115 protein-coding genes, 1 tRNA gene, 1 other RNA gene, 13 pseudogenes and 1 riboswitch (2 of these 131 cut by a window edge) are annotated in these 113,514 nt (G+C 52.4%); of the genes and pseudogenes, 106 read left to right on the top strand and 24 right to left on the bottom strand.

Annotated features, from left to right (window positions below; genetic code table 11):
* The 6 genes from NSS88_RS10305 to NSS88_RS10330 all read left to right on the top strand — a co-directional run.
* A protein-coding gene (locus NSS88_RS10305) for a sensor histidine kinase (protein ID WP_339239611.1) crosses the window boundary here: on the top strand, nt 1-283 show its final stretch. Its footprint begins 899 nt before the window's first position; only the last 283 of its 1,182 coding nucleotides appear in the window; its start codon lies beyond the left edge, outside the window; the stop codon is at nt 281-283.
* Nucleotides 280-954: a response regulator transcription factor gene (locus tag NSS88_RS10310; protein ID WP_339239608.1), complete on the top strand. Its 675-nt coding sequence runs from the start codon at nt 280-282 to the stop codon at nt 952-954. Before NSS88_RS10305 ends, NSS88_RS10310 begins: the two co-directional genes overlap by 4 nt.
* A gap of 243 nt (nt 955-1,197) precedes the next feature.
* Complete coding sequence (locus NSS88_RS10315) at nt 1,198-2,043, top strand: DegV family protein (RefSeq protein WP_049626162.1); 846 nt, start codon at nt 1,198-1,200, stop codon at nt 2,041-2,043.
* A 574-nt stretch (nt 2,044-2,617) separates the two neighbouring features.
* On the top strand, nt 2,618-4,009 hold the full coding sequence (locus tag NSS88_RS10320) for a DEAD/DEAH box helicase (protein WP_341084357.1): 1,392 nt from the start codon (nt 2,618-2,620) through the stop codon (nt 4,007-4,009).
* Nucleotides 4,006-4,698 carry a ComF family protein gene (locus tag NSS88_RS10325; protein ID WP_055358252.1) on the top strand — a complete coding sequence of 231 codons (693 nt, stop codon included), beginning with the start codon at nt 4,006-4,008 and terminating at the stop codon, nt 4,696-4,698. The genes NSS88_RS10320 and NSS88_RS10325 overlap by 4 nt, the downstream gene beginning before the upstream one ends.
* Nucleotides 4,699-4,761: 63 nt before the next feature.
* Nucleotides 4,762-6,459 carry a hypothetical protein gene (locus NSS88_RS10330; protein WP_341084359.1) on the top strand — a complete coding sequence of 566 codons (1,698 nt, stop codon included), beginning with the start codon at nt 4,762-4,764 and terminating at the stop codon, nt 6,457-6,459.
* Nucleotides 6,460-6,719: 260 nt separating this feature from the next.
* On the opposite strand, the gene NSS88_RS10335 is transcribed toward NSS88_RS10330, so the two are convergent.
* On the bottom strand, nt 6,720-8,156 hold the full coding sequence (locus NSS88_RS10335; protein WP_095859072.1) for a DDE-type integrase/transposase/recombinase: 1,437 nt from the start codon (nt 8,154-8,156) through the stop codon (nt 6,720-6,722).
* 168 nt (nt 8,157-8,324) lie between these two features.
* On the opposite strand from NSS88_RS10335, the gene NSS88_RS10340 reads away from it, so the two are divergent.
* The 17 genes and pseudogenes from NSS88_RS10340 to NSS88_RS10420 all read left to right on the top strand — a co-directional run bounded on the left by NSS88_RS10340 (nt 8,325) and on the right by NSS88_RS10420 (nt 21,763).
* On the top strand, nt 8,325-8,588 hold the full coding sequence (locus NSS88_RS10340; protein WP_096226149.1) for a hypothetical protein: 264 nt from the start codon (nt 8,325-8,327) through the stop codon (nt 8,586-8,588).
* On the top strand, nt 8,575-9,015 hold the full coding sequence (locus NSS88_RS10345) for a YaaR family protein (protein ID WP_020756448.1): 441 nt from the start codon (nt 8,575-8,577) through the stop codon (nt 9,013-9,015). Before NSS88_RS10340 ends, NSS88_RS10345 begins: the two co-directional genes overlap by 14 nt.
* A gap of 21 nt (nt 9,016-9,036) precedes the next feature.
* Nucleotides 9,037-9,447: a TIGR03826 family flagellar region protein gene (locus tag NSS88_RS10350; RefSeq protein ID WP_200910056.1), complete on the top strand. Its 411-nt coding sequence runs from the start codon at nt 9,037-9,039 to the stop codon at nt 9,445-9,447.
* Between the two features lie 68 nt (nt 9,448-9,515).
* Nucleotides 9,516-9,785: a flagellar biosynthesis anti-sigma factor FlgM gene (gene flgM / locus NSS88_RS10355; protein WP_341084370.1), complete on the top strand. Its 270-nt coding sequence runs from the start codon at nt 9,516-9,518 to the stop codon at nt 9,783-9,785.
* Nucleotides 9,782-10,315 carry a flagellar protein FlgN gene (locus NSS88_RS10360; protein ID WP_023633641.1) on the top strand — a complete coding sequence of 178 codons (534 nt, stop codon included), beginning with the start codon at nt 9,782-9,784 and terminating at the stop codon, nt 10,313-10,315. Before flgM ends, NSS88_RS10360 begins: the two co-directional genes overlap by 4 nt.
* A 121-nt stretch (nt 10,316-10,436) precedes the next feature.
* Nucleotides 10,437-11,978, top strand: a complete 1,542-nt coding sequence (flgK, locus tag NSS88_RS10365) for a flagellar hook-associated protein FlgK (RefSeq protein ID WP_055358255.1) — start codon at nt 10,437-10,439, stop codon at nt 11,976-11,978.
* A 10-nt stretch (nt 11,979-11,988) separates the two neighbouring features.
* Nucleotides 11,989-12,888, top strand: coding sequence for a flagellar hook-associated protein FlgL (gene flgL, locus NSS88_RS10370; protein WP_033014971.1), 900 nt, complete (start codon nt 11,989-11,991; stop codon nt 12,886-12,888).
* A 21-nt stretch (nt 12,889-12,909) separates the two neighbouring features.
* Nucleotides 12,910-13,464 carry a DUF6470 family protein gene (locus NSS88_RS10375; protein ID WP_033006521.1) on the top strand — a complete coding sequence of 185 codons (555 nt, stop codon included), beginning with the start codon at nt 12,910-12,912 and terminating at the stop codon, nt 13,462-13,464.
* A 22-nt stretch (nt 13,465-13,486) separates the two neighbouring features.
* Nucleotides 13,487-13,921 (top strand): flagellar assembly protein FliW, encoded by a 435-nt coding sequence (gene fliW / locus NSS88_RS10380; protein ID WP_055358256.1) that lies wholly within the window; start codon nt 13,487-13,489, stop codon nt 13,919-13,921.
* Nucleotides 13,922-13,937: 16 nt separating this feature from the next.
* Nucleotides 13,938-14,177 (top strand): carbon storage regulator CsrA, encoded by a 240-nt coding sequence (gene csrA / locus NSS88_RS10385; protein ID WP_055358257.1) that lies wholly within the window; start codon nt 13,938-13,940, stop codon nt 14,175-14,177.
* A gap of 184 nt (nt 14,178-14,361) precedes the next feature.
* Nucleotides 14,362-15,456 (top strand): flagellin N-terminal helical domain-containing protein, encoded by a 1,095-nt coding sequence (locus NSS88_RS10390; RefSeq protein WP_061580569.1) that lies wholly within the window; start codon nt 14,362-14,364, stop codon nt 15,454-15,456.
* 346 nt (nt 15,457-15,802) lie between these two features.
* Nucleotides 15,803-15,919: pseudogene (locus tag NSS88_RS10395) on the top strand (flagellin); the annotation flags it as partial.
* 502 nt (nt 15,920-16,421) lie between these two features.
* Nucleotides 16,422-18,029 carry a hypothetical protein gene (locus tag NSS88_RS10400; RefSeq protein ID WP_341084382.1) on the top strand — a complete coding sequence of 536 codons (1,608 nt, stop codon included), beginning with the start codon at nt 16,422-16,424 and terminating at the stop codon, nt 18,027-18,029.
* A gap of 127 nt (nt 18,030-18,156) precedes the next feature.
* Nucleotides 18,157-19,191, top strand: coding sequence for a type II toxin-antitoxin system antitoxin DNA ADP-ribosyl glycohydrolase DarG (gene darG, locus NSS88_RS10405; RefSeq protein WP_341084383.1), 1,035 nt, complete (start codon nt 18,157-18,159; stop codon nt 19,189-19,191).
* A 643-nt stretch (nt 19,192-19,834) separates the two neighbouring features.
* The gene (locus NSS88_RS10410; protein WP_341084384.1) at nt 19,835-21,283 is read left to right on the top strand and encodes an IS66-like element ISBst12 family transposase; all 1,449 of its coding nucleotides are present in this window, start codon (nt 19,835-19,837) and stop codon (nt 21,281-21,283) included.
* 10 nt (nt 21,284-21,293) lie between these two features.
* Nucleotides 21,294-21,590 carry a hypothetical protein gene (locus NSS88_RS10415; RefSeq protein WP_445297962.1) on the top strand — a complete coding sequence of 99 codons (297 nt, stop codon included), beginning with the start codon at nt 21,294-21,296 and terminating at the stop codon, nt 21,588-21,590.
* Complete coding sequence (locus NSS88_RS10420; RefSeq protein ID WP_341084387.1) at nt 21,587-21,763, top strand: hypothetical protein; 177 nt, start codon at nt 21,587-21,589, stop codon at nt 21,761-21,763. Before NSS88_RS10415 ends, NSS88_RS10420 begins: the two co-directional genes overlap by 4 nt.
* Nucleotides 21,764-21,766: 3 nt before the next feature.
* Here the strand turns inward: NSS88_RS10420 and NSS88_RS10425 are convergent, their stop codons facing one another.
* Both NSS88_RS10425 and NSS88_RS10430 read right to left on the bottom strand, forming a co-directional pair.
* A complete protein-coding gene (locus NSS88_RS10425) occupies nt 21,767-22,645 on the bottom strand; it encodes an IS982 family transposase (protein ID WP_055357903.1) in 879 nt (292 codons plus the stop codon).
* A 113-nt stretch (nt 22,646-22,758) separates the two neighbouring features.
* On the bottom strand, nt 22,759-23,196 hold the full coding sequence (locus tag NSS88_RS10430) for a MarR family winged helix-turn-helix transcriptional regulator (RefSeq protein ID WP_061580962.1): 438 nt from the start codon (nt 23,194-23,196) through the stop codon (nt 22,759-22,761).
* Between the two features lie 168 nt (nt 23,197-23,364).
* Between NSS88_RS10430 and NSS88_RS10435 the strand changes: the two genes are divergently transcribed.
* The 5 genes from NSS88_RS10435 to NSS88_RS10455 all read left to right on the top strand — a co-directional run bounded on the left by NSS88_RS10435 (nt 23,365) and on the right by NSS88_RS10455 (nt 27,461).
* Nucleotides 23,365-25,023 (top strand): IS1634 family transposase, encoded by a 1,659-nt coding sequence (locus tag NSS88_RS10435; RefSeq protein ID WP_341084388.1) that lies wholly within the window; start codon nt 23,365-23,367, stop codon nt 25,021-25,023.
* Between the two features lie 241 nt (nt 25,024-25,264).
* Entirely contained in the window at nt 25,265-25,645 is a 381-nt protein-coding gene (locus NSS88_RS10440) for a CidA/LrgA family protein (RefSeq protein WP_061580772.1), read from the top strand.
* Nucleotides 25,645-26,337 carry an LrgB family protein gene (locus NSS88_RS10445; RefSeq protein WP_061580773.1) on the top strand — a complete coding sequence of 231 codons (693 nt, stop codon included), beginning with the start codon at nt 25,645-25,647 and terminating at the stop codon, nt 26,335-26,337. The genes NSS88_RS10440 and NSS88_RS10445 overlap by 1 nt, the downstream gene beginning before the upstream one ends.
* A 293-nt stretch (nt 26,338-26,630) precedes the next feature.
* On the top strand, nt 26,631-27,197 hold the full coding sequence (locus NSS88_RS10450; protein ID WP_081106617.1) for a helix-turn-helix domain-containing protein: 567 nt from the start codon (nt 26,631-26,633) through the stop codon (nt 27,195-27,197).
* Between the two features lie 3 nt (nt 27,198-27,200).
* Entirely contained in the window at nt 27,201-27,461 is a 261-nt protein-coding gene (locus NSS88_RS10455) for a hypothetical protein (RefSeq protein WP_341084391.1), read from the top strand.
* Between the two features lie 214 nt (nt 27,462-27,675).
* Here the strand turns inward: NSS88_RS10455 and NSS88_RS10460 are convergent, their stop codons facing one another.
* The 5 genes from NSS88_RS10460 to istA form a co-directional block, all read right to left on the bottom strand.
* Complete coding sequence (locus NSS88_RS10460) at nt 27,676-28,476, bottom strand: ExeA family protein (RefSeq protein WP_069303982.1); 801 nt, start codon at nt 28,474-28,476, stop codon at nt 27,676-27,678.
* On the bottom strand, nt 28,469-29,722 hold the full coding sequence (locus NSS88_RS10465) for an IS481 family transposase (protein WP_094239815.1): 1,254 nt from the start codon (nt 29,720-29,722) through the stop codon (nt 28,469-28,471). Before NSS88_RS10465 ends, NSS88_RS10460 begins: the two co-directional genes overlap by 8 nt.
* A 140-nt stretch (nt 29,723-29,862) precedes the next feature.
* The gene (locus NSS88_RS10470; RefSeq protein WP_341082796.1) at nt 29,863-30,420 is read right to left on the bottom strand and encodes a DUF6431 domain-containing protein; all 558 of its coding nucleotides are present in this window, start codon (nt 30,418-30,420) and stop codon (nt 29,863-29,865) included.
* Nucleotides 30,421-30,567: 147 nt separating this feature from the next.
* Nucleotides 30,568-31,281, bottom strand: a complete 714-nt coding sequence (istB, locus tag NSS88_RS10475) for an IS21-like element IS5376 family helper ATPase IstB (RefSeq protein WP_341082798.1) — start codon at nt 31,279-31,281, stop codon at nt 30,568-30,570.
* Complete coding sequence (istA, locus tag NSS88_RS10480) at nt 31,278-32,480, bottom strand: IS21-like element IS5376 family transposase (protein WP_061580737.1); 1,203 nt, start codon at nt 32,478-32,480, stop codon at nt 31,278-31,280. Before istA ends, istB begins: the two co-directional genes overlap by 4 nt.
* Nucleotides 32,481-33,055: 575 nt before the next feature.
* Here istA and flaG point away from each other — a divergent pair.
* The 4 genes from flaG (at nt 33,056) to NSS88_RS10500 (ending at nt 35,860) form a co-directional block, all read left to right on the top strand.
* Nucleotides 33,056-33,415 (top strand): flagellar protein FlaG, encoded by a 360-nt coding sequence (gene flaG / locus NSS88_RS10485; protein ID WP_341084392.1) that lies wholly within the window; start codon nt 33,056-33,058, stop codon nt 33,413-33,415.
* A gap of 15 nt (nt 33,416-33,430) precedes the next feature.
* Complete coding sequence (locus NSS88_RS10490; protein WP_341084393.1) at nt 33,431-34,951, top strand: flagellar hook-associated protein 2; 1,521 nt, start codon at nt 33,431-33,433, stop codon at nt 34,949-34,951.
* A gap of 154 nt (nt 34,952-35,105) precedes the next feature.
* Nucleotides 35,106-35,507, top strand: a complete 402-nt coding sequence (fliS, locus tag NSS88_RS10495) for a flagellar export chaperone FliS (RefSeq protein ID WP_055357909.1) — start codon at nt 35,106-35,108, stop codon at nt 35,505-35,507.
* Complete coding sequence (locus NSS88_RS10500; RefSeq protein ID WP_055357910.1) at nt 35,507-35,860, top strand: flagellar protein FliT; 354 nt, start codon at nt 35,507-35,509, stop codon at nt 35,858-35,860. The genes fliS and NSS88_RS10500 overlap by 1 nt, the downstream gene beginning before the upstream one ends.
* Before the next feature lie 33 nt (nt 35,861-35,893).
* Here the strand turns inward: NSS88_RS10500 and NSS88_RS10505 are convergent, their stop codons facing one another.
* From NSS88_RS10505 to NSS88_RS10520, 4 genes are all read right to left on the bottom strand, one after another.
* Entirely contained in the window at nt 35,894-36,178 is a 285-nt protein-coding gene (locus NSS88_RS10505) for a hypothetical protein (protein WP_235468437.1), read from the bottom strand.
* A gap of 80 nt (nt 36,179-36,258) precedes the next feature.
* Nucleotides 36,259-36,417, bottom strand: coding sequence for a hypothetical protein (locus NSS88_RS10510; RefSeq protein WP_235468441.1), 159 nt, complete (start codon nt 36,415-36,417; stop codon nt 36,259-36,261).
* The gene (locus tag NSS88_RS10515) at nt 36,410-37,657 is read right to left on the bottom strand and encodes an RNA-guided endonuclease InsQ/TnpB family protein (RefSeq protein WP_339239157.1); all 1,248 of its coding nucleotides are present in this window, start codon (nt 37,655-37,657) and stop codon (nt 36,410-36,412) included. Before NSS88_RS10515 ends, NSS88_RS10510 begins: the two co-directional genes overlap by 8 nt.
* A 130-nt stretch (nt 37,658-37,787) precedes the next feature.
* On the bottom strand, nt 37,788-37,961 hold the full coding sequence (locus tag NSS88_RS10520) for a hypothetical protein (RefSeq protein WP_235599033.1): 174 nt from the start codon (nt 37,959-37,961) through the stop codon (nt 37,788-37,790).
* Nucleotides 37,962-38,125: 164 nt separating this feature from the next.
* On the opposite strand from NSS88_RS10520, the gene hpf reads away from it, so the two are divergent.
* From hpf to NSS88_RS10585, 13 genes and pseudogenes are all read left to right on the top strand, one after another.
* A complete protein-coding gene (gene hpf / locus NSS88_RS10525) occupies nt 38,126-38,674 on the top strand; it encodes a ribosome hibernation-promoting factor, HPF/YfiA family (RefSeq protein WP_055359110.1) in 549 nt (182 codons plus the stop codon).
* 85 nt (nt 38,675-38,759) lie between these two features.
* On the top strand, nt 38,760-39,359 hold the full coding sequence (locus NSS88_RS10530; RefSeq protein ID WP_235599032.1) for a hypothetical protein: 600 nt from the start codon (nt 38,760-38,762) through the stop codon (nt 39,357-39,359).
* A 46-nt stretch (nt 39,360-39,405) separates the two neighbouring features.
* Nucleotides 39,406-41,919, top strand: a complete 2,514-nt coding sequence (gene secA, locus NSS88_RS10535; protein ID WP_061580764.1) for a preprotein translocase subunit SecA — start codon at nt 39,406-39,408, stop codon at nt 41,917-41,919.
* Between the two features lie 91 nt (nt 41,920-42,010).
* A protein-coding gene (prfB, locus tag NSS88_RS10540) for a peptide chain release factor 2 (RefSeq protein WP_153016555.1) occupies nt 42,011-43,115 on the top strand; the annotation gives its coding sequence in 2 pieces (ribosomal slippage) (nt 42,011-42,085 and nt 42,087-43,115; 1,104 coding nt in all).
* 110 nt (nt 43,116-43,225) lie between these two features.
* Nucleotides 43,226-43,483 carry a hypothetical protein gene (locus NSS88_RS10545; protein ID WP_080729666.1) on the top strand — a complete coding sequence of 86 codons (258 nt, stop codon included), beginning with the start codon at nt 43,226-43,228 and terminating at the stop codon, nt 43,481-43,483.
* A gap of 414 nt (nt 43,484-43,897) precedes the next feature.
* Nucleotides 43,898-44,113 (top strand): type II toxin-antitoxin system RelE family toxin, encoded by a 216-nt coding sequence (locus NSS88_RS10550; RefSeq protein ID WP_061580763.1) that lies wholly within the window; start codon nt 43,898-43,900, stop codon nt 44,111-44,113.
* A 136-nt stretch (nt 44,114-44,249) separates the two neighbouring features.
* Nucleotides 44,250-45,113, top strand: coding sequence for a YitT family protein (locus tag NSS88_RS10555; protein WP_053532703.1), 864 nt, complete (start codon nt 44,250-44,252; stop codon nt 45,111-45,113).
* A gap of 62 nt (nt 45,114-45,175) precedes the next feature.
* A complete protein-coding gene (gene cccB, locus NSS88_RS10560) occupies nt 45,176-45,508 on the top strand; it encodes a cytochrome c551 (protein ID WP_033015007.1) in 333 nt (110 codons plus the stop codon).
* A 217-nt stretch (nt 45,509-45,725) separates the two neighbouring features.
* On the top strand, nt 45,726-46,412 hold the full coding sequence (ftsE, locus tag NSS88_RS10565; protein ID WP_033015009.1) for a cell division ATP-binding protein FtsE: 687 nt from the start codon (nt 45,726-45,728) through the stop codon (nt 46,410-46,412).
* Complete coding sequence (ftsX, locus tag NSS88_RS10570; RefSeq protein ID WP_033015010.1) at nt 46,402-47,295, top strand: permease-like cell division protein FtsX; 894 nt, start codon at nt 46,402-46,404, stop codon at nt 47,293-47,295. Before ftsE ends, ftsX begins: the two co-directional genes overlap by 11 nt.
* A gap of 24 nt (nt 47,296-47,319) precedes the next feature.
* Nucleotides 47,320-48,618, top strand: a complete 1,299-nt coding sequence (locus tag NSS88_RS10575; RefSeq protein WP_055359106.1) for a murein hydrolase activator EnvC family protein — start codon at nt 47,320-47,322, stop codon at nt 48,616-48,618.
* Between the two features lie 123 nt (nt 48,619-48,741).
* Nucleotides 48,742-48,963 (top strand): annotated as a pseudogene (locus NSS88_RS10580) (pirin family protein); the annotation flags it as partial.
* A 504-nt stretch (nt 48,964-49,467) separates the two neighbouring features.
* Nucleotides 49,468-50,928 (top strand): S41 family peptidase, encoded by a 1,461-nt coding sequence (locus NSS88_RS10585; protein ID WP_061580760.1) that lies wholly within the window; start codon nt 49,468-49,470, stop codon nt 50,926-50,928.
* Between the two features lie 88 nt (nt 50,929-51,016).
* Here the strand turns inward: NSS88_RS10585 and NSS88_RS10590 are convergent, their stop codons facing one another.
* The 3 genes from NSS88_RS10590 to NSS88_RS10600 form a co-directional block, all read right to left on the bottom strand.
* Complete coding sequence (locus tag NSS88_RS10590; RefSeq protein ID WP_055359105.1) at nt 51,017-52,009, bottom strand: glycosyltransferase family 2 protein; 993 nt, start codon at nt 52,007-52,009, stop codon at nt 51,017-51,019.
* A gap of 16 nt (nt 52,010-52,025) precedes the next feature.
* Complete coding sequence (locus NSS88_RS10595) at nt 52,026-53,699, bottom strand: DUF6044 family protein (protein WP_341084410.1); 1,674 nt, start codon at nt 53,697-53,699, stop codon at nt 52,026-52,028.
* Nucleotides 53,700-53,918: 219 nt separating this feature from the next.
* Nucleotides 53,919-54,461: a MerR family transcriptional regulator gene (locus NSS88_RS10600; RefSeq protein ID WP_061580759.1), complete on the bottom strand. Its 543-nt coding sequence runs from the start codon at nt 54,459-54,461 to the stop codon at nt 53,919-53,921.
* Between the two features lie 220 nt (nt 54,462-54,681).
* On the opposite strand from NSS88_RS10600, the gene NSS88_RS10605 reads away from it, so the two are divergent.
* The 10 genes from NSS88_RS10605 to ppaX all read left to right on the top strand — a co-directional run bounded on the left by NSS88_RS10605 (nt 54,682) and on the right by ppaX (nt 65,756).
* Nucleotides 54,682-55,854, top strand: a complete 1,173-nt coding sequence (locus tag NSS88_RS10605) for a PDZ domain-containing protein (RefSeq protein WP_033015020.1) — start codon at nt 54,682-54,684, stop codon at nt 55,852-55,854.
* Between the two features lie 14 nt (nt 55,855-55,868).
* Nucleotides 55,869-56,090 carry a CsbA family protein gene (locus tag NSS88_RS10610; protein WP_033012047.1) on the top strand — a complete coding sequence of 74 codons (222 nt, stop codon included), beginning with the start codon at nt 55,869-55,871 and terminating at the stop codon, nt 56,088-56,090.
* A 175-nt stretch (nt 56,091-56,265) separates the two neighbouring features.
* Nucleotides 56,266-58,242 carry an excinuclease ABC subunit UvrB gene (uvrB, locus tag NSS88_RS10615; protein WP_049625137.1) on the top strand — a complete coding sequence of 659 codons (1,977 nt, stop codon included), beginning with the start codon at nt 56,266-56,268 and terminating at the stop codon, nt 58,240-58,242.
* A gap of 16 nt (nt 58,243-58,258) precedes the next feature.
* The gene (uvrA, locus tag NSS88_RS10620) at nt 58,259-61,117 is read left to right on the top strand and encodes an excinuclease ABC subunit UvrA (RefSeq protein ID WP_341085389.1); all 2,859 of its coding nucleotides are present in this window, start codon (nt 58,259-58,261) and stop codon (nt 61,115-61,117) included.
* A 129-nt stretch (nt 61,118-61,246) separates the two neighbouring features.
* Nucleotides 61,247-61,573 carry a DUF4870 domain-containing protein gene (locus tag NSS88_RS10625; protein WP_049626245.1) on the top strand — a complete coding sequence of 109 codons (327 nt, stop codon included), beginning with the start codon at nt 61,247-61,249 and terminating at the stop codon, nt 61,571-61,573.
* Nucleotides 61,574-61,675: 102 nt separating this feature from the next.
* Nucleotides 61,676-62,038: a phage holin family protein gene (locus tag NSS88_RS10630; protein ID WP_033015030.1), complete on the top strand. Its 363-nt coding sequence runs from the start codon at nt 61,676-61,678 to the stop codon at nt 62,036-62,038.
* A 248-nt stretch (nt 62,039-62,286) separates the two neighbouring features.
* The gene (hprK, locus tag NSS88_RS10635) at nt 62,287-63,222 is read left to right on the top strand and encodes an HPr(Ser) kinase/phosphatase (protein ID WP_055359102.1); all 936 of its coding nucleotides are present in this window, start codon (nt 62,287-62,289) and stop codon (nt 63,220-63,222) included.
* A 66-nt stretch (nt 63,223-63,288) separates the two neighbouring features.
* A complete protein-coding gene (gene lgt, locus NSS88_RS10640; RefSeq protein ID WP_055359101.1) occupies nt 63,289-64,101 on the top strand; it encodes a prolipoprotein diacylglyceryl transferase in 813 nt (270 codons plus the stop codon).
* Between the two features lie 99 nt (nt 64,102-64,200).
* Nucleotides 64,201-65,139 carry a nucleoside recognition domain-containing protein gene (locus tag NSS88_RS10645; RefSeq protein WP_061580758.1) on the top strand — a complete coding sequence of 313 codons (939 nt, stop codon included), beginning with the start codon at nt 64,201-64,203 and terminating at the stop codon, nt 65,137-65,139.
* Entirely contained in the window at nt 65,136-65,756 is a 621-nt protein-coding gene (gene ppaX / locus NSS88_RS10650; protein ID WP_341084419.1) for a pyrophosphatase PpaX, read from the top strand. The genes NSS88_RS10645 and ppaX overlap by 4 nt, the downstream gene beginning before the upstream one ends.
* A gap of 175 nt (nt 65,757-65,931) precedes the next feature.
* On the opposite strand, the gene NSS88_RS10655 is transcribed toward ppaX, so the two are convergent.
* On the bottom strand, nt 65,932-67,305 hold the full coding sequence (locus NSS88_RS10655) for an IS1380-like element ISGsp2 family transposase (protein ID WP_012748994.1): 1,374 nt from the start codon (nt 67,303-67,305) through the stop codon (nt 65,932-65,934).
* Between the two features lie 178 nt (nt 67,306-67,483).
* Here NSS88_RS10655 and NSS88_RS10660 point away from each other — a divergent pair, with 178 nt between their 5' ends.
* From NSS88_RS10660 to NSS88_RS10735, 16 genes are all read left to right on the top strand, one after another.
* Nucleotides 67,484-67,981, top strand: coding sequence for an acyltransferase (locus tag NSS88_RS10660; protein ID WP_049625151.1), 498 nt, complete (start codon nt 67,484-67,486; stop codon nt 67,979-67,981).
* Between the two features lie 304 nt (nt 67,982-68,285).
* Nucleotides 68,286-69,461, top strand: a complete 1,176-nt coding sequence (locus NSS88_RS10665; protein WP_049625139.1) for an ATP phosphoribosyltransferase regulatory subunit — start codon at nt 68,286-68,288, stop codon at nt 69,459-69,461.
* Nucleotides 69,462-69,636: 175 nt separating this feature from the next.
* On the top strand, nt 69,637-70,260 hold the full coding sequence (hisG, locus tag NSS88_RS10670) for an ATP phosphoribosyltransferase (RefSeq protein ID WP_033012052.1): 624 nt from the start codon (nt 69,637-69,639) through the stop codon (nt 70,258-70,260).
* A gap of 136 nt (nt 70,261-70,396) precedes the next feature.
* Complete coding sequence (hisD, locus tag NSS88_RS10675; protein ID WP_033015041.1) at nt 70,397-71,671, top strand: histidinol dehydrogenase; 1,275 nt, start codon at nt 70,397-70,399, stop codon at nt 71,669-71,671.
* Nucleotides 71,672-71,674: 3 nt separating this feature from the next.
* Complete coding sequence (gene hisB / locus NSS88_RS10680; RefSeq protein WP_033015142.1) at nt 71,675-72,262, top strand: imidazoleglycerol-phosphate dehydratase HisB; 588 nt, start codon at nt 71,675-71,677, stop codon at nt 72,260-72,262.
* Between the two features lie 225 nt (nt 72,263-72,487).
* Nucleotides 72,488-73,129: an imidazole glycerol phosphate synthase subunit HisH gene (gene hisH / locus NSS88_RS10685; protein ID WP_049625140.1), complete on the top strand. Its 642-nt coding sequence runs from the start codon at nt 72,488-72,490 to the stop codon at nt 73,127-73,129.
* Complete coding sequence (gene hisA / locus NSS88_RS10690) at nt 73,129-73,863, top strand: 1-(5-phosphoribosyl)-5-[(5-phosphoribosylamino)methylideneamino]imidazole-4-carboxamide isomerase (RefSeq protein WP_049625141.1); 735 nt, start codon at nt 73,129-73,131, stop codon at nt 73,861-73,863. The genes hisH and hisA overlap by 1 nt, the downstream gene beginning before the upstream one ends.
* Nucleotides 73,860-74,618: an imidazole glycerol phosphate synthase subunit HisF gene (hisF, locus tag NSS88_RS10695; RefSeq protein ID WP_049625142.1), complete on the top strand. Its 759-nt coding sequence runs from the start codon at nt 73,860-73,862 to the stop codon at nt 74,616-74,618. Before hisA ends, hisF begins: the two co-directional genes overlap by 4 nt.
* Nucleotides 74,615-75,262, top strand: coding sequence for a bifunctional phosphoribosyl-AMP cyclohydrolase/phosphoribosyl-ATP diphosphatase HisIE (gene hisIE / locus NSS88_RS10700; protein WP_061580755.1), 648 nt, complete (start codon nt 74,615-74,617; stop codon nt 75,260-75,262). Before hisF ends, hisIE begins: the two co-directional genes overlap by 4 nt.
* 278 nt (nt 75,263-75,540) lie before the next feature.
* Nucleotides 75,541-77,010, top strand: coding sequence for a tetratricopeptide repeat protein (locus NSS88_RS10705; RefSeq protein ID WP_055359093.1), 1,470 nt, complete (start codon nt 75,541-75,543; stop codon nt 77,008-77,010).
* Nucleotides 77,011-77,085: 75 nt separating this feature from the next.
* A complete protein-coding gene (trxB, locus tag NSS88_RS10710; RefSeq protein WP_013146376.1) occupies nt 77,086-78,042 on the top strand; it encodes a thioredoxin-disulfide reductase in 957 nt (318 codons plus the stop codon).
* Nucleotides 78,043-78,373: 331 nt separating this feature from the next.
* Nucleotides 78,374-78,850 (top strand): NUDIX hydrolase, encoded by a 477-nt coding sequence (locus tag NSS88_RS10715; protein ID WP_055359092.1) that lies wholly within the window; start codon nt 78,374-78,376, stop codon nt 78,848-78,850.
* Between the two features lie 18 nt (nt 78,851-78,868).
* A complete protein-coding gene (gene rapZ, locus NSS88_RS10720; RefSeq protein ID WP_033015060.1) occupies nt 78,869-79,765 on the top strand; it encodes an RNase adapter RapZ in 897 nt (298 codons plus the stop codon).
* Nucleotides 79,762-80,715, top strand: a complete 954-nt coding sequence (locus NSS88_RS10725) for a gluconeogenesis factor YvcK family protein (protein ID WP_055359091.1) — start codon at nt 79,762-79,764, stop codon at nt 80,713-80,715. Before rapZ ends, NSS88_RS10725 begins: the two co-directional genes overlap by 4 nt.
* Nucleotides 80,716-80,852: 137 nt before the next feature.
* Complete coding sequence (gene whiA / locus NSS88_RS10730; RefSeq protein WP_055359090.1) at nt 80,853-81,815, top strand: DNA-binding protein WhiA; 963 nt, start codon at nt 80,853-80,855, stop codon at nt 81,813-81,815.
* Between the two features lie 14 nt (nt 81,816-81,829).
* Complete coding sequence (locus tag NSS88_RS10735) at nt 81,830-82,087, top strand: HPr family phosphocarrier protein (RefSeq protein WP_033015070.1); 258 nt, start codon at nt 81,830-81,832, stop codon at nt 82,085-82,087.
* A 126-nt stretch (nt 82,088-82,213) separates the two neighbouring features.
* On the opposite strand, the gene clpP is transcribed toward NSS88_RS10735, so the two are convergent.
* Entirely contained in the window at nt 82,214-82,804 is a 591-nt protein-coding gene (gene clpP / locus NSS88_RS10740) for an ATP-dependent Clp endopeptidase proteolytic subunit ClpP (RefSeq protein ID WP_049625145.1), read from the bottom strand.
* A gap of 315 nt (nt 82,805-83,119) precedes the next feature.
* On the opposite strand from clpP, the gene NSS88_RS10745 reads away from it, so the two are divergent.
* The 10 genes and pseudogenes from NSS88_RS10745 to NSS88_RS10790 all read left to right on the top strand — a co-directional run bounded on the left by NSS88_RS10745 (nt 83,120) and on the right by NSS88_RS10790 (nt 92,622).
* Nucleotides 83,120-83,191, top strand: a tRNA-Arg gene (locus NSS88_RS10745).
* Nucleotides 83,192-83,309: 118 nt separating this feature from the next.
* Nucleotides 83,310-83,534 (top strand): annotated as a pseudogene (locus NSS88_RS16765) (RNA polymerase factor sigma-54); the annotation flags it as partial.
* Between the two features lie 138 nt (nt 83,535-83,672).
* A complete protein-coding gene (locus tag NSS88_RS10755; RefSeq protein WP_049626246.1) occupies nt 83,673-83,918 on the top strand; it encodes a glutaredoxin family protein in 246 nt (81 codons plus the stop codon).
* 122 nt (nt 83,919-84,040) lie between these two features.
* On the top strand, nt 84,041-85,060 hold the full coding sequence (locus NSS88_RS10760; RefSeq protein ID WP_049626240.1) for a sugar-binding transcriptional regulator: 1,020 nt from the start codon (nt 84,041-84,043) through the stop codon (nt 85,058-85,060).
* 42 nt (nt 85,061-85,102) lie between these two features.
* On the top strand, nt 85,103-86,110 hold the full coding sequence (gene gap, locus NSS88_RS10765) for a type I glyceraldehyde-3-phosphate dehydrogenase (RefSeq protein WP_049626241.1): 1,008 nt from the start codon (nt 85,103-85,105) through the stop codon (nt 86,108-86,110).
* A 122-nt stretch (nt 86,111-86,232) separates the two neighbouring features.
* Nucleotides 86,233-87,417, top strand: a complete 1,185-nt coding sequence (locus NSS88_RS10770) for a phosphoglycerate kinase (RefSeq protein ID WP_049626242.1) — start codon at nt 86,233-86,235, stop codon at nt 87,415-87,417.
* A 61-nt stretch (nt 87,418-87,478) separates the two neighbouring features.
* On the top strand, nt 87,479-88,240 hold the full coding sequence (gene tpiA, locus NSS88_RS10775) for a triose-phosphate isomerase (protein WP_049625147.1): 762 nt from the start codon (nt 87,479-87,481) through the stop codon (nt 88,238-88,240).
* Nucleotides 88,233-89,768: a 2,3-bisphosphoglycerate-independent phosphoglycerate mutase gene (gene gpmI, locus NSS88_RS10780; RefSeq protein ID WP_049625148.1), complete on the top strand. Its 1,536-nt coding sequence runs from the start codon at nt 88,233-88,235 to the stop codon at nt 89,766-89,768. The genes tpiA and gpmI overlap by 8 nt, the downstream gene beginning before the upstream one ends.
* A 28-nt stretch (nt 89,769-89,796) precedes the next feature.
* The gene (eno, locus tag NSS88_RS10785; protein ID WP_049625149.1) at nt 89,797-91,089 is read left to right on the top strand and encodes a phosphopyruvate hydratase; all 1,293 of its coding nucleotides are present in this window, start codon (nt 89,797-89,799) and stop codon (nt 91,087-91,089) included.
* A 285-nt stretch (nt 91,090-91,374) separates the two neighbouring features.
* Complete coding sequence (locus NSS88_RS10790; RefSeq protein ID WP_341084446.1) at nt 91,375-92,622, top strand: RNA-guided endonuclease InsQ/TnpB family protein; 1,248 nt, start codon at nt 91,375-91,377, stop codon at nt 92,620-92,622.
* A 72-nt stretch (nt 92,623-92,694) separates the two neighbouring features.
* Here the strand turns inward: NSS88_RS10790 and NSS88_RS10795 are convergent.
* A pseudogene (locus tag NSS88_RS10795) lies at nt 92,695-92,853 on the bottom strand (IS4 family transposase); the annotation flags it as partial.
* A 128-nt stretch (nt 92,854-92,981) separates the two neighbouring features.
* Between NSS88_RS10795 and NSS88_RS10800 the strand changes: the two are divergent.
* Nucleotides 92,982-93,765, top strand: a pseudogene (locus tag NSS88_RS10800) (carboxylesterase family protein).
* 100 nt (nt 93,766-93,865) lie between these two features.
* Here NSS88_RS10800 and NSS88_RS10805 read toward each other — a convergent pair.
* Nucleotides 93,866-94,081, bottom strand: a complete 216-nt coding sequence (locus NSS88_RS10805; protein ID WP_061580638.1) for a hypothetical protein — start codon at nt 94,079-94,081, stop codon at nt 93,866-93,868.
* Between the two features lie 499 nt (nt 94,082-94,580).
* Between NSS88_RS10805 and secG the strand changes: the two genes are divergently transcribed.
* The 11 genes and pseudogenes from secG to NSS88_RS10860 all read left to right on the top strand — a co-directional run bounded on the left by secG (nt 94,581) and on the right by NSS88_RS10860 (nt 103,286).
* Nucleotides 94,581-94,817 carry a preprotein translocase subunit SecG gene (secG, locus tag NSS88_RS10810; RefSeq protein WP_055358280.1) on the top strand — a complete coding sequence of 79 codons (237 nt, stop codon included), beginning with the start codon at nt 94,581-94,583 and terminating at the stop codon, nt 94,815-94,817.
* A gap of 74 nt (nt 94,818-94,891) precedes the next feature.
* On the top strand, nt 94,892-95,632 hold the full coding sequence (gene estA, locus NSS88_RS10815; RefSeq protein ID WP_055358281.1) for a carboxylesterase: 741 nt from the start codon (nt 94,892-94,894) through the stop codon (nt 95,630-95,632).
* A 22-nt stretch (nt 95,633-95,654) separates the two neighbouring features.
* Nucleotides 95,655-97,931: a ribonuclease R gene (gene rnr, locus NSS88_RS10820; protein WP_061580637.1), complete on the top strand. Its 2,277-nt coding sequence runs from the start codon at nt 95,655-95,657 to the stop codon at nt 97,929-97,931.
* 81 nt (nt 97,932-98,012) lie between these two features.
* Nucleotides 98,013-98,480, top strand: a complete 468-nt coding sequence (gene smpB, locus NSS88_RS10825; protein ID WP_013144268.1) for an SsrA-binding protein SmpB — start codon at nt 98,013-98,015, stop codon at nt 98,478-98,480.
* A gap of 341 nt (nt 98,481-98,821) precedes the next feature.
* Nucleotides 98,822-99,173: a transfer-messenger RNA gene (ssrA, locus tag NSS88_RS10830) on the top strand.
* A 471-nt stretch (nt 99,174-99,644) separates the two neighbouring features.
* Entirely contained in the window at nt 99,645-99,881 is a 237-nt protein-coding gene (locus tag NSS88_RS10835; protein WP_044743772.1) for a YuzF family protein, read from the top strand.
* A gap of 21 nt (nt 99,882-99,902) precedes the next feature.
* Complete coding sequence (locus tag NSS88_RS10840; protein WP_047818969.1) at nt 99,903-100,802, top strand: manganese catalase family protein; 900 nt, start codon at nt 99,903-99,905, stop codon at nt 100,800-100,802.
* 285 nt (nt 100,803-101,087) lie between these two features.
* Nucleotides 101,088-101,219, top strand: a pseudogene (locus NSS88_RS10845) (dihydrodipicolinate synthase family protein); the annotation flags it as partial.
* Nucleotides 101,220-101,419: 200 nt separating this feature from the next.
* Nucleotides 101,420-101,863, top strand: a pseudogene (locus NSS88_RS10850) (aldehyde dehydrogenase family protein); the annotation flags it as partial.
* Between the two features lie 39 nt (nt 101,864-101,902).
* On the top strand, nt 101,903-102,550 hold the full coding sequence (locus NSS88_RS10855; RefSeq protein WP_061580634.1) for a GntR family transcriptional regulator: 648 nt from the start codon (nt 101,903-101,905) through the stop codon (nt 102,548-102,550).
* Nucleotides 102,551-102,818: 268 nt separating this feature from the next.
* Complete coding sequence (locus tag NSS88_RS10860) at nt 102,819-103,286, top strand: flavin reductase family protein (protein WP_033026215.1); 468 nt, start codon at nt 102,819-102,821, stop codon at nt 103,284-103,286.
* 138 nt (nt 103,287-103,424) lie between these two features.
* Here NSS88_RS10860 and NSS88_RS10865 read toward each other — a convergent pair.
* A pseudogene (locus NSS88_RS10865) lies at nt 103,425-103,704 on the bottom strand (pyridine nucleotide-disulfide oxidoreductase); the annotation flags it as partial.
* A gap of 244 nt (nt 103,705-103,948) precedes the next feature.
* On the opposite strand from NSS88_RS10865, the pseudogene NSS88_RS10870 reads away from it, so the two are divergent.
* Nucleotides 103,949-105,312 (top strand): annotated as a pseudogene (locus NSS88_RS10870) (ISLre2 family transposase).
* A 511-nt stretch (nt 105,313-105,823) separates the two neighbouring features.
* Here the strand turns inward: NSS88_RS10870 and NSS88_RS10875 are convergent.
* Nucleotides 105,824-106,105, bottom strand: a pseudogene (locus tag NSS88_RS10875) (FAD-dependent oxidoreductase); the annotation flags it as partial.
* Nucleotides 106,106-106,562: 457 nt separating this feature from the next.
* Here NSS88_RS10875 and NSS88_RS10880 point away from each other — a divergent pair.
* A complete protein-coding gene (locus NSS88_RS10880) occupies nt 106,563-106,718 on the top strand; it encodes a hypothetical protein (RefSeq protein ID WP_162839636.1) in 156 nt (51 codons plus the stop codon).
* Between the two features lie 99 nt (nt 106,719-106,817).
* Complete coding sequence (locus NSS88_RS10885) at nt 106,818-106,997, top strand: hypothetical protein (protein WP_061580633.1); 180 nt, start codon at nt 106,818-106,820, stop codon at nt 106,995-106,997.
* 215 nt (nt 106,998-107,212) lie between these two features.
* On the opposite strand, the gene NSS88_RS10890 is transcribed toward NSS88_RS10885, so the two are convergent.
* Together NSS88_RS10890 and NSS88_RS10895 are read right to left on the bottom strand one after the other, a co-directional pair.
* Entirely contained in the window at nt 107,213-107,548 is a 336-nt protein-coding gene (locus NSS88_RS10890; protein WP_033010359.1) for a spore coat protein, read from the bottom strand.
* Nucleotides 107,549-107,563: 15 nt separating this feature from the next.
* Nucleotides 107,564-107,821 (bottom strand): hypothetical protein, encoded by a 258-nt coding sequence (locus tag NSS88_RS10895; RefSeq protein WP_033010361.1) that lies wholly within the window; start codon nt 107,819-107,821, stop codon nt 107,564-107,566.
* A gap of 164 nt (nt 107,822-107,985) precedes the next feature.
* Here NSS88_RS10895 and NSS88_RS10900 point away from each other — a divergent pair.
* Nucleotides 107,986-108,902 (top strand): annotated as a pseudogene (locus NSS88_RS10900) (proline dehydrogenase family protein).
* 62 nt (nt 108,903-108,964) lie between these two features.
* On the opposite strand, the gene NSS88_RS10905 reads toward NSS88_RS10900, so the two are convergent.
* On the bottom strand, nt 108,965-109,114 hold the full coding sequence (locus NSS88_RS10905; RefSeq protein ID WP_080986165.1) for a YuzL family protein: 150 nt from the start codon (nt 109,112-109,114) through the stop codon (nt 108,965-108,967).
* Nucleotides 109,115-109,297: 183 nt separating this feature from the next.
* Here NSS88_RS10905 and NSS88_RS10910 point away from each other — a divergent pair.
* The 9 genes and pseudogenes from NSS88_RS10910 to NSS88_RS10950 form a co-directional block, all read left to right on the top strand.
* A pseudogene (locus tag NSS88_RS10910) lies at nt 109,298-109,864 on the top strand (3-hydroxyacyl-CoA dehydrogenase family protein); the annotation flags it as partial.
* Nucleotides 109,858-110,028: pseudogene (locus NSS88_RS10915) on the top strand (hypothetical protein); the annotation flags it as partial. The pseudogenes NSS88_RS10910 and NSS88_RS10915, both read left to right, overlap by 7 nt.
* 79 nt (nt 110,029-110,107) lie before the next feature.
* A complete protein-coding gene (locus NSS88_RS10920) occupies nt 110,108-110,485 on the top strand; it encodes an arsenate reductase family protein (RefSeq protein ID WP_033010367.1) in 378 nt (125 codons plus the stop codon).
* Between the two features lie 93 nt (nt 110,486-110,578).
* Nucleotides 110,579-110,962: a glycine cleavage system protein GcvH gene (gene gcvH, locus NSS88_RS10925; protein WP_033016348.1), complete on the top strand. Its 384-nt coding sequence runs from the start codon at nt 110,579-110,581 to the stop codon at nt 110,960-110,962.
* A gap of 73 nt (nt 110,963-111,035) precedes the next feature.
* Nucleotides 111,036-111,176: a DUF2553 family protein gene (locus tag NSS88_RS10930; RefSeq protein ID WP_233205007.1), complete on the top strand. Its 141-nt coding sequence runs from the start codon at nt 111,036-111,038 to the stop codon at nt 111,174-111,176.
* Nucleotides 111,177-111,347: 171 nt separating this feature from the next.
* A complete protein-coding gene (locus NSS88_RS10935; RefSeq protein WP_033010412.1) occupies nt 111,348-111,707 on the top strand; it encodes a toprim domain-containing protein in 360 nt (119 codons plus the stop codon).
* Nucleotides 111,704-112,018 (top strand): thioredoxin family protein, encoded by a 315-nt coding sequence (locus tag NSS88_RS10940; protein WP_094239171.1) that lies wholly within the window; start codon nt 111,704-111,706, stop codon nt 112,016-112,018. The genes NSS88_RS10935 and NSS88_RS10940 overlap by 4 nt, the downstream gene beginning before the upstream one ends.
* Nucleotides 112,019-112,171: 153 nt before the next feature.
* A complete protein-coding gene (locus tag NSS88_RS10945; RefSeq protein WP_033016346.1) occupies nt 112,172-112,516 on the top strand; it encodes a hypothetical protein in 345 nt (114 codons plus the stop codon).
* Between the two features lie 73 nt (nt 112,517-112,589).
* A riboswitch (SAM riboswitch) is annotated at nt 112,590-112,699 on the top strand.
* An 88-nt stretch (nt 112,700-112,787) separates the two neighbouring features.
* Nucleotides 112,788-113,514, top strand: the 5' portion of a protein-coding gene (locus NSS88_RS10950; protein ID WP_033016344.1) for a methionine ABC transporter ATP-binding protein. Its footprint extends 302 nt past the window's final position; only the first 727 of its 1,029 coding nucleotides appear in the window; the start codon lies at nt 112,788-112,790; the stop codon falls past the right edge of the window.

Genomic DNA, 113,514 nt, shown 5'->3' on the forward strand with positions numbered 1-113,514 from the left:
GGTGCAAAATGCCTTAAAGCATGCCGAAGCGCGCCACATCGACGTCAAAATGGAAGTGACGTGCCACCATCTGCTTGTCAGTGTCAAAGACGATGGCAAAGGATTTGATCCATTGGTCAAAAAAGAAAATGCGTTCGGCTTGATTGGCATGCGGGAGCGGGTGGAGCTGCTCGGCGGCACGCTCGACATCCGCTCAAAGATTGGCAGCGGAACGACCGTGTTCATTCGCGTTCCGCTCGACCGTTCGACTGACGAAACGAACAAGGAGGAGAGGAAACGATGAAAACACGCATCGCGATTATCGACGATCACCAGCTGTTTCGCGAGGGCATCAAGCGCATTTTGGAATTTGAGGGCGATTTTGAAGTCGTGGCGGAAGGAAGCGACGGAAGCGAAGTGCTTTCGATCGTCGAAACATACCGCCCCGATTTGGTGCTGATGGACATCAATATGCCGGACATCAACGGCGTGGAGGCGACGAAACAGCTGATCGAAGCTTACCCTGATACGAAAGTCGTCGTGCTGTCGATCCATGACGATGAACACTATGTGATGCGCGCTTTGCAGACGGGGGCGACGGGGTATTTGCTGAAGGAGATGGATACCGATACGCTCATTGAGGCGGTGAGAATCGTCGCGGAAGGCGGATCGTATTTGCATCCGAAAGTGACGCACAACTTGATTCGCGAATACCGCCGCTTGACGTCGGAAAAAGGCGGCGTGGCGGTCAAACAAGAAGTGCGTCGTCCGCTGCATTTATTGACGCGGCGCGAGTGCGAAGTGCTGCAGCTGTTGGCCGACGGCAAAAGCAACCGCGCCATCGGCGAAGCGCTGTACATTAGCGAAAAAACGGTGAAAAACCACGTCAGCAGCATCTTGCAAAAATTAAACGTCAATGACCGGACGCAAGCCGTTGTGGTTGCGATCAAAAACGGCTGGGTGGAGGTGCGCTGAACGGAACGGGGGCTCTCGTCAGTCTTTGCAGCGGTGCGTTGACGATCGAAGCGGCTTCCTGTGGCATCGATGCGCCGTTTGGTGGCGAAGGAGCGGCTTGGGCAAAGCGTTGCATGAGGATCAACGATGTTCCGCTTCACGGCCTGCCCGCGTTCTTTGCCTCCTCATGCATCGAGCGGTGGTGGACAACGAGTCTTTTTGGTATAATGGCAGAAAATGCTGAATCAGGAAGGAATGGCGTCTGTGAAAATTGCGATTGTCACCGATAGCACGGCTTATTTGCCGAAAGACGTGCGTGAGCGGCTCGGCATCCGGATGATTCCGCTCAGCGTCATTTTTGGGGACGAAACATATCGCGAAGAGATCGATATGACGGCGGATGAATTTTTTGTCAAAATCAAGCAGAATCCTAAGCTGCCGACGACATCGCAGCCCTCAGTCGGCGAATTTGTCGACTTGTTCACTGCCATTCGTGAGGAAGGGTACGACGCTGTCATCAGCATCCACCTTTCAAGCGGCATCAGCGGCACGTATCAAGGCGCGGTGACGGCGGGGACGATGGTCGATGGTCTGCGCGTTTACGCCTATGATTCGGAAATCAGCTGCATGGCGCAAGGGTTTTACGCCATCGAAGCCGCCGAGATGGCGAAGGCGGGGAAAATGCCGGAGGAGATTCTCGCCCGTCTTGATGAGATGAAGCGGACGTTGCGCGCCTATTTTATGGTCGACGACTTGTCCCACCTGCAGCGCGGCGGACGGCTGACTGGCGCGCAGGCGTTCATCGGCGGCCTCTTGCAAATCAAGCCGCTTCTTCGCTTTGAAAACAAAGTGATCGTGCCGTTTGAAAAAATCCGCACGCGCAAAAAAGCGATCCACCGCATCGAAGAGCTGTTCGCCGAAGATGCGGACAAAGGCGTTCCGCTCAAAGCCGCTATCATCCATGCCAACCAGCCCGATGAAGCGCACCGCTGGCGCGATGAGCTGTCCGCCCGCTATCCGCACGTCGAATTTTCGATCAGCTATTTTGGCCCCGTCATCGCCACGCACGTCGGCGAAGGCGCGCTCGGGTTGACGTGGTATCAGCCTTAAGCCGAGGCCGCAAAGCACCGCCTCGAGGCGCTGCAGCCGAGCACAAGGCGGAACGGTGTGCCCCGCCTTGTGCGGCGGCGAATTTGTTTTACATTCGTTTTCTCACCTCCTTATGAAACGGACCGGAGATGCGGTACTGGCCGAACTTGTCGAACGTTTTCCTTTCCTGAAAAATTTGTCGCTATTTCCCCGGGAATGTTGTCGAAACACGTTGTCGATCGACTCCGTGACTGTTCTGTGAATCTTCGCTGGCGTCAAGTTTTGCTGCATCCATTTCTTTTGAAGACCGATATGTCGTGAAAAAGACGGTCAAACCACATCCTTATTCCATTTGGAAAGGCCTTTTCACCTCCACTTTCTTTTTTGATCGAATGTTGCCGTTTTGTGCATGGCGTCTGTTTTTTATTACCAACCTTCTAAAGAATGCCGTGAGATCGCTCTTTCTGTCCCTTTATGCGTTTCAAGCCTCTCAACTTGGGGAGAGGGTGTTTTCCAAGGCGTTTTTGCCGCGTCACCCGCTCTGTTAGGATCTCAGAGACATGCTTTTCCTAAATGACAAAAGGAGTGATGCTCATTGTACATCCCCCCATCAACCGCTGCTTCGCCGCTTGTCGTCTGGCTCAATGGCCAGCGCCTACCCCGAGAGCAGCTGCCGTTTCCCGATGGAGAAGTCGCTGCCGCCATCCAGACCGGTTTGCTTCACGAACAGCCCGGGCTCATCAAAACAGCGCGCGCCTGGCGCTGCGTCCGTTGCGGAAATAACGATCCTCATCTTTTTGCCTCGTTTCCGTGCGCCCGCTGCGGGGCAGATTGTGCGTATTGCCGCAAGTGTCTCGTGATGGGGCGCATCAGCTCCTGCACTCACCTTGTGCACGTGACGATGCCGCTTCCGTCCGAGCTGCACGAAGCGCCGCTTTCCTGGGACGGGGAACTGTCCGCCGCTCAGGCGGAGGCTGCCCAGGCAGTCCGCCAGGCGGTGCTGGACCGAAGCGAACTGCTCGTTTGGGCCGTATGTGGGGCAGGGAAAACCGAGATGTTGTTTCCTGCCATCGCTGCCGCCTTGGAGGAAGGTTGGCGAGTTGGCCTCGCCACGCCTAGAGTGGACGTTGTCCGCGAACTGGCTCCGCGCTTCCGCCAGGCGTTCCCGCGCGTTTCGCTCGCCGTATGGCACGGCGGAAGCGATGAGCGCGGGCGAATCGCCCCGCTCGTTCTTTCCACTACCCACCAACTGTTGCGCGCGTACCGCGCGTTTGATGTCATGATCATCGATGAAGTCGACGCCTTCCCGTATTCGGTTGAACCGATGCTTGAATACGCCGTCAGTCAAGCGCGGAAAGAACGATCAAGCCTCATCTATCTCACCGCCACTCCCTCCCGCGCTTGGCAACGTGACATTGCGCGTGGCAAACGGAACGCCGTCGTCATCCCCGCCCGCTACCACGGCCGTCCGCTTCCCGTCCCCGTGCTTGAATGGTGCGGCAATTGGCGCAAGCAGCTCGAGCGCGGCCGCTTGCCCGAAAACGTCCTTGCGTGGGTTCGCCATCGTTTGGAACAGAGAAAGCAGGCGTTTTTGTTCGTTCCTCATATCGATGAGCTTGAAGCGGTCACCCGCCTCTTGCAACGGGTCGATCCCCGCATCGTCGGCGTCCACGCCGAAGCCCCGGATCGCGCCGATCATGTGCAGGCGTTTCGCGACGGGCGCGTTCCGCTGCTTGTGACGACGACGATCCTTGAACGGGGAGTGACGGTACCGAACATCGATGTCGCCGTCCTTGGCGCCGAAGACCGCATCTTTACGGAAAGCGCTCTCGTGCAAATCGCCGGCCGCGTCGGCCGCCACACCGCGTTTCCGGATGGCGACGTCCGCTTTTTCCATCACGGAAAAACGAACGAGATGGTACGGGCGCGTCGCCACATTGTCCGCATGAATGAGACAGCAAAGAAAAGGGGGTTGCTGCATCGATGAACTGCCTCCTTTGCCATTCTCCGTACAATCCGATCACGAGCTGGCGCCAGCTGTTTCTTCTTGAAGACCCAGACGTCCTTTGCCCGCGCTGCCGCGGTGCGTTTGTGCTTATTGACGGCCGCCTTTGCGAGATGTGCGGCCGCCCGCTTGAGGAGGCGGCGCCATCCGTGTGCCCCGACTGCCTTCGGTGGCAGGAAGATGAACAATGGGGGAGGGCGCTCGTGAAAAACCGATCCGTCTATGTATACAATGACTGGATGAAAGACGTCGTCGCCTTATGGAAGTTCCGCGGCGACTATGTCATCGTCGAGGCATTCCGCCGTCCGTTTGTCCACGCGTTTTTCCGCCATTTCGGCCGCGATTGGTGCATCGTTCCGATCCCGCTGAGCCCCGAACGGCTGTATGAGCGCGGCTTCAACCAAGCGGAAGCGCTCGCCCGCCTGCTTCCATCCCTGTATTTCCCTTGGCTGGCCCGTAAACATTCCGAAAAGCAATCGAAAAAATCGCGCCGCGAGCGGCTCGAGACCGACAACCCATTTTTCCTTGCCGATCATCCCCCGCTTGACGGAAAACGAATCGTGCTGATCGACGACATTTACACAACGGGCATCACCATCCGCCACGCCGCCCTTGTTTTGCTTGAAGCGGGGGCGGCCGAGGTGGGGGCGTTGACGCTCATTCGCGCGTAACAGTGTAAACATGGGAAGCCTACGTACCGATATAAACAGTAGGAGAACAAAGAGCGAGGAAGAATGATGATGCGTATCCATCACGATCAACGATCCAATGAGATCGCCGCACCGGCTGTTTCATTGCAGCCGGGGAGCGTGCAGATGGCGGTAATGAAAGAAAGGTTCAACGATCAAGAGGCCGTGGTCGCCATCGGCCAACAGGATGTACGCGTCCACTTTGTGGATGGCGTCCCAAGCGACCGTTCGTTTATGGTGCGGCTTGTGAAGCAAGAAGGTGGAACTTGGATGGCGCAAGCGGTGCCACTATCGTCTATAGGGCGGTTTCTGCCATCTTCGTTGGACGATGGAATCGATTCATGGCTGTCGGCCCGTGGCATTCGCCTGACCGAAAAGGAAAAAGAAGCCGTTCGTCGTTTTTGGGAGACGGAAGGCGGCTCGATAAAGAAAAAACAGGAAACCTTCGCTGCTTTGGCGGCGAAACAGCTCGAGGTGACCGAGACGCATTTGCGCCTAGCGCATGAAGCGCTCCATGGCCCGCCGCTCGGAGACCTGTTGGCGCCGTTGTTGACGAAAACGGAACCGGAAGAAACCCATGAAGCAAAAGCGGCGCCTGTTCGTGAACAAACGGAGCGATTGGAAGGTTCGCGCGCGTATGCGGCTGCATCGGAGCTGGTTCTTCCGACGGCAGAGGCTCGGACGTTTGTCATGACGGCAGTGACAGAAAAAATAAGGCAATTGGTCCACGATTTTCGCGTTTGGCAGCGTGATATGGCCCGTCAGCTTGAACGATTTGCGCATGCCGCTGCCCAACAGTCGACAGAGCGAGCCGCGCCGCTTGTTGAGTCGCTCATTCATTCACTCGACCGCATGCTGTTGCACGGGGAATGGTTGTTGTTTACTGACATGAAAACGGAAACGAAGTTGCTTGAGGCGGGGGCGAAATTGGCAGAAGCGAAACGCGGCCTTGCGGAAGGAAAGACGGACGAAGCGGCCAAGACGGCGCGTGAAGTGAAAGCGTTGTTGGAGTCGCTCCGCTTTCAGCCATCTGAACAAAAAGTACAGCGGTTTTTCATGGAATCGGAAGCGTGGCAGGGCACGAAGCCGCACGAGCAGCTGTCGCGCCTTCTGAAACATATGGACCAAGCGCCCAACGATGGCGCATTATCGGCGAGAGGAGTCTTTGAATCGCTGCGTCGCCTCGGCTTTTTCCATGAGCAAGAAGCGGCCCGTGCACTCTTGAGTGGAGAGCGATTACAGCCGGTCGAGAATTTGAAGGCGATGCTGCTGTCATGGGTTGAGGAAGGAACGGCTCCTGCGCAGGCGGAACGGCTGCTCATGAATCTTACCGGCCAACAGTTGCTCAACAAATTTACTGTTGACAGCCACACCCAAACTATGTTGTACCAGTGGCCACTCTCGCTTCATGGTGAGATGGCGACCGTACATGTGCACGTCAACGCTCGCAGCGGTGACGGACAGCTTGACTGGCAAAACTGCCGCCTCTACTTTTTGTTGGACACGAATCAAGGCAAAGTCGGCATTTCCTTGCAGTCGGTCGAACGGCAGCTGTCCGTGACGGTGGAAACAGAACACGAGCCGTTGGCGGCGGTGTTGCAGTCATATACGGCGACAGTCAAAGATCATTTGGAACAGATCGGTTATCGAGTGCAACGCCTCACTTTCCAACCGATGGACACCCAAGACGAGGAGCGGGCGGCGACAGACAGAGTGAAGACGGAAAACGAAACGAGCCGGTAGCGTCAAAAGTTCTATGAAAACTCCACACAGATCATCCCATTGAGCATCGTGGGGCATGCGGAGGGCCGGATTCGCCCTTGACCAACACCCGCCAAAGGTGCGGAAGAGTCGTCAAGGGCGACGGGGACAAAAAAGAAGGCAATAAGAAAGCCGCCCTTGCCATGACCGAATTTTACCTTTGGCGGTGTTCGGTTGGTCAAGGGTTCGCTTCGCCGAATCCGGCAGGAGTTCTGTTCAACGGGCTCCGGCGGACAAAAAAGTCAGGCCGCCTCTTGTTGGAGAAACGCTTGTGCCATGGCGATCAGCTTCGTCCACCGGGCCGGCATATGCGGAAGATCCGCCAGTTCCGGGATGACGACCGGCACCCGGCCTTCGAGCGCGCTGTGTGGGCGCAGAAAGTTGAAATACGCCACAAACAGCGTCACAAAGGACACCGAGCCTTCTTCCGCACCAAACCCATGGGTCGGGCGGTAGTTGCCTTTAAAGGTCCGGTTGAATCGCTCGATGATCTGCTTGAGAGGGCGAAACTCTTCCGAGACCGGATCCTCATTGGTCAGCCCGATCACTTGGCGGACGTCAAATGAAATCCCGTGTTGGGCGAAGAAGTGTTGCGCCAGCAGGTAAATCGGGTTGCCATCCACGACGAACGACAAGTCGTCTGGGAGGGACGCTAGCTTCCTGAGGACATCATCGATGGCCTTGATGGCCGAGAGCGTGTCCCGGTTGGGCGAGACGCGATACGACAGCACGATCTTTTTGACGGCGTCAAACATAAAGAACAGGTAATGCCAGCGCCCTTTGACGCGAATATACGTCTCGTCCCCGCAAAACGAACCGGACAGCTCATACGGGAACCGGTCGACAAAGGGCTTGATCCAAAGCGCGACGCTGTTGGCGTAGTTGAGCACCGTCTGATGGGAGATCGAGACGCCATGGATGTCCTTCATGGCGGCGGCGGTCTCCCTCGAGGACATCCCAAAGTTGACGTAGTACGTCAACACGAGCCCCAACACGTGCGGCGACGCAGCCAGCCGGGACAAATCGACCTTCGGCTTGATGAGCGACGAGGAAGCCAACGGGAGAAAGTCAAACAAGAACTCTCGAAACAAATACCGCACCTTGAAGGCTTGAGGATCCTGTTGAAACTGTTGGCGCTCCTTCTTCGTCATCCGGCGAAGGTTGGCCTGGTAAAACGGGCAAGCGTTGTTCTTGCACTTATAGATGTTGTATTCTTTGCGTTCCTTGATTTTTTCCAGCGTCTTTTTGCAGTGCGGGCAGCGAAAGACCGCTTGCTTGGTGAACCGATTTCGGTGGTTGAACCGGCACTGGCACACTTTGCATTGGTATTGCCCGTTTCCGCCGTTATTGGCGTACAGGTAAGAAGAGGGAGCCTGGCAGCGAGGGCAGGTCAACGAATCCGGAACACGGTGTTTCGCATTCGCGCGGCGCTGGATGGGCCGTAAAGGACGTCCGTGCTGGGCTTCATAGTCTGCCAACAGCTTCCGGTAATCAAGGGTTTCCGGCACATCGATGATCGGAAGGTCATCGACCTGAAGTTTCCGGTACGGCTTTTGGATGGGTTCGTCCAAGTCCTCGAGATTCAAGGATTTTCCCACGATCACACCCATCAAATACACAATGATTTGATATTGGGTCTTGATTATTTCGAGCAAATAGGCTAATAATTGAGGTAACAAAGCTTGTCACTCCTTTGTTTTGGCTGTTGGGTGTCGTTACCTCAATGATGGCCGAAAACAACGGGGGTGGCAAGCTTTTTTTCTTCCAACCGTTGAAACTCAAGGGAAAACCGTGAGTGTGGAGGATAAACTTTTGACAATACCAACGAGCCAGTGGGAGTGGACGATATGAACAGACACCGTTACGCCCCTGCTTTCAAATCATATGAGCAACATCTTGGCCGACAGCCGCGGCAGCTCGCTGATGAGGTGGCCGACAAGGCGGAGCGGGCGGGCATTCCGCTGCCCCATGACCGGGAGTTGCTGAGACAGCTGGTCGATCCGGTGCCGCGCGTCCCGCCGCAGCTTTACGCGGTGATCGGGGAAGTTTTAAAATGGATTCAGAAGCTTGATGAACAAGGCGGTAGGAGCGAAGAAGATGGAGATCAATAAAATTGCTAACACCCCATCGGTTCCAATCGGCAAAAAAGCGGCGGCTTCTTTTTCGCCATCCGTGTCATTTGCCGAGCTGACCGCCAAGGAGCAGGAAAAGCTGCGAAACGAGCGGCTGAGACAGCTGGCGGATGAAATCGAACAGCAAGGAAAAAAACTGGCCAAGTTGCGGACGGTTGACGATTTGCGGCGGTATAAACAGCTCGTCAGACAATTGCTCGATGAAGCGGTGAACCATGGCTTGAAACTGACGGAGCAGTATGGGTTCCATTGGAGCGGCCGTTCCCGCGTCTATCATATCGTCAAAACGATCGACCAAAAGCTGCTGGACGTCACAAACGCGGTGCTCGAGCAAGAACGGCCGAGGATTGATTTGCTGCAGACGTTGGGGGAAATTCAAGGGTTGATCGTCAATTTGTATACGTAATGGGCACATTGGGAGGGGAGAATGATGAACTTAGAAAATTGCCCGGTTTGCGGCCGTCTGTTTGTCCGCTCGCCGTTTCGCGATATTTGCCCGTCTTGTCATGAAGAAGAACGGCAATTTCAAACCGTGGTCCAATTTTTGCGGCGCCGGGAAAACCGGTTGGCGACGATGGAGCAAATTGTCGATGCGACAGGGGTGCCTGAGACGCTGCTGGTCAAATTCATCAAAAGCGGCCGCTTAACGTTGGCGCAGCTGCCGAATTTAGGATATCCGTGCGACCGTTGCGGCAAGCTGATCCGCGAAGGCAGAATGTGCGCTGACTGTTCAAAAGATTTGCAAAGGCAGCTGGAAATGGCGAAAAAAGAAGAAGAACAGAAGAAAAAACAAGTGTTTCGCACGTATTACACCGACAAAGAGCGAAATGGCCGTTAAACAAATGAACGGATTGACCGATAATAGTAGTAAGGCAACAACGGGCGGAACGGATAGGAGGAATCGCAGTGAGAATCGATAACCGGTTTTCGATTGGCGTTCATCCCTACCGTCAGTACTCGGGCATCCCACAAGGAAAAACAGGGCAACCCGGGCGGCGGGATCGCGTCGAAATTTCTGAGGAGGCAAAAGAGCTGCAGCAACGCTCCACTTGGGCCGCCGAGCGGGAAGAGAAAGTGCGCCGGTTGAAGGAACAAATCGACAACAGAACGTATGAGATCGATGCCCGCGCCATTGCGGAGAAACTATACAAGTTCTATAAGGGCGATGGCCAATGAACACAAGGGTAGAAAATCGCCGAACCGATGATGAACAGCGTGCGCCAGCGCTGCAGCTGATGGCGCTCCTTGACCGGCACTTGACGCTGCACCGGCATTTGCTTCAATTGGCCTATCAAAAAACGGACGTATTAAAACGAGGCGATATGGACGGATTAATGCAGCTGATCCAAAAAGAACAAACTGCTATCGCCGCCATCCAGCAGCTCGAGCGCGAGCGGGCACAACTCGTCGCCGCATGGTCCGATGGCGGGCATCCGCTGACATTGGCCGATTGCTTGCCGAAAATGGACGAGGAGGAGCGGCAAAAAGCCGAACAGTTGGCTAGCGAGTTGCTCGACGTGATCAACGAGCTCCAGGCAGTCAACGAGCTGAATGGGCAGCTCATCCGCCAGTCGCTGCAATGGGTGACGCTGATGTTGGACCAATTGATGCCGCAGCCGCCCAACGTGAACTATACCGCGCCAAACCAATCAACGAGACAATATGGACATGGACGAAGCCGTTCACTCTTTGATTCCAAAGCATAGCAGCACAAATCACCGACGGAAAATAAGGAGAGATCGATCCATCCAACAGCCGTCAAAACGAAACAGAGCCGCTAGGCAGAAAACAGCGGACAATCATTAGAAGATGAAAAGGAGGGGCACGATGGGATCAACATTTCACGGGCTGGAAGTCGCCAAGCGCGGCATGGCCGTGCAGCAAATGGCGCTGTACACGACCAGCCATAACATTGCCAACGCCAATACGCTCGGCTATTCCCGTCAGCGTGTCAATTTTGTCCAAAGCGAGCCGTACCCGCCGGCGTCCCTCAACCGCCCGCAAATTCCGGGACAGATGGGGACGGGGGTCGAGGCGGGGTCGATTGAGCGGGTGCGCGACCGCTTTTTTGACTGGCAATACCGCGGCGAGAACAACAAGCTCGGCTATTGGCAAGCCCAAGCCGATGCATTAAAAAAAATGGAGGACATTATGAACGAACCGTCCGACAGCGGTTTATCCAAAACCATGGATCAATTTTGGCAGGCGCTCCAGGATTTAAGTGCAAACCCAGAAAATACAGGGGCCCGCTCGGTCGTGCGCCAGCGCGGACTGGCGGTGGTCGAGACGTTTCATTATTTGGCCGATTCGTTAACCTCTATTCAAAACGATCTCGCCAATGAAATTCAAGTGACCGTCAAATCGATCAACTCGATCGCGGAACAGCTGTATAAAATCAACCAACAAATCGCCGAAGTCGAACTGCACGGCTACTTGCCGAACGATTTGTACGATGAGCGCGACCGACTGCTCGATGAACTGTCTGCGCTCGTCAAAATCGAAGTCGAGCCGAAGCCAAGCGGCGGCAATGCGCTGAAAACGGCGGAGGGGTCTTATGATGTATATATTTTTGATGGCAACGGCCAGCGTCAGCTGCTGGTCAATGGCAACCAAGGATACCAGACGCTGTCCGTATCGCCGAGCGCCAGCTCCTCCCCGGAGATGCCGACCGGTCCGCTTACCGGACTTTCGCTTGGAGGCTCTTCCATCCCGTTTGTCGCCTCCGGCAAGTTGAAAGGGTTGATCGAGGCCTACGGATATGATGACGGAAGCGGTGTCAAAGGCATTTATCCCGATATGTTGAAAAAGCTCGATACGCTCGCGTATTCGTTCGCCAAACGGTTTAACGAAGTGCACCAAACAGGGTATACGCTCAGCCCGAGCAACCCGGGAGGGCTGTTTTTCAGCGATTTGACGCAAGTGGACGGGGCAGCGAAAGCGATCCAATTGTCATCCAATATTGATGATTTAAACAATATCGCCGCTTCATTAGCGCCGAACGAACCGGGGAACGGCTTAAACGCCATTCGTCTCGCCAATGTCAAAAACAGCAATTTTGCCAACCTGCAAAATCCGGCGCCGTCGGTCTCGTATCCGATCACAGCGGGCACGCTGCAGGCGTATTACGAAAGCATGATCGGCCAGCTGGCGGTCGACACCCAACAGGCGAACCGCCTCGTCAACAACTCCGAAGTGCTCCGCCAGTCGGTGGAGGAAAGGCAGCAGTCCGTCAGCGGGGTGTCGCTCGATGAAGAAATGACGAACATGATTCGGTTTCAGCACGCCTACAACGCGGCGGCGCGCACGATTACAACGATTGATGAAATGCTCGATAAAATCATTAACGGCATGGGAATTGTCGGAAGGTAGGTGAGCGATGATGCGCGTCACGCAATCGATGTTGACGCAAAATATGCTGCGCAACTTGAGCCAAAGCTATGAACGGCTCGGCAAAATTCAAGACCAGCTGTCCACCGGCAAAAAAATTGCCCGCCCGTCTGACGACCCGGTCGTGGCCATCAAAGGGATGGCGTACCGGACGAACTTAACTGAGGTGGAACAGTTTAAACGCAATTTCTCCGAAGCCCATAACTGGATCGATGCGTCCGACTCGGCGCTTAACGAAGCGACGCAAGTGCTCCAGCGCATTCGCGAGCTCGTCGTCCAGGCAAGCAACGATACGTATGAGCAATCGCAGCGTGAGCATATCGCGAAAGAGATCGATGAGCTAAAAAACCATTTAGTGTCCATTGCCAACACACAAATTGCGGGCAAATACATTTTCAATGGCACGGATACCCTTCGACCGCCGGTCAACTTGGACGCCCCAGTGAACAAAGTGTCGACGAACACAGAACAAGTGAAAATCGAGCTGTTAAAAGGCATCCAGCTCCCGGTCAACGTCAATCCGACGCGCGTCTTTACGTACAGCGCGACTCCAGGACAAGGGCTGTTCAGCGATTTAGAAGCGCTTGTGAATGACTTGGAAGCTGGCAAGAGCGGCCAAGAGCTGAACGGTTATTTATCCTATATTGACAAGCACATCGACAACGTCTTGGCCGAGCGTGCCGAGCTTGGCGCGCGAAGCAACCGCCTTGAGCTGATGGAAGCGCGTGTCGATGAACAGGAAGTGATCGCCCAACAAATTTTGTCGGACAATGAAGACGCCGATATCGAACGGGTCATTACCGATTTGAAAACACAGGAAAGTGTGCACCGCGCCGCCCTTGGCGTCGGCGCCCGCATCATTCAGCCGACGCTGCTCGACTTTTTGCGCTAAGCGGATAAGGGGGAGATGACGATGCAGCTGCCGCAGATCCGCTTGCAGTCAACGATGGCGAAAATCGCCATCGAAACCGTTCCGGCGAAACTAGAAATCCAACAGCCGCCTGCCGAGTTGGAAATCGAGCAATCTCCGGCCCGACTCACGATCCGTACGACGCCGTCCAAGCTAACGATCGATCAGACAAAAGCGTGGGAAGACATGAACTTAGAACATATCTTCCGCCGCATCGAAAAGTTTGCTGAACAAGGATACAACGATTGGCTTGACGGGCTGGCCCGCGTCTCTCGCCAAGGCGACGAGCTCATGCGCATTGAGGACGGCGGCAACCCGATCGCCGAGCAGGCGAAAGAAAACAGCGAAACTCCGATGTACGAATTCAACATCGGCTGGGTGCCGTCCCCGTTCAGCGTTCACATATCCTATACTCCGGCGGATGTGGATATTCGCTTTGAGGCACGCAAACCGGTCATCCGCGCCCGCACGCATCCACCGGTCATTCGCTACATGCCGGGCGAGGTGGCGATCCGCCTCGCCCAGCGTCCGTCGCTTCACATTGACGTCGTCATTTGAGGAACATAAGGAGGAGCAAGCATTGAACATCGACACGAAATACCACGGAACGGTGGCGGTGAAGGACGAAGACATCATCCGCTTCCCCCACGGCCTGCCCGGATTTGCGGACGAGAAGCGGTTCGTCCTTTTGCCGCTTGCCGACACGCCGTTTGTCATCTTGCAGTCGGTCAAGACCCCCGCGCTTGGGTTTGTGCTGATTGAGCCGTTTTCGTACTTTCCGGCGTACGAATTTGAACTGGATGAAGGGACGGTCGAACAACTTAACATCGAAAGCGAACGCGACGTCGCCGTGTACGTCATCTTGACGGTTGCTGACCCGTTCGACAACACGACCGCGAACTTGCAGGCGCCCGTGGTCATCAACGCCCGAAAACGAATCGGCAAGCAAGTGATCTTATCGAACACCCCGTACAAAACGAAACATCGCCTCTTCCCGGAAAAAGCGGCGACGTAAAGGAGGCGGGCGAACCATGCTTGTTTTAACGCGCAAACTCAAAGAAGCGATCCAAATCGGCGATGACATCGAAATCACCGTCCTCGCCATCCAAGGCGATCAAGTAAAGCTTGGCATCAACGCGCCCAAACACATCGACGTTCATCGCAAAGAAGTGTACCTCGCCATCCAAGCGGAAAACAACGCCGCCTCCGAAGCGCCCGAAGCGTCGCTCGCCGCATTGACCGCCAAACTGAAACAATGGAAACAACGATAACCCGAAGCGCCCAAACGGCGCTTTTTTCGCTCCATCGAAAAAAATTAAATTTCCCTATTAAACTTCCAAAAAACGCGCCGATATAAAAAGTGAGCGCGGTTTGCGGCGAAAGGCGGCCGACTTTCGCCCTAGCCCCGCCGTTCCACAAGGACGTGGAAAACATCATTTCAAGGAGGAAGAGAACATGAGAATCAACCACAACATTGCGGCGTTGAATACGTATCGTCAGCTAACTGCTAATGGTTTAAATGCTTCTAAGAGCATGGAAAAGCTTTCTTCTGGTCTTCGTATTAACCGTGCGGGTGACGACGCAGCAGGGCTATCTATCTCTGAAAAAATGCGCTCACAAATTCGCGGTTTAGAACAAGCGCAACGCAATGCACAAGATGGAATCTCGATGCTTCAGACAGCAGAAGGGGCTTTGAATGAAATCCATTCCATTGCTCAAAGAATGCGTGAATTAGCCGTTCAAGGGGCCAATGACACAAACAATGATGCTGACCGTGAGGCCATTCTTGACGAGTTAGAACAATTAGAAACAGAAATCAATCGAATTTCTAAAACGACTGCATTCAACGAAAAGAAATTATTAAATGGCGATTTGGCTGCGAAAGTTGACACTTCAGGTGATATTAAAGTGGGTGTTGCTGCAGGTACTGGCTCAACAATTAGTGCATTAGACGTATCTGGAGCACTTGCAAGCGAAACTTATACAATTTCAATTGATGATACTAATAATAAAATCACTTTAACTAGATCTAGTGATAGAGTTTCTCAAACGTTAGATATTTCTGCATTATCATCTGAGAGTAAAACTTTTAGTTTTAATCAATTAGGTGTTAGCTTCACCATAACAGGTAAAAATACTGTAGCAGAACTAAAAGCAGGACTTAACAGTAAAACTATTAAAACTGCTGCAGGAAGTGCAGCTGCTGAGTTCTTGATTGGTACAAAAGGTGGCGCAGATGAAACGTTATCTGTAGCTTTTTCAAAATATGATGCTTCTACAATTGGAGATATATCAACAGCAAACGGATCCGATACTATTGAGGATGCTATTGATAAACTACAAGCAGCAAATGGTCTTACAAAGGCTAACTTTGAAAATCTAGTAGATACTATGGATAGAGCAATAAAAGATATTTCTAAACAACGTTCAGCATTAGGAGCTGCACAAAATCGCCTAGAACATACGATCAACAACTTAGGTACATCTGCTGAAAACTTAACAGCAGCAGAATCCCGCATCCGCGACGTAGATTATGCCTTAGCCGCTTAAATGGCGACAGGCACAGTCGTCCTAGCTGGAAACGGCTAGGATCATCACCGGGTGAATTGCTGGAAACCCCTTAGAGCCTTTGACGCCACAACGTAGCTGGAAACAGCAGGCGTGATGGCTGGAAAAGTCAAAGGATTGGGCAACCAGCAGCCAAGCTCCTGTTCCGAAAGGGTGGAGAAGGTTCAACGACTAGGGCATACCGCCTAAGGCGAGCAGCTATGGCGATGAAGTCCGTAGGGTGAACAGGATTCCTCCATCGTCCTGTATCATCCGAAGCGCCCGGCCCCTAACAGGTAAAGCTGAGGGTGAAGATATAGTCTGGTCATTTGCGAAAGCAAATGTTCGCACGATGGCGAAAGAAATGATGGAGTTCACAAAGAACAATATCCTAACACAAGCAGCACAAGCGATGTTGGCTCAGTCTAGTCAAATTCCGCAAGCAGTGTTGCAACTGCTTCGGTAATTTGATTAGAAGGGCGTCTTAGCTGGAAACGGCTAAGAGGATCACTGGGTGAATTGCTGGGAACCCCTAAAGCTTTCCTTGCCACAACGTAGCTGGAAACGGCAGGCGTGATGGCTTGAAAAAAGGAAAGATGCAACAATGGGCAACCAGCAGCCAAGCTCCTGTCCCGAAAGGGTGGAGAAGGTTCAACGACTAGGACATACCACCTAAGGCAAAATGCTATGGTGATGAAGTCCGTAGGGGAGGCAAGATCGCCGAACCGAAGTGCCCAGCCCCTAACAGGTCAAGCTGAGGGTGAAGATGTAGTCTACACAACGTTCGAAAGACGTTGAGGCATGGCAAGCCAACCAACAACCACAAGCAGTATTGCAATTGCTTCGTTAATACGCGAAATTATACCGAGGGACATTTGGTTCCCTCGGTGTTTCTTTTGTTAGAAAAAGCTTTAAAATTTAATAGAACATATGTTTGTGTTATGTTATAATCAAAGGGGGTGATCCAAATGACCACTATAAACAAATATCGACAAATCCCTTCTTGTGAATTGGCGCAATTTCCGATTGTCAGTGTGTACAAAGAGCTGTTGGCTGGAAAGAGAAAGACGCTCCCATCTGGGACGTGGGAAAAGGACGAAAATGTCATCATCTTGGTGCGTTATGTGTTGGAAGTGCAACTTGTTTTATCGAAGGAACAAATTCCCAAGATCACAAAAAAGCTGATCGGCGAGCAAAAGCTTTGGGGAGTGTTGAATCGGTTTAAATCTCCCCGTCGGCTCATTGAGTTTGTTTATCCGAACCAATATAATGAATTCGACTTCTATCGTGTTCCGGTTGATTATTGGGGTAATGTGGAGAATATACGTAAACGCCTAGAGTGGTATTTAGAGAAAGAGGGAATCAAGATTGAGGAGATCCCTCAAAAAGTAAATCGCTATGTTCTTGTCGAATGGGGGTTTTCCAATCCTTTAAAGCGGTACGGTTATTCCCCATTTCGCCTTATGAACGCCCTATACCCCGGCCGTTTTAAAGAAACGGATTTTAAAAAAATTCCTCAAGGTTATGCAACAAACCGCGAATTTTTGAAAGAGCAGTTTATGGACATGCTTCGTCAAGAAAAGATTCGGTTCGAAGACGTGCCGAAGAAAGTGACGCAGCAAATGCTCATCAAGCATCGTTTTAGTGCAGCTTTAAAACATCACCGTAATTCGCCTCTAGAGTTTATACAATATCTTTTCCCCAACCAATTTTCACTCGATGATTTTCACACAAAACCAAACGGCTATTGGAAAGATATCAAGAATGTCAGACAGGCCATTATTGATTTGATTGAAAGGGAGGGAGTAGCCGAGCAGGATGTCCCGCGCTTTATGACGAAACAGCGGCTGATGGCGGAAGGGCTGACTGGTCTGTTACATGAATATCACGGTTCGCCGATTGAGATTATAGAGGCGGTGTTTCCGGGGAAGTATGATGTGACAGAGTTTCAGCGTGTGCCGAACCAACATTGGCATTCGCCGCAAAACCGGGTGCAGGCGCTGCGGACGTTTTGTGCCAAGCGGGGGATCGGCCGCGAGGAGTTGCCGAGGTTAAACCGGGCGTATTTTCGCAAGCATTTTCCACGGTTTATCAGCATGGTCGATCGTCATTACGACAGCAAATTTTACCGTTGGATTATGGAATCATTCCCCGAATATACATTTCAGCCTGAGGAATTTAATTTGCTAGTTGGGATTGACGGGCAATTGTGTGATTCAAAAGAAGAACTAGAAATCCATAACTTTTTGATTCGCGAGGTCGTTGATGGGAAAGTGGAAAGAGAAGGATGTCGTTTTGTGAACCAAGAATATGACGAAGTATATATCCCTGACTGGGTGATTGAACAAAACGGCAGAAAGTGGATTGTCGAATATTTCGGACTATATGGTTCGACGCGTTACAAGTGGTATACGGAGAAGGCGGACCGAAAAATGCAGTTTTACCATTCGCTCGCCGATTATACGTTGATTGTGATCATGCCTGATGATTTTCGGGAAAAAGGGTTTCAAAGAATTGTGTCCCTTTTGATTAGTAATGGGATACAGATTAATGTTCATTGTTCTCTGGAACGATGATTTTTAAGGCATTAAGAGGTTAAAAATGATAAAATGAAGCAAAAAGTTGAAGAGATTATGTACCAATGTCATTGCCATAAACCGATAGCTGTCCGGCCGCATTGGTACTACTGAAGGAGGTGACGCAATGATCATCCTAAAACAAGGCAATCTCTTGGAAGATGAAGCAGAAGCTTTGGTGAACACGGTCAATTGTGTCGGCGTGATGGGGAAAGGAATTGCACTGCAATTTAAGCAAGCTTATCCAGAAATGTTTTCGGAGTATGAAAAGGCTTGCCGCCGTAAGGAAGTGCAGCCAGGCAAAATGCATGTCGTTTCCACTAAATCGTTATTGAACCCAAAATATATTATTAATTTTCCTACAAAACGCCATTGGAAAAATAAATCCCGGATGGAAGATATTGAACTAGGGTTGGCAGATTTGATAAAGGTGGTTAAGGAGCTTAATATAAAATCGATTGCGCTTCCGCCGCTTGGCTGTGGAAATGGTGGGCTTAGATGGGATGAAGTACGTCCTAAAATTGAAGCGGCTTTTGAGCATTTAAAAGAGGTGGAAGTGCATTTGTATGAGCCTGCAGGGAGCCCTAACCCTGATCAAATCAAAATACGTACAAAACCTCCAAAGATGACAAGATCTCGAGCGTTATTGCTAATGTTAATGAATGATTATTCCATTCCGGGGTATAAGTTGTCATTGCTGGAAATTCAGAAGTTGGCTTATTTTCTTCAGGTTGTCGGCGAACCGATGAGATTGCGATTTGAGAAAGGGAAATACGGTCCGTATGCGGACAACTTAAATCATGTGCTACTGCGTTTGGACGGTCATTTTATTCGAGGTTTTGGAGACCGCAATCGGGATGCGGAAATTTATTTACTACCGAATGCGGTACAAGAAGCTGAACAGTATTTGCAGGGTGATTCTGAAGCTGATGAACATTTAGATAAAGTGCGGAATGTCATTCAAGGGTTTGAAACTCCATATGGGCTGGAATTGCTTTCCACTGTACATTGGGTTGTGAAAGAAAATCCGGATATAAAAGACGATATTCATTCCATTATTAAAGAAATTCATAATTGGAACGAACGAAAGCGGAAGATATTTAAAGAAACGCATATCACAAAAGCTTGGCAACATTTGAAAGGAATAGGGATGCTTAATTAATAAAAAATGCTTGTTAGATTAAGCCTTGCTCGTTCGGGGAGTAAGGCTTTTATTATCAGTGTAAGCCTTAATTAGATTCTTATCCCAATCAAATAAAGATACGTCCAGACCTTTTAAAGATGACAAAATCGAATGTGATATTATGCAATATTTGTAATTTTTTCATTATATCTTATTTGGCGGCTAACGGGTAGATGAGTCAGAAAATAACGATGAAACAAACGATATACGAAATATTTTCTGTAAATTGTATTCAGATAGTAGCAAGGACATGAAAATTTACTTATTACTGTGGATATTAGTCAAAAATTTTTGCTCGATATCGAATAGGGTCCCGATTGAAAAAGCAGAGGACAAGCAAACTCCCTTAGTATAGTTTGTTTCTATCGATATGATGTTAGACGTTGGCATTAAATTGTACTCATACTGCTTGCCACGCTTAAATTTTAAAAATATTGCTTTATATATGTAAGGTGATTAGTGATAAAATGTAATAAAAAGAGATGGAGGCAAACAAATGAAATGGTCAGAGTTACGTAAGCAATATCCGAAGTATATATTCAGCCACATCCTAAAGTGAGCTGAATATTTTCTTCTTTCCTTGTCTATGATGTGAATATTGATAGACAAGGAGGTGAATCGCATGTTGACGGTACAACAAGCTGTATTTACAGTTGAGGGCTTAATCGGCAAAGTTCAACAACAAAAACAGCTCATTCATCAACTCATTCAAGAAAATGAACATTTGCGTCACGAAAACAAACAGCTACGCAAAGAAAATGAACAACTGAAGTACCGTGTTCAAGAGCTGGAAGCACGCACGAAAAAAAACAGCTCCAATAGCCATTTGCCCCCATCTTCTGACCGTTTTGCCAACACACGTTCTTCTCGTCAACCATCTGGCAACAAGCCAGGCGGACAAGAAGGACATCAAGGAACGACGCTCCGTCAAGTGGAACATCCACATCATCGTGTCGTCCACCGTGTGCATACGTGTCAAGGATGTGGGGCTTCTTTGCGTGACGTCAAACCGTTCAAAGTCGATATCCGTCAAGTGTTTGATGTCCCTCCTGTGGCGATCGAGGTGACACAACATGAACGTGAAGTGAAATCGTGTCCACATTGTCGATGCGTGCAACAAGCCGAATTCCCATCCCATGTCACGAATCATGTGCAATACGGTCCACGGCTCACGGCGCTCGTTGTTTATTTACATCATATCCAATTGATCCCGTACAAGCGTTTAAGTGATACAATCGAAGCGTTATATCAACACTCGATTAGTACAGGAACCCTTGCCAATATGGTGAAACGAGGACGCGAAGCGCTGGAATCAAATATGGACATCATCGAAGACGCCTTACTTGAATCCAACATCCTGCATGTCGATGAAACGAGTTTGCGCATCAATGGGAAACTCGCATGGGTGCATGTCGCGTGTACATCGAGATATACATACTTGGCTCCTCACGCTTCTCGTGGAAAAAAAGCGACCGATGAGATCGGGATTCTTCCCCGATATGAAGGGACGATGATGCACGATGCGTTCGGTACGTATCCGAAATACACACATGCCACCCATGCCCTTTGTCATGCCCACCATTTGCGTGAGTTAAAAGGATTCATCGAACAGGGGCATACGTGGGCGATGCGCATGACCACGTTTCTGTTAGCCGCCAAGCAAGCCGTCGAAGCCCATCACGGTGCACTTTCCGAAGAAGAAGCGAGACGGTGGGAACGAGTGTATGATCGCATCCTAGAAAGAGCACAACACCGATTAGAAACGATGACGCCTCTTCCGAAAAAAGCACTCGCTTTTGTTCGACGCCTTCAAAAACGAAAGGAAGAAGCGCTGCGTTTCTTACGTGAAGTACATGTTCCCTTTGACAACAACCAAGCCGAACGCGATCTTCGCATGGTCAAAGTCAAAGAGAACATTTCGGGTACGTTTCGCGAAGAAACATTCGCGCAGTCGTTTTGCATCGCAAGAAGCATCGTTTCCACACTGACGAAACACGAAAAAAACGTGTGGGATTCGTTATGTCTTCTGTTGGCAGGCGAAACGATCGATCGAGTTCTTTCCGCTACCTAGGGCATTTTCTATGACCGAAATGCCCTATTTGTGCTGGGCTTTTTTATACACTAGCACTGGGGTGAATAGTTACTATCCGAATCAATTTGTGTTGGTGGAGGCTATTTCGGCTTGTTCACAAAATGGCAAACGTATCATTAAGGAAATGGCAGTGATCGATCGGTATCATAGTGTGTCTGATGCATGGAATGGTTATAAACAGCAGCACAAAACTTTTCCGGAGAAAGAATTATATATTTTTCACACAAGTAAGGAGCAAATAGAGGTAGAAGAACAATATTTTATAGGGATTCGGGGGAGAGTATGAATATAAGAATAGAAAATGGATTACCTATTGTTTCTGTCGAAATAAAGTGTGGTGAAAAAACTGTTCTTTTAACAGACGTGTTGTTGGACACAGGTTGTGCTACGACCATTTTTGATACGGATGCACTCGCACAAATTGGTATCGAATTAGATATTACCCGTGGTGCTAGTTGAGCTTTAGCGCTCAACTAGCCCAAGTGTAACCAGGGAATAAGCTAACAATATACCGTCTAGTGCCACTTCAAATCCGATAATCGAATTGGCTCGGATCCCCGTGATGCGATAGTGGTCAACCAGAACCGAGAACACCGTCTCGATCACTTTGCGTTTTTGTTGGATCCACTGCTCCCATGTCTCAGACGCACGATGTTTCTGGTTTTTTCGAGACGGAGTCCAAAGCGCCATTTGGTATTCTTCGTACAGCCTTTTTTGCAAGTCACGGCTAATGAATCCTTTGTCCCCAAAGTTATACGGGTGGGGAATTTGGGTCATCACGCTTTCGGCTGCGATTCGATCGTGGCAAGATGCTTCCGTCACCACATACCCCATTGGCAGCCCTTGATCGGTCACTTGAAGGTGCAGCTTCAACCCGTAGTACCATTGCTTTTTGGAAGCGCAATACCCGATGTCGGCGATCTCTTGAAACCGTTTGACGCGATGCATTCTTGCCGTATGGCACAACGGGAGCGGCAAGCTGTCCACGACGGCATAGGCATGATGTTGACCGCGTTTTGCCAGCTCATGACGGATCCATTTGATGGCGAAACCAAGCGCCCGGCAACGGCGGTTGTATCGGGAGCGTTCAAGAAACGAGCCGTTTGTGAACAAATTTCCCGTGACAAAACGATGCCACGCCCGTTCAGAAGTAAAACCGAGCAACTTTCCTAAAAGATGAATCGCGATGACCACGGCGTCTTCCTGTTTGACCAAATGGCGGTTGCGACGCTGTAGGTACATCTGAATCGATGACAGTTGGGCAGAGACAAAAAAGAAAATGGCGGCATATTGCTTTTGAATCTTTGCTTGATCTGTAGTAAAATGAAAGTGCTCTTGCATAGGGATTCTCCTTTCAATGTTTGGTTGCACTTTCATTTTAAGGAGATCCTCATGCAAGGGCTATTTTTATGCTTGTTTGAGTTTATCTAGCACCACGGGTAACATAGCCTTTATTAAATAAAGGAGTTGTTTAATCGATTCAATAAATTTTTGAATATTTCGCATTCTTCTTCTGTCCATTCTTCCAACCATTGATTGTATCTGGATAATCGTATTTTTTTGTCCATAGCAAGTTTCTCTTTTCCCGTTTCGGTAAGGTGAAAAAGAGTGGCTCGTCCATCGCTCGGATCTGCTAAACGTTCGATTAGTCCTTTGGATTCAAGTGAGGCCGCTTGTCTGCTGACGGTTGAAATATCAAGTTTCAGCACATCGGCCAGTGTCTTCAGCCGTGCGGATCCTAATTTATCGAGTTCTCTTAGCAGTAAATAAGTGGCACGTTCAAAGATGCCTACTTTTTTATCTGTCTGGTCCACATAAGTGGCCATACGTATAAAGGTCGTCATTTCGTATTCGATTTGTTCAATGGCACGTTCTTTTTTTGACAATCCCATATTCCTCCTTAAATTGGCGCCGCTTTCAACTTCTAAATTCATTGACAAGGAAAAATATCATTTTATAACTCACATTTCGCACCCTCCCAACGAAAATCGGGAGGATTTTTTGTGTCCATCGTCGAATGAATCCTTGACATACAAGGAAAGTGAAGGAGTTTTTCTCTCATGAACGTTCAAGTCAAAAAGGTCTATCGTAATGATTATTTGAATATAATAAGTGCCCTATTCAAGAAACTGGGCCTGCCCCAATTGATTGACCATCTCGTTCCCGTTGATCCACAGTGCCAGACTCGAGTCAGCGACGCCGTTCAGGCCATCATCTACAATCTGTTTGACGGCCGGCAAGCCCTCGTTCACGTGGAACGATGGGCTCAGGAGGTCGATTGTGAGAAACTCATCCGTCCCGGTCTCCATCCTTCCTGGTTGAACGACGATGCCTTGGCTCGTCATCTCGACCGCTTGTATGAGGCCGACATTCACAAGGTGATCAGCACTTGCTTGATTCATATTTATCGAAAAGAAGGCCTTTCCCTCCGAGCCTTCCACGCCGATACGACGGACAAGACCGTTTACGGCGCGTATGAATCGGCCTCATTAGAGGCTTTGCAGATCACACATGGCTATAACCGCCATCATCGTTGGCAAAAACAGATCGGTTTCGGACTGGTCGGCAACGAGGACGGCATCCCGTTTTACGGCGATGTGCACGACGGCAACCTGCCTGACAAAACGTGGAATCCGGAGGTGCTGTCCCGTGTCCATGAACAGCTGAAGCAGGCCAAAATCGAAGACGAATGGATTTACGTGGCCGATTCCGCCGCGATGACGAAAGAGACCCTGGCGCAAACCAAAGCGGCCAACGCCTTTTTGATCACCCGAGGCCCTTCGTCGCTCCGCATCGTCAAACGGGCATTAGCGGAGGCCGATTCGCCTCACATCCCGTGGAGCGAACCCTTTACCCTGGCGGAGAGAAACGGCGCCACGTACCGGGTATGGGAAACATCCTCCACCTATGAAGGCCACCCCGTTCGGCTGATCGTCGTCGAATCGAGTGCGCTCGACCAGCGAAAAGGAAAGACGCTCGAAAAAGAACGAACCAAAGAAGCGGAGCTTCTTCGCGAGGAACAAGCCCATTGGGAGCGCCACCCTTTCTCGTGCCGGGAAGACGCTGAACAAGCCTTGGCGTCCCTCAAGATGTCCCTTCGCCCACGGTTTCATCAGGTCAAGGCCGCGGTCGAAGAGATCGTACGCCCGAAAAAACGGCGCGGACGGCCGAAAAAAGGGGCGGAACCCGAGATGGAGACGCGGTATCTCTTGCGCCTTGACGTCGAATTCGACCAAAACGCGTGGGAACAGGCAAGACGGAAAGCGTCCCGGTTTGTCCTCGTCACGACCGTTCCGGAGGAATGGAAGGGCCAACAAATGGATGCCCAAGAGATCTTGAAGCTATATAAAGGGCAGATCTCGGTGGAAATGAACTTCGCTTTTTTGAAAGACCCTTTTTTCACGGATGAGATCTATGTCAAAAAGCCAGAACGAGTTGCGGTATTGGGCTATTTGTTTCTCTTGGCCTTGGCCATTTACCGCGTCTTTCAGCGCCGGGTGCGCCAGTTCATCACACCCGAACACCCATTAAAGGGCGCCGGAGGCCGCAAGCTGACCCGACCGACGGGGCAGGCGATTTTCCAGCTGTTTCAATATGTGAACGTCGTCCTCCTGGAGCTGCCGGATGGACGCATCCAACGCTCACTGGATCGCTCCTTCACCCCTGAACAACGAAGGATTCTGCAGGGGTTGGGGCTGGATGAGAGCATTTACGTGTAACGTCATACGGAACGACCAGCGATGGTAAAAAAAGGATAGCCATCGCTCGTCGTGTTGGTCAAAAAGTTATTCTGAAAAACTAAATAAAAAATCCTTTGTTTTGACCTTGTTAGGGTGCGAAATGTGAGTTATAATACATATTATGTATATAGTTGTATTATACAAGTATTTGAGTATTTTCTATTCCTATCATACATGATTACTACTCAATTTAAAGAGAATGGGGGAAGGATTTTTGCATATGAAGTGGATTCAAATTATTATTCAAATTTTTATTCTATACGGGTTTTCGTTTATTGGTGAAATGATTCACCGCACTTTGCATTTATTGATTCCCGGAAATGTGCTGGGACTTTTATTATTGCTGCTTTGTTTGTCTTTAAAACTATTTAAGCTGGATTGGATTGAACAAGGGGCTGGCTTCTTAATAGCGTTTCTGCCTCTTCTTTTTGTTCCGGCCATGATTGGCATTATGAATTACCCTTCATTGCTTTCCAAGCAGGGGGTATTATTATTTTTCATTGTCTTCATTAGCACGATCATGACGGTGGTAGCTGCTGGTCATGCCAGTCAATTATTAGAAAAAAGCAGACAAAAAAGAAAGGATGAGCAGAAAGCATGATACAACAAGTTCTTATCCCTCTCGTCATGATCATCATGACGGTTGGGATTTATCTGATCATGAGCCGTATTTATTCACGCTTTTCTTGGCCGTTTTTGCTTCCCGTATTGACAACGACCATTTTGATGGTCGTTTTGTTGATTGGTGCACATATTTCGTATGACACATATATGAAGGGCGGCAAGTGGATTAATTTTTTGCTTCGACCAAGTGTCGTAGCGTTGGCCTATCCTTTATATAAGCAACGTTTTGTGCTGAAAAAATATATGGTTCCTATTCTGGTAGGCGTGAGCGTCGGGACGATGACCGGAATGCTAAGCGGACTTTTCTTTGGCAGATTCTTTCATTTTGATCGTAGTCTTGTTTTATCGATGCTGCCGAAATCCTTTACGATGCCAGTGGCTATTCAAATTACAGCCAGCATCGGCGGAATTTCCTCGATGACGATTATATGTGTGATGGTGGCAGGCCTTACCGGCGCCATAGTAGGACCCGTGATCTTAAAGTGGCTGCGCATCAAAAGTGTGCTTGGAAAAGGAATTGCCCTTGGAAGTGCATCACATGTACTTGGAATCACAAAAGCATCCGAATTCGGAGAACTAGCCGTTTCCATCGGCTCCGTCGCCATGATATTAAGTGCTTTATTAGGCTCCATTGTCGCACCGTATATCACCATGTTCTTTCATATTTAAAAGGGGACAGACCCCCATGCTGTTTTAAAGGATTAAAGTGGTAATTTATTGGGGATTAAATGCGATAGTTTGTGTTTTTCAATCTGTTTTATGTGAATAAAAGGGGAAATGAAAGGGAAAAGAGGATCTCAAGTACTACATTTTATGAAACGGAGTCGTTAGTTGTTGGACATTGACTAACGGCTCTTTTTTTCTCATTAGATGAAAAAAGGGATAATTGTGGATTGACAATTGTTGTTTTCTTTATTTTTATTATTATCAATAATGATAATAATAAAAAGAGGTGAACGACGATTAAACAGTCAAAGGCAGATTTACTACTTCATCCGATCCGATTGCGTATTGTTCAAACTTTCACTGGGGGACGGCACCTAACTGCTCAACAATTAATCGAGTTGTTGCCGGATGTTCCGCAGGCTACATTATATCGACACCTTCATAAGTTGCATGAAGGCGGTATTATTCAAATTATTGATCAACGACAAGTCCGTGGAACGACAGAGAAAATTTACACATTGGCAGAACAAGGAGCCAATTTGACAAAAGATGATTTGGCAAACTACAGCCGAGAAGATCATATGCGGAATTTTTTGGCTTTTTTAGCTTCCATTCAATCTGACTTTCACAGGTATTTGCAGCAAGAACACTTTGATCTGGAGGCGGATGGAGTCAGCTATCGAAAGGCTTCATTGTATTTAAGCGATGAGGAGTTTTCCCGATTGTTACAAGCAATTCGTTCTGTTGTTGAGCCGGCTCTTAAAAATCAACCGGCTCCTGGCAGGCGCCTTCGCACACTTTCAACGATCTTCATACCTCAGCCAGAACAAAAACCTTCAAACCATAAAGGAGAGGGGGAATAATCAATGCCGACACCTTTGAAAAACGAAAATACATTATCTGATCCATCCAATCAAAAAATGGCTCGTAGATTTATCCTTGCAATCCCTTTTTATTTAGCTGTTCCTATATCATTTGGGTTGTTTTTTTACCATGGTTTTAGCCCTATTCAATGGAAAGCATGTCAAGGCCGATTATTTTTTCCCCAAAATCGCCGGTTTAAAATTCCCCAGAAGGACCTTTCATTGATCCTTCTGTTTTTCTTCTTGGAGCCTCTTTTCCCGTAATCGATAGTGTAAACTAGCACATTATTTCAGAATCCCTTTTTCAAATTATTTCAGGCGGATTCGGAAATAATGTGCAAAATTTTTGCGGATTGTTCCGGATTTTGCACATTCTTTCGGAACGTTTGCACGCTCTTTCAGATGAAGATTTCCAGCGCGCCTGATGGACCTATGGAAAAGAGAAAGCACAAAAGAGGCCGATTCGGCCCCTTTCGTGCTAATACCCCATTTCCTCTGCGGCCATGCGCACCATTTCTTCGTCAATGGCGTCCTTTTTCAGCTGATACCCGTATAACAGGCACGTCGTGGCCAACGTGTTGATCACCCGAGGCCATCCCCGCGACTGCAGGGCAATCGCCTCTAACGCCGATGGGGTGAAGATCGGATGCTTCGCCCCGGCCTGTTTCATCCGATGTTCGATGTAGCCCGCCACCTCTTCCTTCTCCAGCGGCCCCATCCGGTATCGCATGATGATCCGCTGGTCGAGAGGGCGGTGCTGATTGAGCCGCAGCTTCCCCTGTAAATGGGGCAGCCCGGCCAAAATCAAGACAAATGGGTTGGTCGAATCCATCTCAAAGTTGAACAAGATCGCGATGTCCTGTAAAAATGCATCCTTCGCTAAATGCATCTCATCCAAAATGAACACCGGCGTGATCCGCCGTTCATGATACAATCGCTCGATCGCCTGCTGGATTTGGCGGAAGAGGTCTACCTTGCGGTACTTCGGTTCCTCTCCTAATCCCAAGGCCAGTCCACGGTAAAAATCCATCACGCCTCCGGTGGATAACGGAAAGTAGACGACATGATACAATGATGGATTCAATGACTCTTTCAGCGCCCGAAGGGCGAACGTCTTGCCCGCCCCCGGCTCTCCGATCAACAGCCCGATCCCCCGGGTTCGTTTCACGTACTCCAGCGCCCGCAACGCTTCCTGAAATGACGCCCCTTGATACGCCTCGGACGGGTCTGTTTCTTTCGCAAACGGCTCCCGCGAAAGGGAGTAAAACGATTTATACACCGTGTTCTCCCTCCTTCGCCGGAATCGCCGCAAACGGGGACCGATGGCGTTTTACATAGGCGTTGTCCTCCAAACGCACCCGAATGGCTTCCGCCACCCGTTTGCCCTCTTCGTACACATAGACGCCTCGTTCGTCATAGCGGAGCTCAATCGATTGCCCAATGAACCGAGGCGGCACTTCGTATAGCTGTTTATTCAGGGTGATCGTGCCATCGGCTTTGACCTTGCGGTGCTCCCGTTTCAGAAAAATCGCATCCAGCCAATCGCCATCTTCGATGAACGACACGAGATGCACTTGCGATTGAAACACCTCATGCGGCGTTTTTCCGTCCAGTGAGGCGTGCGGTTTTCGATGATACTCCTCTTCAAGCCACTTCCAAAAACGCTCGTTCAACTCGTCAAGCGATTTCGGCGGATTCAGCTCCAACAGTGGATAAAACCGTGTCTGTACGGTGCGGAAGAACCGTTCGATTTTTCCCTTGCTTTGCGGGTCATACGGCTGGGTGTGGATGAGTGTAATCCCCATCTCGGCGCACGCATACTGCAGCACCTCGGACCGATAAATTTTCCCGTTGTCCGAGTAAATGCGTTTCGGCTTCCCGCAACGAAGCACCGCTTCCTTCGTGACGATCCGCAGCCCGTCAAACTTCTCCGAAGGGAAAAATTGGGCATATGGCACTAACCGCGAGCAGTCATCGATATACGCGATCAAAAACGTTTTCTGGGCTTTCCCATGGACGCGAATCGTGGGTCCATGGGATAAGTCCCCTTGCCATAGCTCATTGATCTGGTCATACGCAAAACGCTTTCGCTCCGGCATCGGCAAGATTTCTTTTCCCACCAGGTTGTGTTTTTTCAACAATCGGTATATAGTAAAGTAAGAGGTATGATTTTCTGGGATTTCCCCCTGCTCGATCAGGTGTTCGTAGAACACCGTCACGGGCATGGTGGGATGTTCTTTTCTTAGGGCTAAAATATGATCCTCATCATCGGGCGACAGACGCCTTGAGTGGCCGCGGTCCGAACGGCGCTTCGGCTTTAAGGCGTCAAAGCCCCCTTTTTTGTATCGGGTGCACCAATCGAGGATCGTCTTGGCTGCGATTCGTTTGTCGCCCTGGTGGGGAACATGGTGCACTCGCTCGCTCACCTCTTTCAGATACGTCTTCGGTTCCACCTGCCCATTCACCAACGGAGCGATTAGCCCGTACCGAAACAGGGCAATGTCGTGTCTCATCGACTCATTCATTCAAATCTCCTCCTGGTCTCACTTGGAATCAGGACCGTTCCGGTCCGTCTGCCCTTATCGTACCGAATTGCTTTTTCTCCGTCGATAGGAAAGGTTTGTGGGAACCTCAACTATTTCCAATTTAGGATATGTATGTAAAATCAGGATCCCATTTGATTCGCAAAAGGGTGTCGGAATCCGTCCTCCCACATGTCTCTGATGACCGAATCGAGACCGTGTTTCTCCAACGTCCGGATCCACCAGGAAGCCCGTTCCTTTTCTTTTTTCACGATAGGGCCTATGATCCTCCACCGCCTCGCAAAAAAGCTATGAAGGCTTGATAGGTTTCGGTAGAACCGTCGGACATAAAAGATGATGCCGTCCTTTGTCAGGAGGAACGGAGCCCGGTTCGTCCCCTCGGTCAATCCCAACTGCTCTTTCACGACTTGCCATATGGCGGACAACGTATACTGAAAATACGGGAGGAGAAAGGAAGGCAGCACACTCACCGTCTTCAAGCATTCCCGACAGCGATACCGGACAATCCAAATGCGATAATCACCATGTGGGGTCAATGCGTTTCGCTCATAGTAACCGTGGCGGTGCAACGGGCGCTTGGCCCGGCAATGCGGACACTTTTTCAGAAGAGGGAAGTCGTTTTCTTTTCCACGCTCTGCATACGTTTGGACGTCAATGCCAAAGTCATGAAATTGAATCACGTCCTCTTCCCCCTCCTATGAACCGATGGATTTTCTCTTCCGAAATAATTCACAAAAAATTTAGCACATTCTTTCAGAAAAGGGGAGAGGGCTTTCTGAAGGAATGTGCAAAAAAATGTCTCTTTTGTTCCGAAATAAAGTGATAATTTACAGATAGCTTTCCCCCTTTAGGTTGAAAATGATGGAATGATGCAGTAATCGATCTAACATCGCTGTCGCCAAAACCGAGTCTCCCACGATTTCTCCCCATTCCCCAAAGCTTTTGTTGGAGGTGAGGATAATCGGGGCATGCTCGTACCGCCGGGCGATCACTTGAAATAAGTAATGAGCGCTGTTCGGGTCCAGTTTTAGATACCCCATTTCATCAATAATGAGAACGGTTGGCTTCACAAAGACACGAAGCTTTTTCTCCAACTTTCCTTCCTGGTCGGCTCTTCTTAACTGATTGACCAAATCGTGGGCGGTAATAAAATACGTTTTATATCCTCTTGCGATCGCCTCCATTCCAATCGAAATTGCCAGATGTGTCTTCCCAATCCCCGGTGGACCGAGAAAGAGGATATTTTCTTTCCGGTCAATAAAGGACAACGTAAGCAGTTCTCGAATCCGGCGCTCATCCACCGAAGGCTGCGCGGTAAAATCAAACGTATCGATCGTCTTGCGATACGGCAGTTTGGACAGCTTGATGAGCGTTTGGATCGATCGTGCCTGTTTTTCGACGATTTCTGCCTCTAATAAGCGGAATAAAAACTCTGAATATGATATATTATGAGTAGAGGCGTATTCTGCCATGGCGGACCATCGCTCCGCCATGACAGGCAAATGGAGTTGGTGGCAATACTCGTGTATTCGTTCTTTCATGAGCTTTCCCCTCGCAGGAATGCGTCATAAACGGACAATGGACGAGTATCCACTTCCACCGAAATAGGCGAAATGGTGGCGGCCATTTCCGTCTGTTTCTTTTTTATTTTTTCGGCGAATGAAATCACTTTTTTCTGTTGGTCCACGTGAGAAATCTCCTCCCCTCGAAAGTACAATCGAATATCTCCATTTAATCGCTCCTTCACCAGAATTTCTTTGCCCGCATACTCCGCCGATAAGAGCCATTGTTCCCCTTTGTAGGAGAAACTGCCATCCCAATGCACCTTCCGATAGGAAAGATAGCTCGTATCGTAATCTTTCAACGGGAGAGGTTTCAGCTGTTCCTCTGCCCAACGCTCTTGCGGAGGAATGCCGGTAGTGGCGTTTGGCTTCCGATTCGCCACTTGATCGAGCCAACGATGTAAAAGGAAATTTAATTCTTCGATGCTTTCAAACGATGTTCCTACATAGAAGTGATCCATAATATACTGAATGGCTCGTTCGACTTTTCCCTTTGTCTGGGCCCGGTAAGGCCGGCATACTTTTGGAATAAATCCGTAGTAACTCGCAAATTCGGAAAATCGTTGATTCCATTTCACCACTCCTTGTTCTCGCCCGTCTGTAACGGTCTTCATATTGTCAAATAACACCTTCTTCGGAACCCCGCCAAAGTACTTGAAGCTCTGAATTAGGCATTCCATTAAGTGTTCCTGATCCTGGCTGACCGTAAATACCGCGTATTTCATCCGCGAATAGCCTAACACAGCCACAAATAGCGATAACTTGACTTTTCTCCCTTCGATCACGACCTCCCCGACTTCTTTCCAATCGACTTGCATTTGTTCGCCAGGAAGCGTTTCATAACGAACGGTGTATTTCTTTTTCGCCGTCTCTCGGAAAGGTTTCATATAGTCTTTTAAAATCGTCTTTCCTCCCGTATAGCCCTGTTGTCGAATTTCAAAAAACAACTTTTCGCTATTAAACACCCCATCTTCTAACATTCGTTTTTGAAGATACGGCTTAAATGGATCTAACTTGCTTTTTCTTTGTTTTCGCTTGGATTTGGAAGGAGGATTGGGGGAGTGAATATATTTTCGGACGGTTTTCCGATCGATCCCCAATTCCCTCGCAATATCGGAAATACTCATTCCCCTTTCATACATCTCTTTGATCATAAAAAATTCCCCTCTCGTAATCATGAACCATAGCTCCTCTCATTGACACTATGGTTCTATTGTAAGTGGGGAATTTTATTCCGGCTATATTGGGGATTTTATCATCGGCTTTAACAAGATTTGTTATGAACAAATCGTAAACAACGTTATAATTGATGGAAAGGAGCTAGCATCATTTTTATTACAACTGGGAATGACTAAAGAAATATATGGTTTTGACGGAATTTTAGGAGTAGACTTTATGGAGAGAACGGGAATGATTATTGATTTTAAAAATTTCATTATTAAATATGGATAAAAGCAATGTTTGAGTTTTGCCAAGAATGTTTTGTGCTTATATTCCTCATCTTGTTTTTTTGTTTTAATGTGATTTTACTCTTTTATATTCCCCTTTTAAGTTTCTACTTCCCCCTCGTTAGTTTTTGCTTATGATACCCCCGCTATTTTCAACAATTGACAAGTATTATACACAAGAAATGAAATTATCATCATCTCCTGATTTTTATATGGATTGCTTTTATTTTTCTCTTCCCCTTCACAACTCCCCATCTCCATCCGATATAAAACATAGATAGTGTTCATGCAAAGGAGCGGACGTAATGACGGTAGAGCGCGTTTCTTCTCATTCACTTTCTTATTTGTATGAAAATATTCGCAATGAAAAAGCCAGCAGCATGATCGAGTCGCAAAAGCAGAATCATGCTAGCACTTCGGAAGCACCGCAGCAAAACATTCCAAAAGAAAAACTAGAAGAAGTAGTGAAAGGCTTAAACGAATTCCTTCAGCCAAGCCATACGTCGTTAAAGTTTGAACTGCATGACGAGCTGCAGGAATATTACGTACAAATCATTGATGAGCGAACGGATGAGGTCATTCGAGAAATCCCGCCGAAAAAGCTGTTGGATATGTACGCGGCGATGATGGAGTTTGTCGGGCTTTTGGTGGATAAAAAAATTTAACGGTGGTGAGTCGACATGGCGAATACGTTGCGCATCAGCGGCCTCGCGAGCGGGATGGATATTGACAAAATCGTGAGCGATTTGATGAAAGCGGAGCGGATGCCGCTTGATAAATTGAAGCAGAAAAAGCAGCTGCTCGAGTGGCAGCGCGATGATTACCGAGCGATGAACACGTTGCTTCAGGGGCTTGACGACTATTTGTTCAGCAACATCACGCTCCAAAGCAGCATGTTCAAAAAAACCGTCTCGAGTTCGAACGAATCGGTCGTCACAGCGACGGCGGGCTCGAGTGCGGCGAACGTGGCGGCGGCGATTCAAGTCAATCAAGTGGCCACATCGGCCGTCTGGCTGTCCGATGCTACGAAAAGGGTGGATGCTACGAAAAGGGGGGATAAAGCGAGTTTCTCGGTAGACGCCGATGTCACGCTGACGATCAACGTGACGAATGGGGATGGGACGACGAAGCAGGCGGCGATCACGGTGAAACAAGGAACGACGTTAGACGGGTTGATCGCCCAACTCAACAGCAACCTAGATCTTGGCGTCAGCGCGTTTTACGACGAGCAGACCGGGCGGGTTTCGATCATGAAAAAAGACACGGGAGCGCAAGCGAGTCTGGTGCTCGCCGATCAGGCGACGGTGGACTTTTTTGCGCAATTAGGGTTTACGAATACCGTAGCGGGGCAAGAGCTCACGGGGAAAACGGCAGGGAAAGACGCCGACATCACCATCAACGGCTTGCGAACGACCCGCTCGTCGAATACATTTACGATCAACGGTGTGACGTATACGGTGAAAGGGACGGGCACGGCGACAGTGTCGGTGGCGACGGATGCGGACGCGATGTTTAACGCCATTAAAGGGTTTGTCGATAAATACAATGAAGTGATCGCCAAAATCAACGCCGAGCTGAAAGAAGAGCGCTACCGCGACTATCCGCCGCTCACCGATGAGCAAAAAGAAGCGATGACGGAAAAGCAAATCGAGCTGTGGGAAGAAAAGGCGCGCAGCGGGATGCTTCGCGGCGATTCGATTTTGTCGAGCGCCTTAAGCCAAATGCGGATGAATGTGTACACGAAAGTCGAAGGGGCGAACATTCCAAGCGGGTTCTCGCAGCTCGCGCAAATCGGGATTACGACGTCGTCGAATTACCTTGACGGTGGGAAGTTGATCATTGACGAGACGAAGCTGCGGGAGAAAATCAAGGAAAACCCGGATGCCGTCTATCAGTTGTTTAACCAAGACGGGGCGACGGATGCGGAAAAAGGGATCGCCCGCCGCCTGCGTGATACGATCAAGGCGACGATCGGGAAGATTGAGCAAAAAGCGGGGAAGACGATTTGGACGAACCAGCAGTTTGCGATCGGGCGCGATTTAATCGAAATCAATGACCAAATTGACCGCTTCGAAGACCGTTTGAAACAAATTGAAGACCGCTACTATCGCCAATTCACGGCGATGGAAGAGGCGATTCAGCGCGCCAACCAGCAAAGCATGTACTTGATGAACGCCTTTGGTGGCGGCATGCAGGGGTAAGCGGTTTGAAGGCTCAGGCGCTGTCGCGGTGACAGTGGGGGAAGAAGCGACCACGCTCACGGATGGCAACAGATGAAGGGCGTTCGGCACGGCCCGTTGAATCAGATGATGGTTTTGCGATGGGGTGAACATCATAGAAGAGGAGTGACGGAAGATGGCGACAAACAATCCGTATCAACACTACCAAGCGAACGCCGTGCAGACGGCGTCGCCTGGGGAGTTGACATTGATGCTGTATAACGGCTGCTTGAAGTTTATCAAGCTCGCGCGCCAGGCGATGGAGACGGGCGATATCGCGGCGCGTAATGAAAACTTGTTGAAGGCGCAAAAGATCATTTTGGAATTGATGGCGACGCTGAAAATGGAATATGACGTCGCGAAATCGATGATGACCATGTATGACTACATCTACCGCCGTCTGATCGAGGCGAATGTGAAAAGCGATGCGGCGATTTTGGATGAAGTGGAAGGGTATGTCGTCGAGTTTCGCGATACGTGGAAACAAGTGATTCAGCTCCATCGGCAGCGCCAACACGCGGAAGGCGGGCAGGCGTAATGGGCGTGGTGCATGATGTATGGCGGGTGACGAAGGAGCTGCTGGAGGCGACGGCGTTGCCGTGGCCGTCCGAGGATCGGGAAGAGCGGCTTCGGACGGTTGATCGATTGCTTCAGGAGCGCCAGGAGCTCCTTTGGAAGCTTCGTCCGCCGTACAGCGAGGAAGAGCAGCGGCTTGGCCGCGAGATCATCGCTTGGAATGAAGAAATTGAGAGGCGGCTTCACCGCGTGGGTGATGAGATTCGAAACGATTTGCGCATGGCGGGGGCGAAGCGGCAGGCGAACGCCTGCTACGTTCATCCGTACGAGCAGCCGCTTTCGATTGACGGGATGTTTTACGATAAAAAGCGATAAAGAAAAGGACAGCGCCATGCTGTCCTTTTCGCTTCAAACTGTTTTCACAATCGTGATGTTCATCTCTTTCCGCAAGTCAATCTCATACGGGCTTTTCAGCTCCTCGCCCGCGGGATTTTTGATGACGCGGACGATGGGGCGGAGCGGGAAGCCCGGAAACACTTGCGAGACGACGCCGACTTCCCCGGTGTTGAGCTTAACGGTCGTGGCGACGTTGACCGAATGGTGGAAAAAGTAGTCGTTTGAGATGACCAAATCCGACAAGTTGATGAGCAAATCTTCTTGTTTGAGCAAATAGTCCAAAATGTCTTTGAACACTTTTTCGTGCTCTTTTCCTAAATCGAGGGAAGACACGCGGCTGAGCAGCTTTTTTGCTCGATCAAGGCCGTCATCGTCTCTTACACTTTTTTCACTGCCTGCTGGCGCACGGTCGGGCTGATGAGCGGGCGCGGGCGGATGTCATATGTTTGTTTGTCATCAATGTGAACTACCCCACTTAATTTTCTAGCGAAAATTTGAAGTGGGGGCTTCCAAAGAAGTTTGACTGCTTCAAGCAATCCTTATTCTTTGAGGCGTGTCCACTTCGCCGCTAGAGCATAAGACACTCAGGTCTACAGCTTTACTTTTCTTTAAGATGTTTAATGCGCCATTGACATCAGCATTCATTAGTTTGCCAGACTTTGTTCGATACAAGCCGCGCTTAATACGTTTGCCGCTGAACTTATATTCTTTTGGATTGTCGGCATTATATTCAGGAATCTCATCGCCGTCAAAAAAGCTGGCTTGAGACGTATAGGATTCTTCCTGTTTCAAGAATTCAATGCCGTAAAATTCACAAAGATATTCTAGTTTTTCTTTTATGTTACCGAGAGGAATATTGACAAAGTTTTGATTTGTCTTTTTTCCTAGATTCATATTGCGTTGCCATGTTTCCGCATAGCCAATGACAAGTTTGCCAATTTGATTTTCAATACAGTAGTTAATGATGTAACGGCAAGTCTTGTTGATATAATCATTCACTTTATTATTGCGATTCATAGCAAGCAAAGCCTGTTTACGAGTGGTGCCTTTGATTTTTTGCTTATCTTTTATGCTTTGAAGTCTGGCATTTTCTTTGTTAAACCATTGATTTATACTTTTTAATCTCCGCCCATCAATGATGAATGATCTGCCGTCTGATGTGACACAAGTGGCAACATTGTTTAATCCTAAATCAATTGCCAGTGCTTTTTGGTCGTTTAATTCTCTTTGATCTTCAGGCATTTCATATTTGTACTGAATCTCAAAGAACCTGGCATGATGCTTAGGAATGATTTCAATCTGCTTAATCTTTTTGTCCAGTAACACAGGCGGAATCGTTATCGTGATAGGCTTGTGAGTCTTTTTAAATAGGCGAGAATACGGTATCGTGAATTTGTTGCCGTCTATACGAATCTGGCCAATGATCAGTGAATGAAAGCCATCTTTTTTAAGATATTTTGGAATACTGATAGCCTTGTGGTCATATTTTCCTTGTTTGGCAAGACTGATCAAACCAAAGAAAGATTTAAAGGCTTCATTGACCTTTTTTAAAATTTGCTGTGCCATGTTGCTGTTTAACAGCTTATAGTTTTCGTTAGTTTTGGCAAGATGATAATTTTTCTCATAATTAAGAAATTCCTTGTGTTCAAAATAGTATTGTCTGACATTGTACAATCCGACGTTGTACATGTTCTTGGCAATATGGCACAGTTCTCGAAGAGTCAAGTATTCTTCTTTGGTCAAACCATTTAGCTGTTGTTTGATACAAAAATACATGTTTTCACCTCCCATCTAACTATATTATACTATATTTTACTGAATCTATCCTATTTTCAGCAAAATATAGTTAAGGCGATTCATCTCCCACTTACTCCGCTTTGCTTCGTTGAAGTGGGAGTCTTCTCGCCTAATTAAGATAAATGTATTGAACCCCTTTTTGCGCCAACGAACGGATGTAGCCGTTTGTCAGCCGCACGCCGCGCGACAAAAGGACGCTGCCGTTGGCGGCGAACAAGGTCGACAGCGAGCACGTCACCGCTTTTCGCATGGGAAATATGGATTTTTCGCATCGTTTCCACACTCCGTACTTTCCACACCAATTAAGAAAAAACACCCATGCCTGTTTTACCATATTTTCCTACAGTTTTCGCAAAATCTTCGAAAATATTTTTGATTGAAGCAGGGGTTTGATGGGTAATGAAAGAATGTAGGGATCTATAGTTTGAAAATAAGGAGTGGTCAGCGATGATGTATTACATTCGCGGGGAAAACATTGAAGTCACGCCAGCGCTGCGCGAGTACGTGGAGAAAAAAATCGGCAAGTTGGAGCGCTATTTCGACCGCACCGATGACGTGAATGTCCATGTCAATTTAAAAGTCTACAACGATGGACAAGGGAAAATCGAAGTGACCATTCCGATGCCGCATTTGTTGCTTCGGGCGGAAGAGCGCCATAACGATATGTATGCGGCGATCGATTTAGTGACGGATAAACTGGAGCGGCAAATCCGCAAACATAAAACGAAAGTCAATCGGAAGCTGCGCGACCGCGAGAAAGAAGCGAAGCTGGCCGCCCCTGTGCCAAGCGGCGCTGCTGCGGCGGAGAACGACGAGGAATTTGAAATCGTGCGCACGAAACACTTCAGCTTGAAGCCGATGGACAGCGAAGAGGCGATTTTACAGATGAATTTGTTGGGGCACAACTTCTTCATTTTTACGAATGCCGAGACGAACCGGACGAACATCGTCTACCGCCGCAAAGACGGAAAATACGGATTGATCGAGGCGAATTAAACGGTTGCCTCTTGTGCGCATCCCCTGCTTTTTTGGGCAGGGGATGTTATAATATGCATGAGAAAAATCAAAATGGGGGAGAGCAATGGAGGAATTGTTGCGTCAAATTTTGTCCAAGTTGGACAACATGGAAAAAGGGTTTTTGGTGTTCCAAGAAGAAACTCGCCAACGGTTTGAGCAGATGGATGGCCGTTTGACGGAGATGAACGGACGCCTCGTCGGCCTCGAACGGGAAATGGGCGCGGTGAAAGAGCGGTTAGACCGTGTGGAAACGCGGTTGAAAGGCGTAGAGGCGCGATTGGACGGCGTAGAGGCCCGGTTGGATGGTGTAGAGTTCCGATTGGACGGCGTGGAAACGCGGTTGAATGGTGTAGAGACCCGCTTGGACGGCGTGGAAACGCGGTTGAATGGTGTGGAGACCCGGTTGGATGGTGTGGAAAACGAATTGAGGGAAGTGAAAGAGACGCTTCATCGGGTCGAAACGCAGCTTGTGGATGATGTGCAAATCTTGCTTCGCAAAATTCATGAAAAAGTTGAGGAGAAAAGTTTTGAAATGGATGCGCTGAATCGTCGCCTTCACCATGCGGAAGCGGCGATTGAGCAACTTCAGTCCAAGTGTGATCCCCTCTCTTGGACATGCCCCCTCTTGAAGCCTGTGCAACAGTTGTCACTGATCCCTGTATAATGATATGATGAAGAAGTGAGTCCATGAAAAATAAGGAGCGTTTCCTATGCTTGGAGTCTTAAAAAAAGTATTTGACCCGAACAAGCGTCATTTGGCAAGGCTTGAGAAAATTGCCGATCAAGTCGACGCGCTCGGTCCGGAGATGGCCCGACTGTCCGATGAACAGTTGCGGCAAAAAACCGAGGAATTCAAAGCCCGCTACCAACAAGGCGAATCGCTCGATGATTTGCTTGTCGAGGCGTTTGCCGTTGTGCGCGAAGGGGCGAAGCGCGTCCTCGGTTTGTACCCATATAAAGTGCAAATTATGGGCGGCGTCGTTTTGCATGAGGGCGACATCGCCGAGATGAAAACGGGTGAAGGGAAAACGTTGACGGCGACGATGCCCGTCTATTTGAACGCCTTGACGGGGCGCGGCGTGCATGTCGTGACGGTCAACGAATACTTGGCGACGCGCGATGCGACGGAAATGGGCAAACTGTATGAGTTTTTAGGCATGACTGTCGGGTTGAACTTAAGCGGCATGTCGCGCGAGGAGAAGCAAGCGGCGTACAACGCCGACATTACGTACGGGACGAACAACGAGTTTGGCTTTGACTATTTGCGCGACAACATGGTGCTCTATAAAGAGCACATTGTGCAGCGGCCGCTCTATTATGCGATCATCGACGAGGTCGACTCGATTTTGATCGATGAAGCGCGGACGCCGCTCATCATTTCAGGGACGGCGCAGAAGTCGACTAAGCTGTATGTGCAGGCGAATGCGTTTGTCCGCACGTTGCGCAAAGATGTCGATTACACATACGATGAAAAAACGAAAAGCGTCCAGCTGACGGAAGAAGGAATGAACAAAGCCGAGCGGGCGTTTGGCATCGACAACTTGTTTGATTTGAAGCACGTGACGCTCAACCACCATATTCAGCTGGCGCTGCGGGCGCATGTTGTGATGCAGCGCGATGTCGACTACGTCGTGCAAGACGGAAAAGTGATCATCGTCGACCCGTTCACCGGGCGCTTGATGCATGGCCGCCGCTACAGCGATGGGCTTCATCAAGCCATTGAGGCGAAGGAAGGGCTCGAGATTCAAAACGAGTCGATGACGTTGGCCACCATTACGTTCCAAAACTATTTCCGCATGTATGAAAAACTCGCGGGGATGACGGGGACGGCGAAGACGGAAGAGGAAGAGTTCCGCAATATTTACAACATGCGCGTCGTCGTCATTCCGACGAACCGCCCGGTGATCCGGGAGGACCGTCCGGATTTGATTTATCGGACGATGGAAGGGAAGTTCCGCGCCGTGGTTGAGGACATCGCCGCCCGCCATGCGAAAGGGCAGCCGGTGTTGGTCGGCACGGTGGCGATCGAGACGTCGGAGCTGTTGTCGGAGATGTTGAAAAAACGCGGCATCCCGCACAACGTCTTAAACGCGAAAAACCATGCGAAAGAGGCGGAGATCATCGCCCAAGCAGGACAAAAAGGCGCGGTGACGATCGCGACGAACATGGCCGGGCGCGGGACGGACATTAAGCTTGGCGAAGGGGTCAAGGAGCTTGGCGGATTGGCCGTCATCGGCACGGAGCGTCACGAAAGCCGGCGGATTGACAACCAGCTGCGCGGCCGCTCGGGACGCCAAGGCGATCCGGGAGTGTCGCAGTTCTATTTGTCGCTTGAGGATGAGTTGATGCGCCGCTTCGGTTCCGAGAGCTTGATGGCGATGATGGACCGCCTGGGGATGGACGATTCGCAGCCGATCCAAAGCAAAATGGTGACACGGGCCGTTGAGTCGGCGCAAAAACGGGTCGAAGGCAACAACTTCGACGCCCGCAAGCAACTGCTTCAATATGACGATGTCCTGCGCGAACAGCGGGAAATCATTTACCGCCAGCGCTATGAAGTGCTTGATTCCGACAACTTGCGCGGCATTATCGAAAAGATGATCCAATCGGTGATCGAGCGCGTCGTCAACGCTCATACGCCGAAAGAAGAGGTTCCGGAAGAATGGAATTTGAAAGGGCTCGTTGAGTATCTCAACGCCCATCTGCTTCCGGAAGGGGATGTAACGGAAGCTGACTTGCGCGGCAAAGAGCCCGAAGAGATGATCGAGCTGATTTGGGAAAAAGTAAAAGTGCGCTATGATGAGAAAGAAGCGCAAATCCCGCCGGAACAAATGCGCGAGTTTGAACGCGTCGTCGTCTTGCGCGCCGTCGATATGAAATGGATGAACCATATCGACGCGATGGAGCAGCTCCGCCAAGGCATTCATTTGCGTGCGTACGGGCAAGTTGACCCGCTGCGCGAATACCAAATGGAAGGCTATGTGATGTTTGAAAACATGATTGCCGCGATTGAAGAGGAAGTCGCCACCTATATCATGAAGGCGGAAATCCACCATAACCTTGAGCGCCAAGAGGTGGCTAAAGGCGAAGCGGTTCACCCGAAAGAAGACGGCGAAGAGCCGAAGAAAAAACCGGTCCGCAAGGCGGTGCGCGTCGGCCGCAACGACCCGTGCCCGTGCGGGAGCGGGAAGAAATATAAACATTGTTGCGGAAGAACGGTGTAACGGTTTATAAATAATAGGGGGGCGCTGCCTCCCTTTTGAATGGCAGATATGAACCATTGACATACTATATTCATGATGAGGTGAGGACAACATGATCGATTTGGTGGAAATTAAGCAAGAGCTTGAGAAAATGGCTAAGCGATTAGCGGAAATTAGGGGGTCTCTTTGACCTCGAAGCGAAGCAGGAGCGCATTCGCGAATTAGAGGAGCAAATGGCCGCGCCCAACTTTTGGGATGACCAGAAGGCGGCGCAGGCGGTCATTTCCGAAGCGAATGCGCTCAAAGATCTCGTCGAGGAATTTTCTTCACTGGAAGAACGGTTTGACAACTTGGAAGTGACGTACGAATTGCTCAAGGAGGAGCCGGATGACGAGCTCCAAGCTGAGCTGGTCGAGGAAGCGAAAAAGCTGACAAAAGACTTCAGCGATTTTGAGTTGCAGCTGCTGCTCAATGAGCCGTACGATCAAAACAACGCTATTTTGGAGCTCCACCCGGGCGCGGGCGGCACGGAGTCGCAAGACTGGGCGTCGATGTTGTTGCGCATGTACACGCGCTGGGCGGAGAAAAAAGGGTTCAAAGTCGAGACGCTCGACTATCTCCCGGGCGAGGAAGCGGGGATTAAAAGCGTCACGCTGCTCATTAAAGGGCATAACGCTTACGGCTACTTAAAAGCGGAAAAAGGGGTGCACCGCCTTGTGCGCATCTCCCCGTTTGATGCCTCGGGCCGCCGCCATACGTCGTTCGTCTCGTGCGAAGTCGTGCCGGAGATGGATGATAACATTGAAATTGAGATCCGGCCGGAAGAGCTGAAAATCGACACGTACCGCTCGAGCGGAGCGGGCGGGCAGCACGTCAACACGACCGACTCGGCCGTGCGCATCACTCACTTGCCGACTGGCATTGTCGTGACGTGTCAGTCGGAGCGGTCGCAAATTAAAAACCGCGAAAAAGCAATGAACATGTTGAAGGCGAAGTTGTACCAAAAGAAACTCGAGGAACAGCAGGCCGAACTCGCTGAGCTGCGCGGCGAGCAAAAAGAAATCGGCTGGGGCAACCAAATTCGTTCGTACGTCTTCCATCCGTATTCGCTTGTCAAAGACCATCGGACGAACGTTGAGGTCGGCAACGTGCAAGCGGTGATGGATGGGGAAATTGATGTGTTTATTGACGCGTATTTGCGTGCGAAGTTGAAGTAAAGGGCGATCATCGGATCGTCCTTTTTTCGCTTCAAAATCGTGTTTTGGCCTTTTGACGCATCTATGCTTTCGTGATACGCTGAAGGTAATGATAAGGAAAAAGGAGGGCGATGGCTTTGGCTGTGCGCAAACAATTGCTTTACGAACTGATTGACCGGTTGGATGAAACGGATCATCAAACCGCGTACGATTTTTTGATGTACTTGCTTGATCGATCCAGAAAGGAACGAATGGTATGGGAGCGGATTGACGAAACAGATGAAGAAGCGTTGACGGAAGAAGAGCGCCAGCAGCTGCAAAGCGATGAAGGATATATCACCGGGGGAGAAGCCAAGCGTGAATTCGGGCTACAAGTTGATTTACCGTAAGGCTGCGGTCAAATTCATCCTATTTCGCGCAGGAGACTCCCACTTCAACGACCAAAGGGAGTAAGTGGGAGAGGAATGCGCGTTCCCCTTTTCTTTTGTGTATGATAGAATAAAGGCGTGGAGAAAACCGTTTAATAAAGGCACTCCAATAACTGCTACTCGATGTATGGAGTTGGTTACAGGAAACGTTGTAACCGTAAAACATCGAGCGTAGGTCCGTCTGTTGTGTGTGGAAGCCAAGTACTGCCAACAGACACACCGAGAGAATCGGTAACGATGCAGGCATGACCTGCGTCGTTGGGTAGTCGTCAACCTGCCCTGATGCAACCCCAAGTCAAGGAAGGAGGACGAAGTCCGCTTGTACTTCTGGGGAGTTGCAAGCCCCCACTTCAAGCGTTAGCTAAGTGGGGGTAGTTGACCGCTAGGCAAGAAAAAGAGGTTCAAGAACGGTTGGCCTCTGGGTTGCAAGGTCTGCTTGCGATCCCACCACAGGGGGATATTAAAAAGTTGAAGGGGCAGGATGGATTATATCGGCTGCGAATCGGAACATATCGTGTGTTGTTTCGCATCGATCATGATGAACGAATCATCTATATTGAGGCGATCGGCAACCGCGGGGATGTGTATTGAGGCTTGTATTTTTTGGCTAGGGCGATCATCGGATCGTCCTTTTTTCCTTTAGCATAGCAGACCATTATCGCGTTAATCGGCTGTCATTTACTTGCCAAAACGGGCATGCTATACTCACAGAGGAAGGTGGGGAAGCATGCGGAAGCGAAGAGAGAAGACCATGCCTCCGGCGTTGGAGGGAGCTTTGGAGTATGTGTATGTTCTGGTCGGCGCGGCAGTTGTAGCGGTGGCGTTTAACGTGTTTTTGCTGCCGAATCGGATCGCCTCGGGCGGGGTAAGCGGCGTGAGCACGATTATGCACGCGCTGTTTGGCATTGAGCCTGCCTACGTCCAATGGGCGCTCAACATTCCGCTCTTTATCGCTGGCGTTGTGCTGCTAGGCCGGCAGTTTGGCGTCAAGACGTTTGTCGGGACGGTGTTTTTGCCGCTGGTCGTCTACATGACGAAAGGGATGGAGCCGGCGACGACGAATCCGCTTCTTGGCGCGATCTTTGGCGGTATCGGTGTCGGGCTCGGCCTTGGCATGGTATTTCGCGGCCGCGCTTCGACGGGTGGCACCGATTTGGCGGCGCAAATCATCCATAAATATACCGGGCTGTCGCTCGGCATGTGTGTGATTTTGATTGACGGCTTGATCGTGTTGACCGCGGCGTTTGTGTTTGATATTGAACGGGCGCTCTACGCGTTGATCGCGTTGTATGTGACGAGCAAAACGATCGACCTCGTCCAAGTCGGGCTTGGCTATTCGAAAATTGCCTTGATTATTACCAATGAAGAGGAAAAAGTGCGCCGCGCCATTTTGCACGAAATCGATCGCGGGGTGACGCGGCTGCCGGCGTACGGTGGTTACACCGAACACGAACGGCCGGTACTGATGTGCGTCGTCGCGCAATCCGAGTTCACGAAATTGAAACAATTGGTCCGAACCATTGATCCGACAGCGTTTGTCGTCGTGGCCAACGCCGTCGAAGTGCTTGGAGAGGGATTTCAACGTACGTAAAACGGAAAAAATCGGTTATAATAAAAGAGAATGAAATTTTTGTTTTCTGGGGGGAGTTCGCCATGAAGTGGAAGTTGGCTGCGATGTTCCTTGGCGTTTCGCTCGCGCTTGCCGCGTGCGGCGGTGGCGGGGACAACGCTGGGAACAACAACGGCAACAATGGTGGAGGAGATACCGCCGCGTCCGCCGAGCAAATTTATAAACAAAACTGTGCGTCCTGTCATGGACAAGACTTGTCGGGCGGGGTCGGCCCGAACTTGCAAAAGGTTGGAAGCAAGTACTCCAAAGAGCAGATCAAAGAGATCATTGCCAACGGCCGCGGCGCCATGCCGGCCGGAATCATTAAAGGGGAAGACGCTGATAAAGTGGCGGAATGGCTCGCTTCGAAAAAATGAAAAGGATCACCGCATGTGCACCGTCTGGTTGAACCGAAAACCAGACGGTGTTTTTTTGGGCTGTTTTTCCTACTCTTGCTTTTGTTGGCCATTTGAAATATAAATGTAAAATTCGACAATAGAAAATCGTGTTATAATAATCTTTGCGGAATTTTGCAAGATTCATTCGAAACAGCTCGAGAAAGGGCAACAGGAAAGTCGAAAATAGGTGATGATGATGATTGAAATGCAAGATGTATACAAAACGTATCCAAACGGCGTTGTGGCGTTAAACGGCATCAACGTTCGCATCAAGCAAGGAGAATTCGTCTATGTCGTTGGACCCAGCGGAGCTGGAAAGTCGACGTTTATTAAGATGATGTACCGCGAGGAAAAGCCGACGAGCGGCAAAATCATCGTCAATGGCGTGAACCTCGCTAAAATCAAAGACAGCAAAGTCCCGTTGCTGCGCCGCAACATCGGCGTTGTGTTTCAAGATTTCAAGCTGCTTCCGAAGCTCAATGTCTATGAAAATGTGGCGTTTGCGTTGGAAGTCATTGAAGAATCACCGAAAGCGATCCGCAAAAAAGTGATGGAAGTACTCGACTTAGTCGGCCTCAAACATAAAGTCCGCTCTTACCCGAACGAACTGTCCGGGGGCGAACAGCAGCGCGTTTCGATTGCCCGCTCGATTGTCAATTCCCCCAAAATCGTCATTGCCGATGAACCAACAGGGAACTTGGATCCAGAAACGTCATGGGGCATTATGGAGTTGTTTGAGAAAATCAACGACCGGGGCACAACGATTGTGATGGCGACTCACAACAAAGAGATCGTCAACGCGACTCGGCGGCGCGTCATCGCCATCGAAAACGGAAAAATTGTCCGTGACGAGGCGAAGGGGGAATACGGTTATGACGCTTAATACGTTCAAGCGCCACGTTCGGGAGAGCATGAAAAACCTCGGCCGCAACGGTTGGATGACATTTGCGTCCGCGAGCGCCGTCACGGTGACGTTGTTGCTTGTCGGTGTCTTTTTTGTCGTCATGTTTAACATCAACCATTTCGCCAAAAAAGTCGAAAACGATGTCGAAATTCGCGTCCATATCGAGCTGACCGCTGACAGCCGGCAAAAAGACGCCTTGCGCCGGCAAATTGAAGCCATTCCAAACGTGAAGGAAGTGCGCTATTCATCAAAGGACGAAGAGCTGAAGCGGCTGATCAAAAGCATGGGGGAGGAAGGCTCGTCGTTCCGCTTATTTGAACAGGACAACCCACTAAGCGATGTATACGTCGTGAAAGCGACCCATCCGCAAGATACAGTGAAAATCGCCAAACAAATCGAAACATTGCCGTTCGTTCATAAAGTCAATTATGGCCAAGGGACGGTCGAGAAGCTGTTTGACGCGCTGAAAGTGGCGCGCAACGTTGGGCTCGTACTCATTCTCGGATTGTTGTTTACGGCGATGTTTCTCATTTCCAACACGATCAAAATTACGATTTTCGCCCGCCGCCGCGAGATTGAAATCATGCGGCTCGTTGGCGCGACGAACGGGTTTATCCGCTGGCCGTTTTTTTTGGAAGGGCTATGGCTTGGAATGCTCGGCGCTCTCTTCCCGATCGCGGCGCTTTCGATCGTGTACTACAACGTGTATCAGGTGTATGAACAGTGGGTTTCCTTGCCGTTTTTTGAACTTCTTCCGTTTTCGCCGTTTATGTGGCAGTTAAGCGGGCTGCTGCTAGTGATTGGCGCCGGCATCGGCGTCTGGGGAAGCGTTATGTCTGTGCGCAAGTTTTTAAAAGTATAAATGATAGAAAGGGAGAGGGGAAAGATGAAAAAGAAACGCATGTTGGCGCTCGCTGTTGCCGGGGCGCTTGGGCTGGGCATTCTCCCGCCGGCAGCGAACGCCGTCAGTACGCGCGACATCGAGCAGAAGCGAGATGAAATGAATTCGCTGCGTTCGAAGCGGTCCGATGTCGAGCAAAAAATCAATGAGGCGCAAAAAACGATCGAATCGCTTCGCTCGCAACAGCGCCAAGTTGCCAATGACATTCAAAAACTCAACGTGGCGATTGACGAAACGAGCGGCAAAATCCGCAACGTCAGCAAAGATATTGATGAAACCGAGCAGGCGATCGAGACACTGAAACAAGAGATTGCCGAAATTCAAGAGCGGATTGAAAAGCGGAACGAAATTTTAAAAGGGCGGATGCGTTCGCTTCAGGAAAGCGGCGGGGCGATCAGCTACTTGCAAGTATTGCTTGGCGCCCAAAGCTTCAGCGACTTCATCGACCGGATGAGCGCTGTCACCACGATTATGGAAGCGGACCAGCAAATCATCCGTGAACAGGAAGCGGACAAAGCGCTGAAAGAAAAAAAGGAAACAGAATTGACCGAAAAGCGGAACAAGCTGCAGGCGGATTTGCAAGAATTGAAGCAGCTGCAGGCTGAACTGGCTGGCCAGCTGGAACAAAAAAATCGCCTGATGGCCGATTTGAAGCAAAAAGAGGAAGAAGAGCATGATCATAAGATGGCGCTTGAAGAAGAAAAAGAACTGATCGCCAAACAAGAAGCGGCGGTGAAAGAGCAGCTTGCCGAACTCGAACGGCAAAAACGGGCCGAAGAAGAAGCGAAACAGAGGGGACGTACATATACCGCGCCAAACGATGGAGGATCGTCATCAGAAGAAGCGCCATCAGGCGGCAGCACACCGCCTGTGTCGAGCGGGGCCTTCACCCGTCCAGCCAACGGTCCGATCACCTCGGGCTTTGGCTACCGGTTTGGCGGAACGGACTTCCATCCCGGGGTCGACATTGGCAAGCGAGCTCCTGTTGTGCCAGTTGTCGCGGCAGCGGACGGCATTGTGTTCCGCTCCTACTATTCTAGCAGCTACGGCAACGTCATTTTCGTCAGCCATGTGATTAATGGGCAAACCTATACGACCGTGTATGCTCATTTAGAAGCGCGTCTTGTCGGCGAAGGGCAGCACGTTCGCAAAGGACAAGTCATCGGCTATATGGGCAATACTGGAAACTCGACCGGTCCGCACCTTCATTTTGAACTGCACCGCGGCGGCTGGAACCCAGGAAAAACGAATGCGGTCGATCCGCGTAATTACATCGCTTTCTAAATTCTGCTATACGCAACTTGTCTGTCTATGAGGCGGACAAGTTGCGTATTTTTTTGATTGATTGGACATCAAGGAAAATGGTTTGGCTGCACCACATCCCCCCTTGACTCTGTACCTTAGTACACTGTTTATCTTTCCGATTTGGAAGCCGGGCATGAGCTGACGTTTACCCAGCCGGAAGGGCGGAACATCTTTGTCTTTGTCATTGAGGGGGATTTGGCGTTAAACGGCGAGGCCCATCTCGAACGGCGCGATGCGGCCCGCATCACGGAAACGCCGGTTCTTGGCCTCGCAACGAACAAAGGATCGCGGTTGATGCTCATCGACTTGCCAAAAGAGGGGTGAAAGCGTTTCGTTTTTGTGCGGTTCATTGGTTTGGCTTCCATTCTAGGAGGCTGGTGATTTAATCGTGAATACGGCTTTACCATGTCATTTCTCAATTAGAAAAACCTTGTTGCATCGATCCTGCTTTTCGCCCATTCCCCCCATTGAGTAAGGGAATCAGCCGTTTTTCACCGCCCTCCTAGATCGTGCCAAGAAGACGAATCAAGAAGAGGCATCGTTCGCCGCCAAGGGCGAGGGGTGCCTCTTTTTTCCGTTCTGTATGAGTTGAGAAATCAACAAGGAGCGTGTAAACTAGTAAAGGATAGACAACGAATGATCATACTCGGTACAAGCCTAACATATGATGGAGATAAAGGCATGGCACGGCGTTTGGGCGGTGCTTTTCCTTTTCTCATTGGCGTCAGAGGCATCCGCTTGTTTCGCCGAAGGAGAACGAGAAGAGACCCCCTTTCCCTTCTGTTGCAGGCAATGGAAAGGGCAGGTTTAGGGTGAGGAGGAAGCAACGTGAAAAAATCGACGACGGCCGCATTGATGGCCATATCGATGCTCATTGGGGCGGGAGGGACGTACGCTGGCCTTCAGTTGGCGGACCGCCCGATGGAAGGCTCGCTTTCGACGATTGTTTCGAATGAGCCGTCCAAGTCGACGAACGACAGCGAAGAGATGAAAAAAATCCGACAAGCTTATGAGCTCATTAAGAATCGGTACGTGGAGAAAGTGGATGAAGAAAAACTGACGGAAGGCGCCATTCAAGGGATGATCAACACGCTCCATGACCCGTATTCCGTCTACATGGATGCGGAAACGACGGAGCAGTTCAACGAGTCGCTCGACTCGTCGTTTGAGGGGATCGGCGCCGAAGTGAGCATGATCGACGGCAAGGTGACGATCGTCGCTCCGATCAAAAATTCGCCGGCGGAAAAAGCGGGGCTGAAGCCGAACGACCAAATTTTGCGAGTGAACGGGGAAAGCCTAGAGGGGCTTGACTTGTATGAAGCGGTATTGAAAATCCGCGGCAAAAAAGGGACGACAGTGGAGCTTGACATTTTGCGCCCGGGCGTCAAAAACGTGATGAAAGTCAAAGTCGTCCGCGACGAAATTCCGATTCAGACGGTGTATGAGTCGGTCAAAACGTATGAAGGCAAAAAGGCTGGCTATTTGCAAATTACATCATTCTCGGAAAACACGGCCGCCGATTTTAAAAAGAAACTGGCGAAGCTTGAGGCCGAACATATTGATGGCTTGATCATCGATGTGCGCGGCAACCCGGGCGGCTATTTGCAAAGCGTTGAGGAAATTTTGAAGCAACTCATCCCGAAAGGCAAACCATATGTGCAAATTGAAGAACGCGATGGCGATCGGCAAAAGTTTTATTCCGATTTAACGGCGAAAAAGCCATACCCGATCGTCGTGCTCATCGACAAAGGAAGCGCATCGGCGTCAGAGATTTTGGCCGGAGCGATGAAGGAAGCGGGCGGCTACAAGCTGGTCGGCGAGGCAACGTTCGGCAAAGGGACGGTGCAGCAGGCGATCCCGATGGGCGACGGCAGCAACATCAAATTGACGCTGTACAAATGGCTGACGCCAGACGGGCATTGGATCCATAAAAAAGGGATTAAGCCGGATGTCGCGGTGGCGCAGCCGGATTATTTCCACGTCGCTCCGCTTCATGTCGAAAAACCGCTTCGGTATGACATGAACGACGAGCAAATCGCCAATGCGCAAAAAATGCTCAAAGGGCTTGGCTTCAACCCGGGCCGCACGGACGGCTACTTCAGCAAAGACACCGAGCAAGCCGTCCAAGCGTTCCAAAAAGCGAATCAGCTCCCGGTTACGGGGCGAATCGATGAGACGACGGCGGATGTGCTGCAAACGAAAATCATGGAAGCCGTCCGCGATCCGAAGCATGATGTGCAGCTGAAAAAAGCGCTTGGCGTGTTGTTTCCGTCGCGAGCGAGCCAATGATGACGAGTAAAGAGAAAAGGGTGCCTCTGACAACGAAGAGGCACCCTTTTCTTTGTGACTGATTTGCCTGTGGACTATCGCTGGCTTCCTACAAATGGGCTGGTGTTTTCTCCTTTTCTGATGGAAGCGGCAGCTGCACGGTTTTTTCGACCGCAAACCGGGGCCGCCGTTTCACCTCTTGATATATTTTGCCGATGTATTCCCCGATGAGGCCGAGGCTCATGAGCACCAGCCCGCCGATGAACCAAATGGAGATCATGAGCGACGTCCAGCCTGATTCGGCGTGCCCGAGAAGTTTGCTGATGAGGGCGTACAGCCCGGCTGCACCGCTCGCGAGAAAGGCCAAAAAACCGATGAGCGTAATGGCGCGAATCGGTGCGACGCTCAAGGACGTGATGCCGTCAAAGGCGAAGGCAAGCATCTTTTTGAGCGGGTATTTCGACTGTCCAGCCCACCGCTCATGCCGGTCGTAAAAGACGCACGTCGAGCGGAAGCCGACGAGCGGAACCAACCCGCGCAAAAAGAGATTGACTTCCGTATAACGGCTCAGTTCATCGAGCGCCCGCTTGCTCATCAGCCGGAAGTCGGCATGGTTGTAAATCAGCTCGATTCCGATGGCCCTCATGAACCGATAAAAGGCTTGGGCGGTCGTACGCTTGAACCACGTGTCTGTCTTTCGGCTCCGCCGCACGCCATACACGATGTCATATCCTTCGCGGTATTTTTGCACAAATTCGCGGATCGCCTCCACATCGTCTTGCAAATCGGCGTCAATGGATACGGCGCAATCGGCGTACGCGCGAACCGTTTCGAGTCCAGCGAGCAGCGCCCGCTGATGGCCGACGTTGCGCGCGAGCTTGATGCCCGCCACGAAAGGATTTCGCTCGCTTTCTTCTTCAATGAGCGCCCATGTCCGGTCGCGGCTGCCGTCGTCGACAAACACGATATGGCTGCCGATGGCGACCGCTCCTTCTTCGAGCAGCTGCTCAAGCAAAGCGGTCAGCCGCCGGGCCGTTTCTGGCAGCACTTCTTCTTCGTTGTAGCAGGGGACGACGATGGCTAACAATGGTTTGTCCACCATGTTTCTTGCCTCCCTTTCACTCCACTTCGTACACATAAATTTTCCAGACTGACTGTCGATCAGTGAACGCCCGCAAGAAGCGGAGATGGATGTCGCGGGCGTTTTCGATCGGAACGGAGGAAAAAATGTACTTGCCGCCAAGCTGTTTGAACGCCTTTGTGTCGATCTCGAAATGACGGATGACCTTATGCGAGCGTTTCGTGAACATGTAATGTTTCCCGAGCTCTGCCGAAAACAAATAGACGCGGTTGCCCCAATGGTCGAAATAGTCTTTCAGCACGGGGCTTTTGTCTAATTCTTTGGCAATGATGCGGCGGAACTTCCGCTTATACGATAACGGGTAAAAATTGTTGTACGTATCGAGCGTATAAAACCCGTTGTATTGGGCGATGGCCGGGTGAAGTCCAACGCTGGCGAGGCGGTAGGACGATACCGGCTTGCCGATGTATTGCTTGATTTTGGTAAATAAATGTTCGGAATAAAACTGCTCGAACGATGGGGTGCCAGCGAAGCGATAGCGGATTTCTTCATTAAACCCGCCAAGCAAAAGCAACTGCAGCGCCAAGGCGATCGGCACGAGGCGCCGCCATGCGGTCCGTTCCTTGGCTAAGATTTGCAAGGCCAAGGCAAAATCGATGTAAATGACCATCGGCCGCAAAAAATGGAAGCGGGCGAAATTGAACGTATTCAAAAGGGAAATTCGTTCTTTCAGCGGCTGCCACCCTTTGTAAAACCAAAACGCATACCAAGCCGATAAGGCGATGTTCAACCAAAACAACAAAAGGAAGCGTCGCTCCAATGGCCCGCGCTGATGGCGGCGCAAAACGAGAAAAAACGCTGCCCAAAGCACCGGCAAGATGATCGGCCCATGGACGGTCATCACATGCGTATGGCCGAGCACATAATTTTTCAACGTTAAACGAAGGCAATGGACGAAGCTGAGCCGCGAGGAGAGGAACTCGTTCCGGCTCGTCGGTTCGCCGCTGAAGACAAGCGAGTACACGAGGCGGTACTCGATGGCCAAAAAGATGCCGGTCATGAGGGCGATCGCGGCGAAAAACCGCTTGTTCCATTGCTTGCGGACAACGCCGTCAAACAGCCACACCGCCGTCATCGCGGCGAGGAAAAAGAAAAATCCGAGCACAAAGCTGGCGTAAAACGGAAGCAAGATGATCGCCAGCCATTCTTTCCATGTCGCTTCTCCGTTGCGGATCGACAGAAACGCCCAAAGCGCCAGCGGCATGCCGAGCGTGCTTAACATGCCGGACGGCCAAAACGGTGTCAGCGCAAAAGCAAGCGCCGCCCCGACGCGAATGAGCCATGATTCCGGTGAAGACAAAAAGTGGCGCCTGAGCAGCCAATACATTCCTAAAAAGGCGAATACCCTCGTGATCGTTTGGCTGATGGCGTACGCCACCATGGAGGGAAACAAAGCGTGCAGCCACACGATGCCGCTGAATTCAGTGCCGAAGGCGTTGCGCGGCAACCCGTTGATCACTTGCGGAATCACGGCGTCAAGCGGGCCAAACAATTGTCCACTTCGGGCAAGCACGCGGTACCAGGCGATGTTTGAGTCCATATTGTCATGGACACGAATGTGAGCATGCTCGCCGAGAAGGTAAAGCGGGGAAAGATAGAGCGCTAAGATAAGAAAGGAAGCGGCGATGGCCCTGCGTTCAATCTGTTTCACTTGTTGCTCCCCCTTTTTGGACAGGTGTAGCATTGGCAACACGGGACATTATACATTATAAAGAACGATGATTAAAAAAGAATGAAAAAAGAGTAAAGAAGCAGTGAAGAGAAGGAAAAGGACGGATCATAAGGAAGGGCAGAAAAAACGCCCTGCCTAAGGCAGAGCGCACGATAAACTCGTTGCCTGTTTGGTGGGGCTGATTGTGCCTTTGCGCGGTTAGACAAACAAGTTCATCACCCGCCCGAGGCCGCGCCGTTTCCGCTTCGGTTCTTCGGACGGATTGTGCGGGGCGGGCGGCTGGTGATTCAGCTGTTGCTCGAGGCGGGCGACGAGCTGTTCCAAGGCGGTCAGGCGGGCGGTGATTTCTTCCATCTCCCGTCGGTGGTGCAGCAATTGAACGGAAACGACGTCATCCGCTTTTTGTTCCAGTTGCTGCTCGAGTTGATCAAGGCGCAGGGAGACGCGGCTGATTTCCGGTCCGACATATTCTTGAAACAGGGCATGAATAGGAACGTTCGGCGGCGATGTTGAAGGACGGTTAGGGGCCGGCGGTGTTTTCGGTTCTGCTTTCGGCTGCGTTTCCAGCGCGGCGCCTTGTTCAAATTTGACCCGCTCAAGCAGGGCGATCGTTTTTTCGTCAAACAAGTAGTGGCCGGCTTCATTTTTTTGCAGCGGAATGTTGTATTTCCGCACCCAGCGCTGGATCGTTTTTGGCGACACTCCGAGACGGGCGGCAACGTCGGGTGTTTTTAACTCCATCGTTCCACTCCTCCTTTTTTGTCTTCTTCTATATCCCTTTTTTCATTGGCATAAGAAATCCTGCCCGGGCGACAAAACTAGTGTCCATTCGGCAAAGAAAGTGGAAAACAGCGCAAATTCGCCATTCAGGCAAAAAAGATGGCGGCAGGCATGGGATTTGTCCCAGTCATTTGGTAGAATAGAAGATAAAGAATGGGGAACGAAGCGAGGGGGAAGGCGGATGGCAACTTGGGGATTGGAATGGTTGGAAGGCGTCGCCGATGTGTGGCGGCAGCCGCTCTTGTATTACGGCCTGCTGTTGGCCTGGGGTGCCGGCTGGCGGCGGGTGAAGCGGGAGCGCCGCGATTTTCATGTGCGCGTCTATCGGCTGGGGCAAGAATGGCGTGGGCTTTGGACGTGGGGATGGGTTGCGGGCGCTGTGCTGTCTGTCATTGCGTCCGGCATCGGGCTCGCGTTGCCGCCGGATGCGGTGTGGGCGGTGACGGGGTTGACGATCCTGCTTGGCCTGACGATGGAGGCGCGCCTCCTTTCACCGGCTTATACAGTGGGCGGAGCGCTCGTCTTGCTCGGCTTGGCGGGGCCAAGCGGACTTGCCGCTCATCTGTTGTCAGACGGTGCGGCGGATGGAGGGGCGCTTGCCGCCCTGCTTGTGTTGTTGCTGTTGGCGGAAGGATGGCTGATTCTCCGCTCGCGAAATGGGGCGGCCTCGCCGCAGCTTGCGAGAAGCAAACGTGGAATGATTGTCGGCATGCAGTGGACGCAACGGTTTTGGTTTGTGCCGGTCGTGCTGCCGATATCCGACGGCGCGTTGCCGTCGGTTTCGTGGTGGCCGCTCATTCCAGCTGGGGACGGCTATTCGTTTTGGCTTGTGCCGTTTCTTCTCGGCTTTTCGCAGCGCCGGCAGCACGTGCTGCCGGCGGAAGCAGCTCGTGAAGAAGGGCGGCGCGTGCTTCGCCTCGCTTGGCTTGTCGCCGTGCTGGCCGTCTTCGGATTATGGCATCCGTTGCTAGGGGCTGCCGCAGGAGCTGCAGCCATCATTGGGCGGGAGTGGATTGCCTTTTCCGGTCACCGCGCCGACCGCGCCCGCCCGCCCCGGTTTGCCCGCCATCCGCAAGGCGTGGTGATCGTCGGGGTGCTCCCGAATTCCAAAGCGGAACAAATGGGGTTAAGCATTGGTGAAGTGATTGTAAAAGCGAACGGCGTTCCAGTGCAGACTGAGGCCGAGTTTTACGAGGCGCTCCAGCGCAACCGCGCGTTTTGCAAGCTGGAAGTCATCAGCCATAACGGCGAGATCCGCTTCGTTCAAGGAGCGGTGTATGAAGACGGCCACCACGAACTTGGTCTGCTGTTCGTTCATCAACGAGGCTCTTCGGCGTCCGAAGCTGTGTCGTAAAGGAGACTAGACGTATGTGGTTTCTCGCGGCCCTTATCATCCCGTGCCTTTTGTTGCTGCTGTTTGCGCGGGTGACGTACAACCGTTACATTGCGTTGTTGTTGACCGTTGCCTTGCTTGTCGCCTCGTATGCCAAAGGGTATACGGACGAGCTGCACGAAATCGTCGCCGACATCGCCTCGACGATTGCCGGTTTTCTGTTGGCGGGGCGAATGTTGGACAACTTAAAGAAATGACAGAGAAGCGGACCCATCTGCAGCGGTCCGCTTTTTTATCTATGCAGCTGGAAGCGGCCTGACGGAATGGAAATCGCTGTGCAGGTTGGAACGAATACCAGTTCGCGTTTTTTGTGCATCTGCGCAGAGGATATGATACAATGGGGAAAGATGGATTGAAGAAGGAGGCGAAACGGTGGAGGGCCGTTTTCAATTAGTGTCGCCGTACGAACCGCAAGGCGATCAGCCGCAGGCGATCGCCAAGCTTGTGGACGGCTTGCAGCGGGGTGTGAAACATCAAACGCTCCTTGGGGCGACGGGGACGGGCAAAACGTTTACGATCTCGAACGTGATCGCCCAAGTCAACAAGCCGACGCTTGTCATCGCCCACAACAAAACGCTCGCCGGTCAATTGTACAGCGAGCTGAAAGAGTTTTTCCCACACAACGCCGTCGAATATTTTGTCAGCTATTACGATTATTATCAGCCGGAAGCGTACGTGCCGCAGACGGATACGTACATTGAAAAAGATGCGAAAATCAACGATGAAATCGACAAATTGCGGCACTCGGCAACGTCGGCGTTGTTTGAGCGCCGGGATGTCATCATCGTGGCCAGCGTCTCATGCATTTACGGCTTAGGGTCGCCGGAAGAATACCGCGAGCTTGTCGTTTCATTGCGCGTGGGGATGGAAATCGAGCGCAACGTGCTGCTGCGGCGGCTCGTTGACATCCAATACGACCGCAATGATATCGACTTTCGGCGCGGCACGTTCCGCGTCCGCGGCGATGTGGTCGAAATTTTCCCCGCGTCGCGCGATGAACATTGCATTCGCGTCGAATTTTTTGGCGATGAAATCGAGCGCATCCGCGAGGTGGACGCCTTGACGGGCGAAGTGCTCGGCGAGCGCGAGCATGTCGCCATTTTCCCGGCGTCGCACTTCGTCACGCGCGAGGAGAAAATGCGGCTCGCCATTCAAAACATCGAACAAGAGCTTGAGGAGCGGCTCGCCGAACTGCGCGCCCAAGGAAAGCTGTTGGAGGCGCAGCGGCTGGAGCAACGGACGCGCTATGATTTGGAAATGATGCGCGAGATGGGCTTTTGTTCCGGCATCGAAAACTACTCGCGCCATTTGGCGCTGCGGCCGCCGGGATCGACGCCGTATACATTGCTTGACTATTTTCCGGACGATTTTTTGATTATCGTCGATGAGTCACACGTCACCTTGCCGCAGCTGCGCGGCATGTACAACGGCGACCGGGCGCGCAAGCAAGTGCTCGTCGACCACGGCTTCCGTCTGCCGTCGGCGCTCGACAACCGACCGCTCACGTTTGAAGAGTTCGAGCAAAAAATCCATCAAATTATTTACGTCTCGGCGACGCCGGGGCCGTACGAGCTCGAGCACAGCCCGGGCGTTGTCGAACAAATCATCCGCCCGACCGGGCTTCTTGACCCAACGATCGACGTCCGTCCGACAAAAGGACAAATCGACGATTTGATCGGCGAAATTCATGAGCGCGTCGAGCGGAATGAACGGACGCTCGTGACGACGCTGACGAAAAAAATGGCGGAGGATTTGACCGATTATTTAAAAGAAGCGGGGATCAAGGTGGCGTATTTGCATTCGGAAATTAAGACGCTCGAGCGCATTGAAATCATCCGCGATTTGCGGCTCGGCAAATACGATGTACTGGTCGGCATCAACTTGCTTCGGGAAGGATTGGACATTCCGGAAGTGTCGCTTGTCGCCATTTTGGACGCCGACAAAGAAGGGTTTTTGCGTTCGGAGCGCTCGCTCATCCAGACGATCGGCCGGGCGGCGCGCAACGCGAACGGCCATGTGATCATGTACGCCGATACAGTGACGAAATCGATGGAAATCGCTATTCAAGAGACGAAGCGGCGCCGCGCGATTCAAGAAGAGTACAACCGAAAGCACGGCATCGTGCCGCGCACGGTGAAAAAGGAGATTCGCGACGTCATCCGCGCGACGTATGCGGCGGAAGAGACGGAGATGTACGAGGCGAAGCCGGCGGCAGCGATGACGAAACAAGAGCGGGAAGAGCTGATTCGAACGCTCGAGACGGAGATGAAAGAGGCGGCCAAAGCGCTCGACTTCGAGCGGGCCGCCCAGCTGCGCGACGTCATTTTCGAATTGAAAGCGGAAGGATGATGGCCGGGTGAACGGAATGGAGAAAATCATTGTCAAAGGGGCGCGCGCCCACAACTTGAAAAACATTGACGTTGAAATCCCGCGCGGCAAGCTCGTCGTCTTGACCGGGCTGTCCGGGTCGGGGAAGTCGTCGCTGGCGTTTGATACGATTTACGCGGAAGGTCAGCGACGCTACGTCGAATCGCTGTCGGCGTACGCCCGCCAGTTTTTAGGGCAGATGGAAAAACCGGACGTCGATGCGATTGAAGGATTGTCGCCGGCCATTTCGATCGACCAAAAAACGACGAGCCGCAACCCGCGCTCAACCGTCGGCACGGTGACAGAAATTTACGATTACTTGCGGCTTCTATTCGCCCGCATCGGCCGCCCTGTTTGTCCGACGCACGGCATTGAAATCCAATCGCAGACGATCGAGCAAATGGTCGACCGGCTGCTTGCTTACCCGGAGCGGACGAAAATGCAAATTTTGGCGCCGATCGTCTCGGGAAAAAAAGGGACGCACGCCAAGACATTGGAGGATATTCGCAAACAAGGGTATGTGCGCGTTCGCATTGACGGTGAGATGCGCGAGTTGACGGAGGACATTGAGCTGGAAAAAAACAAAAAACATTCGATTGATGTCGTCGTCGACCGGGTTGTCATCAAGGACGGCATCGCATCAAGGCTTGCCGATTCGTTGGAGACGGCGCTGAAGCTCGCCGACGGCAAAGTGGTCGTTGACGTGATCGGCGAGGGGGAGCTCTTGTTCAGCGAAAAGCACGCTTGTCCGTACTGCGGCTTTTCGATCGGGGAGCTTGAACCGCGCCTCTTTTCGTTCAACAGTCCGTTCGGCGCCTGCCCGGACTGCGACGGGCTCGGGGTGAAGCTCGAAGTGGATCTCGATTTGGTCATCCCGAACGATGAGCTGACGTTAAAAGAACACGCCATCGCTCCGTGGGAGCCGCAAAGCTCGCAATACTACCCGCAGCTGCTCGAAGCTGTGTGCCGCCACTACGGCATCCCGATGGACGTGCCGGTGAAGGAGTTGCCGAAAGAGCAGCTCGCGAAAATTTTGTACGGCAGCGGCGGTGAGCCGATTTATTTCCGCTATACGAACGATTTTGGCCAAGTGCGTGAACAATACATCGCATTTGAAGGCGTCGTTCGCAACATCGAGCGCCGCTACCGGGAGACAAGCTCCGATTACATTCGCGAGCAGATGGAAAAGTATATGGCGGAACAACCGTGTCCGACATGCCAAGGCTACCGGCTGAAAAAAGAAAGCCTGGCCGTCCTTGTCGGCGGCAAGCATATCGGCGAGGTAACCGCCATGTCGGTGACCGAGGCGCTCGCCTTTTTTGACGGGCTCGAGTTGACCGAAAAAGAGGCGCAAATCGCCCGCCTTATTTTGCGTGAAATTCGCGACCGGCTCGGCTTTTTGCAAAACGTCGGCCTCGACTATTTGACGCTCAGCCGTTCAGCCGGCACGCTCTCCGGCGGCGAGGCTCAGCGCATCCGCTTGGCGACGCAAATCGGCTCGCGGCTGACGGGGGTGCTGTACGTCCTCGACGAGCCGTCGATCGGGCTTCATCAGCGCGACAACGATCGCTTGATCGCGACGTTGAAAAGCATGCGCGACCTCGGCAATACGCTCATTGTCGTGGAGCACGACGAGGATACGATGCTAGCCGCGGACTATTTGATTGACATCGGCCCGGGGGCAGGCATTCACGGCGGCGAGGTCGTCGCCGCCGGCACGCCGGAAGAGGTGATGGACAATCCGAACTCGCTCACCGGCCAGTATTTGTCAGGAAAAAAATTCATCCCGATTCCGGCCGAGCGTCGCCGTCCGGACGGACGTTGGCTTGAGGTGGTCGGCGCGCGCGAGCATAACTTGAAAAACGTATCGGTGAACATCCCGCTCGGCACGTTTGTCGCTGTCACCGGGGTGTCGGGCTCGGGCAAAAGCACGCTTGTCAACGAAGTGTTGTATAAGGCGCTGGCGCAAAAGCTCAACCGGGCGAAAGCCAAGCCGGGCGAGCATCGCGACATCCGCGGGCTGGAGCATCTCGACAAAGTGATTGACATCGACCAGTCGCCGATCGGCCGCACGCCACGGTCGAACCCGGCGACGTACACCGGGGTGTTTGACGACATCCGCGACGTGTTTGCCTCAATGAACGAAGCGAAAGTGCGCGGCTACAAAAAAGGGCGGTTCAGCTTCAATGTCAAAGGCGGGCGCTGCGAGGCGTGCCATGGCGATGGGATCATCAAAATTGAGATGCACTTTTTGCCGGACGTGTACGTCCCGTGCGAAGTGTGCCACGGCAAACGGTACAATCGTGAAACGCTTGAGGTGACGTATAAAGGGAAAAACATCGCCGATGTCTTGGACATGACGGTCGAAGATGCGCTCGACTTTTTCGCCTCGATCCCGAAAATCAAACGCAAGCTCGAGACGCTCTATGACGTCGGGCTTGGGTATATGAAGCTCGGTCAGCCGGCGACAACGCTCTCCGGCGGCGAGGCGCAGCGCGTCAAGCTCGCCGCTGAGCTTCACCGCCGCTCCAACGGCCGGACGCTCTACATTTTGGACGAGCCGACGACCGGGCTTCATGTCGATGACATCGCCCGGCTGCTTGACGTGCTCCATCGACTCGTCGACAACGGTGATACCGTGCTTGTCATCGAGCATAATTTGGACGTCATCAAAACCGCGGACTATATTATTGATTTAGGCCCAGAGGGCGGCGACCGCGGCGGGCAAATCGTGGCCGTCGGCACGCCGGAAGAGGTGGCCGAGGTCGAGGCATCGCACACCGGCCGCTACTTAAAACCGATTCTCGAACGCGACCGGGCGCGCATGCAGGCGCAATATGAAGCGGCGAAGGCGTAAAGGCCTTTGCGGCTTTGTCCGCCGCTTGGGACACCGGCGGCCGCCGCCTTTTTTTTGCCGTCGGAAGAAAACTTTTACCAGCGGCCGTCGTATATACAGGTAAAGGAAACTTGGAAAGGGGATTGCCGATTGTCGACGAACAAAGTGTTATCCGCGCTTTGTTATTTCAGCGTCTTTTTTGCGCCGTTCATTTTGCCGATTGTCGTCTATTTTGTTGTCGAAGATCTTGAAGTCAAACGCCATGCGAAGCGGTCGCTCGTGTCGCATTTGATTCCGGCCGTTACGATCCTCTTGTTCATTGCGTTGGCCGCGTCGCCGGTGCTGTTCGGCCATTGGGGCGGGGAATCGCTTCTTTTTGGCGGCGGGCTCGTCTGGCTTGGGTTCCTCGTTGCTGGGGCGGTGAATCTTGTTGTCATTGTTTGGAATGTCATAAAAGGGATTCAAGTGTTAAAATAAGAGAAAGCGCCCGTTTGCCGGCGAATGCCGTGGCCCCGTTTCTTTGGGACTGTAACAAGGTGTGGCCGGCGGGCGCGAGACTCGAATAAAGATGGTGATGAAATGCTCAATTGGCTGATCGGTGTGTTGATCAATACGGTGTTGCTCATGGCGATTGACGGCTATTTTGACGATATTCACTTCAGCGGCATCGGCGCGGCGTTTTTGGCGAGCGTGATTTTGGCGGTGCTCAACGCCGTCGTTCGCCCGGTGCTCATCTTGTTGACGCTGCCGGTGACCGTGTTGACGCTCGGTTTGTTTTTGTTTGTCATTAACGCCATCACGCTCATGATGACTGCAGGGCTGATGGGCGATGCGTTTCAAATCGGCGGCTTTGGTACGGCGCTGCTTGCGTCGATCGTCTTGTCGTTTTTCCATTTGCTTGTGCAAAAAGCGGTGATCGAGCCGCTCCACAACCGGTCGTAACGGGGCGTGATCCATCGGAAGGCCGGTGGCGCCATGGTTTTCCGTGATCGTGTGAAAAGATGGCGAATGCGGCAAGGGGTTGCAATGGGAGAAACGATGCGGTGAAGATCGTTTCGGTTTGATGTGTTTGGCTTGATCGGGACGGGGTGAGCCGTCCCTGTTTTGTTTTCCCCGATGTTTTCCATTCAAGGGCGGAACGAAACGTGTTACAATGGAAGAAAGATGAAGAAAGGGGAGAAAGGCGACGTATGCCAAAAGTGCGGACGAAAGACATCATTGAGCAGTTCCAGCTCGAGCTCGTCAGCGGCGCGGAGGGCATTTACCGCCCGATTACGACAAGCGATTTGTCGCGGCCGGGGATTGAAATGGCCGGCTATTTCGCCTATTACCCGGCGGAGCGTCTGCAGTTGCTCGGACGGACGGAGCTGTCGTTTTATGAAACGTTGACGCCGGAAGAAAAAAAGTCGCGGATGGAACGGCTTTGCACGGACATTACGCCAGGGATCATCGTCTCGCGTGGACTTGAGGTGCCGCCGGAGCTGATCGAAGCGTCTGAGCGCCAGTCGGTGCCGGTCATGCGCTCGACGATGAAAACGACCCGCCTGTCAAGCCGATTGACAAACTATTTGGAAAGCAAGCTCGCCCCCACCACCGCGGTGCACGGGGTGTTGGTCGATGTGTACGGCATCGGGGTGTTGATCACGGGCAAAAGCGGCGTCGGCAAAAGCGAAACGGCGCTGGAGCTCGTCAAACGCGGCCATCGGTTGGTCGCCGACGACTGTGTGGAAATCCGCCAAGAAGATGAAGATACGCTCGTCGGTAGCGCGCCCGAGTTGATTGAACATTTGCTCGAAATTCGCGGACTTGGCATCATCAACATGATGACGCTGTTCGGCGCCGGGGCGGTGCGGACGCATAAGCGCATTTCGCTCGTCATCGATTTGGAGTTGTGGGACCCGGACAAACAGTACGACCGGCTTGGGTTGGAAGAAGAGAAAGTGAAAATTTTGGACACGGAATTGCCGAAATTGACGATTCCGGTCCGCCCAGGGCGCAACTTGGCGGTCATCGTCGAAGTGGCGGCGATGAATTTCCGTCTGAAGCGGCTCGGGGTCAACGCTGTTGAGGAGTTTTCAGCGCGATTGAGCGACGCCATCGAAGACGGCGAGCACGATTACGACTGATCGTCGGCGTTTCTTGCGTCAAAGGAATGGATCTCGTTTGGGCATGGGGCATAGGAGGTGGAAACGATGGAATCGACGATTCAGCCGCTCGACCGCGTGTTTTTGCACCTTGGTCCTATTACGATTTATTGGTATGGGGTCATTATCGGCACCGGTGTGTTGATTGGGCTATGGCTCGCGACGCGCGAAGCGGTGCGGCTCGGCTTGCCGAAAGAGACGTTTGTCGATTTAGTGCTGTTTGCCGTGCCGATCGCCATTGTCTGCGCGCGGGCGTATTACGTGTTGTTTGAATGGCACTATTATTCAAAGCATTTGTCAGAGATTCCAAAAGTTTGGCAAGGCGGCCTCGCCATTCACGGCGGTTTGATCGGGGCGGTGGCGACGGGCGTGGTGTTCGCCCGCGCGCGCGGGCTGTCGTTTTGGAAGCTCGCCGATATTGCCGCACCAAGCATCATTTTAGGCCAGGCGATCGGGCGCTGGGGCAATTTTATGAACCAAGAGGCGCATGGCGGCCCTGTGTCGCGCCAGTTTCTTGAAAATTTGCATTTGCCGGATTGGATCATCAACCAAATGTACATTGACGGGCGCTATTGGCATCCGACGTTTTTGTACGAATCGCTTTGGAATTTGGCCGGTTTTTGTCTTTTGCTTTGGCTTCGGCGCGTCAACTTGCGGCGCGGCGAGCTGTTTTTGTCCTATTTGATTTGGTATTCCGTCGGCCGCTTTTGGATTGAAAGGATGCGCACCGACAGCTTGATGCTGGCCGGCAGTCTGCGCGCGGCCCAAGTCGTATCCGTGACGCTGATCGTGTTGTCGATCGTACTGTGGATCGTGCGCCGGGCGAAAGGATGGGCAAAAGCAAGGTATCAAGACGAATAGCCGTCCTTATCCGTTGACGGATGACTAGGGAAAAAGAGGGGCGGCGTGTGGTGAAAAGGTCACACGGCGGCATGAAGACAAGCGAAGGAGAGAGGAGATATGGTAGGAACATTGCAGCGCGGCGTCATCGCCGGACTGAAGACGTCATGGGCGCTCGGCAAAATCATTTTTCCAGTGACGCTCATTTTAGCGCTGTTGCAGCCGACCCCTTTATTTTCATGGTTGATCGACCTTGTCACTCCCCTGATGAAGTGGTTCGGCTTATCCGGCGACGCGGCCGTGCCGCTTGTGCTCGGCAATTTGCTTGGATTGTACGCGGCGATCGGGGCGATGCTGACGATCGAGTTGACGGTGAAGGAAGTGTTCATTCTCGCGGTCATGCTTTCCTTTTCTCATAACTTGATCGTCGAGTCTTCCGTCGCTTCGCGGACGGGTATGAGCGTTTGGCTCATGCTCGCCGTGCGCATTGGCTTGGCCGTTGTCTCCAGTTTGTTGATCGCTCATCTATGGGATGGGGGGCAGGAACTCGCTCAATATGGGTTTGTCTCGCCTGAAGCCGCCTCGCCGTCCGGCTGGGGAGAGATCATCTTGGCGGCGCTGAAAAAAGCGGCGACCGGCATCGTCCAGCTGGTTGCGATTGTCATTCCATTGATGACGATCATTCAAGTGTTGAAAGAACGCCATTGGATCGAAGCCGCTTCGCGCTGGATGGCGCCGGTGACGAAGATGCTGGGCATGAGCGCGAACACATCGCTCACGCTCGCCGCCGGGTTTGTGTTCGGCTTGGCGTACGGGGCGGGAGTGATGATTCAGGCGGCGAAAGAAGACGGCGTCTCGAAGCGCGATTTGACGTTGGCGTTTATTTTTCTCGTTTCTTGCCATGCGGTTGTCGAAGATACGCTCATTTTCGTCCCGCTTGGCATCTCTGTTTGGCCGCTGCTTTTCATCCGCTTGGTGACGGCCGTATTGCTGACAATGGCGGTGGCGTTCGTTTGGCGCCGCTTTGAACACCCGATGAGAAAGGAAGCTGCTTCATGACGATTCGCACCATTTTGTTTGATCTTGACGGCACATTGATTGATACGAACGAGCTCATCATCCAGTCGTTTTTGCATACGTTGGAGAAGTACTATCCAGGCCGTTACAAACGTGAGGACGTCCTGCCGTTCATCGGCCCGTCGCTCTATGAAACGTTCGGCTCGCTCGATCCGGAACGGGTCGAGGAGATGGTGAAGACGTACCGCACGTTCAACCACGCTCATCATGACGAACTGATTCGCGAGTTTGACACCGTGTATGAAACGATCGAAACGCTCCACCGCCATGGCTTCCGCCTCGGCGTCGTGACGACGAAAATGCACGACACCGCCCTAATGGGGTTAAGAAAAACGCGGTTGGCGCCGTTTTTCTCGTGCGTCATCGGCCTCGATGACGTCACGCGGCCAAAGCCGGACCCCGAGCCGATTTACAAGGCGCTTGAGGTGCTGCAGTCAACACCGAACGAAGCGCTCATGGTCGGCGACAACTACCACGACATGTTGGCCGGCAAAAACGCCGGCGTCAAAACAGCCGGCGTCGCGTGGGCGATTAAAGGGCGCCAATATTTGGAACAATATAAACCGCCTGAATCCGTGATGGTTGGAAATCAACTTTGATTTTGGTGTTAGTTCTATGGATATATGATCCATACATCCCTTTTTTTGATGATTCCCTGCACCACTTTCATGTTTGAAAACGAGATAAATCCTCTTTTATGGAGATACAAACCAAAAAAGAGACAAAAAAAGTACAGGGGGGAGTGATGGATATGAGTACCCGAACATCTGTTTGTTATCTTGCCTCTTTCCATTTTTGATACACATTCAGTAGGAGTATACTGTACCCACTCCTTCGCGTCAGTTTCATCCAGATCTGTCGTGATCGGCGGACGAGTCGACCTGCCATCGTGATCACCGTCTGAATAATCGTCTTGATGCGACGGCGTTTCACTTTGTGGTGCAACGGATGTCTCGGATCGCTTAATAGATCTTGTCCAATCAGACGAAGAAGATTGTAAACGAAGGCTCCCATGACCAACACGAGCGCATTCGTTTTCATCTTCCCAGATGGAAGCCGCTCTAAATCTAAGTCGCTCTTCAGTTCGCTATGAAACTGTTCGCATGTCGCATGGTCATGATACAACGCGAGCACATCGCTCATTCGAACATGCTCGTATCCTTTGAGCCGCACCCAATAGCTTTCCACTTCATAATCAGGAACGAGCATCAGCTGTCCATTGCGTTCCATCGTCCGTTCCGTCACTTGGGTGACTTGAACGTACGTATACGTGTTTCCATCGATCGCTGCCTTCTGTGGAAGGCATAGCTCATAGGTTTGTACTCCTTCGCTTTGTCCATCATCGACGCGTCTGCCCTTTTGCGAAGCGATCTGGAACCAAAGCGCTTTCGATTCTCGGCGTAAGTTTCGCTTGATGACAAAGTCCACGTCTTCCTTTAGGCATACGTGCACATTCGCTTCTGCATCGTTTCCTGCATCCATGCGAACAAGCAGACGAGATGAAGTCAGTTGACGAGCTCGACGGATAGCGGTGACTAAAAACGAGGGCATGTTGTCTTGCACATGTTGTTTCCCTGGACGCAACTCGGCATGAACGAGATACCCTTCCTTCCCTGCATACGCAAACAACGGTGTAAAACCGTCAAATCCTTTATACGTTCGACTGACTCCTTCTTTTTTCGTATCGGAGTTGTCAAATGGGGAACCATCTATATCAAGGGGAAGCCATGTCGTCTTTCCTTTGGTCCAACAAGGGGACAAAGTGGCATGTCGTTGAATCAACAGACGTATGGACTCCTCCCAAAGAATCGTTTCGGTCATCGGAAGACAAGCGAGCTGATCGAGTCGTTGTCGCAAGGTTGGAGAGGAAGGCACGTGCTGAATCCCCATCGATGCCGAAAAGATATCGTCCTGACGATACGCTTCGATATGATCGAAATCCGTTTTTCCTGTGGCAAGCAAGCCAATCATCGAGCGAATGACATCGCTATGGGAAATGTGCACTTCTCGACGAACCGTTGGAAGCCGAAGTGCGTTTACCCGTTTATCCAGTTTCGTTCGATGGAGTAAGTAGCCAACGAGAGCAAGCCCAGCACTTGGGGTAATCGCTTCATCTGTCAATACAAACCGAATCGGGAAATCTTTCATCATATCACCTACTTGATGAAGAATCGTCAACGTCGTTTTCTCTTATCGTATCAACGGTTTGCGACCATTGTAAAGATGTTTTGTCACGGATTCAGGAACCGGACTATATGCTCGAGAAAATGAGCGACTTGCTCGCCATTGTCGGCATCAACGAATGAAAGGAGGAATCATCCTCCCGGTGAGACGAACGACCAAATACCCTGTCCAAGGAGCGAACTCGCTCTGGCAATTGTACCGCACCGTATCGTTTTGGAAAGTGCTGAAAAACGTCATCATCATTCAAATCGGGCGCTACACGCCGTTTTTGCCGCTAAAACGCTGGCTGTACCGCACGTTTCTCGGCATGAACATCGGCGAGCAAACCGCGCTCGCCTTTATGGTCATGCCAGATATTCTCTTCCCTGAAAAAATCTGCATCGGCCGCAACTGCGTCATCGGCTACAACACGACGATTCTCGCCCACGAATATTTGGTTGACGAATACCGCCTCGGCGATGTCGTGATCGGCGATGAGGTGATGATCGGCGCGAACTCGACCATTTTGCCCGGCGTGGTGATCGGCGACCGCGCCGTCGTCGCCGCCGGCACGGTCGTTCATCAAGACGTCCCGCCCGGAGCGATGGTCGCCGGCTGCCCGATGCGCATCGTTCGCCGGAGTGAACCGCCTTCCGATTGAACGGGGGCGGTTTTCCATGTTGGAATAGGAAAAAAGGAAAGAAACAAAAAAGGAGAATTGGGGATTTTGGCAAGATGGATCGCCGCTATTTTCATTAGAGTGCAGATCACTGCCTATGCCGTGTGGAACGAAACGGACAAGCGCTTCTAGTTTTTTGAAGCGATCTTGTCCGTTTTGTTATTGGCAAAGCGTTTTCCCCTTGACGCTGTGGCCGCAAAGGAGTAAACTACTAATAACTTCACTTCTCTACCATATTAGCAAACTAAAGTATTTCCTGAAGTATTTCGATAAAGGGCGTGGGGACATGGCAAAAAAGCTGTTCATGTTTGAAAAACCGTTGGGCATGCGCGATACGCTGCCGTTTTTATATGAGTTGAAAAAGCAAGTGCGCTCGGTGATGGCGGAAGAAATTGAGCGCTGGGGGTACGAGTTTATCGAAACGCCGACGCTTGAGTATTATGAAACGGTCGGGGCGGCGTCGGCGATTGCCGATCATCGGCTGTTTAAGCTCCTCGATCAGCAAGGGCATACGCTCGTGCTTCGGCCCGATATGACGGCGCCGATCGCCCGGGTGGCGGCGTCAAGGCTTTATGACGACGGCAATCCGCTCCGGTTGGCGTACAACGCCAACGTGTTCCGCGCCCAGCAGCGCGAGGGCGGTCGGCCGGCGGAGTTTGAGCAGATCGGCGTCGAGCTGATCGGCGACGGCACGGTGGCCGCCGACGCCGAAGTCATCAGCTTAATGGTCGCGTTGTTGAAGCGCGTGGGGTTGGGCCGCTTTTCGGTGGCCATCGGCCATATCGGGTATGTCAATGCGCTGTTTTTGGAGATTTTAGGGAATGAGGAGCGGGCGAGTGTATTGCGCCGTTTTTTATATGAGAAAAATTACGTCGGTTACCGCGAACATGTGAAGTCGTGGCCGCTTTCGTCGATCGATCAAAAGCGGCTGTTGGATCTTCTTTCCTTGCGCGGCGGAACGGACGTGATCGAACAGGCGAAAACGCTCGTCACAAGCGAGGAGGGGCGGCGGGCGTCTGACGAGCTGGCGGCGCTCATGGCAGCGCTTCGGACGTATGGGGTGGCCGAGGCGGTGAAGCTCGATATGGCGCTTGTCAGCCATATGAGCTATTACACCGGCATTTTATTTGACGTGTACGCCGAGCAAGTCGGATTCCCGATCGGCAACGGCGGGCGGTATGATGATTTGCTGGCGAAGTTCTCGCGCCCGGCGCCGGCGACGGGGGTTGGGTTGCGCGTCGATCGGTTGATTGAGGCGATTGGGGAAACGGATGTGCGCGGCGACATCGAGTGCATCGTCTTTAGCCAAGAGCGGCTGGCGGAAGCGGTGGAGCTCGCCGAGGCGAAACGGGTGGAAGGCAAGCGCGTCGTCTTGCAGCATATTGCCGGCATTCGTGATATTGACGCCTACAGCCAGCGCTACCGGTCGATCGTCTATTTGCTTGGCCGCAGCGGGCAATGAATGCCGCAAAAAGAGGAGAACGTCTCGAACAGGAACGACTGGAACGGCTGTCGATGAGGCGGGAGATGGAACGGCTAAAGCCACGAGGGTGTCCGGCTGCGCTAGTTCGGCGAGAGGGAGAGTTTGGCGGAAAAGCGCCGCGTTTGCACATGACGACGAGCAGGGAGGAAGAGTGATGCTGACGATTGCGATGCCAAAAGGGCGCATTTTTGATGAGGCGGTCGAGCTGCTGCGGCGGGCGGATTATGTGCTGCCGCCGGAATTTGACGAGTCGCGCAAGCTTGTCATTGACGTGCCGGAGGAGCAGATGCGCTTTATTTTGGCGAAACCGATGGATGTCGTCACCTATGTCGAACATGGGGTGGCGGATTTGGGCATAGCGGGAAAAGATGTCTTAATGGAGGAAGAACGGAACGTCTATGAGCTGCTCGATTTGCACATCAGCCGCTGCCATTTGGCGGTCGCCGGGCTGCCCGGTGCCAAGATGAATGAAATCGCGCCAAGGGTGGCGACGAAATATCCAAACATCGCGTCGACGTATTTTCGCGAACAAGGTGAGCAAGTTGAGATCATCCGCCTAAACGGCTCGATCGAGCTCGCCCCGCTGATCGGCCTTGCCGACCGGATCGTCGATATCGTTTCGACCGGACGGACATTGAAAGAAAACGGGCTTGTCGAGCTGGAACGAATCGCCGAGGTGACGTCGCGCCTGATTGTCAACCCGGCGAGCTACCGGCTAAACGGCGGGGACATTGAGCGGTTGGTCGACCGATTGGCGGCGGTGATTCCACAACCATAGAAAAAGATGGAAACGGGCGGTTGTCCGCAGAGAGCTTGATGGAGGCTCGGCGCGGCGTTGGCGGAACGGCGTCCGCGGCGCTGATGGGGGCTTGGTGGAGGAAAACGGATCGATGCCATAGAAAGGGGAGCGAACGATGAAAATCGAACGGATCCGAGGTGGCGTGTCGCTAAGGCGGACGATTGAAAGCGGAACGGAGGAGCAGCGGCGTGCGGTGCTCGATATCATCGCCGCTGTGCGCACCCGCGGCGACGAAGCGCTGAAAGAATACACGGAACGGTTTGACGGCGTCCGCTTGGATTCGCTCAAGGTGACGGAAGCGGAAATGAAGCGCGCGCATGCGGCGATGGACGCGGAGATGCTAGAGATCATTCGCCAAGCGGCGGCGAACATTCGCGACTACCATGAGCGGCAAAAGCGCGAATCATGGTGGATGACGAAAGAAGACGGCACCATTCTCGGACAAAAGGTGACGCCGCTCGATGCGGTCGGGTTGTACGTGCCAGGCGGGACGGCCGCTTATCCGTCGTCTGTGCTGATGAACGTTATTCCCGCACAAGTGGCGGGGGTGAAACGGATTGTCATCACCTCGCCGCCAAACAAAGACGGCACGCTCCCGGCTGGGGTGCTGGCCGCCGCCTATGAACTCGGCGTGACGGAAATTTACAAAGTCGGCGGCGCGCAGGCGATCGCCGCGCTTGCTTACGGGACGGAAACGATCCGGCCGGTTGACAAAATTTTCGGGCCGGGCAATATTTATGTGGCATTGGCGAAGCGGGAAGTGTTTGGGCATGTGGCGATCGACATGATCGCCGGGCCGAGCGAAATTGTCGTGCTCGCCGATGAGACGGCGCATGCGGATGAGATTGCGGCCGATTTGTTGTCGCAAGCCGAGCATGACGTGCGGGCGTCGGCCATTTTGGTGACGCCGTCGATGAAATTGGCGCTGGCGGTGGCGAGCGAAGTCGAACGGCAGCTGGAAACGCTGCCGCGCCGCGACATTGCCCAAGCGGCGCTCGAGAACTACGGCACCATTTACGTCACCGAGACGCTTGAGGAAGCGGTGGATGTCGTGAACGAACTGGCCCCAGAGCATTTGGAAGTGATGACGGCAGAACCGCTCGCGCTTTTCGGCCGGCTCCGCCATGCGGGAGCGATGTTTTTCGGCCGCTTCAGCTCCGAGCCGGTCGGCGACTATTTCGCCGGGCCGAACCACGTGCTGCCAACCAACGGCACGGCCAGATTCTCAAGCGGCTTGAGCGTTGACGAGTTTGTGAAAAAATCAAGCGTGATTGTTTACAGTGAAACCGCATTGAAACAACATGGCGACAAAATCGCCGCCTTTGCCCGCCTCGAGGGGCTGGAGGCGCACGCGCGCGCCATTGAGGTGCGGCTCGAGAAAGGGGAATGAATGATGGCAAGGGAAGCGATGATCGCAAGAACGACGAACGAGACGAGCATTGAGCTGCGTTTGGCGATTGACGGCGAAGGAAAAGCCGAACTGGAAACGGGCGTGCCGTTTTTAACCCATATGCTCGATTTGTTCGCCAAGCACGGCCAGTTCGATTTGCGCATTGACGCGAAAGGCGACACGCATATTGACGACCACCATACGACGGAAGACATCGGCATTTGCCTCGGGCAGGCGATCAAGGAAGCGCTTGGCGACAAAAAAGGAATCAAGCGGTACGGCAACGCGTTTGTGCCGATGGATGACGCCTTGGCGCAAGTTGTGATCGACTTGAGCAATCGCCCGCATTTTGAGTTTCGCGGCGAGTTTCCGGCAGCGAAAGTCGGCGCGTTTGATGTCGAGCTCGTGCATGAGTTTTTATGGAAACTGGCGCTTGAAGCGCGGATGAACTTGCATGTCATCGTCCATTACGGGCGCAATACGCACCATATGGTCGAAGCGGTGTTTAAGGCGCTCGGGCGGGCGCTCGATGAAGCAACGATGATCGACCCGCGCGTCAAAGGCGTTCCGTCGACAAAAGGGATGCTGTAGCCGATGGAGTGGGGCGCCCCCCGTGGGGAAAGAGTTCCGCAGGCGCAGGAAAGGCGGTCGGATCGAGGCAGCGCTTCCTGCGGGAAAAGCTCCATGGATGCAGGAAAGGCGACCGGATGCCAAGGAGAGGTTTGCACATGGAAGGAGCGCCGTAAAAAAGCATGCCGCCATACCGTTGTTCATTGAACAAGGGGATGGGCATGGATCAGGGAAGAAAGGAATGGGATGACGATGATCGGGATCATCGATTATGGCATGGGCAACTTATACAGCGTCCGCAAAGCGCTCGAGCGGCTCGGCTGCCCGTATATCGTGAGCGGCGACAAAGAGGAGCTCGAGCAGGCGCGCGGGCTGATTTTGCCCGGTGTCGGCTCGTTTCGCGATGCGATGCACATTTTAAATGAGACAGGCCTAGCTGCTTTCATCCGTTCGGCGGTTGAAAACGGCACGCCGCTGCTTGGCATTTGTTTAGGGATGCAGCTGTTGTTTGACGAAAGCGAAGAAAACGGGCCGACAAAAGGGCTTGGCTTGCTTCGCGGCCGCGTCGTCCGTTTTCCGGGCGTCACGAAAACCGGCGAGCCATACAAAGTGCCGCACATGGGCTGGAACCGGCTCCGTTTCCATCGCCCGTCGCCGCTTCTTCATGGCGTCGAGGAAGGGCATGTGTATTTTGTCCATTCGTATTATGTCATTCCAGGGGATGAGGACGTCGTGCTCGCGAGCAGTGAATATGACGTTGATGTTCCGGCGGTCGTCGGGCGCGGCTGTGTGTTTGGCACACAGTTTCATCCGGAAAAAAGCGGTGCGGTCGGCATGAGCATCTTGAACAATTATGTCGGCATCGCCACGGGAAGGGGGAACGGCTGATGGCGGCGTTTACGATTTATCCGGCGATCGATATGCGCGGCGGCAAGTGCGTCCGCCTGCTGCAAGGCGATTACAACAAAGAAACGGTGTACGGCGATTCGCCGGTCGCGATGGCCGAGCAATTCGCGGCCCAAGGGGCGGAGTGGATTCATATGGTCGATTTGGACGGGGCGAAAGAAGGGCGGCGCGTCAACGACCGGTTTGTCATTGAAGCGGCCCGCCTGGGCGTCAACGTGCAAGTCGGCGGCGGCATCCGGACGGAAGAGGATATCGTGTATTATTTAGAAAATGGGGTCGCCCGCGTCATTTTAGGAAGCGCGGCCATTGCCGATCCGCCGTTTGTGAAAAAGATGCTCCAAACATACGGCCGCCGCATCGTGATTGGCATTGACGCCCGCGACGGCTTCGTGGCGACGGAAGGGTGGCTGGCGACGTCCAACGTGAAAGCGGAAGAACTCGGGCGGATGCTCGCCGAGGCGGGGGCGGAGACGTTTATCTTTACGGACATTGCAACGGACGGCACGCTGTCGGGCCCGAACATCGCCGCCGCGGTCCGGTTGGCCGAGGCGACGGGAAAAGAAGTGATTGCTTCTGGCGGCGTCAGCTCGCTTGACGATTTGCGCGCGCTCTGCCAATATGCTGGACAAGGCATCGGCGGTGCGATCGTCGGCAAGGCGCTTTATACGAATCAGTTTACGCTAGCGGAAGCGTTAAAGGCGGTGAGCGAGCGATGATCACGAAACGCATCATCCCGTGCCTTGATGTGAAAGACGGCCGCGTCGTCAAAGGAGTGCAGTTTGTCCAGCTGCGCGATGCCGGCGACCCGGTGGAGCTGGCGAAGGCGTACGATGAGCAAGGGGCGGACGAGCTCGTCTTTTTGGACATCTCCGCTTCCCATGAAGGCCGGAAAACGATGGTCGATGTCGTCGAGCGCGTCGCTGCCGAGCTCGCCATTCCGTTTACGGTCGGCGGGGGGATTCATTCGCTTGACGATATGAAGCGGATGCTGCGCGCCGGGGCCGACAAAGTATCGCTCAACACCGCCGCGGTGCTCCATCCGGCCTTGATCGCGGAAGGGGCGGACTTTTTCGGCTCGCAATGCATCGTCGTTGCCATTGACGCGAAATACGATGAAACGCTTGGTTCATGGCGCGTTTATACGCACGGCGGCCGCAACGCGACCGAATGGGAAGTGGTCGCGTGGGCGCAGGAAGCGGTCCGTCTTGGCGCCGGGGAGATTTTGCTGACGAGCATGGATGCCGATGGCGGCAAAAACGGTTTTGATATTGCCTTGACGCGGCGGGTGAGCGAAGCGGTCAGCGTTCCGGTCATTGCGTCCGGCGGCGCCGGCAAGGCCGAGCATTTCCTCGAAGCGTTCGAAAAAGGGAAAGCGGACGCGGCGCTGGCGGCATCGATTTTCCATTACAAAGAAACGTCGGTCGGACAAGTGAAAGCGTACTTGAAAGAAAGAGGGGTGAACGTGCGATGACGGCAGACATTCGCTTTGATGAAAAAGGGCTGGTGCCCGCGATCGTCCAAGATGCGCAAAGCAAGGAAGTGCTCACGCTCGCCTATATGAACAAAGAGTCGCTCGAAAAAACGATCGAGACCGGAGAAACATGGTTTTACAGCCGCTCGCGCCAAGAGTTGTGGCATAAAGGGGCGACATCTGGAAACGTGCAGCGCGTTGTCGACATCCGCTACGACTGCGACGCCGATGCGCTGCTCGTGCTCATCGAGCCGGCGGGTCCGGCGTGCCATACGGGCGCGTATTCGTGCTTTTCCCGCTCGCTGGACGGCGCGGCGCGCGCGCCGCAGGCCGACCGGTTCGCCATTTTGAACGAGCTCGAACAGATCATCGCCAAGCGCGACGCCGAACGGCCAGAAGGGTCGTACACGACGTATTTGTTTGAAAAAGGTGTCGATAAGATTTTGAAAAAAGTCGGCGAAGAAGCGGCCGAAGTGATTATTGCGGCGAAAAACCGGAGTCATGACGAGCTGAAATGGGAAGCAGCTGATTTGTTGTACCATTTGCTTGTGCTGTTGCGGGAACAAAAGCTGCCGCTTGACGCCGTGCTGGCAACGCTTGCCGAGCGGCACGCACAAAAAACGGAAGCAACGGAACAAACCTAATCGTAAGCCGATGGTTAGCGAAGGCTTGTTCACGGGGACGATTGGAAACGGAGGAATAGGAAAACGGGATGCCCGCCACTCAGACTGCCGGGCTCATGGCTCGCGTGAGCGAACCGCGGAGGCAGCCGGAGAGCGGGGCATCCTTTTTTGACGTCTCCGCCGTTTGGCGGACGGCAATGGCGCTGCTACCATGTTTTTGAGCTGAGTTTTGTTGTTTGTTTCAGCGGCCAATATGATATACTGTTGTTCGACGAATTTTACGGACAACGGAGGACAGAATGGGAAAACAACTGAAGCAGTCATCACGAAAAGCGACGATTGTGCCGTTTCTCCAGAACGGAGAGTATTTTTTCAAAAAAGGAATGAAAGCATACGATCGGGGCGATTTGCATAAGGCGAGGAAGTATTTCGAGCGCGCCGTCCGTTTGGATGAGCGCGATGCGTCGTTTGCCCTGCAGCTGGCGCTAGTATTGTCCGAACTTGGTGAATACCAGTTTTCAAACCAATGGCTGTTCAAAATTATTCATGATCTCGATGAAACGATGGACGACTGTTTGTATTTTTTGGCGAACAATTTCGCCTGCCTCGGCTTGTTCCGCGAGGCTCGGCAATATGCTGAACAGTACTTGGCGAATGAGCCGGACGGGGAGTTTGCCGACGATGCCGCCGACTTGCTTGAGCTGCTTCGGCTCGATGGCTCAGAATGGACGGAAGAAGAGGAGCAACTGATGGTGATGGAGGATCGGGCCCGCCGTTTGCTTGAGGAGGAGCGGTTTGCGGAAGCGATTGAGGCGCTCGAGGCGATTGTCGCCCGCTATCCGGACATGTGGGCGGCGCACAACAACCTGGCGCTTGCTTATTTTTACCGCGGCGATGTCGACAAAGCGAAACAGAAAGTGCGTGAAGTGCTCAAACGCGATCCCGGCAATTTGCATGCGCTTTGCAATGCGCTCGTTTTCGCGTATTACTTGCATGATCAGGAGCAAGTCTCTTCCCTTTGCCGGACGCTCGCCGGGCTTTATCCGTTTTTCCATGAGCATCAATACAAGCTCGGGGCGACGTTCGCGCTTGTCGGGCGGTTCGATTTGGCGTTCCGCTGGCTGCACCGCCTGTACAAAAGCGGCTTTCGCGGCGACGGGCCGTTTTACTACTGGCTCGCCTGCACCGCCTACCATACGGGGCATGAATCGCTCGCTCGGAACATGTGGGAAGAGTTTCTCGTGTTTCATCCGGAAAAGCGCGGCGAGGAGCCGTGGGCTGTTCCGTCGTTCGACGAAGCGTTTGCCCGCATCATCCGCTGGATTGAGCAGGAAGGATTGGCTGACCAGTTGTACGGCTTATATTTGTTCAGCCGCTCGAAGCAAGCGGAGGAAACGGCCATGTCGCTGGCGGTCTGCCGCTTGTTGCCGGCCGACCCGCGCTTGCGTCCATTCATCGACTCGTTTTTATTTGGCTTGACCGACGGCTCGTCCGCCCGGGCGGGGAACGTCGGCCGTATGGTCGATGCGCTTTCGGCAAATAATGAAGAAAAGGAAGCACTCTGCCGCTTTGCGTTTGCGATTGCCGTCCATCCGCTGGCCGATGGCGAACGGTTTGCGAACGGAGCGGCGTGGGCGGCGGCGATTGAATACATGTGGCGCCGTCAGCAAGGAGAGCGTGTGACGCAAAGAGAGATGGCGGCCAAATACGGCGTTTCGGCGTCGACGGTGCAAAAATACGTGCAAAAAGCGCGCCGGCTCTATACATGAGCAAATCAATAGACAGGGCGAATCGACTTTTATACGATGAAAATGGAATGATTCTCAAGCGAGGGAGTGGACGGTGTGGCAGACGAAAAAATTTACGATGTCATTATTGCCGGAGCCGGGCCGGCTGGGCTGACGGCGGCTGTCTATACATCGCGCGCCAATTTGTCGACGCTGATGATCGAGCGCGGCGTCCCGGGCGGGCAGATGGTCAACACTGAGGAAGTCGAGAACTATCCTGGCTTTGAAACGATTTTAGGCCCGGAATTGGCGACGAAAATGTTTGAGCATGCGAAAAAATTCGGCGCGGAGTACGCATACGGCGATGTGAAAGAAATCATCGATGGCGAGGCGTACAAAACGGTCATCGTCGGCGACAAAGAGTACAAGGCCCGCGCGGTCATCATCGCCACCGGAGCGGAATATAAAAAACTCGGCGTACCGGGTGAAGCGGAGCTCGGCGGCCGCGGCGTTTCGTACTGTGCGGTGTGCGACGGGGCGTTTTTCAAAGGGAAAGATTTGGTTGTCGTGGGCGGGGGCGACTCAGCGGTCGAAGAGGGCGTCTATTTGACGCGGTTTGCCAATAAAGTGACGATCGTTCACCGCCGCGACAAGCTGCGGGCGCAAAAAATTTTGCAAGACCGGGCGTTCGCCAATGAAAAAATTGATTTCATCTGGAACCATACGGTGAAACAAATCAACGAAAAGGACGGAAAAGTCGGCAGCGTGACGCTTGTGCATACGCAAACGGGCGAGGAGCGCGAATTTCCGTGCGACGGCGTTTTCATTTACATCGGGATGGTGCCGCTCTCGAAGCCGTTTGCCAATCTTGGCATCACGAATGAAAACGGCTATATCGTCACGAACGAAAAGATGGAGACGAAAGTGCCGGGCATTTTCGCCGCCGGTGATGTGCGGGAAAAAACGCTCCGGCAAATCGTGACGGCTACCGGCGACGGCAGCATCGCCGCGCAAAGCGCCCAGCATTACGTTGAGGAACTGAAAGAAAAGCTCCATAAGCAAGGGGTCAGCTGATCCGGTAACCAAATCGCAATCAAATCGTAATGGTTATTTAACCCAGATGTAACACGGGCGCAACACATTTGTCGTATGCTATAAGTAAGTAATTGACCCCCTTTTATATAGATCCTTTTTGGCGCGGGCGTTTGTCCGCGTCTCTTTTTTTGCCGGGCGCTTGCATCCTGCCGTTTCGCTTGAAACGGCGGGGATGGCGTCTTTCGGCTGGAAGCGGAATGTTGGGCCCCGAGGTTTTTGCAGACGGGAAGCGGACGGTTTCCAGCGGTTTGAAGGTGGAGCGGCCTAACTATTTATGGTAAAATAAAGATGATTATGTGCATGTTTGCGGATGGTTGGGGTGAACGAATTGCAACGGGTGACAAACTGCGTATTATATAAAGACGGCCAAGTGCTGCTGTTGCAAAAGCCGAGGCGCGGCTGGTGGGTCGCTCCGGGCGGGAAAATGGAGCCCGGCGAGACGGTGCGCGAAGCATGCATTCGTGAATACCGGGAAGAGACGGGCATTTATTTGAAAAATCCAGAGCTGAAAGGCGTCTTTACGATCGTGATGAAAAACGGGAATGAAACGGTGTCGGAGTGGATGATGTTTACGTTTTTCGCCGACGACTTCATCGGCGAAAACGTGCCGTCTTCCGAAGAAGGGACGCTCGCTTGGCATAAGGTTGAAGCGCTGTCCACGTTGCCGATGGCCCCAGGAGACTACCATATTTTAGAATACGCTGTCAAAGGCGAAGGGGTCATGTACGGAACGTTTGTATATACGGAGGAGTTTGAGCTGCTTTCATATCGTCTTGATCCAAGTTAGCGGAAGGGGAGCAGAAAAATGGGGAAACACGGGGCGCAGCAACCGATTCAACTCGTCATCATCACCGGCATGTCCGGGGCAGGCAAAACGGTGGCGATCCAAAGCTTTGAAGACCTCGGCTTTTTTTGCGTCGACAACTTGCCGCCGACGCTGTTGCCGAAGTTTTTGGAGCTTGTGAAAGAGTCCGGGAATAAAATGAATAAAGTCGCGCTCGTCATGGATTTGCGCAGCCGCGACTTTTTCGACCACTTGTTTGCCGCGCTCGATGAGTTGGCCGGGCAGGCGTGGATTATGCCGCAAATTTTGTTTTTGGATGCGCAAGACTCGACGCTTGTGGCCCGCTATAAAGAAACGCGGCGGACGCATCCGCTCGCGCCGAATGAGCCGCCGCTTGAAGGCATCCGCCTGGAGCGGAAACTGCTTGAGGAACTCAAAGGGCGGGCGCAAATCGTTTATGACACGACTGGGCTCAAGCCGCGCGAACTGCGGGAGAAAATCGTCCGCCAGTTTTCATCGCACGCCCAGTCCGGCTTTATGGTCAACGTTATGTCGTTTGGATTTAAATACGGCATCCCGATTGACGCTGACTTGGTGTTTGATGTCCGCTTTTTGCCGAACCCGCACTACATTGAGCATATGCGGCCGAAAACCGGGCTCGATGAGGAAGTGGCGTCATATGTGCTCAAATGGGGAGAAACGCAAAAGTTTTTGGAAAAGCTGATTGATTTGCTGGCGTTTATGCTGCCGTATTACCAGCGCGAAGGAAAAAGCCAGCTGGTGATCGCCATCGGCTGCACGGGCGGTCAGCATCGTTCCGTGGCGCTCGCTGAGCATATCGCCCGCCATTTTTCCGCCAATTATAAAACGGTTGTCTCGCACCGGGACATGGAGAGGAGAAAGGAAGCGCATCGATGAGAGACAAACGAGCAGCGAAGATCGTCGTCATCGGCGGCGGCACTGGGCTTCCCGTCCTGCTTCGGGGTCTGAAACAGCACGATCTTGACTTGACGGCTATCGTCACCGTCGCCGATGACGGGGGGAGTTCCGGGCGGCTCCGGGACGAACTGCACATCCCGCCGCCTGGGGATGTGCGCAACGTGCTCGCCGCGCTGTCTGATGTCGAACCGCTTATTGTTGAGCTGTTTCAACACCGTTTTCAAAACGGCAACGGCTTATCGGGACACTCGCTCGGCAATTTGATTTTGGCGGCGCTTACATCGATCACCGGCGATTTTGTGAAGGCGATCCGCGAAATGAGCAAAGTGTTGAACGTACGCGGCCAAGTGTTGCCGGCGGCGAACAAAAGCGTCGTGTTGCACGCGGAAATGGAAGATGGTACCGTTATTTCGGGCGAGTCGAAAATTCCTGGCGCGGGGAAAAAAATTAAGAGGGTGTTTTTAACCCCGGAAGATATTGAACCGTTGCCGGAGACGACCGCCGCCATCCGCGGCGCCGACTTGATTGTCATCGGCCCGGGGAGTCTGTACACAAGCATTTTGCCGAACTTGCTCGTGCCGAAAATCGGACAGGAAGTGTGCAAGGCGAAGGCGAAAAAAGTCTATATATGCAACATTATGACCCAGGCCGGCGAGACGCCGCACTATACGGTGAGCGACCATGTGAAGGCGCTTCATGACCATCTTGGCGTCCCGTTTTTGGATGCCGTCATCGTCAACAGCGGGGCGATTCCGGAATCCATCCGCCGCCGGTATGAAGAGGAGCGGGCCGAGCCGGTGCATGATGACAGCGGCACGCTCGGCGTGCAGGTGATCCGTGACGATATTGTTACGTACGATGATGGGGTCATTCGCCATAATACAGGGAAAGTCGCCGCCCTCCTTCTCGGGCTGCTTCCCCGCTGCTAGACGGCGGGCGCTGTGTGCCTGATCCGCATACGCATAGGCCAAGGAGACGGGGCGCGAGGGGCGGCGGCCGCATGGCCGCGCCGAGAGTTGGGCACCTCCAACCGGCCGGTACGGGAGCGAATGGAGGTGGAACGATCATGTCTTTTGCGTCCGAAACGAAGAAGGAGCTGACGAATTTAGAGGTCAAGCGCTGCTGCTTGCGGGCCGAGCTGTCGGCGCTGTTGCGCATGAACGGCTCACTGTCGTTTTCCGGCGGGCGGATGGCGGTCGATGTCCAAACGGAAAATGCGGCGATCGCCCGGCGCATTTATACGCTGTTGAAAAAAGGGTATGACGTCGCGGTTGAGCTGTTTGTCCGCAAAAAAATGCGTTTAAAGAAAAATAACGTGTATATCGTCCGCATTACCGACGGCGCCGCCCCGCTGCTCCGTGATCTTTGCATTTGGAACGGCGATTTTTCGTTCATTCATGACATCGATCCGGAACTTGTCAAGAAAAAATGCTGTAAGCGCTCGTATTTGCGTGGTGCGTTTTTGGCCGGCGGCTCGGTCAACAATCCGGAGACGTCCTCGTATCACTTGGAGATTTTTTCTTTGTACGAGGATCATAACCGCTCTTTATGTGAACTGATGAACAGCCACTTTTTTTTAAATGCGAAAATGTTGGAACGGAAAAAGGGGTTTATTACGTATTTAAAAGAGGCAGAGAAAATTGCCGAGTTTTTGAACATCATCGGCGCTCACCAGGCGCTGCTCCGCTTTGAAGACATCCGCATCGTCCGCGATATGCGCAACTCGGTCAACCGGCTTGTCAATTGCGAGACGGCCAATTTGAACAAAACGATCGGCGCTGCGCTTCGCCAGGTGGAAAACATCCGCTACATCGACGAGACGATCGGCCTCGACGCCTTGCCAGCGAAGCTGCGGGAAATCGCGAAGCTTCGCATCGAGCATCAAGACGTGACGCTGAAAGAGCTTGGCGAGATGGTCGCCGGCGGCAAAATCAGCAAATCCGGCATCAACCACCGGCTACGCAAAATTGATGAGATCGCGGAGCGGCTGCGGGCTGGAAAGCCGGTCGATTTCCATAAATCGCTGTAAAGGGGAGATGGAGAATGGTGGAAAAACAAGTGAAAGTAAAATTAGAAACCGGGCTGCAGGCGCGCCCGGCGGCGTTGTTTGTCCAAGAAGCGAACCGTTTTTCCGCTGATGTGTTTTTGGAAAAAGATGGAAAACAGGTGAACGCGAAAAGCATTATGGGCTTGATGAGCCTCGCCATCGGCCATGGAGCGGTGATCACGCTCATTGCCGACGGTCCGGATGAGCAAGAAGCGATCGAAAAGCTCGCCGCCTATGTGCAAAAGGAAAAGTAAAGCAGCGTGTGGGGCTGGCGGGGAAAGGAATGGAAAAGGCTGCTCCGTTTTTGTCGGAAGCAGCCTTTTTTCGTCAATGTCGGTGCAGGCGCAGCTCTATAGCGGTTCTACCAACGTGTGCATGCCTTATTTTTCATCAGCGCGCGTCAGCACCCGGTCGATAATGCCGTATTCCATCGCTTTTTGCGCTGTCATGAAGTTGTCGCGGTCCGTATCGCGTTCGATCACTTCGATCGGCTGGCCGGTGTTTTCCGCCAAAATGCGGTTCAATTTGTCGCGCAAGAATAAAATGCGCTTCGCTGCGATTTCGATTTCCGTCGCCTGCCCTTGGGCGCCGCCGAGCGGTTGGTGGATCATGATTTCACTGTTTGGAAGCGCGAACCGTTTCCCTTTCGCACCGGCGGCAAGCAAAAACGCCCCCATGGAAGCGGCCATGCCGATGCAAATTGTCGATACGTCCGGTTTGATGAACTGCATCGTGTCGTAAATCGCCAGGCCAGCTGTGATCGAGCCGCCCGGGCTGTTGATGTACAAGGAAATATCTTTGTCCGGGTCTTCCGCCGCCAAAAACAACAGCTGCGACACGATCGAGTTGGCCACTTGGTCGTCGATCGGGCTGCCAAGGAACACGATTCGGTCTTTCAATAAGCGCGAATAAATGTCGTACGCCCGCTCCCCGCGGTTCGTCTGTTCGATGACAGTCGGAATCAAATACATCCCAAAACGCCTCCTTTTCCATCCTAATGGATCAATATGTACGCCTTCATCATACACGAATGGTCAATGAAGGTCAAACAAAACGACCTTCCCCATTCTTTATAACATATTCGCGGCTAGCGGGAACATCCCTCTTTTCATCATAACCGCTTTTTTATTTTTTTAACCAGTTGCCTGTGGCGGTGGCATTGATGTGGAAGGAACAAAGGCCTGATTTTTCCTGTTTTTTTATTGCATTTTCCCCTTGCATTTTTGCACGATCCTGCTATAATAGAACATGCAACGGAACGAAATAGAGAAATCATGAACTTCCATGCCCTCGTAGTGTAGTGGATAGCACGAGAGATTCCGGTTCTCTTAGCGTGGGTTCGAATCCTGCCGAGGGCGTTCCAACGATCTGACAAGTTCGGATTGAGATTCCCAACCCCCTTGATACGACCGCGTTTGCGGTCGTTTTTCATTGCTTGCCGAGCTGGCGGCGCGGTTTTCCGCATCGGAACAAGAGATGGAACGGGGGCTGCGCCTTGTGCAGTCGCTCGACCCGCCGGGAGTCGGCGCCCGCGATTTGGCAGAATGCCTCTTGCTGCAACTGGAACGTCTTCCTGAGCGCGACGAGCTGGCGGAAACGATCGAGGTGGCTTCCTCCGCTCAAGTGAAATCGATCATCCAAGAGCTGATCGCGGCGGAAGACCGACAGGCGCCGCTTTCTGACCAACAGCTGGCCGATTTGCTTCATGGCCGATACGGCATCGCCATTTCGCGCCGCACGGTCGCCAAATACCGCGGAGCAGCTGCGTATTCCTTCTTCGGCGAAACGAAAGCAATACACCGGAGCTTGATGCGACCGGTGAAAGAAAGGAAGAACGCGATGCACATTCGGTTGTACACGAAGACGAACTGTCCGCTTTGCGACAAAGCGAAAGCGGTTTTGACGGAGCTGCAGGCAGACTATCGGTTTACGATGGAAGAGATCGATATTTATGAAGACGACGCGCTTCTCGAGAAATATCAGTTGATGATTCCGGTCGTCGAGCTTGACGGGGAAGAAATTGGGTATGGGATGATTGAAAAAGAAACGGTGAGAAAACGGTTGCAGCGGGCACAAAACAGTTGAACGGCTATCGTCCTCCTGCTATAATGAAAATAGAGCGGGAGGAATTTTTTATCGATTGGCGGGACATAATATGTCATACTGGGACAAAAAACATCCCTATGTTCTGCTAAGGGGAAGGATCGATGCAACCGTTAGTAGAGGCATTAAAAAAATTATCGCCCGACTTGCTTGACGTTATGCAAAAACGATATCAAATTTTGTACTCTATTTCGCTTATGGCGCCGATCGGGCGGCGGGCGCTGGCGGCGAGCCTCGGCATGAGCGAGCGGGTTCTCCGGTCGGAAACAGAATTTTTGAAAGGACAAAACTTGCTTTCCGCCGATGTGTCGGGCATGCGGTTGACGGAGGAAGGCCAGGCGCTCCTTCATACGCTCAATGATTTGATGCGGGAAGCGTTCGGACTCAAAGAGCTGGAAGCCGCGCTGCAGGAACAGCTCGGCATTCCGCGGGTGATTGTCGTTGCCGGGGATAGCGACTGTTCTCCTTGGGTAAAAAAAGAAATGGGTAGAGCGTGTGTCGCCTGCATGAAGGAGCTGCTTGAGCCCGGGGACATCGTCGCCGTGGCCGGCGGAACGACGATGGCGGCGGTCGCGGAGATGATGACGCCGGATTCGAAGCTTCGCGATGTGTTGTTCGTGCCGGCGCGTGGCGGCCTTGGCGAAGATGTCGAGAATCAGGCGAACACGATTTGTGCGAAAATGGCGGAAAAAGCGATGGGCCGCTATCGGTTGCTGCACGTGCCTGACCAGCTGAGCGATGAAGCGTACGCGTCGCTTGTCGAAGAGCCGGCGGTGAAAGAAGTGCTTGAGCTCATCCAATCATGCCGCATGGTCGTCCATGGCATCGGTGAAGCGGTGACGATGGCCAAGCGGCGGAAGACGCCGCCTGTAGAGATGGAGAACATCATCGCCCGCCATGCGGTCGCCGAGGCGTTCGGCTACTATTTCAACGAGTACGGCGACGTCGTCCATAAAGTGAAAACAGTCGGCATTCAACTTGAACACCTCCCGCATGTCGAGCATGTCATCGCCGTCGCCGGAGGGGCGTCGAAGGCGAAAGCCATTCGCGCGTACATGAAACGGGCGCCGCACTCGCTATTGGTGACGGACGAAGGAGCCGCAAAAGCGTTCGTAGGGGAGTAATCTCCCTTGCTGATACAATCCAATCGCAAGGAGGAAAATAAGATGGCAGTCAAAGTGGGAATCAACGGATTTGGCCGCATCGGACGCAACGTCTTCCGCGCGGCATTGAAAAACCCGGACATTGAAGTAGTGGCGGTGAACGATTTAACCGATGCGAATACGCTTGCTCATTTGTTGAAGTACGACTCTGTCCATGGCCGTCTGGATGCCGAAGTGTCGGTGAACGGCAACAACTTGGTCGTCAACGGCAAAGAAATCATCGTCAAGGCGGAACGCGATCCGGCGAACTTGGCGTGGGGCGAGATCGGCGTTGACATCGTCGTTGAGTCGACCGGCCGCTTCACGAAACGCGAAGACGCCGCCAAACATTTGGAAGCGGGTGCGAAAAAAGTGATCATTTCCGCCCCGGCGAAAAACGAAGACATTACGATCGTCATGGGCGTCAACCAAGACAAATACGATCCGAAAGCCCATCATGTCATCTCGAACGCGTCGTGCACGACGAACTGCTTGGCGCCGTTTGCCAAAGTGCTGCATGAACAATTCGGCATCGTCCGCGGCATGATGACGACCGTTCACTCGTACACAAACGACCAACAAATTTTGGACTTACCGCATAAAGATTTGCGCCGGGCTCGCGCCGCGGCCGAATCGATCATTCCGACGACGACCGGGGCGGCGAAAGCGGTCGCGCTCGTTTTGCCGGAATTGAAAGGAAAGTTGAACGGCATGGCGATGCGCGTGCCGACGCCGAACGTATCCGTTGTCGACTTGGTGGCGGAATTGGAAAAAGAAGTGACGGTCGAAGAAGTGAATGCCGCGTTGAAAGCAGCAGCGGAAGGCGAGCTGAAAGGCATTTTGGCCTACAGCGAAGAACCGCTCGTGTCGCGCGACTACAACGGCAGCACCGCTTCGTCGACGATCGACGCGTTGTCGACAATGGTCATTGAAGGCAAAATGGTGAAAGTCGTTTCGTGGTATGACAACGAAACGGGCTATTCGCACCGCGTCGTCGACTTGGCCGCCTACATCGCCTCGAAAGGGCTGTAAAACCAGCTTGGCGTTGAGTTTTCCGCCTGTTCAATTCTATAATAGGAAAATGGAGGGGAGCGGGGAAATGATCCCCACTCCTTTTCCTTTATCCAAACTGTAGCCAAAAGGGGGCACGAACGATGAACAAGAAGACGATCCGCGACGTTGAGGTGAGGGGAAAGCGCGTCTTTTGCCGCGTCGATTTCAACGTTCCGATGGAGCAAGGCGCCATCACCGATGACACGCGCATTCGCGCCGCACTCCCGACGATCCGCTATTTGATCGAGCACGGGGCGAAAGTCATTTTGGCGAGCCACCTCGGCCGCCCGAAAGGAAAAGTGGTCGAAGAATTGCGTTTGGATGCCGTTGCGAAGCGGCTCGGCGAGCTGCTTGAACGGCCGGTCGCCAAAACGAATGAAGCGGTCGGCGATGAGGTGAAAGCGGCGGTCGACCGTTTGAACGAAGGCGATGTGCTCTTGCTTGAGAACGTCCGTTTTTACCCTGGTGAAGAGAAAAATGATCCCGAGCTCGCCAAAGCGTTTGCGGAGCTTGCGGATCTATATGTCAACGATGCGTTCGGCGCCGCCCATCGCGCCCATGCGTCGACGGAAGGCATCGCCCATTACTTGCCGGCGGTGGCCGGATTTTTGATGGAAAAAGAACTTGAAGTGCTTGGCAAGGCGCTTTCGAATCCGGACCGCCCGTTTACAGCGATCATCGGCGGGGCGAAAGTGAAAGACAAAATCGGCGTCATCGACAATTTGCTTGAAAAAGTCGACAACTTGATCATCGGCGGCGGACTGGCGTATACGTTCGTCAAAGCGCTCGGCCATGACGTTGGCAAGTCGCTGCTTGAGGAGGACAAAATCGAACTCGCCAAATCGTTTATGGAAAAGGCGAAAGAAAAAGGCGTCCGTTTTTATATGCCGGTGGACGTGGTCGTCGCCGACCGGTTTGCGAACGACGCCAACACGAAAGTTGTGCCGATTGACGCGATTCCAGCTGATTGGCAGGCGCTTGACATCGGCCCGAAAACGCGCGAATTGTACCGCGATGTCATTCGCGAGTCGAAGCTCGTTGTCTGGAACGGCCCGATGGGCGTCTTTGAAATGGACGCGTTCGCCCACGGGACAAAAGCGATCGCCGAAGCACTGGCGGAAGCGCTCGACACCTATTCGGTCATCGGCGGCGGGGATTCGGCGGCGGCGGTTGAGAAATTCGGCTTGGCCGACAAAATGGATCATATCTCCACCGGCGGCGGCGCTTCGCTCGAGTTTATGGAAGGAAAACAGCTGCCGGGTGTCGTCGCGCTCGAAGACAAATGACCCACGGCGCCGGATTTGGCGCATGGCGGCTGACGCCGCCCATTGAAAGGAAGGGTGAACGATGAGAAAACCGATCATTGCAGGCAACTGGAAAATGCATAAAACATTAGCAGAAGCGGTTCAATTTGTCGAGGACGTAAAAGGGCACGTGCCGCCGGCCGACGAAGTCGATTCCGTCGTTTGCGCGCCGTTTCTCTTTTTGGATCGGTTGGTGCAAGCGGCAGACGGCACGGATTTAAAAATCGGGGCGCAAACGATGCACTTTGCCGATCAAGGGGCGTACACAGGCGAAGTGAGCCCGGTCATGCTGAAAGACCTCGGTGTCACGTACGTCATCCTCGGCCATTCGGAGCGCCGGCAAATGTTCGCCGAAACAGATGAGACCGTGAACAAAAAAGTGTTGGCCGCCTTCACCCGCGGGCTTATACCGATTATTTGCTGCGGCGAATCGCTTGAGGAGCGGGAAGCCGGGCAGACGAACGCGGTTGTCGCCTCGCAAGTGGAAAAAGCGCTCGCCGGCTTGACGCCGGAACAAGTGAAGCAAGCGGTCATCGCTTACGAGCCGATTTGGGCGATCGGGACGGGCAAATCATCAACACCGGAAGACGCCAACAGCGTCTGCGGCCATATCCGTTCGGTTGTTTCGCGCCTGTTTGGCCCGGAGGCGGCGGAAGCGATCCGCATTCAATACGGCGGCAGCGTCAAACCAGATAACATCCGCGACTTCTTGGCGCAAGAACAGATCGACGGCGCCTTAGTCGGCGGGGCGAGCCTCGAGCCGGCTTCATTCTTACAATTGGTGGAGGCGGGGCGTCATGAGTAAAAAACCGGTTGCGCTCATCATTTTAGACGGATTTGCGCTGCGCGACGAAACGTACGGCAATGCGATCGCTCAGGCGAACAAACCGAACTTTGACCGCTATTGGAACGAATACCCGCACACAACGCTCAAGGCGTGCGGCGAGGCGGTCGGGCTTCCGGAAGGGCAGATGGGCAACTCGGAAGTCGGCCATCTCAACATCGGCGCCGGGCGCATTGTGTACCAAAGCTTAACGCGAGTCAACATTGCCATTCGCGAAGGCGAGTTTGAGCGAAATGAAACGTTTTTGGCGGCGATGAACCATGTGAAACAACACGGGACAAGTTTGCATTTGTTCGGCTTGCTTTCCGACGGCGGGGTGCACAGCCATATTCACCATTTGTACGCCCTCTTGCGCTTGGCGGCGAAAGAAGGCGTGAAGCGCGTGTACATCCACGGCTTTTTGGACGGCCGCGACGTCGGCCCACAAACAGCGCCGCAATACATCAAAGAACTGCAGGAAAAAATCAAGGAATATGGCGTCGGCGAAATCGCGACGTTATCGGGCCGCTACTACTCGATGGACCGCGACAAGCGGTGGGACCGCGTCGAAAAGGCGTATCGGGCGATGGTGTACGGGGAAGGGCCGACGTACCGCGACCCGCTCGAGTGCATCGAGGACTCGTACAAACACGGCATTTACGACGAATTCGTCCTGCCGTCGGTCATCGTCCGCGAAGACGGCCGGCCGGTGGCGACGATTCAAGACAATGACGCGATTATCTTCTATAATTTCCGCCCTGACCGGGCGATCCAAATTTCAAACACGTTTACGAACGAAGATTTCCGCGAGTTTGACCGCGGCCCGAAACATCCGAAGCATTTGTTCTTTGTCTGCTTGACCCATTTCAGCGAAACGGTGAAAGGGTACGTGGCGTTCAAGCCGACGAACTTGGACAACACGATCGGGGAAGTGCTGTCGCAGCACGGACTGCGCCAGCTGCGCATCGCCGAGACCGAAAAATATCCGCACGTGACGTTTTTTATGAGCGGCGGCCGCGAAGAGAAATTTCCAGGCGAAGACCGGATTTTGATCAACTCGCCGAAAGTGCCGACGTATGACTTGAAGCCGGAAATGAGCGCCTATGAAGTGACCGATGCGCTGCTCAAGGAAATTGAAGCCGATAAGTACGATGCGATCATTTTGAACTACGCCAACCCGGATATGGTCGGCCATTCGGGCAAGCTCGAACCGACGATCAAGGCGGTGGAGGCAGTGGACGAATGCCTCGGCAAAGTCGTCGATGCCATTTTGGCCAAAGGCGGCATCGCCATCATCACCGCCGACCACGGCAACGCCGATGAAGTATTGACGCCGGACGGCAAGCCGCAAACGGCTCATACGACGAATCCGGTGCCGGTCATCGTGACGAAAAAAGGCATCAAGCTTAGAGACGGCGGCATCTTAGGCGATTTGGCGCCGACGATGCTCGATTTGCTCGGTTTGCCGCAGCCGAACGAAATGACAGGGAAATCGTTGATTGTCAAATAACGATACGAAGGAAAAGGAGTGTGTGTTCATGTCTGCGATTATTGATGTTTACGCCCGCGAAGTGCTCGATTCGCGCGGCAACCCAACCGTAGAAGTGGAAGTGTATACAGAAGAAGGCGGTTTCGGCCGCGCCCTGGTGCCGAGCGGCGCCTCGACTGGGGAATATGAAGCAGTCGAACTGCGAGACGGCGACAAAAACCGCTACCTCGGCAAAGGGGTGTTAAAAGCGGTCGAAAACGTCAACGAAATCATCGCGCCGGAAATCATCGGCCTTGAAGTGACCGACCAAGTGGCGATCGACCGCGCGTTGATTGAGCTTGACGGCACGGAAAACAAAAGCAAACTTGGCGCCAACGCCATTTTGGGCGTTTCGCTTGCCGTGGCCCGCGCGGCGGCGGACGAGCTTGGTTTGCCGCTGTACCAATACTTAGGCGGCTTTAACGCCAAAACGCTGCCGGTGCCGATGATGAACATTTTAAACGGCGGCGCGCATGCGGACAACAACGTCGACATTCAAGAATTTATGATCATGCCGGTCGGCGCGGAAAGCTTCCGCGAAGCGCTGCGCATGGGGGCGGAAATTTTCCACAGCTTAAAAGCGGTGCTGAAATCGAAAGGCTACAACACCGCGGTCGGCGATGAAGGCGGCTTCGCCCCGAACTTGAAATCGAACGAAGAAGCGCTGCAAACGATCATCGAAGCGATCGAAAAAGCCGGCTACAAACCGGGCGAACAAGTGATGCTCGCCATGGACGTTGCTTCATCCGAGCTGTACAACAAAGAAGACGGCAAATATCATCTTGAAGGCGAAGGCGTTGTGAAAACGTCGGAAGAAATGGTCGCTTGGTATGAAGAGCTTGTATCGAAATATCCGATCATCTCGATCGAAGACGGGCTCGATGAAAACGACTGGGAAGGCCATAAACTGCTGACCGAGCGGCTCGGCAAAAAAGTGCAGCTTGTCGGCGACGACTTGTTCGTCACGAACACGAAAAAACTGGCCGAAGGCATTGAAAAAGGCGTCGGCAACTCGATTTTGATCAAAGTGAACCAAATCGGCACGCTCACCGAAACGTTTGACGCCATCGAAATGGCGAAACGCGCCGGCTACACGGCTGTCGTCTCGCACCGCTCCGGCGAAACGGAAGACAGCACGATCGCCGACATCGCCGTCGCCACCAACGCCGGCCAAATCAAAACAGGCGCGCCGTCGCGCACCGACCGCGTCGCGAAATACAACCAGCTGCTCCGCATTGAGGATGAACTCGGCCATACGGCCATTTACCAAGGCATCCGTTCGTTTTACAATTTGAAAAAATAACGGAAACAGGCGTCCCCAACGGAGGGGGCGCCTGTCGTTTTGACTGGGGAAAAGAGAATCGAATGGCTCGCGGTGATCAAGAATTCTTAATGCGTTCAGGAAAGCTGCGCCTCTTCATCAGATGGGGTCGTAAATAGTCGTTTTATCTTAATTAGGCGAGAAGACTCCCACTTCAACGAAGCGAAGCGGAGTAAGTGGGAGATGAATCGCCTTAACTATATTTTGCTGAAAATAGGATAGATTCAGTAAAATATAGTATAATATAGTTAGATGGGAGGTGAAAAAATGTATTTTTGTATCAAACAACAGCTAAATGGTTTGACCAAAGAAGAATACTTGACTCTTCGAGAACTGTGCCATATTGCCAAGAACATGTACAACGTCGGATTGTACAATGTCAGACAATACTATTTTGAACACAAGGAATTTCTTAATTATGAGAAAAACTATCATCTTGCCAAAACTAACGAAAACTATAAGCTGTTAAACAGCAACATGGCACAGCAAATTTTAAAAAAGGTCAATGAAGCCTTTACATCTTTCTTTGGTTTGATCAGTCTTGCCAAACAAGGAAAATATGACCACAAGGCTATCAGTATTCCAAAATATCTTAAAAAAGATGGCTTTCATTCACTGATCATTGGCCAGATTCGTATAGACGGCAACAAATTCACGATACCGTATTCTCGCCTATTTAAAAAGACTCACAAGCCTATCACGATAACGATTCCGCCTGTGTTACTGGACAAAAAGATTAAGCAGATTGAAATCATTCCTAAGCATCATGCCAGGTTCTTTGAGATTCAGTACAAATATGAAATGCCTGAAGATCAAAGAGAATTAAACGACCAAAAAGCACTGGCAATTGATTTAGGATTAAACAATCTTGCCACTTGTGTCACATCAGACGGCAGATCATTCATCATTGATGGGCGGAGATTAAAAAGTATAAATCAATGGTTTAACAAAGAAAATGCCAGACTTCAAAGCATAAAAGATAAGCAAAAAATCAAAGGCACCACTCGTAAACAGGCTTTGCTTGCTATGAATCGCAATAATAAAGTGAATGATTATATCAACAAGACTTGCCGTTACATCATTAACTACTGTATTGAAAATCAAATTGGCAAACTTGTCATTGGCTATGCGGAAACATGGCAACGCAATATTAATCTAGGAAAAAAGACAAATCAAAACTTTGTCAATATTCCTCTCGGTAACATAAAAGAAAAACTAGAATATCTTTGTGAATTTTACGGCATTGAATTCTTGAAACAGGAAGAATCCTATACGTCTCAAGCCAGCTTTTTTGACGGCGATGAGATTCCTGAATATAATGCCGACAATCCAAAAGAATATAAGTTCAGCGGCAAACGTATTAAGCGCGGCTTGTATCGAACAAAGTCTGGCAAACTAATGAATGCTGATGTCAATGGCGCATTAAACATCTTAAAGAAAAGTAAAGCTGTAGACCTGAGTGTCTTATGCTCTAGCGGCGAAGTGGACACGCCTCAAAGAATAAGGATTGCTTGAAGCAGTCAAACTTCTTTGGAAGCCCCCACTTCAAATTTTCGCTAGAAAATTAAGTGGGGGTAGTTCACGATGGCGCGCTTGATACATCTCGGTAATCTTTTCTATCGATACCTTCAAGAGGTTTGTGACCACACGGATGTCATGCCCGTTCGCATCCTGAAAGATCACGACGCGATGGCGCTTTTTGGAACGACATTGTTTTGTTCCGAATTGACAAGTAAAATCCGATCTTCATCAGAAACAATTTTTTGCATCAAATCAAACGAGCTGACATTGCCCTGCATAGGACAAAGCGATGGACGGAGGGGGTTTTTTCGTTTATAATATTTTTTGAATTATCAGAATATTAGGGGATGTGGATGGAACAAATGATTGTCGAGACGCGGTATGGGCGGTTGCGCGGGGGAGCAAATGAAGGGGTTTTCTATTGGAAAGGGATTCCGTACGCGAAAGCGCCGGTCGGTGAACGCCGTTTTCTGCCGCCGGAACCGCCTGAGGCATGGGATGGGGTGCGGGAGGCGACTGCCTTCGGTCCTGTCGTGATGCAGCCGTCGGATCCGATTTTCAGCGGATTGCTCGGGCGGATGAGCGAGCCGCCGAGCGAAGACGGGCTGTACCTGAACGTTTGGTCGCCGGCGGCGGATGGGAAGAAGCGGCCGGTGCTCGTCTGGATTCACGGCGGCGCCTTTTTGTTCGGCTCGGGTTCTTCGCCGTGGTATGACGGGACAGCGTTTGCGAAACACGGCGATGTCGTCGTCGTGACGATCAACTACCGAATGAACGTGTTTGGCTTTTTGCATCTCGGTGATTCGTTCGGCGAAGCGTACGCGCAAGCCGGGAATCTCGGCATTTTGGACCAAGTGGCGGCGCTGCGCTGGGTGAAGGAGAACATTGAGGCGTTTGGCGGTGATCCGGACAATGTGACGATTTTCGGTGAATCGGCGGGAGCGCGAGGCGATCGCCAATGAAATGCATTACGCTTGGCTCTCGTTTGCCCGCACCGGAGACCCGAACGGTGCTCACTTGCCGGAAGCATGGCCGGCGTATACGAGCGAGCGCAAGGCGGCCTTTGTCTTTTCGGCCGCCAGCCATGTCGAGGACGACCCGTTCGGCCGCGAGCGGGCGGCATGGCAAGGATGCTAGAAGATTTGATTCGTGAGGGAGCACCGCCGTCTGCGGAAAAATGGAGCTTCGGCCTCTCTCCGCTAAACCAACAAAGGAACGGCCAACCGCCGTTCCTTTGTTATTCGTTTGCCCCCTGAGAAGGAAGCCCAAACTGTTCCGCGAGCGCCGGGTCGCGGTCGATCGCCTCAAGCAGCTTGCGCATGACGTTGATGTCAAACGTAAAGTTCGCCCCGATCGGCGAGGTGACGAAAATTTTCCCTTCCTTTGCCTCACGCGCCCGTTTGAATTGATAGCCGTCAATCGCGATGACGACTCGTTCGTCCGGTCTTGCCATTGAAGTCCCTCCAGTCGTTGCCGATTTGCTTTCTATTGTAACGCATTTCGGCGGTGGACGACAATGATCATACCGCATCCGATTCATGGAGCGTCAAGCAGATGGAGGATGAAACGTTCCTTCATCTCTGCCAAAGAGAAGAGGGAGCGAATGTTTGCTGTGCTCCCGTTGCTATTCCGTTGAATGGATGAGAAAGGCAAGGAGTTGTCGCCTTTTCTTCAGCATCGTTTCATTCGTTCGCGGCTCCATCGATGTGGTCAAGTCAGATATGTGGCGATTTTAGCCAGGCATTCGTCAATGATTTCGTCGATTTCATCTATTTGCGCATCTTCTCGATTTTTGGATGACGGGCTTTCCCATCCAATGATTTTGATTACATGTTTCACCAAAAAAGGAATGGGAGGCTTTCGTCGTGTTGAGACAGGCCCGCCAGTTGCCGCCAACGGTGATCTATGGTATAGTGAAAGTATTGCAATGTCGGTCGTTGGAGGTGTCAGGCATGCATGCCTTTCTTGTGACGCTGCTTGTCATTGTGTCGATCGCGCTGATCGCGGTGGTCTTGTTGCAGTCGGGCCGCAGCGCCGGGCTGTCGGGGGCGATCACCGGCGGCGCCGAGCAATTGTTCGGGAAGCAGAAAGCACGCGGGCTCGATGCGGTGTTTCAGCGCGTGACGGTTGTGTTGGCCGTTTTGTTCTTTGTGTTGGCGATTCTTGTTGTTTATGTCCAACCATCATAAGCAAAAAACGGGGGCGGTCCAAAGGGAAGCGGGCTGCCTTTTCTATTTCAGCAAGAAAGGAAGGAGAACGAATGATGAAAATTGTTCCGCCGAAGCCGTTTTTCTTTGAAGCCGGGGAGCGGGCGGTGCTGCTGTTGCATGGGTTTACCGGCAATTCCGCTGATGTTCGGATGCTCGGGCGTTTTTTAGAATCCAAAGGCTATACGTGCCATGCGCCGATTTACAAAGGACACGGCGTGCCGCCTGAGGAGCTCGTCCACACCGGGCCGGATGACTGGTGGCAAGATGTCATGAACGGCTACGAGTTTTTGAAAAACAAGGGCTACGAAAAAATCGCCGTCGCCGGACTGTCGCTTGGAGGCGTATTTTCATTGAAATTAGGTTACACTGTACCTATAGAGGGCATTGTGACGATGTGCGCGCCGATGTACATCAAAAGCGAGGAAACGATGTACGAAGGCGTGCTCGAGTATGCGCGCGAGTATAAAAAGCGGGAAGGAAAATCAGAGGAGCAGATCGAACAGGAGATGGAGAAGTTCAAGCAGACGCCGATGAAGACGTTAAAGGCGCTGCAGGAGCTGATCGCCGATGTGCGTGACCATCTTGATTTGATTTATGCCCCGACGTTTGTTGTGCAGGCGCGCCATGATGAGATGATCAACCCGGACAGCGCGAACATCATTTATAACGAAATTGAATCGCCGGTCAAACAAATCAAGTGGTATGAGCAATCAGGCCATGTGATTACGCTTGATCAAGAAAAAGATCAGCTGCATGAAGATATTTATGCATTTCTTGAATCGTTACATTGGTAATGGAGAAAGGAGGGGGTGGACAATGGATCATGTGTTGGCCGAACGCATCTTAACGTTTATGCGCGATGAGGCGTATAAGCCGCTGACGGTCGAAGAATTGGAAGAAGCGTTTGGCATCGAGGATGCCGATGGATTCAAGGAGTTTGTCAAAACGCTTGTCGCCATGGAAGAAGAAGGACTAATCGTCCGGACGCGCAGCAACCGCTACGGTGTGCCCGAGCGGATGAATCTCGTGCGCGGCAAGGTGATTGGCCACCCGAAAGGATTCGCGTTTGTCACACCGGAGGAGCCGGGACTGGATGATATTTTCATCCCGCCGTCCGAACTGAAAAACGCGATGCATGGCGACACGGTGCTTGTGCGCGTCCAAGCCGATTCATCGGGGGCGCGCCGCGAAGGAACGATCGTCCGCATTGTGGAGCGCGGGGTGAAAGAAGTCGTCGGCACGTACACGGAAAGCAAATATTTCGGCTTTGTCATCCCGGATGACAAACGGATCGTCAACGACATTTTCATTCCGAAAAACGCGGCGAACGGCGCGGTCGAAGGGCATAAAGTCGTCGCCCGGCTCACCTCGTACCCGGAAGGACGAATGAGCGCTGAAGGGGAAGTCGTCCAAATTCTCGGCCATAAAAACGACCCGGGCGTCGACATTTTGGCGATCATCTATAAATACGGCCTTCCGCTTCAATTTCCAGAAGACGTGATCGAGCACGCCAACCGGGTGCCGGATGTCATTACGGAGAAAGACTTGGAAGGGCGGCGCGATTTGCGCGGCGAGATGATCGTCACCATTGACGGCGAGGATGCGAAAGACTTAGACGATGCGGTGACGGTGACGAAGCTGGAAAACGGCAACTATAAGCTCGGCGTCCACATCGCCGACGTGAGCCATTACGTCGAAGAAGGCTCGCCGATCGACCGCGAGGCGTATGAGCGCGGCACGAGCGTCTATTTGGTCGACCGCGTCATCCCGATGATTCCGCACCGGCTGTCCAACGGCATTTGTTCGCTCAACCCGAAAGTCGACCGGCTGACGCTGTCGTGCGAAATGGAGATCACCCCGCAAGGCGAAGTCGTCCGCCATGACATTTTCCAAAGCGTCATCCGCACGACAGAGCGGATGACGTATTCCGATGTCAATAAAATTTTGGTGGACAAAGACGAAGCCTTGCGGGAAAAATACGCGCCGCTTGTGCCGATGTTTGAGCTGATGGCTGAGCTCGCCGACATTTTGCGCACGAAGCGGATGAAGCGCGGGGCGATCGATTTTGATTTCAAAGAAGCGAAAGTGCTCGTCGATGAAAACGGCAAGCCGTACGATGTCGTCTTGCGCGAGCGGTCGGTCGCCGAGCGGTTGATTGAAGAGTTTATGTTGGCGGCGAACGAAACGGTCGCTGAGCATTTCCATTGGCTGAACGTACCGTTTATGTACCGCGTCCATGAGGATCCAAAGCCGGAAAAACTGCAACGTTTCTTGGAGTTCATCACGAACTTCGGCTATGTCGTGAAAGGAACGGGCAACCAAATCCATCCGCGCGCTTTGCAACAAATTCTCGAAGCGGTGCGCGGCGAGCCGGAAGAAATGGTGATCTCGACCGTCATGCTTCGGTCGATGAAGCAGGCGCGCTATGACGCCGAGAGCCTCGGCCATTACGGCCTGTCGACTGAGTTTTACACCCATTTTACGTCGCCGATCCGCCGCTATCCGGACTTGATCGTCCACCGGCTCATCCGGACCTACTTGATCAACGGGCAGATGGATCCGGAGACGCAGCGAAAATGGGCGGAAAAGCTGCCGGAGATTGCCGAGCATGCATCCAACATGGAGCGGCGCGCCGTCGAGGCCGAGCGGGAGACGGACGATCTGAAGAAAACCGAGTTTATGGAAGACAAAATCGGCATGGAATTTGACGGCATCATCAGCTCGGTGACGAACTTCGGCTTGTTCGTTGAGCTGCCAAACACGATCGAAGGCCTGGTGCACGTCAGCTACTTAACCGACGACTACTACCGCTATGACGAGCGCAGTTATGCGATGATCGGCGAGCGGACGGGAAAAATGTACCGCATCGGCGATGAAATCACCGTCCGTGTCATCAACGTCAACAAAGACGAACGGATCGTCGATTTTGAAGTCGTCGGCATGAAAGGACGCCGCCCGCCGAAGGCAAAAGCCGCGCCGGTCGTCATTGAAGGGAAAAAGCAAAAGAAAGGAAAAGCGAAGGCGGAGCCGAAAGCGCAAAGCGGCTCAAACCGCAGCGCGAAGGCGAAAAAGAAGAAAAAGAAAAAACGGTGAGGAAAAGCCGAACGGGCGGCTTTTCCTTCTTTTTCGTTTTTGGTAAAATAAGAAACGCTACAATGAGGAGGGGGAAAACGGATGCCGAAAGGCGAAGGAAAAGTGATCGCCCAAAACAAAAAAGCGCACCACGACTATTTCATCGAAGAAACGTATGAAGCCGGCCTCGTTTTGCAAGGGACGGAGATCAAATCGATCCGCAACGGCCGGGTGAACTTGAAAGATTCGTTCGCCAAAGTGGAAAAAGGGGAAGTGTTTCTCCATAACATGCATATCAGCCCGTACGAACAAGGCAACCGCTACAACCACGACCCGCTGCGGACGAGAAAGCTTTTGCTGCACCGGCGCGAAATCAACAAGCTGATCGGCTATACGAAAGAGCAAGGGTATACGCTCGTGCCGCTGAAATTGTATATTAAAAATGGCTTTGCCAAAGTGGAGCTTGGAGTGGCCAAAGGGAAGAAAAAATACGACAAACGGGAAGACATGAAGCGGAAAGAAGCGCAGCGCGAAATCGAGCGGGCGTTCCGCGAGCGGCAAAAGCTGTAGAGAGGCAAGCCGCCGAGCGGGCATTTGTCGAGGGCGGGAGCCTGAAACATCGGGCTTTTGGCGGGCATTGCCGGTTTGGGAACGGCGGAGGGATGTTTGGTTCATCGCGGCAAGCGGGGGCATTTCTTGCGTCGCCGTGTACGGAAAATGGGATGGGCTGATTTTTCTTGGCAAGTGCCAAGAAGCCGTGTTCTCAATCATCCGGCACAACATTCGGAGAAGAGCCTGTTTTTTGGCGAGATTGAAAACATTCCCATTGAAAATGCACCGCGTCATGGTATAATAAAAAGTGCAACAGCCAGTTATCCGATGCTTAAGCTGTTCCGATCTCTTCGCACCGCGGGGACGATCCGGATTCGACAGGGGTAGGTCGAGCTTAAGCGGCGAGCCGAGGGGGACGTCCTCGTAAAAACGTCACCTAAAGATAACTGGCAAACAAAACTACGCTTTAGCTGCCTAATTGCTGCAGCTAGCTCCTCCCGCCATCGCCCGCGTGGCGTTCGAGGGGCTCATATGAAGCGGGCTACGCCCAAATCCGCCGCCTGAGGATGAGGGAAGAGACGAACCAGGCTAGCCGCCGGGAGGCCTGTCGGTAGGCGGAACGGACGGCGAAGCGAAATATACCGACTACGCTCGTAGATGCTTAAGTGGCGATGCCTCTGGACGTGGGTTCGACTCCCACCGTCTCCATTTCCAACATGTTGCTGTTTCGGATTAAAAATAGTGAACCTCTTGATACGACCGTGTTTGCGGTCGTTTTTGCTTTTTCAAGAATCCGAAAGAATTGAACCGGGAATGGAAGCGGATCGGCGAAGCGCTTGGCAAAAGGAAGCTTCGCGCCAAAAATCGGACGGAAGCGGTGGCAAAAGCGCTGCGTCTTGGGTTGATTGGATGACGAGGCGGACTAGTCTGTCCGGCCGTTTCATTTCACACCATTTTCGCCGATTGCTCACCGTTTTTTGGCTGTTTGACCGTTTTGTGGTGCAAAAGATTCCGAGCGTTCGCCGCTTTCTAGCGGCGTAACCATCGTTGGAAGCGGCTTGATGAGTAGGCATCAAGGCCGCTTTCTTTTTTAGGGCGCTTGGTTTTTTGTCATGTTTGGCACGGGGCGGCATATGGATAAAAGGGAATCTTCTTCAACGCATCAAAAGGGAGGAAATGAGAATGAACCAGCCCTACGTGTCCCATGCTTCGTCACCGCAGCTCATTGCCCTGGTTGACCCGTATGTGTACCACGCTTTCCAAGCTTTGAACGGCAAAGAAGTGGTAGTGGAAACCGTCCGCGGTTCGATCCAAGGAACGGTGAGGGATGTGAAGCCGGACCATATCGTCATCTCAGCGAATCAGGCGGTTTATTACATCCGCTTGGCGCAAGTGGTGTCTGTTCTCCTTAGCAATTAATGGAAAAGGAGGAAAAGAATCGTGGTATTTCAGCGGATCGACCGGCTGGCGATTGAATTGCCGAAGCCCAAATACGCGGACCCCAATGCGGCTGCCGCTGTCCAGGAGCTGCTTGGCGGCCGTTTCGGAGAAATGTCGACGTTAAACAATTATTTGTTTCAGTCATTCAATTTTCGGCAAAAAAAGAAGCTGCGCCCGTTTTACGAGTTGGTGGCGAGCATCACCGCCGAAGAGTTTGGCCATGTGGAGCTCGTGTCCAATGCGATCAACCTTTGCTTGACCGGCTCCACCCATCCAGGTGATCCGGATACAGCGCCGATGAAGGATGCGAAAGACAAGCGCAATACGTATCATTTTATCGCGACGGCGCAGACGGCGTTTCCCGGCGATTCGATGGGGAAGGCGTGGACGGGGGAGTACGTGTTCAACAGCGGCAACTTGATTTTGGATTTGCTTCACAACTTTTTCCTGGAATGCGGAGCGCGCACGCATAAAATGCGCGTCTATGAAATGACGGACCACCCTACCGCCCGCGAGATGATCGGCTACTTGCTTGTGCGCGGGGGCGTTCATGTTTTGGCGTACGCCAAGGCGTTGGAAGTGGCGACGGGCGTTGATGTGACGAAGCTTCTGCCAATCCCGAACCTCGATAACCGCGTGTTCGATGCGGCGAGAAAGTATGAGGATCAAGGCGTCCACCGCCGACTTTATACGTTCAGCGATCGCTATTACAAAGAAATCGTCCGCATTTGGAAAGGAACCCATCCAAGCGACGGCCAGCCGCTCGAGGTGGTCGAAGGAGCGCCCCAAGGGGGGGCGATCCCCGATTTGGACGAAGTGCCGGAAGAATTCGCTCCCGGGATTTCGGCCGAAGATTTTTTGGAAATCGCCAAGCGGCTGCAGCGGTCGGCAGGGTTGTGATGAGGCGCCCAACGGCGCCTGATTTTTTTTTGGAAAGCCGGTCGTTGAACAAAAAGGGCGGCGCAACGAAGAGATGACGCCAATGTTGTTTTTTCCCTTCACTTGAGCGTCCATGATTGGAGGAATCGCTATCTTTCTTCATGTTGTCCGCCGGCGGCGCGGGCGGCAACGGTTTGGAGCACGTCGAGGAATGTTCAGGCGCTTTTTGGCAAATATCGTCGTCGGTCGAGGATGGCGGCGGCTTCCGCTGTCATCGAAGAGTCGATGATCTCCAGCACCTTGATGACGGGGACGGGCTCGACGAACCATGCGGAAACGATCGAGCTGACTAAATTTGCGCAGGAGATTGGCGCCGATGCGGCGATGGTCATCGTCCCGTATTACAACCGCCCGTCTCAAGCTGCTCTCTATAAACATTGTGAACTACCCACCACCTACGCTTCGCTTAGAGGTGGGGGCTTCAAGCGACTTGTGTGTGTTCGCTGAACGGTAAGCCACACACAAGAACCCTTTACGCTTCCCTTCGTTCCGAAGGTGTCCGTTCTAGCCATATTCTATCCTATTCGTTGGCTAACGCCAACCGAAATTCATCTCCCACTTTCACTGGTGCTGGCGCACCTTCACGTTTAGAAGTAGGAGACTTCTTTCGGAGGGAAGTTAAAGCGGTGGCCGAGGCGGTCGACATTAAAGTGGCGCAGGAAGAAATTTTCGGACCGGTCATGGCCGTCATGTCTTTCACGAGTGAAGAAGAGGCTATTCGGTTGGCGAACGATGTGAAGTACGGATTGGCGGCGTACGTCTGGACGAACGACATGAAGCGCGGCCACCGCGTCGCCCAAGCGATCGAAAGCGGGATGGCGTGGGTCAACTCGCCGAACGTCCGCGATTTGCGCATCCCATTTGGCGGGACGAAATACAGCGGCATCGGCCGCGAAGGCGGGCATTACAGCTTTGATTTCTATACGGAAGTGCAAGTCGTCCACGTCGCGGTCGGCGATCCGCCAATCCCCGCATTCGGCAAAGGGGAGAAACAGACCGCCTTGTCTGCCGAACAGGCATAATGGCTAGTCAATGTATACGATCTAGTATATGATAAACGTATGGAAACGAAAGCGAAAAACAAAACCCAATTGGCTTACGAGTATATTCTTTCTCGCATTGAAAACGGCGTCTATGGCCCGGGATACCGGGTCGTCATCGACCAAATCGCCCGCGAGCTTGGACTCAGCAGCATCCCGGTGCGGGAGGCGATCCGCCAGCTTGAAGCGGAAGGGCTTGTCGAGCTCAAACCGTATACGGGCGCCGTTGTGAGCAACATCAACGAGAAAGAATATATCGAGACGCTGTCGGTGTTGGCTGTGCTGGAAGGCTATGCGACCGCGCTCGGCTCCCCCCATTTGACAAAGGAGGCGATCGATCGGCTTGAGCAAGTAAACGAGCGGATGGAGCGGGCGCTTGAAGAGCTGGAGCTGGAACGGTTCAGCGAGCTGAACTATGAATTTCACTCTCTGATTTACGCCCATTGCGGCAACGCCTATCTTGAAGAGCAAATCAAGCAAATTTGGCAGCGGATGAAGCGCATCCGCGCCTACGGCTTCACCTTTGTGCCGCAGCGGGCGAAAGCATCGATCGAAGAACATCGAGAGATCATCCGTCTGTTGCGTGAACAGGCGCCGCCGCATGAAATCGAACAATACGTTCGTCAACACAAAATCAACACCGCCGAAGCGTTTAAGCGGCGGCGCTGATCTTCTTCCGCTGAGCGGGTGGCAGAGGCGTACCTTGGAGCGGCGGGCCGCCGATGACAGCCGTATATCGTCGTTGTTTCTTTCCCCTATTTCTGCTATGATGGGGGTAGATTTGACCCTCATTTCGGCATGAATGGGGCCTAGCCATAGAGGCAAGATGTCGGACGAAGCGCCCGTCGTGTGGAAACATCAAGAAGGAAAGCCTCCCAACCGCCAGCTGAAGGCGTAGGGCTGCTGGATGACGAAAAGGGAAGGATGGGAGAAACGTATGGATGATCGTACATTTCGCAGAGCCATGGGAAAATTTGCGACCGGCGTGACGGTCGTGACGACCGACTTTCAAGGGGAAGCGAAAGGAATGACGGCGAACGCGTTTATGTCCGTTTCGCTCGACCCGAAACTTGTCGTCGTCTCCATTGGCCATAAAGCGCGAATGCATGACATTGTCAAGCAAACGGGGAAATTTGCCGTCAACATTTTGCGGCGCGATCAAGAGGAGTTGTCGCGCTTGTTTGCCGGCCAGTTGAAAGAAGAGCGCCCCGTTTCGTTTGATTGGGTGAACGGCCATCCGATTTTGCCGGAGGCGTTGGCGAATATTTTATGCAACGTCCACAGCACGTACGTGGCCGGCGATCATACGCTTTACTTTGGGGAAGTGACCGATATTTTGATGAAAGACGAACCGGGCGACCCGCTCTTGTTTTTTGAAGGGAAGTACCGGAGCATTGGACAATAAGCGCCCTTGGATGGATCGGGGCCGCTATTGTCATGCGGGGACGACGCGACAGACGTTTCAGGCCCGTCATCTTGCATTTCGGCCGTTTCCATGGCGCTATTTAGAAAAGGTGTCCCGCTGTTTGGGACACCTTCGTTGTTATTTTTTCAATACATCGTGATCGACGTACCGTTCACCGTTCAGCTCGCTGATGACGTTGATGGCGACTTTCGCACCGTCGCCCGCTGTGATGATCGTATGGACGCTGACGCCAGCGACCGTCCCGGCCGCCCAAATGGCCGTCGATGTTCGTCTTGCCGTTGGCGTCGACGTCAAGCACCGTTTTAATGCGCGGCTCCGTACCCGGTTTGGTGCGCAGGACGATTTTTTTCGCTAAATCGGTCGCCAAACCGGTGGCGAAGATGACGTGTTTCGTTTCATCCTATTTCGCGCAGGAGACTCCCACTTCAACGACCAAAGGGAGTAAGTGGGGTGTGAGTAAAATATTTGTGGGTGACATTCCGAAATGATCCCCGACGAGGGTTGCGAACTTTTGTTCGCGACGCTCGTCGGGGCCACCAAGCGAAGCGCGGTAGAAAAAAGCAAATGTCATGCAAAAAGGACTCTCTCCCTGCTATGATGGTGATTGTCAACATCAACCGAAAACAGGAGGGAGAGAGTCCATGAAACATCTTACCACAGAATGGCCTTTATTAAAAGAGCTGGAGGAACAATTAGTCAGAACTCTTCAAAAGGTGTTCGCTGTCTTGTTGGCGGCCCTTTTGGAGGAGATTGATCAACAACTGGCGGAAGCGCGGGACAAGCGCCGGTATCAGCTGAAAGACAAACGGCCGACTACGATCCAAACGCTGTTTGGAGAAGTGACGTTTCGACGGAACTACTACTATGACCGGCAAACGGGGAACTATACCTTCTTGCTGGATGCCGAATTAGGCTTTGATGGGGCCCGATCGATCAGTCCTTGCCTCGAGGAAACGGCGGTCGAGTTGGCCGTAGAGTGCTCTTCCTACCGCAAAGCGGCCCGTACGTTGGAGTCGATCGTGGGGTATGCGGTCATGAGCCACGAGGCAATTCGCCAACTGGTGCTGGAGGCCCCTGTCTCGCTGCATCACCCTGTTTCCCAACGGCACGGCCGGGTGCTGTTTGTGGAGGCGGATGGGCTGTTCATTTCCCGCCAGGGGAAAGGGAAACGGGCGAAAGAGGAGAAAATCTTGGCGGTTCACGAGGGATGGAAACGAAACGGGTCGCAGCTTGAGCTGGTGAACCGGCGCCACTACCTCCATGAAGGGGAGGGAGACGTGTGGGAACGGTTCGAAGAGTGGCTGATGAAGGAATATGCCTATGATCCGTGCCGGGACCTGTTGATCATCAACGGCGACGCGGCGTCGTGGATCACGGCCTGCCGGGAGTATTTCGGAAAACGGGCGTGCTTTCAGCTGGATCGATTTCATGTGGCGCGGGAGCTGCGCCAATGCCTCTCGGACCATCCGTGTTGGCGGGACGTGCGGAAGAAGCTGGCGAAACAAGACGAAGAGGGCTTCTCGTGGAGCTGAACAGCGCGGTCGGCACGTTGGAGGACGAAGGCAAAGAACAACAGCTGGCCGCCTTGATTCGCCGGATCGAGTCGATGCCGGGATGCATCCGGGACTATCGGGAGTGGCTGTCGGAGCAAGGGGTGGAGACGACCGGCATGCGTCCGATGGGCCACGCCGAGAGCGTGATGAGCCGGTTTGCGCATCGGGTGAAATCCCGCCGCAGCTGGAAAGACCAAGGGCTTCGGGCGTTTCTGAAAGCGATGGCAGCCCGAATCGACGGGGCCGGGTGGAGAAAGGGGCGGTTGGAGGAGGAAGAGCCCCGGAGGGCAGCCTCGGCCTCGACGAAGTCCAAGCGGGTTGAACAGGCCAAACGGAAGGCAGGACGGTTGTTGGCGGATGTGATGCGACAAAACATCCCGTATCTTCAGCAGTCATCCGGGACGTCGATCCATCAAGCATTATCAGCACTTCGGGATGGCGGTTGGGTGTAAAAAAATGGAACACAATATCATCGCCTCAAGATGAGGGATGAGAGTCCGAAAGCGCTTACGATATGAATTCCTGAAAATGGTTCGCTAACTAGTGATTGACAACGCCCGTAGTGAACCGAAAAAATGTTCTCCACAAAGTCTTGACTGACTCGTAAGTGGGAGAGGAATGCGCGTTCCCCTTTTCTTTTGTGTATGATAGAATAAAGGCGTGGAGAAAACCGTTTAATAAAGGCACTCCAATAACTGTTACTCGATGTATGGAGTTGGTTACAGGAAACGTTGTAACCGTAAAACATCGAGCGTAGATCCGTCTGTTGTGTGTGGAAGCCAAGTACTGCCAACAGACACACCGAGAGAATCGGTAACGATGCAGGCATGACCTGCGTCGTTGGGCAGTTGTCAACCTGCCCTGATGCAACCCCAAGTCAAGGAAGGAGGACGAAGTCCGCTTGTACTTCTGGGGAGTTGCAAGCCCCCACTTCAAGCGTTAGCTAAGTGGGGGTAGTTGACAGGATCCAGCTTCTGTTTCGAGACGGAATCCCCCGTCTGTTTTTTGCACATCCGTCACTTGTGCTTCCACCAATTCTGCTCCGAATTTTGCGGCTTGTTTTTTCCCGGTTTCCACCAATTCCGGGCCGCTGATTTGCGGAACGCCGTAATGGTTTTCCACCCAAGCGCGCTTTGTCATGCCTTTGTCGCTGTCAAACAAGACCGTTCTCTTCCCGGCTTTGGCGGCGAAAATGGCGGCGCTTGCCCCTGCAGGCCCGGCGCCGATGATGGCGATGTCGTACATCGTGCATCCTCCCTTTGTTATTTGTTAGAATATTAACACTATGAGTGTAGCGCAAATGGGAAGCGGAATCAAATCACCCGCACTATCATTTAATAATAATTTTTAATTTATATTTACTATAAACAAAAAGTGTGTATAATAGAATGTAGAAGGAGTGCAAAGGGGAGAAAGATCGATGAACAAGCCGATGATTTGTGAACAATGCCGCCAGCCTATTCGGCGGCTGAAACATTCATTGCTTTGCCAGTGCGGGATGAAAATGGTTGTGCAAAAATAATACAGCGAAAAGCGGCTTCCTGTTTCTGTCGCATTCAACCGGCGAATGGCGCCGGTTTTTTTATCTTCTCATTTACGAAATCGGAAAATCTTTATTGCAACTTATATAGGTACTGGCCTAAGCAACGGGCGTTTTTTCTGCATACAGTGGGACTAAAGCAAGTGGAAGGAGGAAAGCAAGATGAGCCATCTCCAAGCAGCGGATGAACGCATTTGGCGGCCGCACCCGTTTTTCTTCGGCGCTCCGTTTTTTGGCGGCTTTTTAGGCGGTTTGCTCGGGAGCGCATTAGTTCCGCTGTTTTTCTATCCGTTGTGGTATGTCCCCATTTGGTGGTGAGAAACCGGCAAGGGTTGGGCGGACGACCCACCCTCTTTTCTTGTTTGTTGCATATGAATACAGTGTAGCATTCTAGCTTTGGGGAAAGGAGAAGGAACGATGCCATTTCCAGGATTGTTGTTTGGCGCCCCATTTGTCGGCGGCTTCTTAGGCGGATTGCTCGGCGGCGCCCTCGCTCCGCGCCCGTTTTATCCGTACCCGCCATATCCGCCGTATCCGCCGTATCCGCCGTATCTGCCGTATCCGCCGTATCCGCCGTATCCAGACTGGTGGGATTGATCGTCTATTCATGAAAGAATAAGCATCCCTGTGGAACAAGAAGGGGTGCTTATTCAATGATCTCGGTGTCGCGGATGCGGACGTCGGCTGTTTGCAGCATGTTCCACACGGATTCGGATGGCGCTGCCATCCCTTTCTCCCCTTTCTGCACATAGTCTTCTTAACGGATTGAGAAAGAGGATGTCCTTTTGCTGTTCGGACATCCTCTTGCTTTGTTATTGCATGACATTCCCTTGATAAGGGAGCTGATTCGTATACCCTTGGAACTGCTGGTACATTTGCTGAAGCTTTTGCGGATCGGCGGCTTCAAGTTTGTACCAGCCTTTTTTGAACATCAAGTTATACAGTTCGCGCTGGCAGTTTTGTGTTTCTGTGAAAATGTTCATCATTTCTTGATATAACGGTTGGTTGCTCGCCTCATGCAAGTACACGCTGTATGCCGACGTCATGTATTTTTCTGTTGTCAACATGTCGTTCAAAAAATCGCGTTCGTTCATTTGCGGCGTTTTCGGCACTTGCGTCTCTGGATTTTGCACTTGTTTTTGGTTCATCGGGTGTCCCTCCTTTCACATCACCGGCGGCTGCGGCGGGTTTTGCAAATGACGCAAAATCATGTTGTAATGGCGCTGATGCATTTGCCCGGCGCGCTCGATCGCCTGCACCACCTCGGGGTCCCGGCATTGCGCGGCGAAAAAGTGCGCCTTTTTCGCCGCGAGCAAGTTCCACGACATCATATCGGAAAAATACATGGCGTCTTTTGATGACACCATTTGCGGCGGCTCGGGCATCGCGGTCTGCGGGTTCATTTGCGGTTGTTGCTGCATCGCGTTTCGCTCCTTTCATGGTTTGTTCGCTTGTAGATTGTGCAGTGAGTGGAAAATTATTCACATATAAAAGATAAACCGTGCGGAAAAAACATATTCAATCGGGCGGAAACATGGTACAATAAGGATGATGAATGCGTTTCCGTACAAGGAGGCTTGCAACAGTGGAACAGCTGATGCGCGACTTTTTTTGTTCTTGTCCAAAAATAAGACGTTGACCCGGTTGGCGAAGCGATACGGCCTCCGCTTCGGCGCGTCAAGGTTTGTCGCCGGCGAAACGATTGAGGAAGCGGTGCATGTCATCCGCCGGCTGAACGAAAAAGGGCTGGCCGTGACGGTCGACTACTTGGGAGAGTTTGTCGATAACGAGCAAGAAGCGAACGAGATGGCGAACCATTGCCTAGAGGCGATCGACGCGATCAGCCGCGAGAAGCTGAATTCGCAACTGTCGCTGAAAATGACGTCGATGGGGCTTGACATTTCCGATGATCTTGTCATGCGCAACATGCGCCGCATTTTGGATGCGGCGAAAGAGCGCGGCGTGTTCGTGACGATCGACATGGAAGACTATTCACGCTGCCAAAAGACGCTCGACATTTTTAAAACGTTGAAAAAAGAGTACGATAACGTCGGAACGGTCCTGCAGGCGTATTTGTACCGGACGGAGCAAGACATTGAAGATCTGAAGCCGTACCGCCCGAACTTGCGGCTCGTCAAAGGGGCGTACAAAGAGCCGCCGGAAGTGGCGTTTCCAGACAAAAAAGATGTGGACGAAAACTTTAAAAAGATCATCAAGCAGCATATGCTAAACGGCAACTACACGGCGGTGGCGACGCATGACGACGCCATCATTGAATATACGAAGCAGCTCGTCAAGGAATACAATATCCCGAACAGTCAGTTTGAATTTCAAATGTTGTACGGCATTCGTCCGGAGCGCCAGGTCGAGCTGGCGCGCGAAGGGTATACGATGCGCGTGTACGTGCCGTACGGTACCGATTGGTACGGCTATTTTATGCGCCGGCTCGCCGAGCGCCCGGCCAACGTGGCGTTCGTCGTCAAAGGCATGTTCCGTAAGTGACGCCCATCGCCCGGCAGCGCGAAAGTCAAGCAGGCAAAAAGGGGACGGACGCCCTTAGGCGTTCAGTCCCCTTGCATGTTGTGCTTTTTGTACTGCTGATTTTGGCTCGTCCGCTTGCCGCCGCCGTCGGCTTCGACCGTCGGGCCGGCGTTTCCTTTCACGCTCGCCGCGCTGATGCCGCGTTCAGACGGATTTTTTTTCAGCCGGGCCATCGTCTTCACCTCCTGGTTGTTAGTATGGATTGAAAGAACGGCGGCGATGTGAAAAAAAATGTGCGCAAATATATTGAAAAAATTACCAACATACTATATATTGAATATAGATAACGTTTTCATGGCTATTTTTTTACCAAAAAATGAATGATGATTCATTCAGTGATGTGAGGGGGAACCGAAATGGCAAAACGCATTCGGCGCGCTGCGGTGCTTGGGTTCGGCGTCATGGGTTCGGGCATTGCCGCCCATTTGGCGAACGTCGGCATTCCGACGCTGCTGTTGGATATCATGCCGCGGGAATTGACGAAAGAGGAAGAAGCAAAAGGTTGGACGCTCGAGCATAAACAAGTGCGCAACCGCCTCGCCAATCAGGCGCTGGAGCGGATGAAAAAGCAAAAGCCGGCGCCGCTGATGGCTCAAGACAATCTGGCGCTCATTGAAACCGGCAACTTTGAAGACGATTTCCATCGGCTGGCGGATATTGATTGGATCATTGAAGTCGTCGTCGAAAACTTGGATGTCAAACGAAGCGTTTTCGCCCGCGTTGACGAGGTGCGGACGCCGGGGACGATCGTCAGCTCGAACACATCCGGCATCTCGATCGCCGCGATGGCGGAGGGGCGTTCGGATGATTTCAAAAAACACTTTTTAGGCACGCATTTCTTCAATCCGCCGCGCTATTTGAAGCTGCTTGAAATCATCCCGACGGAGCATACCGATCCGGATGTGGTCGCCTATATGAAATTGAGGCGCATGCGAAAGAAACGCTTGTCGCCGTCGAACAAGGTGACACGCTGCGGATGATGCTCGCCGCTCTCCGCCGGTTGACGCGCCATACGCCGATCAATGTGATCGCGAAAAAACGCGAGGCGGCTGCCGCCCTCATTGAAGCGGAACGGTATATTGTGTGATAATGGGAAGTGCCAGGCGTTTGCCTGGTGCTTCTTTTTCCATGAATTCCAAGCCGTCGAATGAAAGGGAGGAATGCGGATGGCGCTGACGCTCTACTGGTATCCAAAATGCGGAACGTGCCGGAAGGCGAAGCGTTGGCTCGATGAACACGGCATTGAGGTGCAAACGGTGCATTTGGTCGACGAGCCGCTGACGAAAGAACAGCTCGCCGACTTGCATCGAAAAAGCGGGCTGCCGCTCAAAAAATTTTTCAATACAAGCGGCATGAAATACCGCGAACTCGGATTGAAAGACAAGCTCGATGGCGCCTCGGAAGACGAGATGCTCACGTGGCTCGCCTCGGACGGCATGCTCGTCAAGCGGCCGATTTTAACGGACGGCGAGCGGGTCGTGGTCGGATTCCGCGAACAAGACTACGAATCGTGTTTTGCCGGGCGCGTTTCGACGGAAACATAAAAAATTTGGCCGAAATGAAATGAATTCAGTGAGTTTTGGCGAAAAATCGGTTATGATGAAAAAGAACACAACTTGCCGCACTGGAGGGATTTAATGAACACGCCGAAAGAACTCCGTTATTCGAAAGAGCATGAGTGGGTGCGCGTCGAAGGGGATAAAGTGCGCATCGGCATCACCGATTTCGCCCAATCGGAGCTGGGCGACATCGTGTTTGTCGAGCTGCCGGAAGTCGGCGCGGAACTGACAGCGAACGAGCCGTTCGGCAGCGTTGAGTCGGTGAAAACCGTCTCGGAATTGTATGCGCCGATCAGCGGCACGGTCGTCGAAGTGAACGAAGCGTTGAACGACAATCCGGAATATGTGAACGAATCACCGTATGAAAAAGCATGGATGATCGTTATTGAGCCGAAAGACTTAAGTGAAGTGGACAACTTGTTGACGGCCGAACAATACGAAGCGATGATCAACGAAGGATAAACGTTCCTGCAAAGTTCGCTTCGAACCGGGCCCCCTATACATACCGGAATGTGATGAAAAAGGGGTGCTCGTGATGGTGTTGCAAACGAAGCAACTGGATGTCACGGACCGGGTCACCGGCAAATGGAACGGCCGCACGATCGAACTGTACGAGGGAGGCGAGCTCATCGGCCGCCTTCCGCTTCCTGCGGCTGTAGCGTGGAAAAACGGATAAAGCGAACAAATGGGAAAATTTGAAAATGGGTCACCGCTACCGTTGAACCGGATCAAAAATATGTCGACTGCGACGGGGAGGCGGGCTGGTGTTAGGAGGCAACGGCGGATGGCCGTTGCTTTTCTGTTGCCATACAATATTGTATCCTCATTCACGTTAGGTGGGTCGGACATGCGACAGGTGGAAAAAGTGATTATTGTGGAAGGGCGGTCAGATAAGGAAAAAGTGGCGGCCGTGCTGAACGAGCCGGTTGTCATCATTTGCACGAACGGCACGATCAGCGATGCGCGCCTTGAGGAGCTGGCCGATGAACTCGAAGGGCGGGATGTGTACGTGCTCGCCGATGCCGACGAGGCGGGGGAAAAATTGCGCCGGCAGTTCCGCCGGGTGTTTCCGGAAGCAGGGCATATTTACATTGACCGGGCGTATCGCGAAGTGGCCGCCGCCCCGATCTGGCATTTGGCGCATGTGCTGCTGCGCGCCCATTTTGACGTCCGTATCGAATCGTTCATGAGAGGAAGAGGCGAGTGAACACAATCGGTCGAAACGATATTAAGCGAATGGTGGAAGGGGAGCCGCTTCTCGCTCTTTCGTTGTATACCCCACTGTGCGGCACGTGCCAGTTGGCGAGGCGCATGCTTGTTGTCCTAGAACAATTGTTTCCGGACATACCGTTTTGCGAAACGGACATCAACTACATCCCCGAGCAGGCGGCGGCGTGGAAAATTGAAAGCGTTCCGTGCTTGCTTCTTTTCGCCGGCGGAGAGATCATCGGCAAATGGTATGCGTTCCATTCGGTCCCTTATTTGTACGAAGCAATCCGCGCCCGTTTGCCGCGTTGACGATCCGCCATTTTTTGACGCCGTTTGACACATTTCATGGGAAATGACAAAAACGGCGTTGGTTCGCCACGGCGGCTGTCGAGATTTTTGTAAAGGATTCTCCCCCTTCGGCATGGAAATAAAAGGACAAAGGAGATGGGGGGAGGATGCTCAATGGAAATGTGCGAGTTGGTAGGACAGTTTATGGAACGGATGCAAACGTTGCGCCATTTGTTGCCGATTTTGCCGGATGAGCAGCTGTATGTTCGCTTTGAAAGCGAGGAAGAGACCGCCATGGTGGCGCTCGGCAAGGAGCTTACTGCCGGAAGGGAACCTGATGAACGGAACGTCTTGACGGTGCACGGCTCCAAAAAAGCACTTTGCTCGCTTTTAGACGGCGAGCTGAAGCTGCAGCAGCTCGTCCGGCTGCGCGAAGTGCATGTATCGGGAAGCTTTCGTCATCTGTTGCTGCTTGAGTCGCTCCTCCATTTGGCTAAGCCATATCGGCATGTTGGGTGAAATTTTTATTGACAATGTTCGACACAAGGTGATACAATCACAGTTGTAGTCAATCGAATAGGCGATTGTTGCGCTCTTATCAAGAGAGGTGGAGGGATGTGCCCAATGAAGCCCGGCAACCGTCAGCGCGTGCGCTGAAAAGGTGCCAATTCACACAAAGCGGCCTGCTTTGAGAGATAAGAGACGGAATGGTGCACAATACCTTTCTGTTCTCTGCGGGCAGAAAGGTTTTCTTTTTGCGCTCCGCCGCCTTGGGGAGGAAGGTGAAACGATGATTACACTCGAACATGTGACAAAGATCTATCAAGCGGCTAACGGCTCGGTCACGGCCGTCGACAATGTGTCGCTTGAGATTCGCGAAGGGGAAATTTTCGGCATTATCGGCTACAGCGGCGCGGGGAAAAGTACGCTCATCCGCTTGCTCAATGGGCTCGAGAAGCCGACGGGCGGCCGGGTGGTCGTCGCCGGCCGCGACATGGGGCGCATCAAAGGGCGGGAGCTGCGCAAGGCGCGTCAAGAGATCGGGATGATTTTCCAACATTTCAACTTGCTTTGGTCGCGCACAGTGCGGGAAAACATTGCGTTTCCGCTCGAGATTGCGGGTGTTCCGAAAGCGGAGCGGCAAAAACGGGTCGATGAATTGATCGAGCTCGTCGGGCTCACGGGGCGGGAAGAGGCGTATCCGTCGCAGTTGAGCGGCGGGCAAAAGCAGCGTGTCGGCATTGCCCGGGCGCTCGCCAACAACCCGAAAGTGCTGCTTTGCGACGAGGCGACATCGGCGTTGGACCCGCAGACGACCGATGCGATTTTGGACTTGCTCGTTGACATCAACAAGCGGCTCGGGCTGACGATCGTGCTGATCACCCATGAAATGCACGTCATCCGCAAAATTTGCGACCGCGTCGCCGTGATGGAAAACGGCAAAATCGTTGAGCAAGGCGACGTGTTGCACGTGTTCCGCAACCCGCAGCAGCCGATCACGAAGCGGTTCGTCAAGC

The sequence above is a fragment of the Geobacillus sp. FSL W8-1251 genome (assembly GCF_038005945.1).
Classification (GTDB): domain Bacteria; phylum Bacillota; class Bacilli; order Bacillales; family Anoxybacillaceae; genus Geobacillus; species Geobacillus stearothermophilus.

Bases quoted from the DNA above. Each gene is read 5' to 3' on its own strand.
- NSS88_RS10610 (WP_033012047.1), top strand. From the start codon at position 55,869: ATGTGGTTTCTCGCGGCCCTTATCATCCCGTGCCTTTTGTTGCTGCTG.
- NSS88_RS10920 (WP_033010367.1), top strand. From the start codon at position 110,108: ATGGCGCTGACGCTCTACTGGTATCCAAAATGCGGAACGTGCCGGAAG.
- NSS88_RS10515 (WP_339239157.1), bottom strand. From the start codon at position 37,657: ATGTATTTTTGTATCAAACAACAGCTAAATGGTTTGACCAAAGAAGAA.
- NSS88_RS10500 (WP_055357910.1), top strand. From the start codon at position 35,507: ATGGGCGTGGTGCATGATGTATGGCGGGTGACGAAGGAGCTGCTGGAG.
- flaG (WP_341084392.1), top strand. From the start codon at position 33,056: ATGACGGTAGAGCGCGTTTCTTCTCATTCACTTTCTTATTTGTATGAA.
- NSS88_RS10345 (WP_020756448.1), top strand. From the start codon at position 8,575: ATGGAGATCAATAAAATTGCTAACACCCCATCGGTTCCAATCGGCAAA.
- NSS88_RS10390 (WP_061580569.1), top strand. From the start codon at position 14,362: ATGAGAATCAACCACAACATTGCGGCGTTGAATACGTATCGTCAGCTA.
- hisF (WP_049625142.1), top strand. From the start codon at position 73,860: ATGATCACGAAACGCATCATCCCGTGCCTTGATGTGAAAGACGGCCGC.
- hisH (WP_049625140.1), top strand. From the start codon at position 72,488: ATGACGATGATCGGGATCATCGATTATGGCATGGGCAACTTATACAGC.
- secG (WP_055358280.1), top strand. From the start codon at position 94,581: ATGCATGCCTTTCTTGTGACGCTGCTTGTCATTGTGTCGATCGCGCTG.
- NSS88_RS10855 (WP_061580634.1), top strand. From the start codon at position 101,903: ATGGAAACGAAAGCGAAAAACAAAACCCAATTGGCTTACGAGTATATT.
- gap (WP_049626241.1), top strand. From the start codon at position 85,103: ATGGCAGTCAAAGTGGGAATCAACGGATTTGGCCGCATCGGACGCAAC.
- NSS88_RS10905 (WP_080986165.1), bottom strand. From the start codon at position 109,114: ATGGCCCGGCTGAAAAAAAATCCGTCTGAACGCGGCATCAGCGCGGCG.
- lgt (WP_055359101.1), top strand. From the start codon at position 63,289: ATGGAATCGACGATTCAGCCGCTCGACCGCGTGTTTTTGCACCTTGGT.
- NSS88_RS10715 (WP_055359092.1), top strand. From the start codon at position 78,374: ATGGTTGGGGTGAACGAATTGCAACGGGTGACAAACTGCGTATTATAT.
- csrA (WP_055358257.1), top strand. From the start codon at position 13,938: ATGCTTGTTTTAACGCGCAAACTCAAAGAAGCGATCCAAATCGGCGAT.
- whiA (WP_055359090.1), top strand. From the start codon at position 80,853: ATGTCTTTTGCGTCCGAAACGAAGAAGGAGCTGACGAATTTAGAGGTC.
- NSS88_RS10835 (WP_044743772.1), top strand. From the start codon at position 99,645: ATGAACCAGCCCTACGTGTCCCATGCTTCGTCACCGCAGCTCATTGCC.
- hisD (WP_033015041.1), top strand. From the start codon at position 70,397: ATGAAAATCGAACGGATCCGAGGTGGCGTGTCGCTAAGGCGGACGATT.
- NSS88_RS10545 (WP_080729666.1), top strand. From the start codon at position 43,226: ATGGCTTTGGCTGTGCGCAAACAATTGCTTTACGAACTGATTGACCGG.
- NSS88_RS10360 (WP_023633641.1), top strand. From the start codon at position 9,782: ATGAACACAAGGGTAGAAAATCGCCGAACCGATGATGAACAGCGTGCG.
- NSS88_RS10655 (WP_012748994.1), bottom strand. From the start codon at position 67,305: ATGAAAGATTTCCCGATTCGGTTTGTATTGACAGATGAAGCGATTACC.
- NSS88_RS10770 (WP_049626242.1), top strand. From the start codon at position 86,233: ATGAACAAGAAGACGATCCGCGACGTTGAGGTGAGGGGAAAGCGCGTC.
- fliS (WP_055357909.1), top strand. From the start codon at position 35,106: ATGGCGACAAACAATCCGTATCAACACTACCAAGCGAACGCCGTGCAG.
- NSS88_RS10885 (WP_061580633.1), top strand. From the start codon at position 106,818: ATGCCATTTCCAGGATTGTTGTTTGGCGCCCCATTTGTCGGCGGCTTC.
- NSS88_RS10630 (WP_033015030.1), top strand. From the start codon at position 61,676: ATGCTCAATTGGCTGATCGGTGTGTTGATCAATACGGTGTTGCTCATG.
- NSS88_RS10645 (WP_061580758.1), top strand. From the start codon at position 64,201: ATGGTAGGAACATTGCAGCGCGGCGTCATCGCCGGACTGAAGACGTCA.
- NSS88_RS10575 (WP_055359106.1), top strand. From the start codon at position 47,320: ATGAAAAAGAAACGCATGTTGGCGCTCGCTGTTGCCGGGGCGCTTGGG.
- uvrA (WP_341085389.1), top strand. From the start codon at position 58,259: ATGGAGAAAATCATTGTCAAAGGGGCGCGCGCCCACAACTTGAAAAAC.
- cccB (WP_033015007.1), top strand. From the start codon at position 45,176: ATGAAGTGGAAGTTGGCTGCGATGTTCCTTGGCGTTTCGCTCGCGCTT.
- NSS88_RS10945 (WP_033016346.1), top strand. From the start codon at position 112,172: ATGGAAATGTGCGAGTTGGTAGGACAGTTTATGGAACGGATGCAAACG.
- NSS88_RS10350 (WP_200910056.1), top strand. From the start codon at position 9,037: ATGATGAACTTAGAAAATTGCCCGGTTTGCGGCCGTCTGTTTGTCCGC.
- flgL (WP_033014971.1), top strand. From the start codon at position 11,989: ATGCGCGTCACGCAATCGATGTTGACGCAAAATATGCTGCGCAACTTG.
- secA (WP_061580764.1), top strand. From the start codon at position 39,406: ATGCTTGGAGTCTTAAAAAAAGTATTTGACCCGAACAAGCGTCATTTG.
- ftsE (WP_033015009.1), top strand. From the start codon at position 45,726: ATGATTGAAATGCAAGATGTATACAAAACGTATCCAAACGGCGTTGTG.
- NSS88_RS10880 (WP_162839636.1), top strand. From the start codon at position 106,563: ATGAGCCATCTCCAAGCAGCGGATGAACGCATTTGGCGGCCGCACCCG.
- NSS88_RS10410 (WP_341084384.1), top strand. From the start codon at position 19,835: ATGTTGACGGTACAACAAGCTGTATTTACAGTTGAGGGCTTAATCGGC.
- NSS88_RS10375 (WP_033006521.1), top strand. From the start codon at position 12,910: ATGCAGCTGCCGCAGATCCGCTTGCAGTCAACGATGGCGAAAATCGCC.
- NSS88_RS10890 (WP_033010359.1), bottom strand. From the start codon at position 107,548: ATGAACCAAAAACAAGTGCAAAATCCAGAGACGCAAGTGCCGAAAACG.
- NSS88_RS10665 (WP_049625139.1), top strand. From the start codon at position 68,286: ATGGCAAAAAAGCTGTTCATGTTTGAAAAACCGTTGGGCATGCGCGAT.
- NSS88_RS10430 (WP_061580962.1), bottom strand. From the start codon at position 23,196: ATGGGATTGTCAAAAAAAGAACGTGCCATTGAACAAATCGAATACGAA.
- NSS88_RS10330 (WP_341084359.1), top strand. From the start codon at position 4,762: ATGATGATGCGTATCCATCACGATCAACGATCCAATGAGATCGCCGCA.
- NSS88_RS10930 (WP_233205007.1), top strand. From the start codon at position 111,036: ATGGTGTTGCAAACGAAGCAACTGGATGTCACGGACCGGGTCACCGGC.
- NSS88_RS10760 (WP_049626240.1), top strand. From the start codon at position 84,041: ATGCAACCGTTAGTAGAGGCATTAAAAAAATTATCGCCCGACTTGCTT.
- NSS88_RS10600 (WP_061580759.1), bottom strand. From the start codon at position 54,461: ATGGAGTTAAAAACACCCGACGTTGCCGCCCGTCTCGGAGTGTCGCCA.
- hisB (WP_033015142.1), top strand. From the start codon at position 71,675: ATGGCAAGGGAAGCGATGATCGCAAGAACGACGAACGAGACGAGCATT.
- NSS88_RS10590 (WP_055359105.1), bottom strand. From the start codon at position 52,009: ATGGTGGACAAACCATTGTTAGCCATCGTCGTCCCCTGCTACAACGAA.
- NSS88_RS10415 (WP_445297962.1), top strand. From the start codon at position 21,294: ATGACCGAAATGCCCTATTTGTGCTGGGCTTTTTTATACACTAGCACT.
- NSS88_RS10605 (WP_033015020.1), top strand. From the start codon at position 54,682: ATGGCAACTTGGGGATTGGAATGGTTGGAAGGCGTCGCCGATGTGTGG.
- NSS88_RS10455 (WP_341084391.1), top strand. From the start codon at position 27,201: ATGCCGACACCTTTGAAAAACGAAAATACATTATCTGATCCATCCAAT.
- gpmI (WP_049625148.1), top strand. From the start codon at position 88,233: ATGAGTAAAAAACCGGTTGCGCTCATCATTTTAGACGGATTTGCGCTG.
- NSS88_RS10435 (WP_341084388.1), top strand. From the start codon at position 23,365: ATGAACGTTCAAGTCAAAAAGGTCTATCGTAATGATTATTTGAATATA.
- rapZ (WP_033015060.1), top strand. From the start codon at position 78,869: ATGGGGAAACACGGGGCGCAGCAACCGATTCAACTCGTCATCATCACC.
- gcvH (WP_033016348.1), top strand. From the start codon at position 110,579: ATGAACACGCCGAAAGAACTCCGTTATTCGAAAGAGCATGAGTGGGTG.
- estA (WP_055358281.1), top strand. From the start codon at position 94,892: ATGAAAATTGTTCCGCCGAAGCCGTTTTTCTTTGAAGCCGGGGAGCGG.
- rnr (WP_061580637.1), top strand. From the start codon at position 95,655: ATGGATCATGTGTTGGCCGAACGCATCTTAACGTTTATGCGCGATGAG.
- flgK (WP_055358255.1), top strand. From the start codon at position 10,437: ATGGGATCAACATTTCACGGGCTGGAAGTCGCCAAGCGCGGCATGGCC.
- NSS88_RS10340 (WP_096226149.1), top strand. From the start codon at position 8,325: ATGAACAGACACCGTTACGCCCCTGCTTTCAAATCATATGAGCAACAT.
- NSS88_RS10325 (WP_055358252.1), top strand. From the start codon at position 4,006: ATGAACTGCCTCCTTTGCCATTCTCCGTACAATCCGATCACGAGCTGG.
- smpB (WP_013144268.1), top strand. From the start codon at position 98,013: ATGCCGAAAGGCGAAGGAAAAGTGATCGCCCAAAACAAAAAAGCGCAC.
- NSS88_RS10555 (WP_053532703.1), top strand. From the start codon at position 44,250: ATGCGGAAGCGAAGAGAGAAGACCATGCCTCCGGCGTTGGAGGGAGCT.
- ftsX (WP_033015010.1), top strand. From the start codon at position 46,402: ATGACGCTTAATACGTTCAAGCGCCACGTTCGGGAGAGCATGAAAAAC.
- eno (WP_049625149.1), top strand. From the start codon at position 89,797: ATGTCTGCGATTATTGATGTTTACGCCCGCGAAGTGCTCGATTCGCGC.
- hpf (WP_055359110.1), top strand. From the start codon at position 38,126: ATGATGTATTACATTCGCGGGGAAAACATTGAAGTCACGCCAGCGCTG.
- NSS88_RS10805 (WP_061580638.1), bottom strand. From the start codon at position 94,081: ATGGCAAGACCGGACGAACGAGTCGTCATCGCGATTGACGGCTATCAA.
- NSS88_RS10465 (WP_094239815.1), bottom strand. From the start codon at position 29,722: ATGAATGAGTCGATGAGACACGACATTGCCCTGTTTCGGTACGGGCTA.
- NSS88_RS10895 (WP_033010361.1), bottom strand. From the start codon at position 107,821: ATGCAGCAACAACCGCAAATGAACCCGCAGACCGCGATGCCCGAGCCG.
- NSS88_RS10860 (WP_033026215.1), top strand. From the start codon at position 102,819: ATGGATGATCGTACATTTCGCAGAGCCATGGGAAAATTTGCGACCGGC.
- istA (WP_061580737.1), bottom strand. From the start codon at position 32,480: ATGATTACGAGAGGGGAATTTTTTATGATCAAAGAGATGTATGAAAGG.
- NSS88_RS10530 (WP_235599032.1), top strand. From the start codon at position 38,760: ATGGAGGAATTGTTGCGTCAAATTTTGTCCAAGTTGGACAACATGGAA.
- NSS88_RS10425 (WP_055357903.1), bottom strand. From the start codon at position 22,645: ATGCAAGAGCACTTTCATTTTACTACAGATCAAGCAAAGATTCAAAAG.
- NSS88_RS10725 (WP_055359091.1), top strand. From the start codon at position 79,762: ATGAGAGACAAACGAGCAGCGAAGATCGTCGTCATCGGCGGCGGCACT.
- NSS88_RS10935 (WP_033010412.1), top strand. From the start codon at position 111,348: ATGCGACAGGTGGAAAAAGTGATTATTGTGGAAGGGCGGTCAGATAAG.
- ppaX (WP_341084419.1), top strand. From the start codon at position 65,136: ATGACGATTCGCACCATTTTGTTTGATCTTGACGGCACATTGATTGAT.
- clpP (WP_049625145.1), bottom strand. From the start codon at position 82,804: ATGTATTTGATTCCGACTGTCATCGAACAGACGAACCGCGGGGAGCGG.
- NSS88_RS10400 (WP_341084382.1), top strand. From the start codon at position 16,422: ATGACCACTATAAACAAATATCGACAAATCCCTTCTTGTGAATTGGCG.
- tpiA (WP_049625147.1), top strand. From the start codon at position 87,479: ATGAGAAAACCGATCATTGCAGGCAACTGGAAAATGCATAAAACATTA.
- NSS88_RS10310 (WP_339239608.1), top strand. From the start codon at position 280: ATGAAAACACGCATCGCGATTATCGACGATCACCAGCTGTTTCGCGAG.
- istB (WP_341082798.1), bottom strand. From the start codon at position 31,281: ATGAAAGAACGAATACACGAGTATTGCCACCAACTCCATTTGCCTGTC.
- hprK (WP_055359102.1), top strand. From the start codon at position 62,287: ATGCCAAAAGTGCGGACGAAAGACATCATTGAGCAGTTCCAGCTCGAG.
- hisIE (WP_061580755.1), top strand. From the start codon at position 74,615: ATGACGGCAGACATTCGCTTTGATGAAAAAGGGCTGGTGCCCGCGATC.
- darG (WP_341084383.1), top strand. From the start codon at position 18,157: ATGATCATCCTAAAACAAGGCAATCTCTTGGAAGATGAAGCAGAAGCT.
- NSS88_RS10705 (WP_055359093.1), top strand. From the start codon at position 75,541: ATGGGAAAACAACTGAAGCAGTCATCACGAAAAGCGACGATTGTGCCG.
- NSS88_RS10420 (WP_341084387.1), top strand. From the start codon at position 21,587: ATGAATATAAGAATAGAAAATGGATTACCTATTGTTTCTGTCGAAATA.
- NSS88_RS10735 (WP_033015070.1), top strand. From the start codon at position 81,830: ATGGTGGAAAAACAAGTGAAAGTAAAATTAGAAACCGGGCTGCAGGCG.
- NSS88_RS10490 (WP_341084393.1), top strand. From the start codon at position 33,431: ATGGCGAATACGTTGCGCATCAGCGGCCTCGCGAGCGGGATGGATATT.
- NSS88_RS10440 (WP_061580772.1), top strand. From the start codon at position 25,265: ATGAAGTGGATTCAAATTATTATTCAAATTTTTATTCTATACGGGTTT.
- NSS88_RS10790 (WP_341084446.1), top strand. From the start codon at position 91,375: ATGTATTTTTGTATCAAACAACAGCTAAATGGTTTGACCAAAGAAGAA.
- hisG (WP_033012052.1), top strand. From the start codon at position 69,637: ATGCTGACGATTGCGATGCCAAAAGGGCGCATTTTTGATGAGGCGGTC.
- NSS88_RS10755 (WP_049626246.1), top strand. From the start codon at position 83,673: ATGCACATTCGGTTGTACACGAAGACGAACTGTCCGCTTTGCGACAAA.
- hisA (WP_049625141.1), top strand. From the start codon at position 73,129: ATGGCGGCGTTTACGATTTATCCGGCGATCGATATGCGCGGCGGCAAG.